Origin of the sequence: Enterococcus sp. HMSC076E04, from assembly GCF_001814285.1 — a bacterium.
GTDB lineage: Bacteria > Bacillota > Bacilli > Lactobacillales > Enterococcaceae > Enterococcus_B > Enterococcus_B lactis.
In genome coordinates, this window is sequence record NZ_KV815599.1 from 1 (window position 1) to 83,573 (window position 83,573).

The 83,573-nt window shown below is 38.5% G+C and carries 77 protein-coding genes, 1 other RNA gene, 2 pseudogenes, 1 riboswitch and 1 other annotated feature; of the genes and pseudogenes, 20 read left to right on the plus strand and 60 right to left on the minus strand.

All coding sequences use genetic code 11. The features are described from left to right. Positions 1-31 precede the first annotated feature (31 nt). The 4 genes and pseudogenes from HMPREF2961_RS07325 to nagB form a co-directional block, all read right to left on the minus strand. Positions 32-1,048, minus strand: a pseudogene (locus HMPREF2961_RS07325) (DUF2264 domain-containing protein); the annotation flags it as partial. Positions 1,049-1,428: 380 nt separating this feature from the next. After that, positions 1,429-2,568 carry an AI-2E family transporter gene (locus HMPREF2961_RS07330; protein ID WP_002290560.1) on the minus strand — a complete coding sequence of 380 codons (1,140 nt, stop codon included), beginning with the start codon at positions 2,566-2,568 and terminating at the stop codon, positions 1,429-1,431. Between the two features lie 178 nt (positions 2,569-2,746). Continuing rightward, on the minus strand, positions 2,747-3,460 hold the full coding sequence (locus HMPREF2961_RS07335) for an MgtC/SapB family protein (protein ID WP_002290559.1): 714 nt from the start codon (positions 3,458-3,460) through the stop codon (positions 2,747-2,749). Between the two features lie 258 nt (positions 3,461-3,718). Then, positions 3,719-4,420: a glucosamine-6-phosphate deaminase gene (gene nagB / locus HMPREF2961_RS07340; RefSeq protein WP_002315673.1), complete on the minus strand. Its 702-nt coding sequence runs from the start codon at positions 4,418-4,420 to the stop codon at positions 3,719-3,721. 233 nt (positions 4,421-4,653) lie between these two features. On the opposite strand from nagB, the gene HMPREF2961_RS07345 reads away from it, so the two are divergent. After that, positions 4,654-6,186: an ABC-F family ATP-binding cassette domain-containing protein gene (locus HMPREF2961_RS07345; protein WP_002290558.1), complete on the plus strand. Its 1,533-nt coding sequence runs from the start codon at positions 4,654-4,656 to the stop codon at positions 6,184-6,186. Positions 6,187-6,241: 55 nt separating this feature from the next. Here HMPREF2961_RS07345 and HMPREF2961_RS07350 read toward each other — a convergent pair whose 3' ends face one another. From HMPREF2961_RS07350 to rplK, 6 genes are all read right to left on the minus strand, one after another. Then, on the minus strand, positions 6,242-7,432 hold the full coding sequence (locus HMPREF2961_RS07350) for an MFS transporter (RefSeq protein ID WP_070704436.1): 1,191 nt from the start codon (positions 7,430-7,432) through the stop codon (positions 6,242-6,244). Positions 7,433-7,513: 81 nt separating this feature from the next. Further along, positions 7,514-8,203, minus strand: coding sequence for a TVP38/TMEM64 family protein (locus tag HMPREF2961_RS07355; protein WP_002291632.1), 690 nt, complete (start codon positions 8,201-8,203; stop codon positions 7,514-7,516). A gap of 106 nt (positions 8,204-8,309) precedes the next feature. Next, complete coding sequence (gene rplL / locus HMPREF2961_RS07360; protein ID WP_002291633.1) at positions 8,310-8,678, minus strand: 50S ribosomal protein L7/L12; 369 nt, start codon at positions 8,676-8,678, stop codon at positions 8,310-8,312. Between the two features lie 52 nt (positions 8,679-8,730). Continuing rightward, entirely contained in the window at positions 8,731-9,234 is a 504-nt protein-coding gene (gene rplJ / locus HMPREF2961_RS07365) for a 50S ribosomal protein L10 (protein ID WP_002291634.1), read from the minus strand. Between the two features lie 203 nt (positions 9,235-9,437). Next, positions 9,438-9,565, minus strand: a sequence feature (ribosomal protein L10 leader region). A 78-nt stretch (positions 9,566-9,643) separates the two neighbouring features. After that, positions 9,644-10,333, minus strand: a complete 690-nt coding sequence (gene rplA, locus HMPREF2961_RS07370; RefSeq protein ID WP_002291636.1) for a 50S ribosomal protein L1 — start codon at positions 10,331-10,333, stop codon at positions 9,644-9,646. Between the two features lie 103 nt (positions 10,334-10,436). Then, on the minus strand, positions 10,437-10,859 hold the full coding sequence (gene rplK / locus HMPREF2961_RS07375) for a 50S ribosomal protein L11 (protein ID WP_002291638.1): 423 nt from the start codon (positions 10,857-10,859) through the stop codon (positions 10,437-10,439). 343 nt (positions 10,860-11,202) lie between these two features. Between rplK and sdaAB the strand changes: the two genes are divergently transcribed. Next, positions 11,203-11,871, plus strand: coding sequence for an L-serine ammonia-lyase, iron-sulfur-dependent subunit beta (gene sdaAB / locus HMPREF2961_RS07380; protein WP_002315670.1), 669 nt, complete (start codon positions 11,203-11,205; stop codon positions 11,869-11,871). 12 nt (positions 11,872-11,883) lie between these two features. Next, positions 11,884-12,756: an L-serine ammonia-lyase, iron-sulfur-dependent, subunit alpha gene (sdaAA, locus tag HMPREF2961_RS07385; protein WP_002309997.1), complete on the plus strand. Its 873-nt coding sequence runs from the start codon at positions 11,884-11,886 to the stop codon at positions 12,754-12,756. A gap of 92 nt (positions 12,757-12,848) precedes the next feature. Here the strand turns inward: sdaAA and HMPREF2961_RS07390 are convergent, their stop codons facing one another. From HMPREF2961_RS07390 to rpmG, 5 genes are all read right to left on the minus strand, one after another. After that, positions 12,849-13,949: a lactate oxidase gene (locus HMPREF2961_RS07390; RefSeq protein ID WP_070704439.1), complete on the minus strand. Its 1,101-nt coding sequence runs from the start codon at positions 13,947-13,949 to the stop codon at positions 12,849-12,851. Between the two features lie 91 nt (positions 13,950-14,040). Next, entirely contained in the window at positions 14,041-14,946 is a 906-nt protein-coding gene (locus HMPREF2961_RS07395) for an alpha/beta fold hydrolase (RefSeq protein ID WP_083314214.1), read from the minus strand. A 65-nt stretch (positions 14,947-15,011) separates the two neighbouring features. Continuing rightward, positions 15,012-15,557, minus strand: coding sequence for a transcription termination/antitermination protein NusG (gene nusG, locus HMPREF2961_RS07400; protein WP_002294580.1), 546 nt, complete (start codon positions 15,555-15,557; stop codon positions 15,012-15,014). Between the two features lie 100 nt (positions 15,558-15,657). Further along, positions 15,658-15,828, minus strand: a complete 171-nt coding sequence (gene secE, locus HMPREF2961_RS07405) for a preprotein translocase subunit SecE (RefSeq protein WP_002309994.1) — start codon at positions 15,826-15,828, stop codon at positions 15,658-15,660. A gap of 20 nt (positions 15,829-15,848) precedes the next feature. Beyond that, complete coding sequence (rpmG, locus tag HMPREF2961_RS07410) at positions 15,849-16,001, minus strand: 50S ribosomal protein L33 (RefSeq protein ID WP_002294578.1); 153 nt, start codon at positions 15,999-16,001, stop codon at positions 15,849-15,851. A gap of 161 nt (positions 16,002-16,162) precedes the next feature. On the opposite strand from rpmG, the gene cbpA reads away from it, so the two are divergent. Then, complete coding sequence (cbpA, locus tag HMPREF2961_RS07415) at positions 16,163-16,807, plus strand: cyclic di-AMP binding protein CbpA (protein WP_002315667.1); 645 nt, start codon at positions 16,163-16,165, stop codon at positions 16,805-16,807. Between the two features lie 55 nt (positions 16,808-16,862). Here cbpA and HMPREF2961_RS07420 read toward each other — a convergent pair whose 3' ends face one another. Then, on the minus strand, positions 16,863-17,366 hold the full coding sequence (locus HMPREF2961_RS07420; protein WP_002315666.1) for a QueT transporter family protein: 504 nt from the start codon (positions 17,364-17,366) through the stop codon (positions 16,863-16,865). Between the two features lie 12 nt (positions 17,367-17,378). Then, positions 17,379-17,425, minus strand: a riboswitch (PreQ1 riboswitch). Between the two features lie 539 nt (positions 17,426-17,964). Here HMPREF2961_RS07420 and HMPREF2961_RS07425 point away from each other — a divergent pair. Beyond that, positions 17,965-18,927, plus strand: coding sequence for a diacylglycerol/lipid kinase family protein (locus tag HMPREF2961_RS07425; RefSeq protein WP_002315665.1), 963 nt, complete (start codon positions 17,965-17,967; stop codon positions 18,925-18,927). Positions 18,928-19,158: 231 nt separating this feature from the next. Here the strand turns inward: HMPREF2961_RS07425 and HMPREF2961_RS07430 are convergent, their stop codons facing one another. The 4 genes from HMPREF2961_RS07430 to HMPREF2961_RS07445 form a co-directional block, all read right to left on the minus strand. Further along, a complete protein-coding gene (locus HMPREF2961_RS07430) occupies positions 19,159-21,729 on the minus strand; it encodes an SF1B family DNA helicase RecD2 (protein ID WP_002315664.1) in 2,571 nt (856 codons plus the stop codon). Between the two features lie 19 nt (positions 21,730-21,748). Continuing rightward, the gene (locus tag HMPREF2961_RS07435; RefSeq protein ID WP_002315663.1) at positions 21,749-22,408 is read right to left on the minus strand and encodes a histidine phosphatase family protein; all 660 of its coding nucleotides are present in this window, start codon (positions 22,406-22,408) and stop codon (positions 21,749-21,751) included. 48 nt (positions 22,409-22,456) lie between these two features. Then, positions 22,457-22,960 carry a tRNA (uridine(34)/cytosine(34)/5-carboxymethylaminomethyluridine(34)-2'-O)-methyltransferase TrmL gene (trmL, locus tag HMPREF2961_RS07440; RefSeq protein ID WP_002328916.1) on the minus strand — a complete coding sequence of 168 codons (504 nt, stop codon included), beginning with the start codon at positions 22,958-22,960 and terminating at the stop codon, positions 22,457-22,459. Between the two features lie 220 nt (positions 22,961-23,180). Continuing rightward, positions 23,181-24,047 (minus strand): methyltransferase domain-containing protein, encoded by an 867-nt coding sequence (locus HMPREF2961_RS07445; protein ID WP_070704445.1) that lies wholly within the window; start codon positions 24,045-24,047, stop codon positions 23,181-23,183. A gap of 108 nt (positions 24,048-24,155) precedes the next feature. Here HMPREF2961_RS07445 and HMPREF2961_RS07450 point away from each other — a divergent pair, with 108 nt between their 5' ends. Continuing rightward, entirely contained in the window at positions 24,156-24,797 is a 642-nt protein-coding gene (locus HMPREF2961_RS07450) for a copper homeostasis protein CutC (RefSeq protein WP_002309986.1), read from the plus strand. A gap of 59 nt (positions 24,798-24,856) precedes the next feature. On the opposite strand, the gene mgtE is transcribed toward HMPREF2961_RS07450, so the two are convergent. Genes mgtE through HMPREF2961_RS07470 form a run of 4 tightly spaced genes read right to left on the minus strand, consistent with a single transcriptional unit; the run spans position 24,857 to position 28,616 of the window. Further along, complete coding sequence (gene mgtE / locus HMPREF2961_RS07455) at positions 24,857-26,218, minus strand: magnesium transporter (RefSeq protein WP_002315660.1); 1,362 nt, start codon at positions 26,216-26,218, stop codon at positions 24,857-24,859. A 17-nt stretch (positions 26,219-26,235) separates the two neighbouring features. After that, positions 26,236-27,135, minus strand: coding sequence for an RluA family pseudouridine synthase (locus HMPREF2961_RS07460; RefSeq protein WP_002315659.1), 900 nt, complete (start codon positions 27,133-27,135; stop codon positions 26,236-26,238). 1 nt (position 27,136) lies between these two features. Then, positions 27,137-27,934: an NAD kinase gene (locus HMPREF2961_RS07465; protein ID WP_002315658.1), complete on the minus strand. Its 798-nt coding sequence runs from the start codon at positions 27,932-27,934 to the stop codon at positions 27,137-27,139. Then, positions 27,909-28,616 carry a GTP diphosphokinase gene (locus tag HMPREF2961_RS07470; protein ID WP_002309982.1) on the minus strand — a complete coding sequence of 236 codons (708 nt, stop codon included), beginning with the start codon at positions 28,614-28,616 and terminating at the stop codon, positions 27,909-27,911. The genes HMPREF2961_RS07465 and HMPREF2961_RS07470 overlap by 26 nt, the downstream gene beginning before the upstream one ends. A gap of 130 nt (positions 28,617-28,746) precedes the next feature. On the opposite strand from HMPREF2961_RS07470, the gene HMPREF2961_RS07475 reads away from it, so the two are divergent. Next, entirely contained in the window at positions 28,747-29,322 is a 576-nt protein-coding gene (locus HMPREF2961_RS07475; RefSeq protein ID WP_002315657.1) for a CYTH domain-containing protein, read from the plus strand. Positions 29,323-29,439: 117 nt separating this feature from the next. Beyond that, the gene (locus tag HMPREF2961_RS07480; RefSeq protein ID WP_002315656.1) at positions 29,440-30,117 is read left to right on the plus strand and encodes a ClpXP adapter SpxH family protein; all 678 of its coding nucleotides are present in this window, start codon (positions 29,440-29,442) and stop codon (positions 30,115-30,117) included. 71 nt (positions 30,118-30,188) lie between these two features. Here the strand turns inward: HMPREF2961_RS07480 and pepF are convergent, their stop codons facing one another. From pepF to spxA, 4 genes are all read right to left on the minus strand, one after another. After that, complete coding sequence (gene pepF / locus HMPREF2961_RS07485; RefSeq protein WP_002315655.1) at positions 30,189-31,997, minus strand: oligoendopeptidase F; 1,809 nt, start codon at positions 31,995-31,997, stop codon at positions 30,189-30,191. Between the two features lie 178 nt (positions 31,998-32,175). Continuing rightward, a complete protein-coding gene (locus tag HMPREF2961_RS07490; RefSeq protein WP_025477307.1) occupies positions 32,176-33,174 on the minus strand; it encodes a competence protein CoiA in 999 nt (332 codons plus the stop codon). Between the two features lie 97 nt (positions 33,175-33,271). After that, on the minus strand, positions 33,272-33,925 hold the full coding sequence (locus HMPREF2961_RS07495; protein WP_002315653.1) for an adaptor protein MecA: 654 nt from the start codon (positions 33,923-33,925) through the stop codon (positions 33,272-33,274). A 330-nt stretch (positions 33,926-34,255) separates the two neighbouring features. Further along, positions 34,256-34,654, minus strand: a complete 399-nt coding sequence (spxA, locus tag HMPREF2961_RS07500; protein WP_002296384.1) for a transcriptional regulator SpxA — start codon at positions 34,652-34,654, stop codon at positions 34,256-34,258. 764 nt (positions 34,655-35,418) lie between these two features. Here spxA and HMPREF2961_RS07505 point away from each other — a divergent pair. Further along, entirely contained in the window at positions 35,419-36,126 is a 708-nt protein-coding gene (locus HMPREF2961_RS07505) for an HAD family hydrolase (RefSeq protein WP_002315652.1), read from the plus strand. A 145-nt stretch (positions 36,127-36,271) separates the two neighbouring features. Here the strand turns inward: HMPREF2961_RS07505 and HMPREF2961_RS07510 are convergent, their stop codons facing one another. The 4 genes from HMPREF2961_RS07510 to HMPREF2961_RS07525 form a co-directional block, all read right to left on the minus strand. After that, positions 36,272-39,466: a DEAD/DEAH box helicase gene (locus HMPREF2961_RS07510; protein WP_070704448.1), complete on the minus strand. Its 3,195-nt coding sequence runs from the start codon at positions 39,464-39,466 to the stop codon at positions 36,272-36,274. Positions 39,467-39,484: 18 nt separating this feature from the next. Beyond that, the gene (locus HMPREF2961_RS07515) at positions 39,485-42,613 is read right to left on the minus strand and encodes an SbcC/MukB-like Walker B domain-containing protein (protein ID WP_070704451.1); all 3,129 of its coding nucleotides are present in this window, start codon (positions 42,611-42,613) and stop codon (positions 39,485-39,487) included. Between the two features lie 6 nt (positions 42,614-42,619). Next, a complete protein-coding gene (locus HMPREF2961_RS07520) occupies positions 42,620-43,741 on the minus strand; it encodes an exonuclease SbcCD subunit D (RefSeq protein WP_002315649.1) in 1,122 nt (373 codons plus the stop codon). 187 nt (positions 43,742-43,928) lie between these two features. Next, positions 43,929-44,552, minus strand: a complete 624-nt coding sequence (locus HMPREF2961_RS07525) for a lysophospholipid acyltransferase family protein (protein WP_002309961.1) — start codon at positions 44,550-44,552, stop codon at positions 43,929-43,931. 128 nt (positions 44,553-44,680) lie between these two features. On the opposite strand from HMPREF2961_RS07525, the gene HMPREF2961_RS07530 reads away from it, so the two are divergent. Next, positions 44,681-45,415, plus strand: coding sequence for a tRNA1(Val) (adenine(37)-N6)-methyltransferase (locus tag HMPREF2961_RS07530; RefSeq protein WP_002315648.1), 735 nt, complete (start codon positions 44,681-44,683; stop codon positions 45,413-45,415). Continuing rightward, on the plus strand, positions 45,405-45,689 hold the full coding sequence (locus HMPREF2961_RS07535) for a GIY-YIG nuclease family protein (RefSeq protein WP_002309959.1): 285 nt from the start codon (positions 45,405-45,407) through the stop codon (positions 45,687-45,689). The genes HMPREF2961_RS07530 and HMPREF2961_RS07535 overlap by 11 nt, the downstream gene beginning before the upstream one ends. A gap of 68 nt (positions 45,690-45,757) precedes the next feature. Here HMPREF2961_RS07535 and HMPREF2961_RS07540 read toward each other — a convergent pair whose 3' ends face one another. From HMPREF2961_RS07540 to hisS, 4 genes are all read right to left on the minus strand, one after another. Further along, positions 45,758-47,641 (minus strand): acyltransferase family protein, encoded by a 1,884-nt coding sequence (locus HMPREF2961_RS07540; RefSeq protein ID WP_002314148.1) that lies wholly within the window; start codon positions 47,639-47,641, stop codon positions 45,758-45,760. A gap of 266 nt (positions 47,642-47,907) precedes the next feature. After that, positions 47,908-48,783, minus strand: a complete 876-nt coding sequence (locus HMPREF2961_RS07545) for a YitT family protein (protein WP_002291388.1) — start codon at positions 48,781-48,783, stop codon at positions 47,908-47,910. A 108-nt stretch (positions 48,784-48,891) separates the two neighbouring features. Next, positions 48,892-50,661, minus strand: a complete 1,770-nt coding sequence (aspS, locus tag HMPREF2961_RS07550) for an aspartate--tRNA ligase (RefSeq protein ID WP_002315647.1) — start codon at positions 50,659-50,661, stop codon at positions 48,892-48,894. A 13-nt stretch (positions 50,662-50,674) separates the two neighbouring features. Then, positions 50,675-51,967, minus strand: coding sequence for a histidine--tRNA ligase (hisS, locus tag HMPREF2961_RS07555; RefSeq protein WP_002291383.1), 1,293 nt, complete (start codon positions 51,965-51,967; stop codon positions 50,675-50,677). Positions 51,968-52,361: 394 nt separating this feature from the next. Between hisS and HMPREF2961_RS07565 the strand changes: the two genes are divergently transcribed. Next, the gene (locus tag HMPREF2961_RS07565) at positions 52,362-53,309 is read left to right on the plus strand and encodes an aldo/keto reductase (RefSeq protein WP_070704454.1); all 948 of its coding nucleotides are present in this window, start codon (positions 52,362-52,364) and stop codon (positions 53,307-53,309) included. Between the two features lie 87 nt (positions 53,310-53,396). On the opposite strand, the gene HMPREF2961_RS07570 is transcribed toward HMPREF2961_RS07565, so the two are convergent. The 7 genes from HMPREF2961_RS07570 to HMPREF2961_RS07600 form a co-directional block, all read right to left on the minus strand. Continuing rightward, positions 53,397-54,656 (minus strand): cytochrome P450, encoded by a 1,260-nt coding sequence (locus HMPREF2961_RS07570; protein ID WP_002291378.1) that lies wholly within the window; start codon positions 54,654-54,656, stop codon positions 53,397-53,399. A 170-nt stretch (positions 54,657-54,826) separates the two neighbouring features. Then, positions 54,827-55,273, minus strand: a complete 447-nt coding sequence (dtd, locus tag HMPREF2961_RS07575; protein WP_002291377.1) for a D-aminoacyl-tRNA deacylase — start codon at positions 55,271-55,273, stop codon at positions 54,827-54,829. Positions 55,274-55,284: 11 nt separating this feature from the next. Further along, the gene (locus HMPREF2961_RS07580) at positions 55,285-57,498 is read right to left on the minus strand and encodes a RelA/SpoT family protein (RefSeq protein ID WP_002315645.1); all 2,214 of its coding nucleotides are present in this window, start codon (positions 57,496-57,498) and stop codon (positions 55,285-55,287) included. Between the two features lie 231 nt (positions 57,499-57,729). Continuing rightward, positions 57,730-58,494 (minus strand): 16S rRNA (uracil(1498)-N(3))-methyltransferase, encoded by a 765-nt coding sequence (locus HMPREF2961_RS07585; protein ID WP_002315644.1) that lies wholly within the window; start codon positions 58,492-58,494, stop codon positions 57,730-57,732. Further along, the gene (prmA, locus tag HMPREF2961_RS07590; RefSeq protein WP_070704457.1) at positions 58,495-59,442 is read right to left on the minus strand and encodes a 50S ribosomal protein L11 methyltransferase; all 948 of its coding nucleotides are present in this window, start codon (positions 59,440-59,442) and stop codon (positions 58,495-58,497) included. Between the two features lie 12 nt (positions 59,443-59,454). Continuing rightward, positions 59,455-59,943, minus strand: a complete 489-nt coding sequence (locus HMPREF2961_RS07595; protein ID WP_002315642.1) for a DUF3013 family protein — start codon at positions 59,941-59,943, stop codon at positions 59,455-59,457. Further along, entirely contained in the window at positions 59,909-60,580 is a 672-nt protein-coding gene (locus HMPREF2961_RS07600; RefSeq protein WP_024634688.1) for a DNA-3-methyladenine glycosylase, read from the minus strand. Before HMPREF2961_RS07600 ends, HMPREF2961_RS07595 begins: the two co-directional genes overlap by 35 nt. 137 nt (positions 60,581-60,717) lie before the next feature. On the opposite strand from HMPREF2961_RS07600, the gene HMPREF2961_RS07605 reads away from it, so the two are divergent. The 4 genes from HMPREF2961_RS07605 to HMPREF2961_RS07620 all read left to right on the plus strand — a co-directional run bounded on the left by HMPREF2961_RS07605 (position 60,718) and on the right by HMPREF2961_RS07620 (position 63,175). Next, positions 60,718-62,004, plus strand: coding sequence for a replication-associated recombination protein A (locus HMPREF2961_RS07605; protein WP_002315640.1), 1,287 nt, complete (start codon positions 60,718-60,720; stop codon positions 62,002-62,004). A 71-nt stretch (positions 62,005-62,075) separates the two neighbouring features. Then, positions 62,076-62,270, plus strand: a non-coding RNA gene (ssrS, locus tag HMPREF2961_RS07610) — 6S RNA. Between the two features lie 77 nt (positions 62,271-62,347). Further along, a complete protein-coding gene (locus HMPREF2961_RS07615; protein WP_002291361.1) occupies positions 62,348-62,632 on the plus strand; it encodes a hypothetical protein in 285 nt (94 codons plus the stop codon). A 72-nt stretch (positions 62,633-62,704) separates the two neighbouring features. Further along, entirely contained in the window at positions 62,705-63,175 is a 471-nt protein-coding gene (locus HMPREF2961_RS07620; protein ID WP_002291356.1) for a universal stress protein, read from the plus strand. Between the two features lie 253 nt (positions 63,176-63,428). On the opposite strand, the gene HMPREF2961_RS07625 is transcribed toward HMPREF2961_RS07620, so the two are convergent. The 9 genes from HMPREF2961_RS07625 to comGA form a co-directional block, all read right to left on the minus strand. Continuing rightward, entirely contained in the window at positions 63,429-64,613 is a 1,185-nt protein-coding gene (locus HMPREF2961_RS07625; protein ID WP_002291355.1) for an acetate/propionate family kinase, read from the minus strand. A gap of 24 nt (positions 64,614-64,637) precedes the next feature. Then, positions 64,638-65,645 carry a class I SAM-dependent methyltransferase gene (locus HMPREF2961_RS07630; RefSeq protein ID WP_025477305.1) on the minus strand — a complete coding sequence of 336 codons (1,008 nt, stop codon included), beginning with the start codon at positions 65,643-65,645 and terminating at the stop codon, positions 64,638-64,640. A 172-nt stretch (positions 65,646-65,817) separates the two neighbouring features. After that, on the minus strand, positions 65,818-66,177 hold the full coding sequence (comGG, locus tag HMPREF2961_RS07635; protein WP_025477304.1) for a competence type IV pilus minor pilin ComGG: 360 nt from the start codon (positions 66,175-66,177) through the stop codon (positions 65,818-65,820). Beyond that, the gene (comGF, locus tag HMPREF2961_RS07640; protein WP_002328904.1) at positions 66,149-66,574 is read right to left on the minus strand and encodes a competence type IV pilus minor pilin ComGF; all 426 of its coding nucleotides are present in this window, start codon (positions 66,572-66,574) and stop codon (positions 66,149-66,151) included. The genes comGG and comGF overlap by 29 nt, the downstream gene beginning before the upstream one ends. Beyond that, positions 66,537-66,884: a hypothetical protein gene (locus tag HMPREF2961_RS07645; RefSeq protein WP_002315634.1), complete on the minus strand. Its 348-nt coding sequence runs from the start codon at positions 66,882-66,884 to the stop codon at positions 66,537-66,539. The genes comGF and HMPREF2961_RS07645 overlap by 38 nt, the downstream gene beginning before the upstream one ends. Next, positions 66,856-67,326, minus strand: coding sequence for a competence type IV pilus minor pilin ComGD (gene comGD / locus HMPREF2961_RS07650; protein WP_002291349.1), 471 nt, complete (start codon positions 67,324-67,326; stop codon positions 66,856-66,858). Before comGD ends, HMPREF2961_RS07645 begins: the two co-directional genes overlap by 29 nt. Next, on the minus strand, positions 67,301-67,579 hold the full coding sequence (gene comGC / locus HMPREF2961_RS07655; protein ID WP_002309938.1) for a competence type IV pilus major pilin ComGC: 279 nt from the start codon (positions 67,577-67,579) through the stop codon (positions 67,301-67,303). The genes comGD and comGC overlap by 26 nt, the downstream gene beginning before the upstream one ends. Continuing rightward, entirely contained in the window at positions 67,576-68,625 is a 1,050-nt protein-coding gene (comGB, locus tag HMPREF2961_RS07660) for a competence type IV pilus assembly protein ComGB (RefSeq protein WP_002315632.1), read from the minus strand. Before comGB ends, comGC begins: the two co-directional genes overlap by 4 nt. After that, complete coding sequence (comGA, locus tag HMPREF2961_RS07665) at positions 68,582-69,511, minus strand: competence type IV pilus ATPase ComGA (RefSeq protein ID WP_024634693.1); 930 nt, start codon at positions 69,509-69,511, stop codon at positions 68,582-68,584. Before comGA ends, comGB begins: the two co-directional genes overlap by 44 nt. 131 nt (positions 69,512-69,642) lie before the next feature. Between comGA and ade the strand changes: the two genes are divergently transcribed. Next, positions 69,643-71,370 (plus strand): adenine deaminase, encoded by a 1,728-nt coding sequence (ade, locus tag HMPREF2961_RS07670; protein ID WP_070704460.1) that lies wholly within the window; start codon positions 69,643-69,645, stop codon positions 71,368-71,370. A 113-nt stretch (positions 71,371-71,483) separates the two neighbouring features. Here the strand turns inward: ade and trmB are convergent, their stop codons facing one another. The 4 genes from trmB to HMPREF2961_RS07690 all read right to left on the minus strand — a co-directional run bounded on the left by trmB (position 71,484) and on the right by HMPREF2961_RS07690 (position 75,141). After that, positions 71,484-72,146, minus strand: a complete 663-nt coding sequence (gene trmB / locus HMPREF2961_RS07675) for a tRNA (guanosine(46)-N7)-methyltransferase TrmB (protein ID WP_002315629.1) — start codon at positions 72,144-72,146, stop codon at positions 71,484-71,486. A 68-nt stretch (positions 72,147-72,214) separates the two neighbouring features. Beyond that, positions 72,215-72,997, minus strand: coding sequence for a phosphotransferase family protein (locus HMPREF2961_RS07680; protein ID WP_002291341.1), 783 nt, complete (start codon positions 72,995-72,997; stop codon positions 72,215-72,217). A 202-nt stretch (positions 72,998-73,199) separates the two neighbouring features. Further along, positions 73,200-74,411 carry an ABC transporter permease gene (locus tag HMPREF2961_RS07685; protein WP_002315628.1) on the minus strand — a complete coding sequence of 404 codons (1,212 nt, stop codon included), beginning with the start codon at positions 74,409-74,411 and terminating at the stop codon, positions 73,200-73,202. Next, on the minus strand, positions 74,404-75,141 hold the full coding sequence (locus tag HMPREF2961_RS07690; protein ID WP_070704463.1) for an ABC transporter ATP-binding protein: 738 nt from the start codon (positions 75,139-75,141) through the stop codon (positions 74,404-74,406). The genes HMPREF2961_RS07685 and HMPREF2961_RS07690 overlap by 8 nt, the downstream gene beginning before the upstream one ends. A 137-nt stretch (positions 75,142-75,278) precedes the next feature. Here HMPREF2961_RS07690 and HMPREF2961_RS07695 point away from each other — a divergent pair, with 137 nt between their 5' ends. The 3 genes from HMPREF2961_RS07695 (at position 75,279) to HMPREF2961_RS07705 (ending at position 77,241) form a co-directional block, all read left to right on the plus strand. Beyond that, positions 75,279-75,713: an HIT family protein gene (locus tag HMPREF2961_RS07695; protein WP_002291337.1), complete on the plus strand. Its 435-nt coding sequence runs from the start codon at positions 75,279-75,281 to the stop codon at positions 75,711-75,713. Further along, on the plus strand, positions 75,706-76,053 hold the full coding sequence (locus HMPREF2961_RS07700; RefSeq protein WP_002291336.1) for a YtxH domain-containing protein: 348 nt from the start codon (positions 75,706-75,708) through the stop codon (positions 76,051-76,053). The genes HMPREF2961_RS07695 and HMPREF2961_RS07700 overlap by 8 nt, the downstream gene beginning before the upstream one ends. Positions 76,054-76,230: 177 nt before the next feature. Beyond that, positions 76,231-77,241, plus strand: a complete 1,011-nt coding sequence (locus HMPREF2961_RS07705) for a peptidylprolyl isomerase (protein ID WP_002291335.1) — start codon at positions 76,231-76,233, stop codon at positions 77,239-77,241. 67 nt (positions 77,242-77,308) lie between these two features. On the opposite strand, the gene HMPREF2961_RS07710 is transcribed toward HMPREF2961_RS07705, so the two are convergent. From HMPREF2961_RS07710 to HMPREF2961_RS07725, 4 genes and pseudogenes are all read right to left on the minus strand, one after another. Then, positions 77,309-78,253: a 3'-5' exoribonuclease YhaM family protein gene (locus HMPREF2961_RS07710; protein ID WP_002291331.1), complete on the minus strand. Its 945-nt coding sequence runs from the start codon at positions 78,251-78,253 to the stop codon at positions 77,309-77,311. After that, positions 78,237-80,958 (minus strand): annotated as a pseudogene (locus HMPREF2961_RS07715) (AAA family ATPase). Before HMPREF2961_RS07715 ends, HMPREF2961_RS07710 begins: the two are co-directional and overlap by 17 nt. Then, positions 80,955-82,175, minus strand: coding sequence for a metallophosphoesterase family protein (locus HMPREF2961_RS07720; RefSeq protein WP_070704466.1), 1,221 nt, complete (start codon positions 82,173-82,175; stop codon positions 80,955-80,957). The pseudogene HMPREF2961_RS07715 and the gene HMPREF2961_RS07720 overlap by 4 nt, the downstream one beginning before the upstream one ends. Positions 82,176-82,372: 197 nt before the next feature. Then, on the minus strand, positions 82,373-83,218 hold the full coding sequence (locus HMPREF2961_RS07725) for a Cof-type HAD-IIB family hydrolase (RefSeq protein WP_024635847.1): 846 nt from the start codon (positions 83,216-83,218) through the stop codon (positions 82,373-82,375). Positions 83,219-83,573: the final 355 nt, after the last annotated feature.

Sequence of the window (83,573 nt, forward strand, 5' to 3'; positions counted from 1 at the left end):
GAAAAACGAATACAATTTAACTCAATTTATATAGTAATAAAAATACTTTTAATGCCCAATAGGGAGACCCAGGTGCGTTATAACCTTCTGCCATCACAAGGTTCTCATAATGATACCCAATGGATAGCCGTCCGTCATAAGTAAAGATATCGTGTGTCATCCACTGCTTCATATGGTTGGAAAGAAGCGTCTTTATCTGACCCCAAGGGATTGCTTCCGCTTCTGCAAAAATCAATGCAGAAAAAAAAGCACCTTGTGCAAATCGATAGATGAGACTTCGTCCATAAGGTAACGCTTCTCCATCGGAATCGAAATAATAAATATAGTCCTTCGTAAACTCTTTTGCACGATCGATGAATTTTTCTGACCATTCAGGAAAGTCATCTTTCATTAATTTGGCAAAAATCAATCCATAATAATGAAAAGCAAAAGGAACATAGTAATCTTTTTGCGAAGATTTACCGTCGATATACCAGCCTTTTCCTACATACATCGTGTCAATAAAGCGTAATTCTGCTTCCATTTTTTCTTTATCTAATGATTCACCACAATGTTTTAAAGCGATTCGGATCAAAATTTTGAAAAATGTCCAATTATTTTTAGGTATTTTTTTATCTAAGGCTTGTTTTAGCCAATGAATCAACTGTTGTTTGGAAGTGCCTGACAGTTCATCAAAGAAATAGTTTCGATTCAATAACAGATTCAAAGATAACGCTGCCATTTCTACGATATATTGATCATAATCGTTAATATCTCCCCAATAAAATGAATCTTTTGGATTCATCCCTTTCAAGATTTTCTTTCGATAGATGTCTTTCAACTCATCTTTCGTCCCATTATTCATCCAATAAGGTGCCAGTCCCCATAATGGACGAATAAATGCCTCCATCTCTGCTCTCTTCTCGTCATAAACAGCGCCGCTACTCCCTAGACGTACTCCTGGTTTTTCACTATTGAATAGTCCCTGTTTTAAAGGCAGAATCATCTCCTCTAGTGCTTCTTCGAAATCGCGCCGCGTCAAAAATAGATTTTGTTTTAACTGATTCATGACAACCCTCCGAATTCTTTTTCTTTAGGATACCATGGTAGAAAATCGGTTTCAGGAGAGACTTCTGAGTGAGATGAAAATAAAATGAGTGAGAAAGCAGGATAATCAAAACTTAATATGTTAGCACACTTAGTATTGTTTTCTCTTGGAAGCATTTCTTGTGATTTCTTCTTTTTACTTACTCTATCTAAAATGAAAGAAATCTAATATACCTTTGAGCCATTTCCAGTAAACAATATTTACCCCATGATTTGTTAATTCGTCCACCCTAAACAGGACGGAACGGTTAGGTTATAAAAAAGCATCCACTGGATCATATAAATAAGAATCTCAGCATACATCTAAATAAAATGAACGCTAAGATCCCCTTTTAAATAGGCTTATTCACTTGTTTCTTCCAGCACTTTTGGACTATCTAACTTTTCAGAAACATGTTCCATTCTTCTCAATAAATAGATTTTCCGGATATTTAATATTATCGTCTTAATGACTGCATAGACAGGTATACAAATCAGCATGCCTAATATTCCTGCGACACTTCCTGCTCCAATCAATACCAAGATGATCGTCAGTGGATGGATATTCATTGATTTCCCAAACAACAACGGCTTGATCAAATTTCCATCTAATTGTTGGATCACTAGAATCGACAACGCCATGTACAAAGCTTGAAATGGAGAGATAAACAAACCGACAATGATTGCTGGTACTGCTCCAATAAAAGGGCCGACATATGGGATAATATTCGTGATGCCGCAAATGACCGCAAGCAATAAGCTATAAGGCTGATTGAATATTCTCATTGCCAAAAAGCTCATCACACCAATAATCAAAGCATCTAAGATCGTACTGCTGATATAGGCAGACAATGTTTCATTTAATTCTTTCACTGTTTGGCGCAACTCTTTACGAATCGCTTTCGGAAAAAAATGAGACAACGCATCAATAAATTTGTGTCCATCCTTAAACATAAACAGCAAGATAAATGGAACGGTAAATAACAAAATAAAAAATTGCATCATGAATGAAATGATTTTAGTGACACTTGCAGATAAGCTGACCAATATGATATTGAACAAATTACTGAGAGATAAATTCGCTGATGCTAATTGTTCTTCCAAATTGAAATTTTTAAACTCTTCTCGCTGCGCCAATTCATTTAACCATTTGCTTGTTTCATCTGCATAGATTGGCAGGCTCTGAGTCAATTGAATCGTCTGCTCCACTAACTGAGGCACTACATTCATGACAGTCAAAACAACTAAAATGATCACGACCAAAAATGTCAATAAAAAACCGAACACTCTCGGAATCCGATGCTTTTCGAGAAAAACAACGATTGGATCGAACATATAATAGATAAAACCAGCCACAAGCAACGGCAAAAAAATAGCCGAAAGCATTTTCAATATTGGACTAAAAATATTCGGCATTTGTAAAATAAAATACACGCCGACGATCGTGAGTACTAGCTCCACTGTCCAGAAAAATAATTTTGATTGTTTAAAACGTGATTGCATACCTCTCCTCCAAATTCCTTTGATACTTCTATTTTATCATTTAACAAAGAATTACGCGCTGAGATTTTCATTTGCTTAAAAAAAACAAAATAAAAAAGGAAAGGTATTATACTGATCAGAAGAGTACTTCAACAAAAACACGATCCACCCAAAATAAAAATCGTTTTGGGCAGATCGTTTATTGCGCAATACTGACTAAATGCAGCTTTGTGATATTTTTGTGCACGGACAATTCCTCGATCACATCGGCATAAGTGAGTCCTTTAGGAAGATCGATCGTATATATATTTTTATATACACGATAGTCATCAACGAATTTCACATCAAAATTCACATCTTCGATCACGATATTTTTCTCTTCAAAATAATCGGTAAGAAAATCTTTGGTTTCTTTTCTATGGATAAATTGGATTTCTAACTTTTTAGTCGTAGGTACATGGATCACGCGTTTCACTACTGTGAGTGCAATAGCAATCCCGATAAAACTGATGATCGCAATGGAATAGTAACCCATGCCGATGGCGATCCCTAATCCGGCAATAGCCCATAAAGAAGCGGCAGTCGTAAGTCCCGTCACTGATTGTTTCGTGACGATGATCGTTCCAGCACCTAAGAAACCGACGCCACTCACTACTTGAGCAATCAGCCTTGCTTCATCTGAACGGATCGTTCCAGCAAGCTGTGGATACGCTAAAGCATCTCTTAATGCTCCACTAGCGATCTCGACTTGGATCAATGCAATGATACATGCTCCCATACAAACTAAAATATGTGTACGCATCCCTGCTGGGCGATTTTTATATTGTCGCTCAAAGCCAATTGCTCCGCCAAATAGCATAGCGATCCCTAAACGTAAAATAATCTCTGGAATTGTCAATACCATATCATTCATCTAAACACCCTCCTGTCCAATATATCATGTCTGAAAGGAGCAGACAAAAAAAGTGCAATTTTTACCTCTTACGAAAAAGAGCGTGGGACAAAAGTAAAGAAAAACTTTTGTCTCACGCTCTAAACATGTGTAAACGGCAGAAGCAGAAGCAACTCCTTCGGAAATAAGCTGAAATTCACAAAGATTTGAAAAGCAATTTTCGTGAATTACCTCTTATTTCTTGGAGTTAAACGCTTCTGTCCCAGCCTCTTTTGTAAATTACAATTTACTTGCTGCTTCTTCATCGATGATCACAACGACATTGTCGTGGTTTTGCAATACACTTGCTGGTAAATGATTCGTTACAGGTCCTTCAATCATCCCTTTGATTGCATCAGCTTTGCTTTCGCCAAACGCCATCAAGACGATTTCTTTACTTTTCATGATCGAGCCAATTCCCATTGAAACAGCTTTTGTTGGTACATCTTCTGCTTTATCAAAGAATCGTTTGTTTGCATTGATCGTTGATTCTGTCAAATCAACTACTGAAGTTGTTCCGTCAAATGAAGCACCAGGTTCATTGAAACCGATATGTCCATTTTGCCCGATTCCTAAAATTTGGATATCGATTGGATGAGCATCGATGATTTGATCATACTTTTTGCATGCTGCTTCCAGATCTTCTGCTTTCCCATCTGGCACAAATGTTTCTTTGAATGGTTTTTTATCAAATAATTGGACATCCATGAAATGGCGGTAGCTTTGTTCATCTGAACCACCTAGTCCAACGTACTCATCTAAGTTTACAGAAGTCATTTCACTGAAATCCAAATCGCTTGAAGTCATTTCTTTATATAAAGTAACTGGTGTGCTTCCTGTTGCCAATCCTAAGACTTTTGCACCTTTGTTCATACCTTCTTTGATGATTTCAAATGCTTTTTTTCCGCCTTTTTCAGCGTTTTTTACACGAATGATTTCCATAGTGATTGCTCCTTTGTGTTTTGGTATAGCCCAATTATAACATTCTTTTTTTCTTTTTACAATAATCAGTATAGACCAAATTCTATTTTTTTCATTTTCTTGACAACAAAAGGGCATCCGTGTTAGGTTTCATAAGATGGTTCAATCAAACAATCCATGTTGCATGAAAACCAAGCACTTGATTCACTGTGGACGCTTTATGTCTACAGTTTTTTTATGAAAAAGGAGTTATTATGAGTATACTGACATTAAACAACATCACCCAGCAGTTCGGCGATAAAATCCTCTATGAAGGAGTCGATCTGCAATTAAACGCTGGCGAACATCTTGGGCTGATCGGACAAAACGGAGCCGGCAAAAGTACATTGATTAAAATCATCACTGGTGAGATCCTGCCAGATGACGGACAGATCCATTGGCAAAAAAATATTCATAAAGGTTACCTCGATCAATATGTAGAAGTCGATGAAACATTAACGATCGAAGAATTTCTAAAAACTGCGTACGCAAAAGAATACGAAAAGGAAGAAAAAATTGCTTTTCTTTACCAAACATATAGCGAGACCTTCGATGATTCCTTGCTGGAAAAAGCTGGGAAACTCCAAACGGAATTAGACCAAGGAGTGTTTTATCAAATCGACACCTTAGTTGCTGAGATGAGCAGCGGGTTGGGAATCGATGTCTTAGGTTTAGATTCACTGTTGAAAAATCTAAGTGGTGGACAACGATCAAAGGTGATTTTAGCAAAACTACTTTTAGAAAACCCAGATGTTCTGATCTTAGATGAACCAACCAATCACTTAGATGATCAGCATATCCAATGGCTGACGCAGTTTCTTCAGGATTTTGACGGTGCGTATATCGTGATTTCCCATGACCAAGAATTTCTTGATCAGATCACCACCCATATCGCAGACATCGAGTTTGGAAAGATTACTAAGTATACTGGCCATCTAAAACAAGCATTAAAACAAAAGGAACAAAATCGCGAAAGCTATTTGCGCCAATATCATGCTCAACAAAAACAAATCGAAAAGACCGAAGCTTATATTCGGAAATACAAAGCCGGTTCCCGATCAACGATGGCAAAAAGCCGACAAAAACAATTAGATAAAATCGAACGGCTGACACCTCCCGCTTCAGCAAGTAAAGCTGTCTTTGATTTTCCATTCTCTCCTATTGTCACGACGTTGGCAGTGGAAACAACTGATTTAGTCATCGGCTATGATCGACCGCTACTTGCACCCATCAATTTGACCATCCGGTTTGGTGAAAATATTGCCATTCGAGGCTTCAACGGGATTGGGAAATCTACTTTGTTAAAAACATTGATTGGTGAGATCGAAAAAATAAGTGGCGATTTCCACTTCCCAGATAACACAAAAATCAATTACTTTTCACAAGATCTGTACTGGGAAAATCCATTAGAAACACCACTACAATACTTAAGTAGTCAATTTCCAAAAGCAACTATCAAAGAATTACGTCGCCAATTAGCTAAAGCTGGACTAGTCAATCAATTAGCAAGCGAACCTCTCACTACATTAAGTGGTGGAGAACAAACCAAGGTGAAACTTGCACAGTTGACAATGAACCAAGGTAATTTACTGATTCTCGATGAACCGACGAACCATATTGATCAAGAAACGAAAGAAAGCTTACAAGATGGCATTCAGAAATTTCCAGGAACGGTGATCATCGTCTCTCATGAACAAGAATTTTATCAAGATCTTGTTCAACGAGTTATTGAGATCGAGCCAAAATAATGAGACAAAAAGACAAAAAAACTGATGATAGCATGATCATCAGTTTTTTTGTTGTTCAGTTTTCTTTTTTCTCTCGAAAAACAACGAATTGAAAGAAAAACGCACATCCCTGAAAAACAAGTCCGCTAACCGTTACACCTAACCAACCATACTGCTGCCACATGGTCGTCCCTAGCAATGAACCAGCCGCACCTCCAATAAAGTACATAAACATAAATACAGTATTATTTCGGTTGCTTGCTGCTTCACCTAGTCCTTGTACTCGTGTTTGATTGGCGACTTGACCAAATTGATTCCCGACGTCTAATAAAATAATAGCTAAAAGCAAAATGGCCAAATGGCTTCCGCCAACCAATAAAGCAATAAAACTTATTGTTTGCATAACAAGTCCCATATATACAATTTTTCTTTCAGAATAAGAATCTGCCAGTCGTCCCACGATAGGTGCAGCGACTGCTCCAGACAACCCAAAAATCGCTAATATCCCTGCTTCAAAAGTCCCCCAATTGTAAGCGGGACTGCTGATATAAAAAATCAACGTAGACCAAAAGATCGAAAATGTGCCAAACATAAAAAATCCGCTGACTGCCGCTTCTCTTAATAAACGTTGAGAGGCAACTAAATGCGGCAAACTTTTGAGTGAATCAAGGTATGAAACAGATGTACTACTTTGCTGGACAGAACGCGGCATCTTCCAGTAAAGCAGAAGTGTAAGAATCCCGACGGCACATAAAGCAAATAAATAGATCATCCGCCAAGAAAAAAGACTGGCAACAATACCAGATACCGTCCGAGAAAGCAAAATCCCCAAGAGTAAACCGCTAAGCAATGTTCCCATGACTTTTCCTCTTGCTTTTGGTCCCGCTAGTACCGCACCGTAAGGAATGATGATTTGCGGCACGATCGAAAGTAATCCTATTAAAAAAGAAGCGCATGCAAATAACGTAAACGAAGGCGCAAAAAAAGCGGCCAACAGCGAGATAGCAGATAACGCTGCCATTCGTATAATTAATTTTGGACGATCCACCACGTCCCCTAAAGGAACTAAAAACAGTAGCCCTAGTGCATAGCCTAACTGGGTCAGCATTGTCAATATCCCGACTGCACTTGTGCTAACAGATAAACTAGCTGCTACTTTTGTTCCAATCGGCTGGATATAATACATATTAGCAACAACGACGCCGCAAGTGATTGATAATAATAAAATAAGCGATGTTGTTAAAGATGTTTTTTCTTTACTCTCCATTGATTTCCCCCATTTCCTATCTTAGTTTACAACTTATGGAAAAGATTGGAAATAGAAAAATACAACTATTCGCCATACTTATTATTTTTGTCTTTGTTTTCCTTGTTTTTTCTTACGATCTTTATAAATGAAGACAACTAACCCTACTAACACAGTAACACTTGCAACCAACGTGACTGCAGTTTTGTTATATCCGTGAAACAGAGCTTCTCCACCACACGCATACAACACAGATGAAGGGATGACTCCAATCACGATCGACATTACGATTTGCTGAAGAGGCAGTTTCATCGCATCTGCAGCAAAATTGACCATAGAAGATGGGATCACCGGTATCATGTAACCTAACATTACGCCTATTTTTGGATGTCTCATTTGCCGAATGGATCGCACCCAATGATTTTTTTCAGTTTTCTTGTCTAAAAACTTCAATCGATGCATCAAAAACACAGCGGAGATATTGCCCAGAGCATTCCCTAAAACATTGATACCTGCCCCAATGAACGGACCAAAGCTCAATCCGGCAATGACACCAATAACCGAAGTAGGGATACCGGGAACAGCACACATCACTGCCGTTAATACGACTAAAAGAAGCCCTGCGAAAAATCCGTGAGAACGGATATGAGCCAGTAGCTGTGCTTTACTTGCTTTCGGGTTCAAAAATAATTGTATATCTGTCTGGTATTCCAAATACAACCGATAGCCCACCATCAGTATCAGAACGATTCCCAACGTGATCAAAATCAATCGGATTTTTTTCTTTTTCATATTACCTCCTGAAAAAAACTATATTCATTAAATAATAGTTTAACATAAAAACAAAAAAGCACCGAAATCCAAGATAGGATCTCAGTGCTTTTAAATAGTTAAAAAATTATTTAACAGTTACAGATGCGCCAACTTCTTCAAGTTTAGCTTTCAATTCGTCAGCTTCTTCTTTAGATACGCCTTCTTTAACTGGTGCAGGAGCGCCATCAACTACAGCTTTAGCTTCTTTCAAGCCTAAGCCAGTTGCTTCACGAACTGCTTTGATAACTTTAACTTTTTGGTCTCCAGCTGCAGTTAATTCTACAGTGAATTCTGTTTGTTCTTCAGCAGCAGCAGCGCCACCAGCAGCAGCTACAGCTACAGGAGCAGCAGCAGATACGCCAAATTCTTCTTCAATAGCTTTAACTAGGTCGTTAAGTTCTAGGATAGTTGCTTCTTTTAACTCAGCAACGATGTTTTCAATGTTCAATGCCATTATAATTTCCTCCGTTTAAATGTTCTTTTTTATTTAATACTTTATGCGGCAATTAAGCTGCATCTCCATCTTCTTTGTCTGCCACTGCTTTGACAGCGTAAGCCACGTTGCGGACTGGCGCTTGTAGTACAGATAGCAACATAGATAGAAGTCCTTCGCGATTTGGCAATTTTGCCAATGCTGTGATTTCTTCCAATGAAGATACTTTACCTTCGATGATACCGCCTTTGATTTCTAATGCTTTTGCTTCTTTAGCAAATTCGTCCATGATTTTCGCTGGTGCAACTACATCTTCGTTACTGAATGCAACGGCTGTAGGTCCAGTGAATACTTCGTCCATGCCTTCAAGGCCAGCTTTTTTAGCTGCACGTGAAAGAATTGAGTTTTTGATAACTTTCATTTCTACGTTAGCATCACGAAGTTGTTTACGTAAACGTGTTACTTCATCAACTGTTAATCCGCGGTAGTCAACGACTACTACTGATGCAGCTGCTGTAAATTTTTCGCTTACTTCATCAACGATTGCTGCTTTTTTTGCGATAATTGCTTCACTCATTTTTGAGTTTCACCTCCTGAATTTTGATGGAAGAGTTTTTTGAACTGAAAAGGCAAATCACTTGTATAGTTTCTTTGCTCAGCCAGTATTGTTTATCATCTATTCTCTTCGTTCATAGTGATTCTACTCGCTTTGCTCGAAAGGAAACTCCTTTCGCTTTGCTCAACCAGTATTGTTCATCATCTATTCACTTCGTTCATAGTGATTCACAATAAAAAACTCTATGCCACCGCAGACATAGAGGGACTATTGAATATATTCAATAAACGTCCTCGGTAGGAAATTAAGGCTTGGAGCCACCTACTGTCTTCGGTACAAGTTAATTATTAACCTCAACTAGCTTAGCATGCTAAACTAGTTGAGTCAAGAATTATTTTTCAGTTGGATCAATCAACGTTCTAATATTTGATTAGAAAGAAGCTTGGTCAACATGGATACCAGGTCCAAATGTTGTTGTGATCGTTACATTTTTCATGTATTGACCTTTAGCTGCTGATGGTTTAGCTTTTAGCAATACATCATGGATTGTTGCAAAGTTTTCAACTAATTTTTCATCATCAAATGAAACTTTTCCGATTGGTACATGGATGTTTCCAGCTTTGTCTACACGGTAAGTTACTTTACCAGCTTTCACTTCGTTTACTGCTTTTGTTACATCCATTGTAACTGTACCAGTTTTAGGGTTTGGCATTAAGCCTTTTGGTCCTAATACACGTCCTAGACGACCTACAGTAGCCATCATATCAGGTGTTGCAACAACTACGTCAAAGTCAAACCATCCGTTTTGGATTTTTTGAACCATGTCGTCGTCACCTACGAAATCTGCACCAGCTGCTTCAGCTTCTTTTGCTTTGTCTCCTTTAGCAAAAACTAAAACAGTTTGTGTTTTACCAGTTCCGTTTGGTAATACAACAGCACCACGGATTTGTTGGTCTGCTTTTTTAGGGTCTACGTTCAAACGGTATGCAACTTCAACTGTTGCATCAAATTTTGCAATGTTTGTTTCTTTTGCTAAAGCTACTGCTTCGGCAACAGGATAAACTTTACTTGAATCAACTTTTTTTAATGCATCTTGCATTTTTTTGCTCTTTTTAGCCATTTTGGTTCCTCCTTGATTGTGGTTATAACGGTTGTACCTCCCACGTGTTCTATATCTTTCAATATAGAGCCAACTGAGAAGCTGCTGTCTTAGGGTGTAGAGATTATTCTACAGTGATCCCCATGCTTCGTGCAGTTCCTTCAACCATGCGCATTGCTGCTTCAACGTTAGCTGCGTTTAGGTCTTCCATTTTTAATTCAGCGATTTCTCTTACTTGATCGCTAGAAACTTTCGCAACTTTATTTTTGTTTGGTTCACCTGAACCTTTTTCGATTTTAGCTGCTTTTTTCAATAGAACAGCAGCTGGCGGTGTTTTTGTAACGAATGTGAATGAACGGTCTTCGTATACAGAAATAACAACCGGAATGATCAAACCTGCTTGATCAGCTGTACGAGCGTTGAATTCTTTTGTGAATCCCATGATATTGATACCCGCTTGACCTAGTGCAGGACCTACTGGTGGAGCTGGAGTTGCTTTCCCTGCAGGAATTTGCAATTTAACGATTTTTTCTACTTTCTTTGCCACGAGACATACCTCCTTAAGTCCGTGATGTGGTTAATTGGAGATGCATATTTCTCCTCCCACGTTTTATCTGATCTGAAAAAATCCAGACAAATAATGTGCAAAACAATGCACACTGGTACAGTATAGCAAATTTATTTGTTTTTTCAAGATTTTTTTCTGCTATTTTTACATTTTGCTTGAATAAACGCTAAATTTATTCTAAAAAAACAACAATTTTTCGTTCCCATTTCTTCTTTTATGTTACACTTGCGCTAGCATGGTTCAACAGATGAAAGCAAACAATAACGCGGTTTTTTTAGACCCTTGTACAAAGATTCCTACATAACAAAATGAGGTGGAGAAAATGAAAGATTTAAGGTATAGAAGTGTCTTTGATATTATTGGACCTGTAATGATTGGTCCAAGTAGCTCCCACACAGCTGGAGCAGCTAGAATTGGGAAGATCGTACGCAGTATATTTGGCGAGCAACCTGATTCTGTAGATATTTATCTATATGAATCATTTGCAAAAACCTATCGGGGGCACGGAACAGACATTGCATTAGTTGGCGGTCTATTAGGAATGGAACCTGATGATGAACGTTTAGCTGATTCTTTGAAATTGGCATATGAAGCAGGCATGGAAGTCTTGTTTGTTCCTAAGAGTGAAAAAGCCGAACATCCGAATTCTGTAAAGATGCTTCTAAAAAAAGGAACACGAAAGCTTTCAGTTACTGGCATTTCGATCGGCGGTGGCAATATCCAGATTTCTGAATTGAATGGATTCAAAATTTCTTTAAGCATGGGAACACCTACCTTGATCGTTGTTCACCAAGATGTTCCAGGGATGATCGCTAAAGTGACTGGTATACTTTCTGAAACCAATACGAATATCGGTACTATGACAGTGACACGGGAATCAAAAGGCGAAAGTGCCATCATGATCATTGAAGTAGATAATCCTCAAGTTGAAGAAACAGTAAGAAGACTCAAACATCTGCCAAATATCGACAGCGTAAACTATTTCGATTAAGGAGCTGAAAAAATGTTTTTATCGATTGAAGAATTAGTAGACCAAGCGAAAGCTTATTCAAGTGTAGCAGAATTGATGATTGCAGTTGAAATGGAAATGAGCGGTCGTTCCCGTAGTCAGATCATTGCGATTATGGAAAAAAATCTTTCAGTAATGGAACAATCGATCAACGAGGGAAAAGAAGGTGTCACCTCCGTCACAGGGATTACCGGTGGCGACGCAAAAAAATTAGATGATTATTTGAACGAGGCAGATTTTTTGAGCGGAGAAACGATCTTAAAGGCTGTACGCAACGCTGTAGCTGTTAACGAAGTCAATGCAAAAATGGGATTGATTTGTGCTACACCGACTGCTGGAAGTGCGGGGGTTGTTCCTGGTGTGTTAATGGCTGTCCGAGATCGGCTTGGTTTGTCACATGAACAGCAATTGGAATTCTTGTTTACTGCTGGCGCTTTCGGGTTAGTAATCGCGAACAACGCTTCTATTAGTGGCGCAGAAGGGGGTTGTCAAGCAGAAGTTGGTTCTGCAAGTGCAATGGCGGCGGCAGCTTTGGTTTGCGCAAAAAACGGGACTCCTCATCAAGCAGCTCAAGCAGTAGCCATCACATTGAAAAATATGATGGGACTGATTTGCGATCCTGTTGCAGGTTTAGTTGAAGTACCTTGTGTCAAACGTAATGCTTTAGGGTCTTCTCAAGCTTTCATCTCTGCTGACATGGCATTAGCGGGTATCGAAAGTGTCATTCCACCGGATGAAGTCGTTGCTGCGATGTATCAAGTCGGACGACAAATGCCATCGATTTTCAAAGAGACAGCAGAAGGCGGCTTAGCTGTTACGCCAACTGCTAAGCGACTTACAGAAGAGATTTTAAATAAGAGGTCGTAAAAAAGCTGCCTAGTTTCGAGTATTAAGAGATTAGTTATTTCCATCACAAAAAAACGAAGAGACGCACAGTTAGGCCTCTCTTCGTTTTTTTATTAATCCATCAATTTCGTATTTTTTACTTCATCAATCGTTTTTGTTCCTGCAAGTTGCATCGTGATCGACAATTCTTTGTTCAGGTGTTCAAAAACAGAAGTTACCCCTTCTGCCCCACCTAGATTCAATCCATAGATCACTGGTCGGCCAATCGCAACTAAGTCAGCACCACTTGCCAAAGCTTTAAAGACATGTTCTCCTCGACGGACGCCAGAGTCGAAAATCACTGGTACACGTTTATTGACTACTTCGGCAATTTTTGGCAATACTTCAAAGGAAGCAGGACCTCCGTCTAATTGTCGCCCCCCATGATTAGATACCCAGATACCATCTGCCCCTGCAGAGATAGCGATGACTGCATCTTCTGGCGATTGTATTCCTTTTACGATGACTGGAAGATTGGTGATTTCTTTGATTGTTTTGATGTCATCTGGTGTCAAGCCTTGTTTTGCAGCTGCATAAATTTCTGCAATTCCTTTTCCTTCGCCATTCCCACTTGCACTTTGTTCGCTATAAGCAGCTAAATTAGGCATTGGTAATGGAAATTGGAATTGATTGATCACATCTTCTTCACGGTAACCACCGAGCGTTGAATCTGCCGTTAAAATGATGGCTTTAGCCCCTGCTTCTACTGCTTTTTTCAAAATGAACTCATTGAATCCATCGTCTTTACTCATATATAATTGGAAAAACTGCGGTGCACCTGGCGCTGCATCTGCTGCATCTTTGATTGTCGTGTTCGCATAAGTGCTGATGGAAAAGATTGATCCAGCAGCAGCTACCCCTTTAGCTGTATCAGCTTCCCCTTTTTCATGTGCCAATCCTTGGGCCGCTGATGGCGCTTGGATAATCGGTGTGTCTAATTCAATTGCAAAAACTGATGTATGCAAATCTGCTGAGTCGATTCCGCGTAATATCCGTGGCATGATTTTTTTTGTATTAAAAGAAGTCGTATTTTCTTTCATCGTCCACTCATCTTCAGAACCACCGCGAATATAGCCAAAAGCTCCTGCTTCCATGCGCTCTTTTACACGACCTTCTAGTGAGGCAATGTTTACGATATCGATTGGATGTTCTTCATTACTTGTATGATAAGTCATAGTAGATCCTTCTTTCATCTTCTTGATTACATATAAATCATACTATCCTTACAAAAAGTAAGCAAACATTTACTCTCGGATCCTTTTCTTGCTATTCGTTCCAAACAAATCGACTAACAAGCTGATCTACTTCTTGGTTTTCATGAAGCATACTATGAGCGGCATTTTCGCCTTTTACTATTTTTTCTTCTACTTCATTTCCGTGTTGTTTCAACAACGCATAGACAGCTAATGCACTGTTTAACGGTACTGTCCCATCACTCAAGTCTGCTTCATCTAATTGTCCGGCAATCAGGAAAAATCGAGTAGTTGTAGGCATATTTCCGATCATTTGCTGATAATCTTGATAGCGGCTAGAAACAACAGCAGGCCCCTTTGCTAACTCCTCTGTCAGAGATTGCCCACTGTCATCGACAAAATCATTAAAAGGTGCACCAATTGCCGTAAATGTCTGAACTTGCGGCAATGACGTATCCTGTCCATATGTTCCTAAATAGCGTAATGCACTAACCCCTCCCATGGAATGCCCCACTATGTTGACTTTGTCTATGCCCTCGTTTTCTTTCAGATACAAAAGACAAGATTTGATCCATTCTGCTTGGTTCCACTCGTTGTTTTTATTATCTTCAAACAATACTTGGACCATCGGATTGTCTGCTTTTCCAGACAAGTCCCCTTCTGCTTGTATTTGTCCATCTGCTCCTACTATTAAAACTAATTCTTTTACTGCTTTTTGATTTTTTTCCAAACGTTGCAACATCCCTTTAAAGGAATTTTCTGTCCCGCTGTAGCCATGGAAAAAAAGTGTTGGAATAGTGGTTTTTTCTATCAATTTACTGGATTCTACCGTTTTTTCTTTATCAGAAACTGCAGTAGTATTCGTCTTCGTCATCTGGCAACCACTTATCGCAAACAAGCTGATAAGCACTAAAGCTGCTGTAGCCGCATGTTTGCATACATTTTTGATTTGATTTGTCATTCGCCTCTTCCTTTCCATATAGAAAAAAGAAAGACTTGAAAGGTCAATCGTATGATCGACATTTCAAGTCTTTTTATTAATCATTAATCGATTTTATCTACTTGATCGAAATCAAGTTCTGTACTTGTTTCACGACCAAACATATCGATGTTGACTTTCAATTTTTCTTTTTCTCCATCAACTTCTGTTACTTGTCCTTCTAATCCAGCAAATGCGCCTTCGATGATTTTCACAACTTCGCCAACTTCTACTTCTAGATCATTTTGTCGTAGACTCATGCCGATAGAACGCAAGATATGATTGACTTCTTCTGGAAGTAGTGGTGCTGGTTTGCTTCCAGCTCCGTGTGAACCAACGAATCCTGTCACGCCTGGTGTGTTACGGACAACATACCAGGAAGCGTCTGTCATGATCATTTCAACAAGAACATATCCTGGAAATGTTTTATGAACGATTTCTTTTTCTTTCCCATTTTTGACTTCTGTTTCTTTTTCTTCAGGAACAACGACACGGAAAATAAAGTCGGCCATTTTCATACTTTGCGCACGAGATTCGATATTTGCTTTTACTTTGTTTTCATATCCTGAATATGTATGCAAGACATACCAGTTTTTTTCAAAAGATTCCATTGAAGGCTCCTCATTTCATTGTAAAATAAAAAAACCTCAGTACACCCGAAGTTTTTCTTTCGCTTCATTATAGCACTAAAAGCACATTGTGGCTAGCGAGTTATTTTAAGATCCAGCCAAATAAACTTTGGATTGCTGTATCCATTACGTAAAACATCAATCCGAAAAGAATAGAAGTTTCGATAACTACCAACGTATCTTTACGAAGTTGTTTTCTGTTTGGCCAAGTTACTTGTTTGATTTCATCTTTTACGCTTTTTAGAAATTTCATGAGACATCCTCCTTTGCTGTTTATTTCGTTTCTTTATGTAATGTATATTGATTACAATATTTACAAAATTTGTTGATTTCTAAACGTTCGCCGCTTTTTCCTTCACTGACTGATTTTGTGTAGTTACGAGACCCACAAACGGAACAAGCGAGTGCTGCTTTTTTCTTTGCCATTTACTTCTGCCCCCTTGCTGAGAATCAGACTTATACTTAATAACAGTATCACGTAACTTTTTACTTGTCAATTTGTGAAATAAACTATCTATTGTTTTAGATAAAATTATGATATGATTAATTTGAAATTAAGCTAAAATGAGACAATTGGAGGTATAGCGATGCTATTAAAAACACTTGTATATAAGAAAAAAGATCTGACAACCGTTACAGAGACTAGTACATTAGAAGAAGCATTAAAAATTTTAGAAACTTCCGGATACCGTTGTGTGCCGATCTTAGATTCTTCAGGGAATATTTTCCGTGGAAATATTTACAAAATGCACATCTATCGTCATAAAGCAAACGGCGGTGATATGACGCTTCCTGTCACTCATCTTTTGAAAAATGCCACAAAGTTCATTTATCTGGATACTTCTTTCTTCAAAGTATTCTTTACGATCAAAGAGCTTCCTTATATTGCTGTCCTTGACAGTGAAAATCATTTTTATGGTATTTTGACACATAGCACATTACTTAATATGCTCTCTCAATCTTGGAGCGTAGAACAAGGAAGCTATGTACTGACAATTGCTTCTACAGGAAAGCAAGGAGATCTGGCTGCTATCGCAAAAATCATTTCAAAACACAGTAGCATTGCCAGCTGCATTACTCTTGATATTGAAAAAGACGAATACATCCGACGTACATTGATTACGCTGCCGGCGAACACTGAACCAAAAGTATGTGAAACGATCGTCAACCACTTAGAGAAAAAGAATTATAAAGTGGTAGAAATCGAAAATTTGCAAAACCAAGAAGCATAATAAAAACGACAAAAGAAATACAGCTCAGCTGCTTTCTTTTGTCGTTTTTTTACAATTAGACACGCTTTTCAAAATCAAGCGAACGATCTAAATAATACATCAGTGGTGCTGAAACAGCCATGATGATGAACTCGCTTAATGCAAGTGTACCATAGGTTGTCCAAAATGCTTGGCCACCTGTCGGAACTAGCATATAAGCAATCAATCCCATGCTGATGGTAAAGAAGATCGTGTTCAATACTAAACGCATCTTTACATTTTTCACTTTGTTTTGCAACAAAGCTGTCAGACCTAAAGAAAGCAATGTTTGGCCACCACCGAAAACCACATCCATGATACCAAATCCAAAGAAGGCATTATAGACGATGACCCCGCCCAAAACTCCCCAAAGTAATTTACGGTTAAAGACAACTAAATGATTCAAACTTTCTGAAATACGAAACTGGATCGGCCCTGAGGATACAGGCGCAACTAAAATAGTTAACGCTAGATAAAGAGCCATGACGATACCATTTACAACGATTACGGACAACCGTTGTCTGCTTTTCGTTTTTTGCATTTTCTCTCCTCGTTTCTCCTAGTTTTTTTAACGCGGGATGGTTGATGAACCGCGATTATGTGAAACAAACAATAATTATAACAGACTTTTCATTTATTTCAATCTGTCTTATCTACTTTTGAAAAAAGTAAACAAGCAAAATGTAAACGTTTGCTAAAAGTCTCAAAATATGGTATAAGATAAGTGTAAGGGGTCATAAGAATTCCCAGTAAAGCAGACGAAGTAGGTTCTGCACGAACAGAATTGTTGTGAAACTTAAATAAATAAAAAAGGATGTGGGAATTTGAGCAACCTCTTACTAGAGAATAGTCTAGCAGGCAGCTGAAGGTCTAAGTGGACATACCGAACCTTGGAACTTCTCCTTACGTAAGTAATGGATGATGCGCTTGCTAGGCTTTTTTGTGTTTTTCGGTCTCCAGACCTTTTTCATTCTCCTAGTCTTCTGCTATAATAACCAAGAATTAATTTTGTAACAGGTGTTTTTTTGTAAAAAACAAGTTTCTTTCATTCCAAAAATAGAAAAAGCTTGCTAATTATTGGTTAACCAGCAAACAGGATGATTAAAATATCTTGTTTTATTGAATAGCAGGAGGAAAATATGAAATTCCATTATCATTTATTGATCAATCCATCGGCAGGCAGTGGAAACGGCCTTAAAGTAGCAGAAAAAATCTTGCCGGTATTAAAAAATAAACATGTCGACTATACCCTTCATTACAGTGAATACAAAGGACATGATGCGGAGATTACTGAAATTCTGGCAAAAGAAACATTAGTACCTTGGACAGAAGAACAGGAAACAATCGAAACTTTCCCTCTTTTGATCATCGTAGGAGGAGACGGTACCTTGCATCAGGTACTTGATACTTTCTATCAGATGGAAGTTGAATTTCCTGTTGCTTATATTCCAGCAGGCTCTGGAAATGATTTTGCTCGAGGAGCGGGACTTTCCAAGAATCCTAAAAAAGCACTTCAGCTGATTTTAGCAGCTCAATCACCAGATAAAGTCCATATAATGGCTTATGAAGAAAAAATAAGTGAAAAAAAAGGAATAGCTGTTAATAATTTCGGTATTGGGTTAGATGCGGCTATCGTCCACGCGACAAATCATTCTTCTACAAAAGAGCGATTGAACAAATACAACTTAGGTTCTTTTTCGTATTTGTTCTCTATTCTCCGGACTTTATTTACTCAAAAAGGATTTCCAATTCTAGTGGATGCAGGAGGAAAGCAGTTAAGTTTTTCAAATGCATTTTTATGTACAGCAACGAAGCATCCTTTTTTTGGAGGAGGAATCGCAATTGCTCCAACTGCAGATGCGTCTAAACCAGTCATTGATTTTGTCATGGTCGAACGAATCAATATTTTTAAAATCATATGGCTTATCCTTTTACTTATGCAGAAAAAACAATTGAAATCGAAATATTTCCATCACTACACAACAAACAGATTACGAATCGTTTCAACAACGCCGCAATATGGTCAAGAAGATGGAGAAGATGTCGCTCCTCGTCCTTTTGATCTGCAATTTTCTACAAAAAACCAGTTATTTTTCAAGTAATTTCGAGTATAAAGAAAAATTTTGCGGAAACGGTTGCTCGCATTTTTGCAAAAATTTGTCTTCATACCGAGAAACTGGCTTTTGAACACCGTTTACCAAGAAGAGCCTACAATTTCACTCCAACTCACCAAGAATAATTTCAAAAAGCGGATGAGGCACAAGTCGTGTCACATCCGCTTTTTAAGTGATCAATATTGCCGACAAATAGCGCATACGTATCGTCAGATTCTTTTATAATGTATACGGTGTAATGTTTTCCATACCAATCATTGGATCTACTAATTTCTGATTAATCGCTTCTGCAGTAAGAACGAACTCCTTAGGAACAGCAGGTTCTATCTCTTCTTTCTTTTCTTCCACAATCGATGAAGAAAACAGATCTGGTTCCACTGTTTCCATTACTTGGTTTTTCGATTCATTCGTTCCACTGTCGTCTTTTATAGGTAACTGTTCTTTTATGTCCTGCGACTCTTTCGTATAGGTCCCATCTTCAAATGGATCATTTCCAATCAAAGAATCTTCATAAGCTGCTAATTTTGTCCGCAGAGTGATAGTCATTTTTTCATTATCGATGATTCTTGATTTCAACGTAGTCATTCGGCTTGCCGATTCATTCGCTACACAAGTGGCATACGCTTGCTCTTCCCCTAACAAAATCAACAGTTCCTTACTCCGAGTAACCGCCGTGTAGAGTAGATTACGCTGAAGCATGCGCTGATATTGATGAACCATGGGCAAAATGACCATTTTGAATTCACTGCCCTGTGATTTATGGATCGAGCAACAATAAGAAAGAGTAATTTTATTCCACTCGTTTCTTTTATAAGTGACCTCATTTGCATCAAACTGGATAACTAATTCATCCACTTTATCTTCCGAATCTTTTGCCAAGATAATCCCCGTGATTTCTCCCATATCCCCATTGAATACATTCAATTCAGGAGTATTGACTAACTGGAGTACTTTGTCTCCTATCCGATAAACGGTGTCGTTCCAATGCACTTCCTTTTTCCCAGGTCTCCCTGGATTGAATATCTCCTGCATCATTTTATTTAACGCATCGATTCCTGCAGGTCCCCGATACATTGGTGCTAATACTTGGATATCTTGTGCACGGAATCCCTTATTTTTCGCCTTTTCCACAATTTTAGAGATCAGGGGTTCAATTTGATACGCGTCGCTTCGGAAATAGGAACGATCTTTTTGATTCTTTGTGAAATCTTTTGGTAGACGCCCTTCTTTGATTTCATGGGCAAGAGGAATAATACTAGAACCATCACCTTGTCGATAGATCTGATTGAGTTCCATTTTAGGAATTTGTTCGATTTCCAAAAGGTCATGTAGCACTTGTCCAGGACCGACAGAAGGAAGCTGATCTTTATCTCCTACTAGGATAACTTGCATATTCGTCGGAATCGCTTTGAATAATGTGTTAGCCAGCCATGTATCGACCATAGACATCTCATCAACGATCAAAAGTCCGCCTTCTAATTCTTTCGTGCTGACTGAAGGTGTTTTTTCTCGTCCATTCAGCCCAAGTAAACGATGGATTGTGCTGGCAGGCAGACCTGTTGTCTCGTTCATTCGTTTAGCTGCCCGGCCAGTGGGCGCTGCAAGCAGAATAGGAAAAATTTCTTGGGTATATTTTGACGGGTCCAATTCCAGACCATTCAACTCTGCAAAAAGATTAACGATCCCATTGATCACAGTAGTTTTCCCCGTACCTGGTCCTCCTGTTAAAATAAATAGAGGAGAACGGATGGCTTCAGCGATTGCTTGTTCTTGCGAGGGTCCATATTGTATACCGAATATTTTTTCGATACGCCGAATATTTTTCTGCACTTCTTTTTCAGGATAATGGATTTCTTTTTTACGGCTGAGCAGACGTTGGATGGAATTGCCGATTCCCCATTCAGAAAAATACAAACTGTTTTCGTAAAGATTCGTTTCTTCTTGTTGGATTTTTCCTTCTTCAACAAGCTGGATAATCACAGTAGCAACCTGATCAGGCAGAATTTCGATTGGACGACTTGTTTCTAAAATACGGATGGTTTGCTGAAGCAATGTTTCCGCCGGTACGTATGTATCTCCTGTTTGAACAGCATGCTGAAAAATCTGATGCAAGATGGCTGCTCGGATTCTTCTAGGTGAATCTGCTGCAATACCGATTTGTTCGGCTAGATTATCTGCACGTTTGAACCCGATTCCTTCTATGTCTTCGACTAGCTGATACGGATTTTCTTCGATGATATCCAAAGACTCGTTCTTATAGGTCTGATAAATACTGAAGGCTAACTGACTACCGAATCCATAACGATTCAATCCCATGATTACTTGATCCATCCCGTGATTTAGACGAATCGTTTCAGCAAGCATTTCTCTTTTTGGCTTCGTTAAACCAGAGACTTGTTTTAATACCGAAGGATCAGCAATGATTTTTTCGATAGCATCTTCTCCCAGCAACTCGACGATTTTCTCTGCTGTTTTCTTACCGATCCCAGGGAATTTTTCGCTGGAAAGATAAGCTACGATCCCATTCGCAGTTGTTGGTTTTTCTTGCTCATATCTTTCGACTTTAAGCTGTCTTCCGTATTTAGGGTGATCCACTAGTTCTCCATAAAAACGATAGGTCTCATTTTCTTGGATATCGCCAAAGCTTCCGGTAACTACAATTTCTTTTTCACGGTAATCAGCTGTGGTTTCGCTGATGTGTACCAAAAGCACTTTGTAAAAATTACTAGGATTTTGAAAAAAAATCGCGGCAACTGTACCAACGAAATAAGGCATTTCTTCTGGCTGCATCGGAAGCCGCCTCCTTCTTCTATAGTAAAGGTTCTGGTGCTGTTTCAGTTCCTAAAAAATCTGTTTGGTTCCATACTTTCAGTTCATACGTCAATAATTTGCAAGGCTCTTCAGTCTCTAAAATCGTCAGGCTGCTATTGAACAAACCGCCCATTTCCCGCAACTCACTTAGCTCTTTCCCTGTCATCCATTGAATGGCAGCAGTTAATGAGGCCCCATGACCTACGAATAAAAGAGGTCCGTTTTTATGTTGAGCAACCGCATCCGCTACAACAGTTTCAATACGTGTGATTGCTGATTCAATCGTTTCTCCATGAAAAGGAGAAGGATCATATAGATCTAAGTGATTACGCAAATTCGGCAGATTCTCTGGGTATTTCTGATACATTTCATCGATTGATTGTCCTTCTAAAGTACCTAGCCCTAGTTCTCGCAGTTTATCTGTATAAAAAATCTCTACCGGACGAGCAAGCTCTTTATTGATACCTTCTGCTGTATCGCGTGCTCGTTTTGCTGTACTGGAATAAATTGCTTTAAAAGGAACATATTTTACTTTTTTCCCAAATGCTTTGATTTCTTCATAACTTTGAGGCAAAAGCGGAGAATCGCCATTGCTCCCTTGAAAACGTCTTTCCTGATTCCATTGTGTCTTCCCATGTCGGGTAAAATATAGTTCCATACGCAGCAAACTCCTGTCTTTCTTTTATTTTACTCTATAATAAACTGTCTAATCCAGCTTGTCATTTTCATAATGGTGCGTTAATTCTAAATTAGGGAATCCTTGCTGACGAAGTGCTTCGTACACAATCATTGCAGCTGTATTCGATAAATTCAATGAACGAACATGCTCATCATTCATAGGGATGCGCAAACACTTTTCCTCGTTTTCGCGCATAAACGCTTCTGGCAAGCCAGTTGTTTCCTTTCCAAATAAAAAGAAGTGCTCTTCTCCATCAGCAAAATTTTCTTCACTGTATACCTTATGGGCAAATTTTGAGATCAAGTGTAGTTTACGATCACCTAAAAATGCTAAAAAAGCTTCTAAATCACTGTGATAAGTAATATTTACATCATTCCAATAATCTAACCCTGCTCGTTTCAGATGTTTGTCATCCGTTGAAAAACCTAGGGGCTCAATTAAATGAAGCGGCGTATTCGTGGCCGCACACGTACGGGCAATATTTCCGGTGTTTGCAGGTATTAACGGTTCGAATAAAACGATATGATTCATCAGGATCATTCCTCTCATATTTATGTTCGTTTCTATTTCCTGACAATTTGATTTTTGCATAAAAAAAAACGTATCAACTCGGTGTCAGTCACTGCGAGTCGTTACGTTAGTGAAGCTCTTCTCACTAACTTTTATCAGAACAGGAACCTGATAAAAACCAATGAAAAAACAACTTGTTGCTACAATAACACCCTCAACTTACTTTTGCAACCTCTACTCTTTAAAAACTACTAGAAAACCGTTTTCTCTTAGTTCCTTTTAATAATTCTATGTCAATTGTAATCTTATTCAAAGGATTCTTGTACAAGTCTGCTTTGATTTCTTCCTCCACTTGCCACTCTAAGGGCGACATTGCTAAAAGATCTTTTCGATTTTCTTCTGGTATCTCAAATTCATAGGTCACACGCTGACGTTCAGTTAGTTTCATTGATTCAGTAAACTTTGCGACTACACGATCATTGGAATAACTTTGCTTTTCAGGTTGATTCGGATAAAAAGCCTGGCGCAGTTCTTTTAAATAATTTTCTTGCGGCACTACTTTCAGCACCTCTCCATCTTCTGACAGTACACGTTGAAATTCTTGGTAATGAGAAGGCGAAAAGATATTTAAGATCGTGTTAAATGTCTGATCAGCAAATGGCAAATTGGTCAAATCCGCTACACACCAAAATGCCTCGACAGATTGTTCCGTAGCTGCATAGACCCCTTCTTTTGAAATATCAAATCCAACAGCAGTTTGAATCTTTTTCAATTTTGAAAGTTCATTCAAGAAGCTTCCTTCTCCGCAGCCGACATCTAATAGCGAGACTTCATTAGGCAGATGCTGTGCGATAGTCTCAATAACAGGCTGATACATGCCTGATTGGATCATTCTACGCCTTGGAACGAACATTTCTTGATCATATTCTGTTTTAACCGCGTGGGATAAAAAGTAAAGTGTTCCTTTTTTGGACAGATCAAAACGGTGATTCTTTTTGCATATCAAGCCATTATCAGAATTTTCTACCTCTTCTTGGCAAACTGGACAGCGGAACAGCTGATGTTTTTCTGCCAAAAACTGGCGTCCTCGGTCAATTTTTTTTAACATAGTTCCCCCTCATTTCTGTTTTATCTTACCGTTAGATGCTCACTTTGGCAACTGGTAAAAATATGATACAATGCCTAGAAGAAAGCGAAAGACAAAGGAGAAGATCAGATGATCAAAGAATTTTGTGCTGAAAACTACACATCTATTCCTCTGGCAATTGCCAGAGGAGCTAACCGAATCGAATTATGTGACAACTTAGCGGTCGGCGGAACGACCCCAAGTACTGGTGTGATCGAAGAAACATTAAGTTACGCAGGGGAAAAAAATATCCCTGTAATGACGATTATCCGTCCTAGAGGGGGTGATTTTGTCTATAACGATATCGAATTGAAAATTATGCATACTGATTTGATTGAAGCAAAGAAATTAGGGACGGATGGCGTAGTTTTTGGTTGTCTTACTCCCTCAGGATGGCTAGACGAAGAAGCATTGGAACTATTGATCGAAACCGCAGAAGGCGTACAGATCACCTTCCATATGGCTTTTGACAGTATTCCTGAAGAACGGCAATTTGAAGCAATCGATTGGCTGGCAGCGCACGGTGTTGACCGTATCTTGACGCATGGCGGCCCTGCTGATCAAACGATTGAAGAACATTTCCCACGGCTCAAAGAATTGATTGACTATGCAGATGGCCGTTTGATCATTTTGCCCGGTGGTGGCGTAACAGCAGCGAATGCAGCACATGTAGCTAAAGAATTAAACGTGAGTGAAGTCCACGGAACTAAAATCGTTGAACTTCAGCCATAATCTTATAAACAAAAAACATTGGCAACAAGCAGTATACTTGTTGCCAATGTTTTTGCTTTTTACATAAAATAGCCCATAAATAAAGAGGCAATATTGAAATAAATCAGTACACTTGTCAAATCACTCAAGGTCGTGATAAATGGACCGCTTGCTACCGCTGGATCAAATCCTAGACGATCCATCAGCATCGGAATCAAACTACCTGCAAGATTCGCCACTGTTATCGCAAACAGCATGGCCATCCCTATCACAAATCCTAAGATAAAATTATGTTTCCAAAAGCCCACGATCAGAAAAATCGTAATCCCTGTAACAGCTCCTGTTACGACGCCGGTCAAGACTTCAGCCAAAACAAGTCGGACAAACCCGTGATCTTTGTCATCAGAGATTGCAAGTCGACGGACAGCCACAGCCAGCGACTGGGTTCCAGCATTACCAGCTGTTCCTGTGATCAGTGAAATGAAGACCGCTAAAATGCTCGCTTCACTTACCAAGTCTTCATAATGACTGATCAAAGAAGCAGTAGACATACCTAAAAACAACAGAGTGATTAGCCAAGGCAAACGTCGAGATGCTGCCTTTACTGGATTTTCATTGATTTCTTCCACATTGACCCCGGCAAGTCCTGAATAATCGCTGGCAGCTTCATCATCAATAACGTCAATGATGTCATCGACTGTGACGATTCCCAACAAATGATCATCATAATCGGTGACAGGAAGAGCTAAGAAGTCATAATCCCTGAATGTTTGTGCCACATCTTCTTGGTCGTCGCCTACATGAACTGAAAGCACCCGCTCGCTCATCAGATCAGAAATCATAGCATCATCATCATTCACGATTAGGTCGCGTAGAGAAATAACCCCCACTAGTTGACCTTCTTGATTAACGACATAGATGTAATAGATTGTTTCAGCAACATCTGCTTCATTCTTCAGCACATACATCGCAGAGCGAACGGTTTGATTTGCTACGATCGAAACAAATTCAGTAGTCATGATTGCACCAGCTGTTTCGTCTTCGTAATGGAGCAATTCCTTGATTTCACTGGCATCGTCTGCAGACATCAAACTTAAATATTTAGCAATTTGCTTTTTATCTAACGTATTAAGCAAATCGACAGCATTATCTGTATACATCTCAGAAAGCATATCCGCTGCATAGCTAGGACGCATCTCATCCAGATATTCTTTCATATGTTCGTTATCTTCTTCAATCACATCGAACATATCCGCTAATTCTTTAGGCGACAGATAGGAATAGATCAGCTGCCTGTTCTCTTCTGTAAGAGATTGGTAGAATTGCCCCTGCTCATAGATATGCATCTCTAAAAAACTGTTTCTGAATGCCTGAATATTATTTTCCCTTAAATCTTGAGTCAACTGGGCAAATCTTTCCTCTAATTCTTGATTTTCATCCAAACCAATCTCACCTCGCCTTATTCTTCAAACCGTCTCACAACTGCCTCCATGTCTGCGGCTAAAGGCTGCTTGAACTCTAGCAGCTCTTCTGTAAATGGGTGGTAAAAACGCAGATCATAACAATGAAGGGCTTGTCTTTTTATTCCCAGATCCATTCGTCCGCTATACATATCATCACCGAGCAGTGCACAGCCAATGGCGGAAAAATGAACTCTTATTTGATGTGTCCTTCCTGTATGCAGCTGGATATCAACTAACGCGATTTCTGTTAGTCGCTTCTCTATCCAGTACTCCGTCTGTGCAGAACGTCCTTCATTAGAGACCATTCGCTTCAGTAGCGAAGAATAATCTCGGGCAATCGGCAAATCGATATGTCCATGTGCCGATAAATTGGAAAGCATTCCACTGACTAATGCCTGATATTTTTTTACAAACTTCTTTTCACGAAGTTGCGTGTCTAATTTTGCGTGCGCAAACCCATGCTTGGCAAAAAGCATCAAGCCAGACGTATCCCGGTCTAGTCGTGTAACTACATGAATTACTTGGTTTTCGTACCCTTGTTTTTTGTAATAAGCTTTTACACGATTTGCCATTGTCCCATTTGGATGGTATTGGGCAGGAATGGACGAAACGCCTGCTGGTTTGTTTACTACCAGAACATGTTCATCTTCATACACGATATCGATCGGCGTTTCGTCCAAAAGTACGGTTTCATGTTCTCCTTCAGCAGGAATCACAATGGTTACCTTATCATCCTTGGCTAGAGAAAACAAGACATTTTCTACTTGATCATTGACTTTGATTTGACCGCCTTGAAATTTTATTTTCGCTAACAGACCTTTTGAGATCCCTTTTTCTTTTAAAAAATATTTTACCTGCTGAGAATGATCTTTCTCATAATCCCATGTAAACTGCATATTAATCCTCACCAATAAAGGCATCTTTCACGCGATGCCAAAAATGCATATGTCGATAAGAAGCAAAATGGATCCGTTCTTCTGCTATTCGATAATAAATAGAACGGATATCGGCTTTTGCGACATTCAATTGATCAACCGTTACAAGATAATCTTCTGTATTTTCCAATTTTATTTCCAACCACTCATCATGGGCAATCACGATCGGAGAACCCAAAGTACGAAACACTCGATTATTCAGCGAAGCAATCTCAGCCAATTGAAAGGCATTGATACTAGGATGGATCACTGCACCGCCGACACTTTTATTATAGGCAGTCGAACCAGTGGGTGTAGAAATCGTCAATCCATCTCCTCTGAAACTTTCAAACAATTCATTTTTAATGTATACATCGGCTACCATCGTACGATTGGCCCGTTTAATCGTTGATTCATTTAGTGCTAAAAAATGCTGATCAGGCGTTTCATCCAAATAACTGATCCGAACATCCAACAAGGGATAGCTGACACTTTGTTCCCGATTTGTTCGCAAGCTGTCTACTAGTTCTTCCAACTCGTAATCTCGCCAATCAGTATAAAACCCTAAATGACCTGTATGCACGCCTAAGAAACGCACGTCATTCAGACAATGACTGTAGTGATGAAATGCCGATAATAATGTGCCATCTCCACCAATTGAGATGACCAACTCTGGTTCATGATCATCTCGCTGGATCCCAGCTTGTTCTAATAGTGTGTTCAAGCGCTCAGCCACTTCTATGGTCTTTGCTTCTTTATTGTGAACGATCGCTACTTTCATCCCCTGCCTCCTCTCTTTCGCTTTCTTTCTTCAAAAGCGTTCGATAGTAGACATCATCTGATTTTCCTCTTCCATGGGAGAACAATCGCTGTGCTTCTTGGATTTCTTCACGGATACTAGACATCTCTTCATCCAGCTGATACGCAGCTTCTGCCGCACGCTGAAGTCGTTCGCTCATTTCTTCTGGAAAAACGCCTTGATATTTATAATTCAGTGAATGCTCGATCGTTGCCCAGAAATTCATCGCAAGGGTCCGTATTTGGATTTCCGCCAAAATTTTCTTCTCACCACTGATCAACTGTACAGGATACTCGATCACCAGATGATACGAACGGTAGCCACTTGCTTTCTTATTAGTGATGTAATCCCGTTCTTGAAGAACTTTCATGTCTTTTCTTTTACGGATAATCTCAACAACTTGATGGATATCTTCTACAAACTGACACATGATCCTTAAGCCGGCAATATCAGACATTTCTTCTTCTAAGCGTCCCATCGGAATATGACGTAACTGTGACTTTGTTACGATGCTGTCAACTGGTTTGACTCTCCCAGTGACAAATTCAATTGGAACATGACGATTTTGTTCACGAAACTGTTTACGGATTCCCCGCAGTTTCACTTTCAATTCTGATACAGTTTGTTCATATGGTGCTAAAAATGCTTCCCAATCTCGTTCCATAGCTGATACCTCTACTTCATTAACATTCATTGTTTATTCTACCATATATGCAAAGTTTTTTCGTACTCTTGATTTATGCATTGACCAAAAAAAGAAAATTAGGCAGAATAGACAAAAAGGAGTCGATCAAATGACGCAAATGCTTGAAATCGAATATAAATCTATGCTGACAAAGCAAGAGTACGAGATATTCATCGCTCACTATCAATTAACAGATAAAGATTTCCGTGTACAGACTAATATTTACTTCGATACCGTTGATGAACAGCTGAAGAAACAAAATTGTGGCCTACGAATCCGTTTCGTTGGTCATCAAGCTGAATATACATTAAAAACACCTGCTGAGGAAGGACGTCTCGAAACGACGGATACCTTTGTAACAGAAGAAGCAGAAGCATTCATCTTTCAAAAACGTTTGCCTCGCTCGGGCGCAGTTTTTCAAAAACTTTCTGATTTGAATATCGATCCTGCTTCATTGATCCAAACAGGAAAGCTTACAACAAAACGGGCTGAGTTCCCTATTGAAGAAGGACTTTTAGCTATCGATGAAAGCTGGGGAGACAATCTTCATGATTTTGAACTAGAACTAGAGGTAGGGGATGCATCTGCAGGAAAAATTGCTTTTATAAATTTTTTAAAACGTTTTTCTTTGCCTTATCGTCCTGCTAAGAATAAGATCCAACGTATGCTTGAGGCTAAAAATTAGAAACCTTTCATTTTCACAAGGCACTTGAGTTCATTTTTTTACTTTTTTCTGTTAAGTTATAGGATGTGAAAGAATCTAGTCACTAGTTGTATAGAATCTATTTTGGGGGAGATTCATATGATCGAAATCTATTTATTTGTTAATCCTTTAGGGGAATATTGTTTCGAAATGGAGCAACAGTTATTACAATTTATTGAAGAAGAGTACGGAACACCATCAAAAGAAAAGATGCAATTTCGCTTTCTTCCTTTGGTCAATTTGCAGACAATTGGGGATGTCATGCAACAAAAAGGAATTTCTCAAAACAATCTTGAGAAACGTAACCACTTATTCTCAACGACTTATTCTGCCGCATTAGACTGCAAAGCGGCTCAATTCCAAGGAAAGAAAAAAGGCCGCCGTTTTTTGATCAAACTGCAAGAAGCAGTCGGCTGCAATAACATACCATATTCTCGTGCACTTGCTGAATCGATATTTGAAGAGATTGGCGGCGATTTGAATATGTTTAAAGAAGATCGGCAATCTGACTTTGTTAAAGAAGTATTCTTTTCCGATCAAAAAATTGCTCGGGAAATGGGCATCACGAAACATCCTTCCGCAGTCGTTTACAATTACGCTTGCGATCGTGATTTTGGTGTTTTAGTAGAAGTAGAAGGCACCAGCAGCCTTTGGAGAATCAAAGAGCTGTGTAAAACAACAGATAACTCGTATCAAGTTTTTAATGGTGAACATTTACATACAAATGATTCTCAGTTCCATTCACGAACTAGCCATTTACACTTGCTTTCTAATTAAAAAAATGCGTCGACTCCCTTACAAGAGAGCCGACGTATTTTTTTCGTTTCTATTCGGAAAAATCAAAAATCTTATAAACGATCAATCAATTCTTCTAATTCGTTTAGTCGTTGTTCAAACATCGACATTGCATCTTCGATATACGCAGCCTGTGTCATATCTACTCCTGCTTTTTTCATCACTTCAACAGGATAATCACTGTTACCAGCTTTTAGATAAGCCAAATAGTTCTCTAGCGCATCTGGTTCCTGACTGAGTATTCTTTTCGCCAACGCTGAAGCAGCAGAAAAACCAGTCGAGTATTGGAAGACATAGTAATTATAGTAAAAATGCGGGATCCGTGACCATTCAAATTTGATTTCTGGATCTTCTTCGACTGCCGGACCATAATATTTTGCATTCAATTTACCATAACTATCACTTAGATATTCACTAGTCAATGGCACACCTTTTTCATCTTCCGTATGCATGAAGTGCTCGAATTCAGCAAATTGTGTCTGGCGGAAAACTGTTCCTTTAAATCCATCCAAGTAATGGTTGAGCACATAAGCCCGGACACGAGGGTCTTTTTCTGTTTCCAATAAATATTCTGTTAGGATATTTTCGTTCGTTGTCGAAGCAATTTCTGCTAAAAAGATGGAGTAGTCACCGTATACATAAGGCTGGTTCGACCGTGTGAAATAACTGTGGACACTATGTCCCATTTCGTGGACAAGCGTAAACAGCTGATCCAATGTATCATGCCAATTCAATAAAATATATGGATTTGTGTCATAGCTTCCCGAAGAATAGGCACCACTTCGTTTTCCTTTATTTTCGACAACATCGATCCAACGTTCAGAGAATGCTTTTTCTACAATAGTCATGTACTCTTCACCCATTGGCTTCAGTGCTTCCAAAGCTTTCTCTTTTGCTTCTTCATACGTAAAGGTGATTGGAGCTTCTCCTAAGACCGGTGTATAAAGATCGTACATGTGCAGTTTTTCCACTTCTAATAAACGTTTCCGTAATTCCATATATCGATGCAGCAAAGGCAAATGCTTGTTTACCACGGCTACCAAAGTGTCGTATACACTTTCAGGAATATGATTATTGCTCAAAGATGCTTCTCTGGCAGAGCTGTAATTACGAACTTTTGCTTTAAAATTATGTCCTTTTATATGCGTACTTAAAGTAGAAGCAAACGTATTTCTAAATTGTTCATAAACACTGTACAACCCTTTAAATGCGGCTTCGCGAACACTTCGATCCGTGCTTTCTAGCAACTGACCGTACACGCCATGAGATAATTGGACTTTTTCACCATTCTCTCCTTCGATCGTTGGGAAAACTAAATCTGCATTATTCAAAACAGCAAATGTATCACTTGAAGCCTCAAAGATTTCACCTGCTCCTGCAAGAAGCGATTCCTGATCGGCAGATAAAACATGGGCACGATTATCTACTATTTGCTGGATATAGTGACGATAGACTTCTAACTTCGGTTCTTCTTTGAAATATTGCCAAATCCGTTCATCTGATAACTGCAATATTTCTGGTTCAAACCAGGAAACAGCTTCACTAACCTTTGAAAACAAACTACTTGCTCTTGCATAAAGCGCTTGATATTCTGTATTCCCAGTATCTTGATCGTTTTTAAGGTGCGCATAGACATAAATGATTTCAGTTTGGCGATAAACACTCAACACAAATTCAATCGCATCAAGAAATTGAGAAGCCCCTTGATCAAGTGTTCCTTTGTATTTTTCAGATTTTTTTAACTTTTCTGATAATTCTAGATATTTCTCATCAAATTCTTGGTCGCTTGAAAAGATCTTGGTCAAGTCCCAAGTTAAATTTTCAGGCAATTCTTCGCGTTTTGGCAACTGCTTTACTTCCATGAAATCCACTCCTTTTTATATCCTTTTGTCTCGGTCTATCAAAATAGATCCTCGTCTAACATCCACATGTTACAGCGTCTGATTTTTCTACTAATCTATGTGTCTGCTTCTATCAATTTTAGCACAACTGAAACTTGTTTTACATAGAAAACCGATTCCTGTTCTATTTTTATACTTACTATATTTTCCAAGAGGATAAATGTGTGCATTCATCAAAAAATTGCCGATAGACCATCTCTTCCTCAATCATAGGGAAAAGCCACTGCATTTTATATTCTTTTACTTGGCAAAACCATGAGCTGAAATCAGGTACTTTCTGTTGTTTTAAGGATTCTTCGTACAACATTCGATAAAGAAAAACCTGTTCTCGTAAATAAAAGAAAAACCGACTGTTTTGATAGATCCACGGTGATAGATACAAAAGGTGCTTGTGACGCAAGTAGCACTGTTCTTGTATGGATACTGTATTTTTTTGTTTGTAAATCAGCTGGCGCGCCAGCCACTTCTTCCCATCCTCGCTTAACCTGTCTGTTTTCTTCCTCTGATTTATTTTGATCTCATTATTAGTAAATATTTTTTTTAGATCATTACCAGAAAAAGTCCAGCAGCTACTGAAAAAAGAAATGTGACCTGATACAGTCTCTGTAATATGATGATATAAATAAAGTTTTTGGTTCTTAAGGTCAGCTTTCCAGCAATGTACCCCCCTTTTTCTATTATAATAGCAGCAACTTTTTTCTATCAATGAAAATTGCCGCTGTCCAAGAAAAGAATGACCAAGTATCCACCATACTTGGTAACCGTTGTTCAAATAACTTTTGGTTCTTTCAACAAATCTCTGATGAGACAATCTAGAACATTGGATTTCTAATGCTAGATTAGCCAATAAAATATCTGGTCTCTGCCTCAACCTTGGCAAATAGGCTTCCAAAAATGCAGGTTCTGCTGACTGTCCCAGCCAATCCATGAAATATTCCTTTAACTGCAAGTGTTCTTCTGATTCCCCCTCACTAAAAACCGAACAGTTGTCGGTTTTTCGATGGGCAAAATGAGCACATTTTTTCTTTCCCCTTTTCAAAACCACTCTTTTCCGACAACTACGACAATAATACGTTTTCTCTTTTTCTGCATATTTAGCAGAACAGCATTCATGATATTCATTCATCGCAAGCAGCATTTTTCTCCCTCTGAACTTATTTACGTCTAACAATTTATTTACACGAAAAAGAGCCATATCGATATATGATCGATATGGCTCTTACTATAATGATGATTTATACAAAATAAAATTTCGTACGCTCGATAGCATTACGCGCCATCAGACACTTTCCATATTCATTCAATGTTTCTGGTGTACGATCGCTCTTTTCTGCAAACTCCAAAATTCGAGCAATCTGATTCTCTACATCCGCTTGGTTGAGATTCTCCATCCAGAAATGAACGACTAGGTAATAACGCTCTTCGAATAAGTACAAATCAGTCCAAGCAGACTCTAGTTCAACATCTGTTGCCAGCTGGATCACTTGCTCAAAATCTTCAAAAGCAAAAATTGCTTGTCTTTCCTGTTCTTCTAGGGCGCTTCCAGATAATTCTTCTTCCGGATCGCTACCAATAATTTGCTGACGGAGAAATTCGCTCACGTCTTCTGAATCCACAGCAGAATCTTCTGATTGAGAAACTTCTTCATCTGGCAGGTTTTTACTGATAAACAGTTCTAATCCGTCTCCTTTTGGCAAAACTTGGAAAGTGACAGCTTCGCTTCCTCGGAACTCCTCTTCGATATCAACTTCTTCCAGAATACTATAAAAGAAATTTTCGATTTCTTTGTGATTGCCAAGTAAATCCAAAAATGAAACGCCCCGTTCTTCTAAATCTTCATGACCTATCAGTACACGGATCGTATTTTCATTAATATGTTCCATTTCCATTTTGCTACACCTCACTTTGCCGCAATGTTCAATATAGATTCATTGTAGCGAAATCAGCTTAAATGTAAAGAAAAAAAATCCCGCTGTTAAGTGAATTTAATAAAACCAGCAGATTTTTCCAATCGTTCAAGCTATCTTATTTAACTATAACATTTTTGGGAGATGAATACTATATAGCCGACTTTTTAGCTAATCAATCACTTCTGTTTTTCATACCATGATCACTCTCACACCCTTTTTTGTGCCCACAATAAAGAACGCTATTTATAAAAACAAAAAAACTTGGAAAAACTATCCTCGTAATAGTTTTTCCAAGTTTCATTTTATCTTCTATAATCCAGCCATCAATTGTGCTTGACGCAATTCTAATTGTCGTACATCGCGCGGCAGGAATCGACGAATCTCGTCTTCATTAAAACCAACTTGTAGACGTTTATCATCAATCATGATTGGACGGCGAAGCAATCCAGGATTGTTTTGCACAAGTTCCAATAGTTCTTGTAACGGCAGATCATCTAAATCCATGTTCAGTTTTTGGAATACTTTGGAACGTGTCGAGATGATTTCTTCTGTTCCGTCTTCTGTCATTTGTAAAATCGCTTTTAATTCAGAACTGTTCAATGGTTCTGAAAAAATATTACGTTCAACAAATGGAATCTGATGTTCTTGCAACCACGCACGAGCCTTTCTGCAGGAAGTACAACTTGGGGAAGTATATAATGTTAACAACGTGCACCACTCCTTTTCGTGATAAGAATCACTTTTTTGTAACAGAAGATCATAATAATCTCCCATCTGTTTCTATTATACATAATCAACTTTTAAATAGCTACCTTTTTTTCATAATTTTTTTAAAAAAATGAAAGTTATCTAAGGTTAATATACAGTAAAACCAGCGTTCTTGCTTTTTTCATCATTTAAAAATTAGAGTTTTCAAATCTAATTCAAATTTTAGAAGACAATGAAACAGCAAACAAAACTGTACTATTATTTTATCTAAAAACACAAATGAAACCGATTTCTTAAGATTTTTTATGTTTTTTATTTCTTTGATAGTAATGTTTCTTGTCATTTTAGATAATATTGTTCTTTATTATAACGCTTATTTTCTCTGTTATATAAGCGCAATATTTTAAAGCAATGATTACTAGATAAAATTTACTATAAACAAATAAACTAAATAACGTTATTTTATGTTTGAATAGTTATACTGAGACTGTATTAAAAAAATAAACCTTTCGAAAATTCCTCAGAGATTGCATTAAAATAAACCAACCGAGTTACACAATAATGATTAATTTGTTCATCAAACCTATTGACGTGTTTCATGATTTTTAGTGAAAAAAACTGAAATATAAAAACCTTATTCTGTCAAGGAAACAGAAATATAGTAAGAAAAACCTTTATTTATCAGCTTTTTTAGATGATTTTTTCTGTTACAATAGTCAAGGATTTGTGAAAAAATCAATGAAAACCGAAAGGCGTGTAAAATTTTGATTAAATCAGTTGTGTTTGATGTTGATGATACAATGTATGATCAGCAGCAGCCATTTCGAAATGCGGTAAAAAGAGTCGTGCCGCTTGTTTCAGATGAAGATATGCATCCACTATATATCCGATTCCGTCATCATAGTGATGAAAACTTTCCAAAAGTAATGGCAGGAGAGTGGACGCTAGAATATATGCGAGCACATCGAATCAGCCAATCACTAAAAGATTTAGACTACCCTCACATCACAGAAGAAGAAGGTCTCCTATTTCAAAAAATTTACGAGGAAGAACTTGATAATATCTGTTTGCATGAGGAGGTCAAAAAAACACTTGACTTCTTGAAGGAAAAAAATGTCCCATTAGGAATTATCACAAATGGACCGACTGACCATCAGACAAAAAAATTAAAACAACTTCAATTGAACAATTGGATTCCTTCCCACAACATGCTGGTTTCTCAAGCAACAGGTTTCCAAAAGCCAGAAAAAGAGATTTTTCAGCTTGCTGAGAAAGAATTTTATATGCTTCCAGGAGAGACTCTATATGTTGGCGACAATTATGACAATGATGTTTTAGGTGCAAAAAGTGCCGACTGGCAAGCACTTTGGTTCAACCATCGAGAACGCAAAATCGACCAGACCCCTATTTGCGATATCGAAATTTCTTCTTTTGATCAGCTGTTAGAAACAATGAAGACAATCTTTGCTTAACGCCTATAAATAAAAACAAAAAATAATAGCAAGGAAATCGGGATAAAACAGAAACCCAGCTTCCTTGCTATTTCTTAAATCAACTAAACACCTGCTTTTTTCGAAAAATCTTCTTATCCATTACTGAACGATTGTTTCGAATCTCTTACTTCTCAATCTCTCCTACACTTAAGATCATGCGGATATCTTCTTCAGTCAGTTTTGTCAGCTGTTCTTCATTTCCTTGGATCACTTTTTGGAACAGTTCGCGTTTTTCTTGTTGGAGCGAATCCATTCGTTCTTCAATCGTTCCTTCAGAAATCATACGCCACACTTCTACCACATTTTTCTGTCCGATTCGATGCGCACGACCAGCAGCTTGTTCTTCAATTGCAGGGTTCCACCAAAGGTCATACAAGATGACCGTATCTGCTCCTGTCAAATTCAGTCCCGTTCCCCCAGCCTTTAAAGAAATCAGGAAAACATCTTTTTCGCCTGCATTAAATGCATCTACCATACTTAATCGATCTTGCGGTTTTGTACTGCCTCTTAAATAAAATGTTGAGATTCCCAGCTCGGCTAACTCTTCTTGTAAGATAGTAAGCATACCTGTAAATTGAGAAAACAGCAGAACTCTGCGTTTGTTCTCTTTGGCAGCGACTAATAGATCTTTTACTTGTTCGAGTTTGCCAGAACCGCCTTGGTAATCTTCAATAAACAGACGAGGATCGCAACAAATTTGACGCAACCTTGTCAGACCTGCTAGTATCCCGATCCGGTTTTTCTTGAATGCTTCAGAATCCATTGACGAGATTTCTTCACGCATTTGACGCAAGTAAGCTAAATAAACGGTCTTTTGTTCTTCTGTCAGTGCAGAATATAGATTCATTTCTGTTTTTTCTGGTAAGTCTTTCAACACAGTTTGTTTATCTCGCCGTAAAATGAACGGTCGGATCATTTGCGCAATTTCTTCTGCGGCAAGTTCTCTGAATTTTGTTTTGGTTGGGAAAAATCCTGGCATGATTGTTGCAAACAATGACCACAATTCTTCTAAATTATTCTCGATTGGTGTCCCACTTAATGCAAATCGCTGAGGCACAGCTAATTCTCTCAATGCTTGAGCAGTTTTCGTACTACTATTTTTGACCATTTGCGCCTCATCAAGGATCAAATAATCAATTTTTTGTGACTGGTAATCAGCTAAATCCTGTCTCAAACTGGCATAAGAGGTCACTCGAATATCTGTGTCTTTAGCCAGCAATTCTTCCCGTTCTTTTTTATTCCCATTGATTACTTGGATATTCAAAGAAGGAGCGAATTTTTTTACCTCTGCCTGCCAGTTGTAGATTAAGCTGGCCGGCGCTACGATCAAAGCAGAAAAGCTTTCCCGTTCTTCTTTTTCCGAAAGTAAAAAGGCAATCGTCTGCAGTGTTTTCCCAAGTCCCATTTCATCGGCTAAGATACCGCCAAACTGATAATGGCCTAACATCTTCAACCACCGGAACCCTTGCTTCTGATACTCTCTCATCTTTGCATTCAATCCTTTGGGAAGTTGCGCCTGATACCCTTCTGGATGAATGAGATCTTGGACCATCGTTTGAAACGATTCGCTAAAAGTAGCATTGCTTTTTTCCAATTGATTTTGAATGATCAGTCCTTGATTCTTAGGTACATGGATCGTCCCTTCTTCTGAACGTATTGACTCTCGTAATTGTTGCAATACTTGACTTGTTTGTTGGAATTCCTCTGAATCAAAAGAAAGAACCTGTCCATTTTCCAATGTATAAAAAGCATCATTTCGCAACAAGCTTTGCAGTACATGATCAATCTCTTGCTCTTCTATCCCCGATACGTCGAACCGAATATCAAGCCATGAACCAGTCTCGGTTACTTCGATTTGCGGTTGATGTTTATGCGCATCTAAATACAACTCCCGCAACTTTCTGCCAAGTCTGACTTCACCAAACTGACGGAAGACAGATAGTTCTGTACGGAAAAAGGCATATAGTTCCTCCCCGCTTGGCAATGGACGCTCATAGCCAGTTTCATTTTTCTGGTAGCGATACATCCTGAATAAATCAAGGACTCGTTTTTCTTCAGCTCTGTCACGCAGCACCTGAAAGTCCTGATTTGCCGAGACCTCATGTTTTGGATCGGTCGAATAGATGACTTCGCCATAGACGAAATCGACTCGAGCTTGGATTTTTCCTTTGGCTTTTCGAAAAAAGAAAATAAATTCGACTGGAATATCTGCTACTTCCTTTTCTACTTCAGAGGCAATCACTACGTCTCCGATCTCCGAAAGAAGAGGAATGATTTCTTTAAACAAGGCCGGTAGTTCTTTTTTCTTGAATACTACTTCTGGTTTCTCCAATCGGCGAATCAATTGTTTCCAAGTTTGATAAACTGTTTGTTGATGCTTCGTTAGAGAATAGAATACTCCCTGGATAAGCCCCCACTGATAATGCATAAAGAAAAAATCAAAATCATTCAATGCTTGCAATAAATAGTCTTCTCCCTGTTTTTCCACTTTGAATGATAAAGGCTTGTTTTGATCGGAAAATTGGATTCCTTGATCGTTTTGTTCATTTATCTGCAGATGCAAACGTGTCGTCTGATTCATCTGTTCTAGTAGGAAGCGGGCTTGTTCTACTGGGAGAAGCAGGTATCTTTTGTCTAGTTTCCCTTTGACTTGCAAGCCATTCGTGCCTAATAATTGATGCGTTTGGGCACTTCCTGCAAGATGAGCGAGTATTTTTTGATCTTCTTTTTGAAAAGCCCGTTTATCTAGACGAAACTGATACTGCTTATTGACTGTGTAGGTTTCTTTTTCTGTGTAAGCCTGTAAAAAATCATAGATGTTTTTTACGATATATGTTTTTTTCGGCGATGCCAAAGAACCGATACGTAAGTAAAGCGCCAAAATAGAAAGCTCTGGATGATACTGATTTGTCTCAATCGTTTCTACTTGGTATTCAATAATCAAGGGTTGCACCGCTTGAGGATTTTTTTGTGTTTTTAGACGAGAAAAACCTTTTGCAATGATTTCTCCTTCACTTGTTGTTTTTACCGGTTCTAACATCGGCTGGTCTTTTTTCATGATACGAGATAGATTTTTCGACCGTAAGTAAAGTTCCACAGCAACTGTATGCTTACAATATTTATGTTCCTCCCAATATGGACATTGGCAGTAATCTATCTCTTTTGCTGTCCCATCCAAATCAACCATATACAATTCACTGCCCAAGACTTCTGCATGCCACACGTTTTCTTCTTGGTCAGGGACAACCGATAACACTCGGCCTTCTTGCAAGTATTGATGCCCACGTGCAATGACTTTTTCCGGAATACTCCATTTCATAGTTACCAATCTCCCTTTTTATCCAAGTTGATAGCGTATTTTGCTTTGTCCGCTACCTTCTGTATCAATTCTTATTTGCTGTAATACTCGTTCTTTCAATTCTCTTACATGACTAATGATCCCGATCATTCTTCCTTCACTTTCAATCGTTTCTAAAGCTTCCATCGCCATTTCCAAAGCTTCTTCATCTAATGACCCAAAACCTTCATCAATAAACAATGCATCGATTGCTACCCCACCAGCTTGTGTCTGAATCACATCCGCAAGGGCTAATGCTAAAGAAAGTGCTGCAATAAAACTTTCACCGCCAGACAGCGTATGCGCGCTTCGAGACATGCCTGCCTGATCATCATAGATATTGATTTCTAATCCGGTTTTCCCTCGATAACTGCCGATCGTATCCGCTAGTTCAAACTGATAACGATTTTTCGTTAAACGTTGGAGATGATCATTTGCTACTTGTAACACTTCTTGTAGATAAACTTGAAGCACATACCGTTCTAAACTAGTCTTCTTAGGATTTTCTCCGTTGAATGTTTGCGAAAGCTGCTGTAATTGCGTAAGTTCATCTAATTGCGTCTGGCTTGTGTGATAAATCGAAAGACATTCATCGTAGATTTTCTGGTTATTGATTTTTTGTTCTTGTAAACTGTATATCTTTTCTTGCTTTGTTTCGATCATCTCTCTTATCTCTTCCAATTGCTGGCTGATCTCTTCTGTATCTGGAACTATCTCCGTCAGCTGGATATTTTCTAATTGACGTAGTCGGTCAGCTGTCACTAATTGTGCTTCATGATAAGTAGTGATTATGCGCTGGTTCTCTTCGTATTGTGCTTGCTGTTGTGCGAATGCACAGACTTCCTCAGTTGTTGAAAAATACGATTGGCTTTCCAGCTTTTCAGCTATTCTTTGCTGTTCTTTTTCTATTTTTTCATCTATTTTTTCTATTTGTTCCTGTTGAAGATCAAGTTGTGTCCGAAGCATATGCAGATCTTGCAACAATTGCATTCCTGCTTTCTGCTCAGCAGCGAGTTGGTTTGAGTCTTCTTCTAACTGTTTTTCAAGTTGTCGTATCTCTTCTTCTAAACAGTTGCTATCCGTATCTTGTAATTGTTTTTCTAAACTTTTGATTTCGCCTTGCAGTTGTTGAAGCTGATTATTTTTTGCTGTCTGTTGCTGCTTGTAGACAGCTAATTGCTGCTCAAGCTTTTCTACTTGTTGGCTTATTTCTTCCAGTTCTGCTCTTGCATTGGCTATCTTGCTTTTTCGTTTATCTAAAGATTGTTCGATTACTGTAAGAGCAGTTGTTGTTTTTTGTTCTGTTATCGCAGGAAATGCCTGTTGCAAAGCCTGTTGTAAGTGTTTTTCTTGTCCATCTAGTTGTATATTCGTTTCCATGATTTTTTGTTCTAAATCAGATAATTGCTGTTGAAGATTATTTTCATATGCTTCATTTTTGGCAATGATTTGCTGGGTTCTTTCTACAGCTGACTCAGCTTCTGCCAGTTGTTGCTCTACTTTTAAGATATCTTCCTTATTTGGCTGTTCATGTTTTGATTGTTGTACGGGATGTTCTGTCGACCCACAAACCAGACATGGTTCCCCCGGACGCAAAAAAAGCTGAAGACGAGCAATTTGCTGCTTTGCCCATTGGCTTTTCAGCTGTTCTGCTTGTTCTATCTGTTGTTTCAATCGCTGATTATTTTTTGTTGTTTCTTCGGCTGCTTTTTTGAGTTCTTCTCTTATCTGTTCGAGTGATTCGATACTTTTTGTTTTTTGTTGTTCTATTTCCTGCTGTTTTTCATCTAGATGTTTTAACTGTCCAAAAGCAAGACGATCTTCCTGCAGTTTTTCCTGATCCAATAAGATTTCTTGAAGAATTCGAGTTCTTTCCTGATAAATAGCCTGTTTTTGATGTAGCTTTTCGGCGTTCATTTCTTCTTTATCTAATGAATGTTTTAATTGTTCTGCTTCTTGTTTTTTACTACGCAAGGCTTCGACAATCGGTACCATCATCTGTTTGTTTTGCAATTGTTGAGCAGCTTCTTTGATTTTTGTTTGCCGATGTATGCGGTCTGTTTCATTTTTTTGCCACTCTTCATAATACTGCGTAGTCATCGCTAGTTTCTTTGTTTGTTCACTGCTTTTTTGTGACAGTTCTATTTTTTCAGCTTTTATTTCTTTCAGGTGCTGGATTGGTTCAATTAAGCGTTGTGTAAATTCATAATACCCAATCCATCGTTTCTTTTCCTCTATTTCGTCTTTTTGAGCGGCTAATTTCTTTTGCTTATTTAGTAATGTCGCTTTTTCTTCATAGCTTTTTTTCAAGGTTTCAAAACGATAGTAGGAATTTTCTAATTGTTTCTGTTTCTCCTGATAGTCTGCTAAAACTTCTTTTTCTTCAGTGATTTGTTTTTCTAGTATGGCCTGATGGTTTGTCCATTGGGAAAGAACGGCTTCAAACCCTGCTGCTGCTTCCTCTTCTTTGACTAAAACAAATCTTTTTTGCAAAAGATGAAGTTCTTGCTCTAAATGATCTAGTTTTTGTTGCTGTTGCTTTGCTTTTTCCTTTAATCGCTCATTAAACTGTTGGAAAAGCTGAGTACCGAACAAATGACGTAAAACAGTCTCTTTCTCACTGCTTGATGAAACCAAAAAATTACGGAATTCTCCTTGGGGCAGTAAAACGATTTGGGAAAACTGTTTCGCATCGAGATTCATCAGTTCTCTGATCAACTGGTCTGCTTCTGTACGTTTTGTGATTTGTTTTATTTCTTTTCCTTTCCCATCAAAAATGGTCAACGTTACTTTAGCTGCCTGTTTTTTTGTTCCGTTTCCTTTTCGTTTCGCTAAAACTTGTTCTGGTTTTCGTTCGATTTCATAGTTCATCTGCTGATGTTCAAAAGAAAAAGTCACGCTTGTTTCTTCTTCTGGTGTAGCAAACAAGGAACGCATCTCTTTTCCAGAACGAAGTCTTCCGGAAGTTTCACCAAAAAGTGCGAAAGTGATCCCATCAAAAATCGTCGTTTTTCCTGCTCCAGTCTTCCCGCTGATCAAAAAAAGCGGTGCTTCTGTCAATCGTGAAAAATCAACGGTCTCATTGATAAAAGGACCAAAATTTTTAAGTTTTAATTTTTTCGGTTTCATTCTTGATCATTCCATTTCCATGATTTCTTGCAACGTTTCTCCGAGCCATTTTTCTTGGTTTGCCGTTAGCTGTTCTTCCGTCATTTCACTAAAAAATGCTTCTGCTAATTTTTGAGGATCTTTCATTTCTAGTACTTTTCGTTTGCGCTTTGTTTGTTCTGCTCGGCCGTTTGCCCGTTCAATCCCCAAAATACGTGGATATATTTGCCGAAGCTGGTTCATCATATTCGGGATGATCGTTCTGTCCGTGAGATAGATATGGATATAATTCTCCCGATTGACGGACTGATAGAAGGCAGGATCCAACAATTCTTTAAAACTTGCTGTTATTTCTTCAATATCATGCAGTGGTTCGATCTCCCTAAAATTCAACTCTAGGTCTGTTGCCAGATCAACGATCCATACGCCTTTTTTCTGGTTGATCTCAGATAGAGAAAATTTCAACGGCGAGCCACTGTAGCGAGCATTATCTTGCCTTAAAGCAGCTTGATTATGCAAATGTCCTAGTGCTACATAATCAAACGGTGCAAGCAGTTCGCCTGGGATCGAATCCAGACCCCCTACTTCGATTTTCGTTTCCGAATCAGATTTTACACTTCCCATTACAAAAAAATGGCTAATCAATACGTGTTTTTTCCCTGAATCGAACAGCTCTTCCATTTTATCTATCACTTTTGCTACCGCTTGCTGGATCGTGCGGATACTGTCATCTTCAAAATATAATCTGGCTGCAATTGGTTCAAAGTAAGGAAGAAAGAAAAATTGTATGTTGTTAAACTCGACTGGTTCGAAAGCTTCTGCTAGCTGCGTTCGCAAAAAATAGTTCGAATAACTGAACCATGGCGTACCAGCTGAAAGTCGCGTACTGCTATCGTGATTTCCTGATATAGCAAAAATTGGGATTCTTTCCTTTAAATTCCAATCAACCATCAATTCATTGTATAATGCTACGGCATCGACAGCCGGCACACTCCTATCATATAAGTCTCCTGCAATCACGATTGCCTCTACTTTTTCTTCTTTCGCGATATTCAGTATAGAAGATAATACATGACGTTGGTCTTCAATCAAGTCATAACCTTGTAGTTTTTTTCCGATATGCCAATCGGCTGTATGTAAAAAACGCATCCAATCACCCCAAAAAATGTCCTTCTAATCATTATAACACTTTGATCCATTACATGACACCCGTCTTCTATTTTGCACGTTGGAAAGCAAAAAGAGGGCAGACTTGACGTCTCTCCCTCGTTTTTCATCGAAAAGTCTGAACAGAACAGGAGATTCAAAAAGACCGCCCACTCCTAAACTTATCACTTTATTTTTTTTTGATTTCATATTTGAAATCTGGGTTCACTTCTTTGTCCAATTTATCAAAAGCCGCTTGTGTTCGTCGTTCGATCTCCGCCATTCCTTCTTTATCCGTTTTCTTGATATCTGATAGGTCGATTGGTTCACCGAAACGCACTGTCACTCTCTTACGCTTGAACAAATCCCCAAGTGTCAGCGGACCTTGGTATACGGCTGGCACGATTTTCGCTTTAGACATTCTGGAAATCAACGCCATCCCGCCTTTAAGTTCTGTAGCATGCCTTGTCCCACTGGGGAACATGATTAAACTCAAATTTGTCGATTTTAAAATCTTTACAGGTGTTTTAATGACACTTGGTCCTGGATTCTCTCTTTTAACTGGAAAAGCATTGGATCGAGTTAATATAAATCGCAGAACCGGATTTTTGAACAGTTCTTCTTTTGCCATAAAGCTGAATTCCTTCGGTGCTGCAGCTACCGCTAGATATAATGGGTCCCACCAAGTACGATGGGGGGCAACTAGTATGTAATTCTCATCTTGCGGTAATACTTCTTTATTCTCATAACGGGCATTTCCATTGACTAAAGCTAATAGTACTCGAACTACCCCTCGCATAAATCGATAAAACATAGTCTCTTCCTTTCCCTTCTTATGGTCATAGTATGCATAAAAAACAGAGGTTTGACAAGCCACCTTGGTTCTTTTTAATAAAAATAGTATAATACAAACGACTATTTTTTTCATTTTGGAGGGAATCCATGCTTCACGAAGACGAACGAATCGACCAATTATACGCAGAAGATATCAAAATTATCCAAAGTTCCCAAGTATTTTCTTTTTCTTTAGATGCTGTGCTACTTGCTCATTTCTCTCGTGTGCCTAAAAAAGGACAGATTGTTGACCTTTGCGCAGGTAATGGTGCAGTTGGCCTGTTTTTAAGCAAACGAACTCAAGCAGCTATTGATGCTATCGAACTTCAGCCTCGCCTAGCAGACATGGCAAGACGCAGCATCGCGCTGAACCATCTAGATGAACAGATGACAGTCCACACCATCGATCTGAAAGACAGCTTATCCGTCGTTCGGCATAATTCTTGTGACTTAGTCGTCTGCAATCCACCTTATTTCAAAGGGCTGCCAACAAATAAAACGAACCCTAATAAACACCTAGCAATCGCCCGTCATGAAATCCATACAACATTAGAAGAAGTGATCGACAATTCAAGTAAGTTACTAAAAACAAATGGGCGTTTCGCTATGGTCCATCGACCTGAACGATTCTTAGAGATCATCCAAATTATGCAAAATCATCGGATTGCACCTAAACGGATCCAATTTGTTTACCCAAAAGCTGGAAAAGAGGCAAATATTTTGTTAGTTGAAGGAATCAAAGATGGTAAATTAGATGGATTCAAAGTCGCTCCGCCATTGATCACTTACGATGCAGACGGGGAATACACAGCAGAGATTCATGAGATGCTCTATGGCAAATAAACATTATTTTTACGTATTATTCTGTAAAGATCAGACATTTTACGGTGGGTACACAACAGACCTTTCTAGGAGACTAGGGGAACATAACAATGGTACTGGCGCTAAATATACACGTCTTCAAAAAAGAAGACCTGTTAAGATGATCCATGCAGAAGTATTTTCTTCAAGAAGCGAAGCAACAAAAGCAGAAGCTGCATTCAAAAAACTCACCCGAAAACAAAAAGAACATTATTTGAAGACACACTCAACCGTTTTGCTTCCTGAAAATAGATAACTGTTAAAAACACGATAAAAAAACTTCAGGCAAAAACAACTGTTTTTGCCTGAAGTTTTTTGTAGCTATTATTCTGATACGTTTGTCTCGCTGCTGTTCGTACTTGAACTTCCTCCTAGCAAGGCTTCACTGACTAAGTGAATGTAATGTGTCATCCCTTCAGGATTTGGATGGACTTGATCATCATAAAACCAGTCACTATGGTCATTACTGTAGCTATACCAATCAATCAGCGTCATATTGTCGTATTTTTTCGTCATCTGTTCAAGCATCGCATTCACGTCATTTTGCCAACGTTTCGTCGGTACTCGGACATTGACCCAGTATACTTTTCGATCACCGATTGCATCCATCACGCTATCAAACTGAGCTTCAGAGAATGAGCCATTCGTTCCTAATCCAATTAGAACAGTGTCTTTCAATAAATCTTGTTCCTTTAATTTTTCAATATACGGTACACTGGCGTATAATTGTCGCCCCACATCGCCATCTACCACTACTTTTGGATAAAGCTCTTGTAGATCAGTTGCAGCATCTAGCATAACTGAATCACCAAATGCCGTTAGCTCTAATTTTTGTGCCTTGTTTCCTTGGGCCTTAGACAACTCGTACTTATCAAGAATCGCTTGGTCAACTGAACTAGTGGTATTTTCTGAATTGTTTCTGGTTTCTTCTGCTAATTTTTTACTTTCAGCGATCTTTGCCTGCAATTGTTTTTGATCGGCCGTTACAGCATTTTTCGGTGCCGTAACGAAACCAACGAATGCAATTGCTACAAGTAATGTGCCTGGAACGACCCATGGTTTGCTCTTACTGATGATCGGTTTGCTGAACCATCCTTTCATCACTTGGAATGTACGACCATAGTCAAAACGTGCTAGCGGACGTTCCACATATCGATAAGAAAGTTCACTGATGATTAAAATCAATGTAATTTCCACTAAAGTATGGAACAGAACATGATCAGCAATATCAGTCACTTTTGCTTCATAAAAAATCATAACTGGAAACTGATACAGATAAATCCCGTAGCTTCGTTTGCCAATCCAAGTAAATACTGGATTTGTCAGCCAACGATTCAAGCTTGCTCCAGGATGTGCTGTCACTGCAACTAGTACTACGCATAACAGACTCACTAGGAGCATCCCTCCATAATAGATGAAATTGTAATGATCATCTAAAAAGAAGAAGCAAAGAATCAGTGCCAGCAGTGAGATTCCTCCAGCGATATTCAGGATACTTTTTGCTTGTTTCGGGATGTTTTTCTTCAAACGAGTACTTGGCCAAACAAAAGCGAGCGCACTTCCCAACCATATAGAAAACAGCCGGGTGTCCGTTCCATAATAAACACGGGTTGGATCGCCCCCTGGTGTATACAAAATCATCATCAAGATCGCAGAGAGGAAAGATGTACCTAACACGGTATAAAAGATCCATTTTCTTTTACGAACAAATACCATCAACAATACAAACAAGATTGGCCAAACCAAATAGTTTTGACCTTCTACCGCTAAAGACCAGATATGTGTAAACGGTGATTCATTAGCAAATCGGTCGAAATAAGATAAACCGTTATTGATTTGCCACCAATTGTTGACATACAGTAAGCTGCTGACGACAACTCCTCGAAGATTATTCAACAATCCTCGCTGGAACAAGGTGATATAAGCCGAAGCTGTAACAAGCATAAAAACGAGTGCCGGATAGAGTCTCTTCATTCTTCTGACATAAAATTGCCAAATATTGATTTTTCCATTTTGTTCCCATTCCTGCCTTAGCAGATCCGTGATCAGATAACCAGATACGACGAAAAAAATCGGAACGCCCAAATAGCCGCCTTTCATACTAGTTGGCAGAAGGTGATAGAAGATAACACCAACCACAGCTAATGAACGGAGCCCATCAAACCCAGTGATGTAGCGGCTGTTTTTTAACCTTTTTTGTTTTTCCATTCAATATTCCAACTTTTCATAAACTTTTTTCATTCGTAATATACGGGTATTAAGTGAAAATAGCAAGTAGAATCGTGTCCTTTCTCTACTATTTTTTTCTATCATCCCATAAATTTTAAAAAATAAACATGCTTTTTTTCAACTTTAAGAAAATTTCAAATAAAAAAGTAGTTTCTATTTGCTGACCCGTCCTTTGGTAGAAAAAAACTGCAGACAAACGAATGTCTGTCTACAGTAGTATTTCATGAATTTTTGTCAAACTCGATCTAAATGCCATCCTCGTAGAAACGCCCAAGTATCTGGACATTTTCCGCGATACTTACAAAAGCTTGCGGATCAGAAGCTTTCATCGCTTCTCTGAGTAGAGGCAGTTCGTAACGTGTAACGATCGTCATCAATACTGTCTGCTTATCATGTTTATAAGCACCTTCTGCTTCATTGATGATCGTGATTCCTCTACGCATACAGTTTTGGATTTCATTCACTACTTTTTCTGGATGTTTCGTTACGATCATTACCTGCATTTTCTTTTGTTTAGTATAAACGACATCAGTTACTTTTCCACTGACGAAAATAGACAACGTACTGTAAAACATATATTGCCAGCCAAATAGAATCCCAGCAACAAAAACGATCAATGCATTGAAGTAGATCGAGATAGAACCAATCGACTTTCCTGTTTTTTTACGAATCGTGATACTCACGATATCTAGACCACCCGATGATAGGCCATTTCTCAACGCTAGCCCAATCCCTAGTCCCATCACAGCCCCACCAAACAACGCACAAATGATTGGATCGGTAGATAAGACTGTTTCCGGTAAAATATGGATACAAAGGGAGGTCAAAGTGACTGTGATAAAAGTGAAAATTGTAAACTTCTTCCCGATTTTGAACCACGCCAAGACGAACAAAGGTATATTCAGTAAATACAAAGTGGTTGATACCGGCACCTCGAACCCTATCAGTGATTTTGACAAAGTCGTCAAAATCTGAGCCAGGCCAGTAATACCACTTGAATAAATATGTCCTGGTTGATAAAAGAAATTCAATGCGACAGATGCGATCAACGCATAAACGATTGATACCGAAAGTTTGGTCGTGTAATCATGGTAAGCCCAATTTTCGAATGTTTTTTTCATGGAAAAGCCCCGCTTTATATGTTATGGCTTCATTATAAAGTGTTTTTCAATTAAATCAAGGTTGCCAAAAGAAGCAGATTCGACAAATCCTTTTTGCCTTTTTATCGGCTATTCTTCTATATTGGTTACATCAATATTCAATTCGAACAATTGTAAAGGTGAAACCATACTTGGTGCATCACTCATCACATCGGCTGCTTTTCCGTTTTTAGGAAAGGCAATGACTTCACGAATATTGTCTTCCCCTGCTAATAACATTGCAAAACGATCCAATCCTAATGCAATGCCGCCATGTGGAGGGAATCCGTAATCTAAAGCTGTTAGCAAGAAACCAAATTGTTCTTCCATTTGTTCTTTTGTAAAGCCTAAAGTTTTCAACACTTTTTCTTGAAGTTCCCGAGTATGGATCCGGATAGAACCTCCACCTAGTTCATAACCGTTCAAGACGATATCATAAGCTTCTGCATAGACTTTTGCAGGGTCTTCAGCCAGTAATGGGATATCTTCTGCTTTTGGCATCGTGAATGGATGGTGAGCAGAGACATATCGTCCTTCTTCTTCTGAAAATTCAAATTGAGGCCAATCAGTTACCCATAAGAAATTGAATTTGGATTCATCGATTAGTCCTAATTCTTTTCCTAAACGTGTTCGGATAGCCCCTAATGCAGCAGCGACGATTTCACTTTTATCTGCGCCAAACATCAGCAAGTCACCTGGTTCTGCATCTGTTGCTTTGATGATTGCTTCTGTTGCTTCTCCCATGAATTTAGCAATCGGGCCTTTCAAACCGTCTTCTTCCACTTTCAGCCATGCAAGTCCCTTAGCTCCGAATTGCCCTACATATTGTCCTAACTGATCCATATCTTTTCGTGAGTAGCGATCTGCAGCGCCCTTCGCATTCAATGCTTTCACGACTCCGCCGTTTTCAAGAGCCATTTGGAAGACTTTGAATTCTACTTCTTTGACTGTTTCGCTTAGATCGATCAATTCCATTTCAAAACGTGTATCCGGTTTGTCGCTGCCGTAGCGAGCCATTGCTTCATCATAGGTCATACGGGGAAATGGCAATGCGACTTCGATGCCGCGAACTTCTTTCATTACCTTCGCAATCAATCCCTCTGTGTAGGTTTGGATTTCTTCTGCTGTTAGGAACGTTGTTTCAATATCTACTTGCGTAAATTCAGGCTGACGATCTCCACGTAAATCTTCGTCACGGAAACAACGAACGATTTGATAATAACGGTCGAACCCAGCATTCATCAGCAATTGTTTGAACAGTTGAGGAGATTGCGGCAACGCATAGAAATGTCCAGCATGGACACGTGAAGGAACTAAATAGTCTCTTGCGCCTTCTGGTGTAGATTTTCCTAGGTAAGGTGTTTCAATATCTAGAAAGTCATTATCGTCTAAATAATGACGAATCGCTTTTGTTGTCGCATTTCTCAATTTGATGTTTTTAGTCATTTTGGGACGTCGCAGATCCAAATAACGATATTTCAAACGTATTTCGTCACTGATTGCTTGATCATCTTCAATTTGAAATGGCGGTGTTTTTGCTTGATTCAAAATCACGATTTCACTTGCAATCACTTCAAATTCACCAGTGGCCATTTTAGGATTTACTGCATTTTCACCGCGTCTTCTGACTACCCCAGTTACTTCGATCACGTATTCACTGCGGCATTTATCTGCGATTTCCCATGCTTCTTTGTTGATTTCAGGATTGAAGACGATTTGAACGATTCCTTCGCGATCACGTAGATCGATAAAGATTACTCCCCCAAGGTCTCGTCTTTTTTGTACCCATCCTTTTAATGTAACTGTTTGTTCTAATTGTTGTTCGGAAACTAATCCGCAATAAATCGTTCTTTGTGCCATTTCTTTTTTCCTCCTACTCGAATAAAGTCATTTCATCATAGACTTCATCAAAATGCTCATATATTTCTTCTAATGGAAAACTTTTTTCTTTTCGGCTTGCCATTGCTTTGACATTGATCGTTTGGCTAGCAAGCTCATCTTCACCGATCACCAATACTAATTTGGCATTCGCTTTATCTGCTGTCTTAAATTGTGCTTTTGCTTTACGGTTCATGAAGTCGCGGTCAGCTGAAAAACCGAAGTTTCGAATCGCTTGGACCACTTTCAATGCTTCGATATTTGTTTCGTCTCCGAGTGCGACCACATAAGCATCTAACTCATTAAATGCAGGGATAACTACTTCCTCTGCCTCCATAGTCAAGAGTAATCGCTCGATACCCATTGCAAATCCAAAGCCAGGTGTTGAAGGACCACCCAGTTCTTCCACTAGATTGTCATAACGTCCGCCTGCGCAAATCGTTGCTTGTGCCCCCATTTTCGGTGCGTCACTCATGATTTCAAAAATCGTATGCGTATAGTAATCTAATCCGCGAACCATGTTACTGTCGATTTCATAAGGAACAGCCAATGCATCCAGCATGGAAACAACGGTATCAAAATGTTTTTGAGCAGGTTCGCTTAAATAATCTAAGATAGATGGCGCATCTGCTACAAATTTTTGATCTCGTTTGTCCTTACTATCCAACACACGCAATGGATTTTCGTGAAGACGGCGTTTAGAGTCTTCACTCAACTCTGCTTCAAAAGGTAAAAGATAATCGATTAATGCTTGACGATAGGCTTGACGTGTGTCTTTATCACCCAATGAATTGATGACTAGACGGATTTGCGTGATTCCCAACTGTTTGAAGAAATCGAGTGCCATCACCATGCTCTCCACATCTGTTGCAGGATTCTCTGATCCAAATGCTTCTACTCCGATCTGATGGAATTGACGTAACCGTCCTTTTTGCGGACGTTCGTAGCGAAACATTGGTCCCATATAAAAAGTTTTGAACGGTTTTGCATACTCTGGACCGAATAATTTATGCTCAACAAAAGAACGAACGATTGGCGCTGTACCTTCTGGTCGAAGCGTCACATGACGTTCCCCTTTGTCATAAAAATCATACATCTCTTTTGAAACGATATCCGTCGTATCACCTACACTGCGGGATATCACTTCATAATGTTCAAAAATCGGTGTACGCATTTCATTATACTGATAATCTCTGAACAATAAACGTGCTGTTTCTTCGACAAACTGCCATTTTTCTGATTCGCCTGGCAAAATATCATTTGTTCCTTTTGGTCTTTGGAAACTCATAGTTTTCTCTCCCTTTCTTAGCTATGTAAATAAAAAAATCACCCTTGTTCATCATGAACAAGGGTGAATGAAATTCATACACGGTACCACCTAATTTTGAAAGATTTCTCTTTCCTCTTACGAATAACGCTCGTACGCGGGACGGCTTTTCACTCGTCCATCTCCAGAGTGTCTTTGGGCTAATGAAACTTTGGATCATTTTCAGCCTCGATGATCCTCTCTTGTAAAGTTTCAAAAACTTACTCGCTCTTTCATTGACATTTCGATATTACTTATAACCTACTAAAAACCAATCTCAAAGTCAAGAGTTATCTGACTATTTTCCCTCACAAAAACGTTTTAGTTCAGCTTTTTGTTCTTTTGTTTTAGACTAGAAAAAAAGGAGGAATCAGCTATGGCAGAAATAAGAATCGGACATTCACAAGTCTACGCAGAACAGCTTGGACTAGGAGCAAATGCCGTTGGGGGACACAATCTTTTTGACGGTTTGGAAGACGAAACAGGAAAACAAGTGGTTCGTACAGCTTTGAATAGCGGAATCAATTTGATCGATACCGCCTATGCTTATGGAAACGGCCGTTCTGAAGAACTGATCGGTGAGGTATTGAAGGAAAAAGAATATGATCGTTCACGTATCGTCATTGCTACAAAAGCTGCTCATGTACCAAATAAAGGACGAACATTTGACAATTCACCCGAGTTTCTCAAACAATCGGTGGAAGACGCACTGAAACGTCTGCAAACTGATTACATCGACATTTTTTATATCCACTTTCCGGATAAAAGCACCCCAAAAAATGAAGCAGTTGCTGCATTGCATGAATTGAAAGAAGCAGGAAAAATCCGAGCAGTTGGTGTATCGAACTTCACGTTAGAACAATTGAAAGAAGCGAATACAGATGGATATGTCGATGTAGTAGAAGATAAATACAGTTTGATCCATCGGCAGTCTGAAAAAGAATTATTTCCTTATCTTGAAAAAAACAAAATCAGCTTTGTCCCCTATTTTCCTCTTGCTTCCGGTTTACTGACAGGAAAATATGAACGTGGTCAGGAAAAACAATTCAGCGAAGGAGATCCTCGAAAAAGCAATCCGGATTTTCAAGGAGAACGTTTCAAAGAAATTTTAGCCGCTGTCGACATACTTCGCCCCATTGCTAAAAGATACCAAGCTACCCCTGCGCAACTTGTTCTAGCCTGGTATATGAAGAATCCGAGAGTGTCTGTAGTCATACCCGGAGCTAAACGTCCAGAGCAAGTCTCTGACAATGTCCAATCTTTAGATTTGCATTTATCCAGTGAGGATTATCAAACCATTGATGAAGCATTTCACGGATTTTGAGCAATTGACCTTATCCACTTATAGTAGTATGAAAAAAGGAAGATCAAACAGTGCTGATCTTCCTTTTTTCGATAAGTTTATACTAATCTAATTCTTATAAAGTAGCGCTCGGCTGTTTGGATAAGTCGGAAACTGATTGAATGGGATCGTCCAGTCTTGTTCAGGTACAGAGAATTCAAACTTGTTTACTAACTGATCGGAAAACACACGTAGGCTGTGGAGAGTGATCCATTCTCCTGCGCAGCGATGCATTTGTCGAAAATCTCCTCCACCTTGTGCAATCATCTCATATTCTTCTTTATATGAAATATCTTTTGCTTTTCCTAAATATCGTTTGATCATAAAGGAATCTGGTGCTTCAATCGTTCGTTCATCATGATCTGTTCCATATAAATCTAGAATGACCCAACTATCTTCTGGTATACGATAACCATCGACTTCTACTTCTTTCAGAGAAATCGCAGGTAACATCGGAAAGAACGGATAATAGCGTCTCATTTCTTGAATGAACGGATCTTGCAACGTAGAAAAGTCGTTTTTCAATTGTTGGTACAAATCAGGTCTGCTGAAAAGCGCGTGTCCCATCAACGCCGCCCATACAGTCAAAGCAACTGTCGGACGGATGATATTCAATAATTCAACAGCTGCTACTTCCAGAGGCAAAAGCTGTCCGTCTAGATCTGTGGCATTGGCAAATGCATACAATGCCACATTTTCTTTTCCAGCCACAGGATTTTTCCGAGCTTCCTCAATCAAACTTTGCGCCCATTTCTCTGATTTCTTGCGATTTTCGACACCTTTTATGTGATCAATCGGAGAAGTAAACGTTCCGCTGATCATGGAGATTTGATATTCTGCTAATTTTTCGACTTCATCCTTAGAAAGCAAAGATAAATTGATACCTGCCCACTCACAAATCGATGTAAAGAAAACCATCTTGCTTAAATCAAATAATTCAAATTGACCATGCTGTGTTTCAAGTGCTTGCGTCAGATTCTTATCTAAGATACGATGATAATCTTCCATTCTTTCGGGGGTCATCAGATCCATAAAAATATTTTTCCGATGATGATGGGCAGCTCCATCCAAAGTCTGTACTCCACCTTGACCAAAAAGTGTCTTCAACACTAATTTTGGCATAGCACCTTTTCGTTTGAAATTTCTTGGGTCATAAAATATTTTTGCCGCTGACGATCCGTAGATCACAATAGCTTCTTTATTGAAAATCTTTGCTTTGACAACGGGAGCGTCTGCTTCATGACGTAACTCCTCCAACATGTTGTATCCCTTTTGATACAATCTTTTTAGATCCGTGATTTTGACATCTACTACTGGTACTTCTTTCATCTTCAGCAACCTCCTAAAAATAACTTGTATAATTTAAGCTTAACTTTTTTTCTGACTGCTGACAAAAGAAGCGCTTTTTGTAGACGAGAAAAAAGTCGCTTAAGTTAGCGTTTTTCAGTCTAACTTAAACGACTTGATTTATATTTCTTATTGATGAAAACCAACTGACTTTATTTGTTTTTAGAATCAATAATAATCGTTACAGGTCCATCATTGACGAGAGAAATCGACATATCTGCTCCGAATTGTCCGGTAGCGACTGTGATGCCGCGACTTCTGATTCCTTCATTGAACGATTCGTATAAAGGAATAGCTATTTCTGGTCGTGCGGCTTCCACAAAACTTGGTCGATTTCCTTTTTTCGTATCCGCAAATAGTGTGAATTGAGAGACACTTAAAATTTGTCCTCCTACGTCTTCTACACTAATATTCATTTTTCCTTGATCATCTTCAAAAATACGCATTTGTGCGATTTTTTTTACTAGATATTCCACATCTTTTGGCGTATCTGTTTCATGGATACCTAATAAAACGAGTAGGCCACAGCCAATTTTTCCAATCTCTTGCTGATCAACTGACACTGCCGCTTGACTCACCCGTTGAATGACTGCTCTCATATCTGGCCCTCCTATCCATTCGTCCGGCGTACACTGTAGACATCAGGTACTGCTTTGATTTTATCCACGATACTTTTTAGGTGGGACAAATTCTGGATACCAACCGTCAAATGGATTGTCGCCATTTTATCTTTATTCGTCCGAGCTTCGACGCTGTTGAGATTTTTCGTCAGCGCATTGACTGTTTGAAGTACATCATTCAATAAGCCTGAACGGTTATAGCCGTAGATTTCCAAGTCTGCATCATACTCTTTTCGTGTATTCGATGTATCTTCCCATTCGACTTCAATCAAACGTTCTGCTACATTTGGTTTATCAGGCTGAACATTCGGACAATCTCGACGATGGATGGATATCCCTCTGCCTTTAGTGATGTAGCCAACGATATCATCACCAGGAATCGGATTACAGCATCGGCTGATACGAATCAGTAAGTTTTCTACCCCTTGAATGACAACGCCACCTTCATGACGTACTTTCATTTTCTCAGGTTCTTTTTTCGGCTGATTCATGATTTCTTCTGCTTCTTGCTTTTGCTGCTCGATTTTTTGTTCTTTCCGTTCTTTTTCTGTCAGACGATTGGCCATCGTCAAAGGACTGACTTCCCCGTATCCTACAGCTGCATATAAATCATCTTCTGATTGATAGTTAAAACGATCAAGTGCTTCTTGAAGTTTGTTTTTTGTCAAAATATCTTTAGGTGTAAACCCTAAATCTGTAATACACTTGACCACAGACTCGTGACCTTTGATCACATTTTCTTCCCGATCTTGTGCTTTGAAGAAACGCTTGATCTTATTTCTTGCTTTGCTAGTTGCCACCAATTTCAACCAGTCACGACTTGGACCAAATGAATTTGGAGAAGTCATGATTTCTATGATATCCCCGTTTTTTAATTTGTAATCAAGTTGCACCATTTTGCCATTTACTTTTGCACCAGTGGTTTTATTACCGATATCTGTATGGATACTGTATGCAAAGTCCAGTGGTCCAGATCCTTTTGGCAGCTCAGTAACGTCTCCTTTGGGCGTGAAGACATAGACTTTATCACTAAAGATATCTCCTTTTACACCTTCCATAAATTCAGAGGCATCATAGCTTTCATCTTGGAGTTCAAGTATCTCATGGAACCAGCTTAATTGTTTCGTCATACCATCTGGTTCTACTTTTTCATTTTTTCCTTCTTTATACGCCCAGTGCGCAGCCACCCCAAATTCAGCAATTTCATGCATTTCCTGTGTACGGATTTGGATTTCTACTGGATTTCCTGCCGGACCAATCACTGTAGTATGCAAAGATTGGTACATATTAGCTTTTGGCATGGCAATATAGTCCTTGAATCTGCCAGGCATTGGTTTCCATTTTGTGTGGATCGCACCTAATACAGCATAACAATCCTTGATTGAGTCTACGATTACTCGAATAGCTAGCAAGTCATAGATTTCGTTGAACTGCTTTTTCTGGTCTTTCATTTTACGATAGATCGAATAAATATGTTTTGGCCGTCCATAGATCTCTGCAAAAATCCCCAGCTCTTCTGTTGCTACTCGAATATCCTCAACAGTACCATTCACGTATTTTTCACGTTCTTCTCGCTTCGTCTGCATCAAATGAACGATACGGTAATACTGTTTTGGATTAAGATAACGAAGTGCTGTATCTTCTAATTCCCATTTGATTCGGCTGATACCTAAACGATGTGCAAGAGGTGCATAGATTTCTAAAGTTTCTTGAGCAATCCTTCTTTGCTTATCTTCCCGCAGATGTTTCAACGTACGCATGTTATGTAGTCTATCAGCTAATTTGACCATGATAACGCGTAAATCTTGAGCCATTGCCAGCAGCATCTTTCGATGGTTTTCTGCTAGCTGCTCTTCGTGGGATTTGTATTTTATTTTCCCTAATTTGGTTACTCCGTCTACTAACATAGCGACATCATCGCCAAATTCTTCTCTCAGATCTTCTAAGGTGACTTCTGTATCTTCAACAACATCATGCAAGAAGCCAGTAGCCACTGTATGGGGGTCCATTTTTAAATCTGCTAATATACCTGCGACTTGGATAGGATGGATAATGTAGGGTTCTCCTGATTTTCTAAACTGTCCGTCATGTGCAGCAGTCGCATATTCGCATGCTTTCTCAACAAATGCTACATGTTCGGGCCCCATATATTGACTAACGAGCTTTATGACACCGGGACCCGTTAAAATTTCTTCTTTTGGCACAGGAATCGATCCCCCTTTCTTTTTCGGTAAAACAGGAATCGGGACAAATATCTGTTTGATAGTTGCCCCAAAATCCGTGAAGTTATACATTTTTTTACGGAAATGTTCGCTTTTAAAAAGCTTTTTCAAACAATTTTTCGTATTCATTGTACAAATAATTGTTTCTATTATACAAATTGTTCCCTATTTTTTCAATTCTTTCCGTCGATACTCTTTTATTGTTGAAAAACGTTAGCTATGAGAGGGATCCATTAACTCCCATTGATAGCTAGCAGCACTTAATAAATAAAGAGGCGCTGTTTCTGTACGAAGGATTCTTGGTCCTAATCCACATAGTATCCCTTTGTGTTCTACGAAATAATCGATTTCCTCGTGGGATAAGCCGCCTTCTGGTCCAAAGACAGCTAAGATTCGACTGCCCGGTTTTGTTTCACTAAGAATTTTGGCTACATTTGATTTTTCGCCTTGCTTTGCTGATTCCTCATAAGCAACCAAGACCATGTCATAATCATCTAGCCGTTCAAATAAGTCACGTTTCGTTTCCAGTAACTCTACTGAGGGCACGATTTGCCGATGGGATTGTTCTGCTGCCTCTTGGGCAATCTTTTCAAGCCTTTGTTGTCGCTTCATGCGTTTCTTTGCATCCCATTTAACCACAGAGGCTGATGCCGGAAACCCAAGAAAAGCTTGTGCGCCTAATTCAGTGGATTTCTGAATAATCCAATCCAACTTTTCTCCTTTAGGATAGCCGCTCGCTATGGTTATCGAACTTGGCAATTCCTTTTGGTTTTCTTCTTTTTTAATTTCTTTCAGATAAACAGCATCTTCGGTGATTTTTGTGATTTCTGCAACAACGGCTATCTGATCATTGAATGCCAAAAAAACTTCATCTTTCGGTTCCATTCTCATAACCCGTACAATGTGATGATAGGTTTCCCCTTTTAAAATAAAATGGTCTTTTGGTTCATACGATTCTTTCAAAAAATATCGCTGCATCTATTCCACCTCTGGTTTTTTCAAAATAATTGCATACCAGTCTTTTTGTTGGAAAATTTGATCCACGATGAATCCTTGTTCTATCATAGCATCTAGAACCATTTGCTTCTTCTCTTCAATGATTCCTGAAACGATCAATGTCCCTGTTTGTTTTAGTAAACGCCAAGCATCCGGGATCATCAATAAGATGATATCTGCTAAAATGTTCGCAACGATTACATCACTTTCAATCTCGATTCCTTTCAAAAGATCATTAGCTGATACGTGGACATCTTTGGCTATTTCATTCATATCCATATTTTCTTTCGCTGAACGAACGGCTACTTCGTCTAAATCAAAGGCATAGACATCTTTCGCACCAAGATATTTTGCTGCAATACTTAGTACACCCGAACCAGTTCCAACATCTAGCAATGTTTCGCCACCACGCAATACTGTTTCTAGTGCTGTCAATGTCAAAGAAGTCGTCGGATGGGTGCCTGTTCCAAACGCCATACCTGGATCTAATGTAATGATTTTTTCTAGAGGATCTTCTGTCTGATAGTTTTCCCAGCTTGGCGCAACCGTCAGCATTCGCGTAATACGCACCGGATGATAATATTTCTTCCATGCTGTTGCCCAATTGCTTTCCTCTACTTCGCTAACAGTTACTTTGTTTTTTCCAATCGCTAGACCAAACTCAGGCAATTGCGTTATACGATCTTTGATAAAAGGCAAGATTTCCGGTAAAAAAGTCGTTTCTGGAAAATAAGCCATGACTAGCGCGCCTTCTTTCAACGATGTAAAATCATTTTTATCTAAAATTTCACCATATTGATCCGATTGAAAATGTTCAACATCTAAAGAGTCTTCAATCGCAACACCACTCGCTCCTGCCTCCATCAAAATATTAGCGACCGCTTCGACTGCTTCACTTTCGGTTTCTACTCTTACTTCATTCCATTTCATGTCTGTCACTCCTTAATAACTTGGGTACGGTAAATAAGTCTCTGTTTCATTTTGCTGTTTTGCTTCTACTAACTCTGCTAGTTTCTGATTATCCCAATGGAGTTCGAATACAGCTTCGTCATCATCTTCATCTAAAAAATCAAGCAAATCACTTTGCCCTTGTGCTAATACTTCATTCAAATATTCCACTAAAGAATCAGCTACTGATTTTGCCAACCCTTTTTTTCCTTCATAGGGGATTGCTGCTAGATAATTTTGTTCATCAAAAACAGATTTCTGAGGATTAAAAAGGAGTACGCTATCTTCAAATTCGATAATTGGTTCTTGCGAAACAATCCCTTCTGCATCATCAATCTCAAATTGTGCTTTATTTTCCGCAAACAAACGAACAACGATTTCGATCGTATGATTTTTTGTATCCCAATCTAAAGCCACATCATAGTCCGTCACTTGTTTTTCGATTATTTCATCTAAGTATGTTAATAGATCCTTCTTTTTCATTTTCTTTCCTCCAACCCCAATCTTCCTCGATTTGGTTTTTTCTTTGTAAAGAGATATATGGATTGCCAGACACAACAAAACGCAACGGCTTTTCTGTCCATTCCCCTTTGTTCGGGATACCGATCCTAGGCAAAGCATCGATTTTTTTTGGTATCTTCTTTTTCTCAAAAACTAAACGTAATGAACTATCTGCTATAGACTGACCGTAGAGTTCTTGAGGAATTGCTAATGCTTCCACTAATTTTCCAGGACCGTTGCTGATATCTGGACCAGTTTTTCCACCACGATTTTTACTCATTTGTTCAATCATTGCAGCTGGTTCGATTGCACGTATCATTACTCCTTGAGGAATCCCTTCTGGCTGAGTGATGATGTTCAAAATCCGATGAGTATGCATCGTGTAAAGGTAGATCGTACCTGGTTTTTCATACATTGCCCGCACACGTGGTGTTCTTCTTAAACCATAGCTATGGGCGGCCTCGTCTTCTGGACCTAGGTATGCTTCCGCGTCTACAATATATCCAGCTAATCTTCCTTCTGGTGTGTCATGCTCCAAATACATCCCCAATAAATCCCGCGCTACTTCCGGCGTCGTTTTATTCCAAAAAAATTCATCTATCTTTTGTTTATCCGTCATTTTTCTCACCTACTTTATCATACACAATATTAGTTGGATAAGCTATGAAAACAAAACAACAGAAGGCTGTTCTTTCTAGCTATATTACTAAATATGTTATAATTAAGGAACGTAAAAACAAGAAGGAGGAAAATCCTATGCAACAGCCATTGGCTTATCGCATGCGACCTCGAACGATCGATGAAGTCGTTGGTCAGCAGCATCTAGTCGGTGAAGGAAAAATCATACGCCGCATGGTCGATGCTCGCATGCTCTCTTCCATGATTTTATATGGGCCTCCTGGTACTGGAAAAACGAGTATCGCAAGTGCGATTGCCGGTTCTACTAATTATGCATTTCGCATGCTGAACGCTGCTACAGATTCAAAAAAAGATCTGCAGGTTGTAGCGGAAGAAGCTAAAATGAGTGGTACTGTGATCCTCTTATTGGATGAAGTACACCGATTAGATAAAACAAAACAGGATTTTCTGCTTCCTCATTTAGAAAGTGGCCGAATCATCTTGATCGGAGCGACTACTGAAAATCCTTATATTACTATCAATCCAGCGATCCGCAGCCGCACACAGATTTTTGAAGTCAAGCCATTAACAGAGCAAGACATCCAGTTGGCAGTGGAACATGCCTTAAAGGATAAGGAACGCGGTCTTGGTCAACAAGCAATTCAGTTAGATGAAGAGGCTCTTCTTCACCTTTCGCGTGCAACGAATGGCGATTTGCGTAGTGCATTGAATGGATTGGAACTGGCTGCACGATCGACTCCTCCAGATAAAGAAGGAAAGATTCATCTTACTCTGTCGATTATCGAAGAATGTGTCCAAAGAAAAGCTCTTACCCATGACAAAAATGGAGATGCTCATTATGACGTTATTTCAGCGTTTCAAAAATCGATTCGCGGAAGTGATGTGGATGCTGCCCTTCATTATCTCGCCCGTCTAGTTGAAGCAGGTGATCTGGCAAGTATTTGTCGTCGCCTGATGGTTATCGGTTATGAAGATATAGGTTTAGGCAATCCTGCTGCTGCTGCGCGTACAGTAAACGCTGTATTAGCTGCTGAACGATTAGGGTTACCTGAGGCACGTATCCCGCTAGCAGATGTCGTCGTTGATCTTTGCTTGTCGCCCAAATCCAATTCTGCCTATATGGCATTAGATGCAGCACTTGCTGATATTCGAGAGGGCAAAGCTGGAGATGTTCCCGACCACTTGAGAGATAGCCATTACAAAGGTGCGAAATCCCTCAACCGCGGTGTGGGTTATCAGTATCCTCATCATTTCGATCATGCTTGGGTCGATCAGCAATATTTACCAGATAGGCTAAAAAATGCTCAATATTACCAGCCAAAGGATACAGGAAAATATGAACAGGCGCTAGGTCAACAGTATTACCGCATAAAAGAGTGGAAAAAACATCCCCCAAAAAATTAAACAAGAAAACGGTTCTATTTCTGCGAGCTCTCTCATTGCTCTTTTTAAATTCATATGCTACTATAGAGATGGGAAATCTGTGATGTTCGAATTGTCCTCTTTGTGTGTTGACCGAACATTTTTATTGATATCTTGGGACCCGTCTTGTGTCACTGCTGGTAACATGCCTTATCATTTGGTAGTTCGAAGCTACGACCATGGGACCCACCTGCTTGAATTCGCGGGATCAATACTACAGGACAAATAACGGCATTAACGGAGATTACCATCTTTTAAAGAATAAAGCAATTTGCTCTTGGCAAATTGCTTTTTCTATTTGTTGCTTATTTTGGAGGATTTGTTCATGATTAGGATTTTGATGATTATCGCCACTTTACTATTATTATTCGTTAGCTATTATTTATTTAATAAACAGGATATCTTTTTTGTATTGATCAAGAAAAATGACAAAAATCAAGGATTCCTACAATTTTATGGAGCTGCGTATGCTGTTTTAGGCGTTATGGGTATTTTAGCCGCTTTTTTCAATCAACGCTTCATCGCTTTGATCTTTTTATTGATCGTGATTCTCGTTTCTGCCACCTTCAGTATCCGCTTTGCAAAAAAAATTGCTGAACCAAAGCAGTAAATAATTCTCTTTTTCCACAAAGTGTTCTACAATAAAAGAGTACAACACGATTGACTTGAGGAGTGAATGCTTATGTTACAACAATACAAAAAAATCATGGTTGCCGTGGATGGTTCTGATGAAGCTGAATTAGCTTTTAAAAAGGCGGTCAATGTAGCTATCCGAAATAACGGAGAACTTCTATTAGCACATGTCATTGACACACGTTCTTTCCAAACCGTTTCATCATTTGATGGAATGTTGGCAGAACAAGCTACTGAAATGGCAAAGCAAACATTGGCAGATTATGAAAGCAATGCGAAAAAAGCTGGCTTGAATAATGTAACCTCTGTCGTAGAATATGGCTCACCAAAACAACTGATTGCGAAAGAAATCCCAGAAGATAATCAAGTAGACTTGATTATGTTAGGAGCTACAGGATTGAATGCTGTAGAACGTTTATTTATTGGTTCTGTTTCTGAATATGTTATTAGAAACGCGGCTTGCGATGTGCTTGTTGTTCGAACTGATTTAGAAAACCAATTGCCTCCTAAAAAAGACTAATTGATGAAAAGCTGTGTTTCAGAGGGGATCTCAAAAGTAAAACTTTTGAAGATCACTTGTCTGGACACAGCTTTTTTTGTTCTTCAAAAAATAAATTCGCTTATTGAGCGTCTTTCCTCTCACGATTCAAAGAATACTTGGATTCACTCACTTCTTTATATTCAGATCCTTCTGTGTAAAAAATAAATAAGCATGTCCTCTTAGAAAACGGATATAAAATTATCCATTTTCTAAAGAGAACACGCGTGTATTTTTAGCCGCGCAAACGCTCCACGTCACGGGCAATCATTAGTTCTTCATCTGTTGGAATCACTAATACTCTTACTTTTGATTCTTTTGTAGAGATATCTACTTCTTCACCATGCAATTCATTCAACGCTGGATCGATTTCACAGCCAAACCAAGACATACCTTTAATGATTTCATTGCGTACATGTCCGTCATTTTCGCCGATACCAGCAGTAAAGACGATTGCATCGACACCATTCATCGTTGTCACGTATCCGCCGATATATTTTCGGATGCGATCCACGAAGATATCATAAGCTAAACGAATGTGTTCTTTTTCATAGTTTTTTTCAAGATCACGCATATCGCTAGACAATCCTGTTAGGCCTAGCAAACCAGATTTTTTATTCAAAACATTGATCATTTCATCAATATCAATCTCTAATTTTTCCATTAAGTATGGAAGAACAGCTGGATCGATATCGCCTGAACGCGTACCCATTGTCACACCAGCTAATGGCGTGAATCCCATAGAAGTATCCATGGATTTACCACCATTTACAGCTGTGATTGATACTCCGTTTCCTAAGTGGCAAGTAATGATTTTTAGCTCTTCAATCGGTTTGTTCAATAATTTTGCTGCACGTTCCGATACATAACGATGGCTTGTGCCATGGAAGCCATATTTTCTTACTTTGAAATCTTCGTAATAAGACACTGGCAAGCTGTATAAATAATTTTGCTTTGGCATTGTTGAGTGAAAAGATGTATCGAATACAGCTACGCTCAAAATGTCAGGTAAAATCTTTTTAAAGGCTTTGATTCCCATCAGGTTAGCAGGATTATGCAAAGGAGCAAATTCTGCTAATTCAGCAATGCGGTCCATTACTCCCTCATCGATCACTACTGAATCCCCATAAGTTTCTCCTCCGTGAACAACGCGGTGCCCTACACCGGTGATTTCATCATAAGAACTTAAAATTTGCAGTTCAATCAACTGATCTAACAGCATTTTTACTGCTACTTCGTGGTTTTCGATATCCATGATTTGTTCGAATTTTTGACTATCGCCGTACTTGATCGTAAAAATAGAATCTTGTAAACCGATACGTTCGACGATCCCTTTCGCAACTACGGTTTCTTCTGGCATTTGATATAATTGCCACTTCAAACTTGAACTCCCAGCATTGATTGCAATTGTTTTAGACATATGACTCTCCTTCTCGTTGAATGATTACAGAGCAGATGATTTCCAGTTTTTAAACTCGTTGAAAAATTCCGTCACCTTCTCTGGTTCTTTTAGTGAAGCAAGTTTCACAAGCAGTACTTCTTTTACTTGTTTTGCTTGTGGTCCTTTTTTCTGTAAGATCAAAATACTTTTTTGTGATTGTTTGTTGCGGAACAACTCATCTGGCAATTGAATCATTCCTTGAAGATAGCCTTCTTCTTTAAACCATTTTTTGATTTCTTCGCTTTGATCCGTTTCTAAAAAACCGCTTGGCATCAAAAACAAACCAAAACCATCCGGCTTCACGTATTTCATTGATTGCTCCAGCAATAAATGATGTGCATAACTGTGGCCTTCTTCGGTACTTGTTAAAAATTCTTTTGCTTTTTCGTCATTCGGATAATAACCGATCGGCAAATCGCTGATTGCAAAATCGACAGGATCGATTAATAAATCCTGCAACCCGTCTTGATGGAAGTATTGAACATTTGCTTGTGTCAAATCACTTGTAGAAGCTGCCACAGCCAACAATGTATCATCAATATCCACACCAAATCCTTCTGTTTGATACCCCGCATTCGATAGGTTTAAAAGAACTGTTAATAACAAGTTGCCCATTCCTGCCGCAATATCCAGAATCTTAACTGGTTCCTTTTTATTTGTGTATAGTTGTTCAATAAGAAAAACAAATAAAAAACCGATACTATCAGGAGTGAGTTGATGGTTCGCCTGCAGATGTTCTGTCTGGTTGCCCTTCAATAAAAGCAGTTGAGACAATCTGCGCCATTCTTCTGGCTCGAAAGAAAGTTTTTTCAACTCTTCATAAAGAGCTGTGATCCGTTGTGCTGTCTCTTTTGCCGGCACTCCATCCACCACACGTACTTGATAATCATCTATTAGATTTTCTGCATTTTCGACATAGGCTTCTAAAAAGGAAGTTCCCAATGCATTCTGTAAAAGCTGAATAGCTTCCAGGTTCTGATTGAACCCTTGTTCCATTTTTTCTGGTAACATGGTGCACCTCATTTCTAGATATATTATAACAATTTTTTCACCTGTTTAATTCTATCGAACAATTGACAAAATTTCAATCGTTTTCACTGTTTTTTATTTTGTGAAACGGCAAACATTTTTTTATTAAAAACAGTGTTATAACAGAAAAGAGGGCGTTTTCACGAACAATTCCTCATTCTGTACCAGTATCTGTATCATTTTTTACTTCTTCTATGAATCGAAAGATAAACGGCGAGACTTCTACCTCCAAGAATAGAGACTGTTGTACCCATTGATATGTTACAGATCCAGTTGTGTAGTAAAAAATCCCTTCCGACTTCTCAACAAGTATAGACTGTTCCGATAGAGCCATCTGTTTCATTATTTTTGCTATATAATAATTTTTTATTCGTATATTCAGATCTATTGACAAACGATAGCTTTCTAATGCTGCCGTTAATAAAAACGTACATAAAAGAAATAAAAGCAACACAGAAAATAAAATAGAGCCCTTACAACATTTTCTATTGATCGTTTTTTGTCCATATGGCATATCCATCTTCTCCATTTTCAAAGTGTACATAAAAAGAAATTGTGTGTTCTTTTTCCAATAATTGAAGCTCAGTGATGCTTGTTAACATAGGTTGATGCCCGCCGGAAGTTCTTCTTTTACGTATCATCGTCTGATATCTTTCGATGATGTACTGTTTATCCTCTACAGTGTAATGCAATTGCTGATTTTTCACGGAAACATTGTGACTGCTGTTAAGTTCCTCTTCTAATTGTGCTAAAAATATCAGCCACTCTTTTTGATCTTTACGCTGCAGAAAGTCACTTACTTGGATGGTTTGCTGGATCAAAAGATTGAATGACAGCAATATACTGCTTACTATCATTAGTCCGATTAGACATTCAATCAGCGTAAATGCCGGGATTTCTTGTTTTTTCAATATTGATTGCTTCTTTCTCCATATTGACAAGCACTTTTTCGATTACTCCATTATTTTCGACAATTTGGATATCGTACATAATCATTTCTTCACTTCGCTCTGGTCTTTTGTGATATATCCGCTGTGTCTTGGTATCTTCGTAAACCATTCGAATAAGTAGCATTTCCTCCCCGCTGTTCTTTTCTGCCTGAAGTAAAAAAAGCTGACCAAAACTCACTAAGTACACACAGACGGAAGCAATCATCAGCGCTGTAAGGGACTCTAATAAAATAAACCCTTTTCTATTCAATTCTTTTTGTATAGCGTCCACTCCCCATCTGGAATTGATACGTAATCGTTTGCCCTTTTTCTTCCCAATAAAATTGATACGCTTTTAGTGAACTTTCATTTCCAGTTCCAGCCGCAAAAGTGATGGAAGCATGGCGTTTCAAGGTAATCTCATCAGGAATATCTAATACTTTCCAGCTCGCTTCATCGGGTTGCGACATACGAAAAATGATCTGATTTTCGTCATTGTTCCAATAAAAACCTGTTTGGATTTGGTTCACAATAGCGATTTTTTGAGTGGTATAGATTCGTTTTTCAAACTGGCTGAAAAATTGATAGACTGCCAATTCATTCTTCCATGCAGAAAATGCGAGAACTGGAAAAGAAAGGATTGTTGTAAGCAATAAAATCAGTAAGAGTGACTCAAACAACGTATATCCTGATGCTAATGTTTTACCTTCAAGGTCGCTGGTAGATGTCTGCATGTTCTCGTTTGATATAGCCTTCATTCAATAATTCCTCCACGGTAGGGATTCTTCCATTGTTTTGAAGCGCGTAGAGCTCTTTTTGTGTGTCTACCAACTGAATGATTGCTTCACGACTTTCTTGGTCTACATGATTCCTATAACGTGACAAATTAGGAACGAACAACAATACTAGTACACTGATGATCAGTAAAACGATCAGCATTTCGATTAATGTAAAACCGCTATAATAAGGTGTTCTTTTCTTTTTCATGGCAAGACCTCCTCGATACTTCCATAAACAGGTAATAAAACAGCAGCATATACCAGTAAAATCAAAACCGCTACGCCCAAAAAAATAATTGGCTGAATAAAATGCAGCCAGTGCTGAAGTCGTTTGAAAAGCTGTTTTCTTGTCCATTCGCTGTAAAATATCAGTTCTTTCCCTAAATTTCCTTTTGCCTCTCCCTGCAAAATAATCTTGCTGAATTCTTCAGATAGAAAACGGTAATTCTGGAACTGATCAGCTAATGGTATACCTGCCTCCAATCCTTGTATCATCTTGGAAGCAAGGTGTTGAATCAGACTTTCTTGTTTCGTCTCCTTCAAGCAAACGATGATTTGCCTTAATTCGAAGCCTTCATGAAAAAGTTTGCCAATCTCTAGCGACAAATAAGCAGATTGATACAAGGAATATATCGGCCCAATCACCAATTGTCTGCTGATCCATTCACTCCGATCAATAGGAGACAATTTCATCAGCCGATACCTTACTAGAAAAGTCAATAAAGCAACCACGAGGATAAATAGTAGAACGTACCAGTGAAAGACTTGTATCAGCTGAATCCCCCAATGCTCTTCCATAACCATCCCTGAACCAATAAGCTGAGGTAAAACGAGCAAACGCATACTAAATAAGATACCTAGCAAAAAGGTGAGCAATAGCATCGGATAGGCAAGCAGCTTTTTCAAATCATTGCGAAATCCTTCGACCAGACGAAACTGTTTGGCAATTTCCAACAAAGTTGCCGGCAGATTCCCGTGAAGTTCAGCTAATTCGATCTGTACCAGTTGTTCTGCTCCATACCCTGTTTGCGAAAGTACTTCACTAAACGGTTGTCCTTCCTTTAGCTGATGTTGGATGTTTGCCAAAATAGCAGGCTGGAACGAACGGATCGTGAGTAATAAATAAAGGGATTCTTGCAAACTAAAACCAGTTAAAAGCAGTTCTCCCATGGTTTGTGCAAACTGGTTTTGCTGGCTTCTTGTCAGTCCTTTAGAATAGTTCTGACTGCCAAGTTTTTTTCTGAGCTTCTTCATAGCTTTCCTCCCATGATTTTTTTACTGGTTCTTCCTCCATAAATTGATAACTCCACAAGACAGAAGGATGGTGATCGGCATCTTCCAAAAGTTCTTGATAAATGACTCCAGCTAGACATTCAGATAGCTCTTCTTTTTTCTTTGTTAGTTCATGGATTCTGATCAATGTACCTTCAAGATTGCGTGCATGTACGGTTGCGAATACCCGATGTCCCGTTAGTGCAGCTCTTACCGCAGCATGTGCAGTTGATTCATCTCTTATTTCGCCAATGATCAACAAATCAGGGCGATGCCGTAATGCGAGCTTCAAAAGTGTGTCATAAGTCTGTGCTATTTTGGGATTGATCTGCAATTGCAGAAAGAATGGTTCTTCGATCTCTACAGGATCTTCAATCGTGATTACTTGCCGTTTTTCTTTCAAAGCTAACCGATACATCAATGACGTCTTGCCTGACCCGACTGGTCCGCTGAATAGATATAATCCACGTCTAAAGGTTTTCTGCAAAATAGTTTCAAAATCTAGAGAATTAAAGCAACGATGAGGTGTTTCAGAAATACCGTATAATAGCCGAATCACTAAGCTTTCTCGTTGAAGGTAATCTCCTACAGAAGACAGTCGTAACCGAACCTTCTGTTTTTCTAAAGAATAGGTCAATGCACCTAATTGAGCTTTTCTTTTTTCTCCGATATCCATTTGTCCCAAATACTTAAATCTTGAAATCAATTGCTGGCCATCTGCCGAAGATACTTCCTTCCAGAATGTTCGTTTTTTTCCATAGCGAAAATAGATGTAAAATACTTCTGAAGCTGGCAAGACATATACGTCTTGGGCATGTTTGGCGAAACTTTCACTTATCATTTGATCGGATAATCGTTTTATTTCCATTATTCTCCCCTCCACAAAAAACATACGTCTTTTTGAACTTTTTGTTTCAAATAAAATGAATTTATTAAAAAACATTGGCAAAAAACGAATTTATGTTATACTTATAAAAATTTATCTTGGGAGGCATTCCATTGGAATCAACATTAAAGAAATACATCGAAGTAGCAAGTAAAAAAAAGCCCGCTGATCTAGTGATCAAACAGGCTAAGATCGTCAATGTCTTTACGAAAGAGATCATGGAAAAAGATGTAGCGATTTACGAAGGAATGATCGTAGGGATTGGTGAATACGAAGGAAAAAGCGTACATAATGCTAAGGGGCAATATCTAGTACCAGGATTCATTGATGGCCATGTGCATATTGAAAGTTCACTTTTATCACCAAGTGAATTTTCAAAAGTATCCTTGCTTCATGGAGTCACTACTGTAGTAACAGACCCCCACGAAATAGGAAACATCGCTGGGAGTACTGGTCTTCAATTTATGATAGAAGACGCAAGACAAACGCTTATGAATATTTTCTTTATGCTCCCTTCTTGTGTACCTGTCACCCCATTTGAGACAAATGGTGCAAATCTAAATGCCAAAAATCTGGCACCTTTTTTACAAAATCCCGAAGTTTTAGGTTTAGCTGAAGTCATGAACTATCAAGCAGTAGCAAATAATGAAGCAGATATCCTAGAAAAGATCCAGTTGATGCACCAGCATAAGAAAAAGATTGACGGACATGCAGCTGGTATCGGCATGGAAGAATTAAATGTTTATCCCGCAGCAGGTATTCGGACGGATCATGAAGCTACAACTGCAAAAGAGGCTAAAGAACGTTTGGATCTTGGTATGTATTTAATGGTTCGAGAAGGGACCGTTGCAAAAGATCTGGCCTCGCTACTACCGGCGATCACGCCTGATAATTCAAGAAGATGCTTCTTTGTCACCGATGATAAACTCATCAATGATTTAGTTAAAGAAGGATCGATTGACCATATCGTCCGTCAAGCTATTTCAATGGGAATTGATCCGTTACAGGCAATCCAGATGGCAACATTGAATGCAGCAGAATGTTTTGATTTGAAAACACTAGGTGCGATTGCTCCTGGGTATCAAGCTGATTTCTTCTTAACAGACGATCTTACCAAGCTGCCAATTCATGAAGTTTTCTATAAGGGAACATTGGTCGTCCAATCTGGTCAACTCGAAGACCATTTATTTGCTGATCATTCAAATCCATATACATGCTGTCTACCAAACCTAAATGCTCAACCATTGCATCCTCGTTCGTTAGAGCTGCTTCTCCCTTCTTCACAAGCCCATGTGATCGAAATTATCCCGAATAGTCTCGTCACGAACGATTTGGTAGAAAAAGTGGACCGACAAGGCGAACGATTCATTCCTTCAATCGAAAAAGACCAATTAAAGATTGCGGTGATCGAGCGTCACCATCAAACCAGAAATATTGGGTTAGGCATCGTAAAAGGATTTCAGCTGAAACAAGGGGCGATAGCGACAACGATTGCTCATGACTCTCATAATCTAGTTGTCGTGGGAACAAATGATGAGGATATGCTGTATGCTGCTAATCTTTTGATTCAAAAAGGTGGCGGGATGACTGTTGTCAACAAACAGAAGGAAATAGCTTGTCTTCCTCTACCGATAGGCGGCATCATGACACAGGAACCTTTTTCGCTCGTCAATGAACAGCTGAATGAATTAATAGCTGAAACACATCAACTAGGGGCAGCTAAAACCTTTGATCCTTTTTTGACACTTTCTTTCTTAACCTTATCTGTCATACCCGAATTGAAGATCACCGACAAAGGATTATTTTCATTCTCTCGATTCCAATTGATTCCACCTTGTTGAAAACCGAGGAAATAGGTATATCTTAAATCAAAAAAGTCCCAGAAAATGCACATGACAGATGTAATGTGTTTTCTGGGATTTGATTTATATTTTTATGAAAGTAAAAAGTTCATTCACAGACTTTTCTTTTTGGTCTTATCTTGAAATCGAGCTTCTACTCGATAAATACGTTGACCTTTCGAAGAAAATTTTTCTTCATACTCCGTCATAATATTGCCTTCAAATTGACTTTGATGCAAATCCAACCATACCTGTTTGAGGATCATGCCATATTGAGAAAAACTTGCCAGCGAATACTCAAACAATCCTTGATTATCTGTTTTGAAGTGGATTTCTCCATTTGGGCGGAGGATCTGTTCATCTACAGCAAGAAAAGTTTTGTATGTCAAGCGCCGTTTTTCATGTCGTTTTTTCGGCCATGGATCAGAAAAATTCAGATAGATCTGATCTACTTCGCTGTCAGCGAAATATTCTGTCAATGCTGATCCATCCACATGCAGAAGCTTCAGGTTAGGAAGCGGTTGTTCGATCAACTTGTCTAATGCTATAGAAACAACACTTACTTGCATTTCTACTCCAATATAATTGATTTCAGGATGGGCTTTTGCCATTCCAGTAATGAACTGGCCTTTCCCCATTCCAATCTCAATGTGGATTGGATGATCGTTTCCAAACAATTCATTCCATTTTCCCTTCCACAATGTTGGATCACTAATTACAAAATTCGGGTGAGCCGCTAGCATTTCCGCTGCTCCCGGACGATTTCGGACACGCATTATTTATCTCCATTCCTTTCTCTAATTAAAAAGGTCTGGCCAAATCTCCGCAGAGTTTGGGCCAAACCTCAGCCACTGAAAATTCGTTTTAATTGTAAAATTTCTTCGTTCATTCGTCGATGATCTTCACGTTTGCAGTATCTAGTGATTTCTTGGAGCAAATTCATGGCCGCATACCAGTGAAACTTTTCAAGCATTTCGTCAGTCGGACGTATGCCATAACTGATCAGCCATTGATTCCAACTGGATAGAGGCACATAATTTCCTAAAATCGTTGCAATATCTACCGCAGGGTCTGCAAACATGATTGAATCCCAATCCACGAGATATAAATAATTTTTACATACTAACCAATTTCGATGATTTACATCTCCATGCACTACTGATAGATTTTCCTTATCTATCGGCGGGATCTGCTCACGAAGAAATCGATGGACGATTTGCAGAAATTGATTTTTCTGGAGTTCTTCTGGTAATTCTTTTTCATATTTTTGCAACATCTTCTCCGGCGTCATAACACGTCCGCCGATACGGGTCAGCATGGTTTTAAGAGAATTTGAATGATGTAAATGGTACAAAACATCAATTACGTCATTTCTTTGACCAATCTCATTAGGAGTTAGCAAGCGGCCTTCTAGCCATTCTTGTGCTGTCAAGGTATCGCCATTCCCCGTTCGTTTTGTCCAAACAAGTTTTGGTGTAATTCCTTCCCTTGAAAGAGCAGCCAACATCGGAGTCGTGTTTCGTTTAATAAAGACTTTGTCTTCATCACGCATGCCTATGTATGTTTTTCCTGTATCGCCTTTGATGGGACGTAACCGCCACTCTTGGTCTAACTGAAACTCCATCATGCATTCTCCCGTCCTCTTACTCTTTGTTTTGCAGTACTTATTATTCTAGTCGCCTGATCACTACACGTCAAGCACATATACGTTCTTTTTCATTTATTTGCCATTCAAAAAACCGACTTTTCTCAAAAAAAATAGAACGAACAGCATTCTTACTGTCAACGCTCTATTTTTCAGTTCATTTTTATCCTACACAGCTTTGTTTTCAGTCTGACATCTTCTTCAAACGAGTTGGTACATATAGTTTAACAAAGAGACCCGTAACAATCAAATAAGCCGCTAGCGGAACCCATCGCTGCTGACCATCCAATACGACTGCAGCAATCAACCCAAAGATAACCGATGCGATAACTAATACCCATGTGAGCAGATACTGGATCGCCTGCTTCTTCTGATTCTCATGGATCGGATAAAGCTGAACGAGCACCATATAGCGGAACTGGCTCGCTAAAGGCAACAATTGGAACCCGATCAAATATAAAAATAAAGAACCGATTATCAGACTAAAATAAAAGTCGATCACTCCGAAAATCAATAGCCCACCTATAATTACTAACCGGAAATAAAGACCACTAAAATCAGAACCTCTTGCCAATCTTCTTGCAAACAAGTAAAGATAAGTGTTTTTTGATTCTCTCTTAATATGAGTCAATAGAGGATCCAAGTAGCGTCTTCTTTTTACCTTTGCCGTAATTTCAGGAACATCGGTGAATAAATTAATAAATTGATAGATTTGATGCAACCTTTGTTCTTCTGCGTGCACCATATTCTCCCAATCCAATCCTTTTTCCTGTTGCTTCCACAAAAACCAGTAATATAGACTTGCCTGTACCAATGCACCTGCTACCCCTGCCCAGACCAGCCAATAAAATGAAAGAAGCAAAATGAGCATAGAAGAAAGTAACCAACCTGTTTTCCAATAACGAATGACCTGTTGATCTAGCCGAAACAATTCTGCTCGCTTAATTTGCAGATGACTGAATTTCAAACTCCATAATATGATCAGATAGACGAAAAACATCGAAAAGACTTGCTGAGTACTAACCACCACTAATGGCATAGCAAATCCGCATGCCAATATCAAAAGGATCATCGGAAAAATGCAAGAATAGCGAAAAGCTCGTTCCAAATAGGTCTGCATTTCTTTTTCTTTCGGAAGTAAAAAAACAATATCTGCTGCCTCCGCAAAAGTAGCCATCTTGCCTACAAATAAACAGAGCATCCAAAATATAGAGATTATCATTCCCCCAAGTGCAAAAGGCGGATGCAAGGTTTTCAACCAGCTAGAATAGTACAATCCCACGCCACCAATTAAGAAAAGACAAACTAAAACAAAATGATCGTTCAACACATAGCGCATATATTTCATCATTTTCTTTTGATGCCTTGCTAAACGTTTTTGAAAAAAACTACTCATGTGCCTGCTCCTTTGTTAAAGCGATATAGATTTCGTCCAAAGAAGAATCCGGCAGATGAAATTCTTTTCTCAACATCTCAAGGGTCCCATCTGCTCGTATCTCTCCGTTATGTAAGATCACAAAACGGTCACAGTATTTTTCTGCAGTAGCTAAAATATGCGTAGACATCAAAATACCGGCTCCTTCTTTTTTCATCTCTACCATCAATTCAAGCAGCGCATTGATAGCTAGTGGGTCCAATCCTATGAATGGTTCATCAATGATATATAAAGAAGGCTCGATCAAAAAGGCGCATAAGATCATCACTTTCTGCTTCATCCCTTTTGAAAAATTAGCCGGAAACCAGTCAAGGCGATTAGACAAACGGAAAGTCTCCAACAGCTTTTCAGCTCTTTTCATTGCTGTATCCATAGGTATATCATAGGCCATCGCAGTGACTTCGATATGTTCCCTCAAAGTCAATTCTTCATATAAAGAAGGCGTCTCTGGAATATACCCAATTTGTTTACGATATTCTTCTGTATTTTTCTTTAAAGATAGATGATTGATTTCTATCGTTCCCTTTGAAGGTTCCAACAGACCGATAATGTGCTTGATGGTTGTACTTTTCCCTGCTCCGTTCAGCCCGATCAATCCTACTATCTCTCCAGGCTGTACGTTGAAACTGATGTCTTTTAACACAGGGAGATGGCCATACCCTCCTGTGACATGATCGATAATTAAACTCATTCTTTTTCCTCCGCCATTTATTTTTATTTATTATACCACGAAGAAAATGACGGTATTTTGTTTTTTTCCTTACAATGGCTTTAACTTATGGTAAAGTTAAGCTGAAGTATTTATTCTTTATGGAAAGGATGTTTTTTATGGAAAACTGTATTTTTTGCAAAATCATCAATCAAGAAATCCCAAGCTATAAAATTTATGAAGACGACAAAGTCTATGCTTTTTTAGACATTTCTCAAGCAACGAAAGGACACACGTTAGTTGTCCCTAAACGTCATGTAGCAGATATTTTTGAATATGATCCTGAACTTGCAGGAGAAGTTTTTTCACGTGTGCCTAAGATTGCTCAAGCATTAGAAAAAGCTTTTCCAGAAATGAAAGGTCTTAATATCTTGAATAACAACCGTGAATTAGCTTATCAATCTGTTTTTCATTCACATATCCATTTAGTTCCTCGCTATAGCAAAGAGGACGATTTTTCTATCCACTTTGGCAACCATCAAGACAGTTATGGACCAGAAGAACTAAAAGCTATTCAAGAAACAATCGTAAAGCAGGTGCACAGCGATGATTAAAAACTTTTTCAAAGGACTGTTATTCGGAGCTGCTGCTGGAACTGTCGGAGGTCTGTTATTTGCACCTAGGAGTGGGAACGAAACAAGAAAAAAACTGATTGAAGAACTGGAAGAAGCAACCACTCTGACAAACGATTTAAATAACAGCTTGGATCATTTTAAAAGCGCATTGATTGAGACAAAAGAAACAGCTGAATCTGTGATTCCCGCTTTCCAAGAAGCCATCAAAAAAGATATCGAAGATTTTAAATTCCAGGCCGAACCACGTATCGCCCAAATCAATGAACAAGTAGAAAAACTAACAGCTGATCTGCCTGAGTATCCTGATCAAATACAATAATGATCATTTTCTCAACAGATACGACTGTCTAATAGAGGAATAATTGCACATTTCCTAGGAATGTGATGAAATTTTGAATTTTGTTTGAAACTATCACGAGAACGCTTTTAAAGGGCATGGGATATGGTATAGTTAATATATAAAAAATAATAACTAATTACAGGAGTGCAAACATTAATGAAAAAAAAATCAATTATTTTGGCAGCTACTAGTGCGTTGGCTGTTTTAACTCTAGCGGCTTGTTCAGGCGATACCAATAAAGATATCGCAACGATGAAAGGCGGAACGATCACTGTATCTGATTTCTACGATGAAGCAAAGCTCGAATCATCGAACCAATCATTAGTACAACGGATGATCATCTATAAAGTATTCAATAACAAATACGGCGATAAAGTAACAGATAAACAAGTGGATGCAGAATACGACAAACAAGCGAAATCTTTAGGTGATACTTTTGAATCACAATTAGAAACTGCTGGGTATACGAAAGATTCTTATAAAGAATATATCCGTAATAATCTAGCTTTTGAAGCTGGTTTGAAGGCTCATGTAGATATTACAGATGATGATTTGAAAACTGCTTGGGAATCTTTCCATCCAGAAGTAGAAGCACAAATCATCAAATTATCAAGTGAAGATGAAGCCAAAGATGTAAAAAAATCAGCGGACGATGGGGATGATTTCTCTAAATTAGCCAAAGACAAATCGACTGATTCAGAGACAAAAGAAGATGGCGGTAAAGTCAAATTCGACTCGACGACAACAACCATTCCTGCAGAAGTAAAAGAAGCAGCTTTCAAATTGAAAGACGGCGAAGTCTCTGACGTTATTACTGCAACAAATACTACTTCTTATGCAACAGAATACTATGTTGTCAAAATGGTGAAAAACCAAAATAAAGGCAACGACATGGATAAATACAAAGATCAATTAAAAGAAATCGCTACTGAAACAAAATTAAGTGATAATACATTCACGACTAAAGTAATCGGTGAAGAATTAAAAGATGCAAATGTAAAAATCAAAGATGATGCCTTTGAAAATGTGTTGAGTGCATTCACAACAACTTCATCAAGTACGAAAGACTCAAGTGAAGCCACATCTTCAACAAAGAGCTCTGACACAAAATCAACTGATTCAACAAAAGAATCTTCAACTGAAGAAACAACTGATTCATCAAAATAAAAGAAAACAAAAAAAGCGAAGACTTATGTCTCGCTTTTTTGTTTTGAATGAAAAAAATAAATTTTTGCTATAAATCTTTTGGTACATAGAAACTTCGGTTGTCCATACCGAAAATCCGATCTGTGTATTTTCCTGGTTCTGTTTGACGAATCGAAGTCAACATCATCTGCATGGAAGCATCAATATTGTCGATTTGATGTAATATTTCTGCTTCCATTATTCTTGGACGTACAGGTGAACCATATTCTAATAGGCCGTGATGTGCTAAAACCATATGTCGTAATACGAGAACGTCTTCGTCAGCTTCGCTGATTTTCAGCGCAAGACAGGCTTTAGTTATTTCTTCGTCAATCAATACCAAATGACCGATTAAATTCCCTGCAAGCGTATATTCTGTCGACATAGGACCGGAAAGTTCGATCACCTTTCCTAAATCATGCAAAATGATACCCGCATATAATAATGGTCGATTCAACTCAGGATATTCGTCGGCAATTGATTTTCCTAAGTGAAGCATTGTCAAAGTATGATAAGCTAATCCACTGGCAAATGCATGATGGTTTCTTTTGGCTGCCGGAAACTCAAAAAATTGTTTTTGGTATTTATTGAGTAGATAGCGAACGATCCGATTCCAATGTGCATTTGTGATTTCAAATAATAATTGATTGATTTCTTCTTCCATTTCTTCTTTCTTCAAAGGGGCTCTTTCCATGTATAAACTAGGTTCCCCTGGCTCATCCATCCTTGTTAAACGCATGTGAAGAATCTTTACTTGCGGGTTCCCTTGATAAACCTCTCTTTTACCGTTTAGAAAAACGACTGTGCCGGCTGTAAATTTATTGATTTCCTCTTCCGAAGCATCCCAGTACTTGCCATCGATGGTACCTGAAGTATCTTGGAAAGTAAAAGCAATAAATTTTTTTCCGTTTTTAGCGATTCTTACATCTGCACTTTTGATCAGGACAAATTGCTCAAACTGCTCATCGATTACTAAATCACGAATTTTTTTCATTATTTGCTCCTTCTAATTGTTTTACGGTTTGGTTCATCTCATGGTAATAGCTTACCATTTCTTTATCAGAAGAAAAACAAATTATTTGATACTTTTCTCCAAATTTAGCTAAAAGTTCAGCTAATTGATACTTTCGCTGATGATCATAATGAAGCCAGCCATCATCTATGATGATCGGGCATATCGAACGATTGGCTTCTAACGAGAGGTAAGCAAACCTCATCGCCATAATCAGCTGATCTTTCGTACCTGTAGACAACTCATAGATTGGAAAGTCTGTATATCCGTCTGTTAAAGTCAGTGTATCGTTTTTCAGTAATATCTTCTGATAATTTCCTTTTGTTAAAATACCTAAATAATCACCCGCTGCTTTTAACAACTGAGGTAATTGTCTCTCACTCATCTCTGTTGAAAGATCGCCTAAGAATGTCCCTGCGATTTCAAATGCGCCCCATTCCTCCAGCAATTCCTGCAATTTTGCTTTTTGTCGGCTAGCTTGTTGATAGAGTTCGTCCAATGTGCCGTCTCTTTGCAGCTCTTCTACTTGAAGTTGGAGTCGTTGCCGATTTTCACTTGCCTCTTTTTCTTCTTGCTGTAGTTGGCCTTGTTTTTCTTTCAATTGCCGCAGTCTTACAGATAATTTCTCTTTCGTCAGTTCTTCAGGAAACAGTGGACGAAGCATTTCTGACAGTTCATTGTACCTTTTCATCTGCTGTTCGGCTTGTTTGGCTTTTTGTAAAAAGACAGGTACTTCCGAAGGATAAGATAATCCAGCTTGGCTCAATTGTTCGCTGTATTCTTGTATCCATACTTTTTGTTTCTTTTTCAATTGATTGATTTCTTGCTTCAATAAAGTATTTTGCTGATAGCTTCTGGCAAATTTCATCTGTTCCATTTCTTGGATAAAACGGGAAAGCATAGCCATTTTTTCTGAGATCGTCTTATCTTGTATGGGTAGCCATTCTTTAACAAACTCAAATTTCTGATCGATCTGTTGTAGTTTTTCTTGGATTTCCTGCTCTCTTTTATGTTTCCGCACAAATACGCCATACAATTTCTGATAATCTATGACTTCTTGCCCATATTCTTTCATGAGTTTGAGTGTATCCATCTTTCCTAAGTGCCGATGATCAGCAAAACGATATACTTCTTGCTGAAGAATCTGTTTTTCTTCTTCGATTCTCTTTTGTTTTTCTTCTGCTTCTGCTAATTGGGCTAAAGCTAAATCAAGCTGACCTAGTTTTTCTTGCCACATTCCTTTTATTTCTGAGAAATCATTTTTAGGTTTAACCTTTGGTTGCTGTTTGTAAAAGAAATAGCCCACCATGCCTGCACCAATCAATAAAAAGATCACTTTTAAGGGCATTGGTACAAATATACCTGCAATGATTATTGCTCCGCCAGCAATTAGCATATAGGGTTTAGATGAAGGGGTTGGTGCTATCTCTGACTGATTTTGTAATAATGCTGGATAAGTCTCTTCCAACTCATTCACTTCTGCTTCGATCATTTTTTGCTGTTCTTTAGCTATCTGGAGACGCACAGAAATCTGGCTTTCTAGATCAGCAATCCTTCTTTCTTCAGCCAGAAGATTCTTCCACTCTTCTTCATATAAAAATTCTTCCGGTAACGGATTTTTCTGCCACTGCCATCTTTGTTCCAAGATCTTCAATTCTGAATTTGTTTCTCTAGTCTCTATTTGAAGTCTTTGCCATTCTTCGCTTAATTGTTCCGTTGTAAACTGGAGTTGTTGGAGGTCTTTTAGTTCTTGCTCCTGCTCTAAATAAAAATAATATCTAGCTGACTGCTGATCCATCCCGCTATGCTTTTCCAGAGTTGCTTCTAATTCTTCTAAACGCTCATTTGTTTGCTGATACCGTTTGGAAAAAGACTCCAGATCAAGAAGAAGTTGTTCATCAGGAAGACCTGTGGCGATGTTTTTTTTGAGGGATTGCCATTCTTCATATAAAGAAAAATTGAGTTCTTGCTGTCTGGCTAGTGCAAATTGTTTATTCGCCTCATGTAGTTGTTCCAGTAACTGTTGCTGTTGCGACTCGTATTCCTGTTCTTGTTGGATCAACTTGCCAAAATAAGCTTCCTGTTCTTGTTTTAGATGGATTTTTTCTTGAAGCTCTTTCCATTCATTTAATTTTTGATTGATCAGCAGTTTTTGGCCTTTTTTCTTGAATAACTGTTGTGCTTTCTGATAATATTCTTGTCTTTTTTGGAATACTTGAGAACTGCCCGTAATCCCTAAAGAAATCAGTGCATCATGTAGCTCTTTTTCTCTCAAGTGATCTAGTTCCATCAACTGTTCTTGCTGGAAAGTAAATACCTGCTGGAATAACTCTTTCGTCAAAGGTGCAATCAGTTTTTCTAGTAATTCATCACTTCCAACTTGGTTCCCCAGCCATACCTTCGATTTTCCACGATTTTGCTGTTTATAGCGCTCGACAGCAAACTCACCGTATACAGGATGTATAAGCCATATTTTGCCGCCATAGGCTGAGCCGTCTTTTGGTGTATAATCCTTTTTTTTTACGGCCTTTTGAAGGGAATCCAAATAAGATGGCTTGGATAAATTGATAAATCGTTGATTTTCCTGCTTCGTTTCCCCCATAGATCAGCTGATTGCCTGAATAAAAATCAAAACTTTTTTGACGCCATTTTCCAAAAGCAGCAATCTCGATCCTTAAAATCTTCATTCCTGATCCTCCTCAAATAAAAAATCTTGATTAAGTAGCTGCTTGGCTTTTTCAAGTGTTTCTTCTTGATATTCCGGCAGTTCGCTCAATATTTTAGCCGCTTCTTGGTGACTATATACTTCATTTAAAATTTGTTGGAAATCTTGAGGTGTCTGATAGTATTGAAATAGCTGTTCCATCAATTTAGCAGAAGCAGCAAGTGGAATCTTCGCATAAAAAGTATCCTCCATGAGAGAAATACGCCAAATAAATAAATCCCTTATCCTATCTGAAAATTCCTCTAACAGATAATCTAATAACTCTCCTGATTGTATTCTCTCTAGAACATCTGTATTGAGATGGTCATAATCTTTTAATTTTATCTCAATTAAACTAAACTCATCTTCTACTTTTGAAAGTTGCTGACGAATATGAACAATGACCTCTTTTGTCGTTTTCGCTTGCCTCAATGATATTTCCTTTGTCTTCCAATAGACCTCTGCTACTTTAATCGGATGTATTTGACAACTTCCTTTACTTAATTCAACAAGTAGAATGGACGTAGAAGTTTGTTCTTTTTTAGTGTGTCCTTGAGGCGCACCTGGATAAACGATGGTTTGCTTTTCATTTAAAACTGTTGGCACATGGATATGCCCCAAAGCCCAATAATCGTATCCTTTTTCTTGCATTTTTGAAGGTTGGAAAGGGGCATAGTTCCCTTTTTGCGAGGTACCAGGTTCCCCGTGATACAAACCAATATGGTAATCTGTGAGTTCTCTAGAAGGAAATTCCATCACTTTGTCTTTTTGAATCCATGGTTGTCGATAACTGAATCCACTGAGAGAGACAGTTTCGCCACTTTTTATCGTTATTTTTTTTGTCTCTACCGTTTCGGATGTAAATAAATGGACATTTTTAGGAAAGGAGAACCAATACCGCTCTTTTTGATAGAAATCATGATTTCCGAATATTATAAATACAGGTATATGGTTTTTTTCTAACCGTTTCATCTGTTCTAAAAAATGTTTCTGTATTTTTAATGAAGGACGATTTTGATGAAAATTATCTCCTGCAAGTAAAACAAAATCAACGTTATTTATTATTGCCTGTTCAATGATATTTGATAAAACGGTCAGATTCGTCTTCAATAATTTTTCCTGTACAGTTTTATCTAGAGTTGTCAGTCCTTCAAATGACCGATCCATATGTAAATCTGCCGCATGGATAAATTTCACCATTAAAAATTCCCTCCTCTTTTTCTTTTATCATACCATTTTCAATGTTTTTTTTCATCAATAACCGAAAATTTGTTCGTATTATGCAAAGAAATTACGATAAATGGCTGGCTTCAAAAAATGAGTTTATTCGAAAAAAGATTGTGACATGATTTTTGTCACAATCCTAAATATTTATATTCTATACTCCCTAAATTAGTTTATATGGTAAGAATTCTTTCAAAAGCTTGAGATACTCCGTCTTTATCGTTTGAAACGGTAATATAATCAGCTTTTTTCATGATCTCTTGATGACTATTTCCCATTGCAAAACTAATATCTGCACTCTCAAACATAGATAAGTCATTTAAACTATCCCCGATCGCGATTCTCAAAGGTTTTTTTAAATTGTAGATTGATTCCAAACGATCAAACACCGTGCCTTTCGATACATTTTGAGGCACGATTTCAATGTTTACAGGTGCTGATTCAGTAACAGTCACATTTAGCATCTTTTTCAAACGGTTAAATATATTCGCTTTCAATTGACGATTGGGAATAAAAATAAAAAATTTGTAAATACTGATATCATCCTTTTCTATAATTTCCTCAATATTATTATAAGGAATAGAACAAATAGATTTTTCATACTCAAGCTCATAGTTCAACTCCTTGACAGAAAATTCACTACCTACCTCGTGAAAGATTTTTTTCATTTTATTTTTATAGTTCTGCGATTCATAACTTCCGAGATTCGTATATATTTTAGTTGGAAATTTCGATATGACAGAATCAATTTTTTTTACATCCTTTTTATCGAAAAAAGACTCAAATATCTTTTTTTCTCCATCAAATCCAACAGAACCATTTAATCCTACTGCTGGAACCATTAAACCAGATTTTTTGAGAATATTATTAATGTCTTCTACTTCTCTTCCAGAACAAATGAATGGAAAACAGTCTTTAGGTAAATGTTGCATTGTTCTTGCATTTTTTTGACTAATGCTCTGGTCAGAATTCAAAAGAGTACCGTCTAAATCTATACCAATTAGTTTCATTTCATCCATGTCTCCTATACGTTAATTATACATTCACTGCTGATTATAAGTCTAAATTTCTCACAAAACATATACTAATTATACCTAATTTAAGTAAGTGTAAGAATCATTTTAAGAATAGGAACGGACATTTGTATACTGTTCTCTATATTTTTGATTTATAAATAAACGTGTATTGTATCAAAATCAATTATATCGTTATTTTATAATAACCAACTATAAAAAAACGAAGTAGGTGAAAACTAACTTCGATATTCATAGAAGACTCTATTAGTTCAATTTAGTAAAAGTTTTAAACAAAAAAAGATGAACTATTTCTAGTTCATCTTGTTACCTTTGCGTGGCGACGTCCTACTCTCACAAG

Coding starts and splice junctions, on each gene's coding strand:
- HMPREF2961_RS07345 (WP_002290558.1), top strand. CDS start 4,654: ATGAGTATACTGACATTAAACAACATCACCCAGCAGTTCGGCGATAAA.
- HMPREF2961_RS07625 (WP_002291355.1), bottom strand. CDS start 64,613: ATGTCTAAAACAATTGCAATCAATGCTGGGAGTTCAAGTTTGAAGTGG.
- HMPREF2961_RS07510 (WP_070704448.1), bottom strand. CDS start 39,466: ATGAAATGGAGTATTCCGGAAAAAGTCATTGCACGTGGGCATCAATAC.
- HMPREF2961_RS07570 (WP_002291378.1), bottom strand. CDS start 54,656: ATGAAAGAAGTACCAGTAGTAGATGTCAAAATCACGGATCTAAAAAGA.
- HMPREF2961_RS07395 (WP_083314214.1), bottom strand. CDS start 14,946: ATGGAAAGGAAGAGGCGAATGACAAATCAAATCAAAAATGTATGCAAA.
- rplA (WP_002291636.1), bottom strand. CDS start 10,333: ATGGCTAAAAAGAGCAAAAAAATGCAAGATGCATTAAAAAAAGTTGAT.
- cbpA (WP_002315667.1), top strand. CDS start 16,163: ATGCTATTAAAAACACTTGTATATAAGAAAAAAGATCTGACAACCGTT.
- dtd (WP_002291377.1), bottom strand. CDS start 55,273: ATGAGAGCAGTCATTCAACGGGTGAGTCAAGCGGCAGTGTCAGTTGAT.
- trmB (WP_002315629.1), bottom strand. CDS start 72,146: ATGCGTGTCCGAAATCGTCCGGGAGCAGCGGAAATGCTAGCGGCTCAC.
- HMPREF2961_RS07595 (WP_002315642.1), bottom strand. CDS start 59,943: ATGAAAAAGAAGGATCTATTAACATACTTAGATGAAATAATCGAAAAA.
- HMPREF2961_RS07620 (WP_002291356.1), top strand. CDS start 62,705: ATGTTACAACAATACAAAAAAATCATGGTTGCCGTGGATGGTTCTGAT.
- nusG (WP_002294580.1), bottom strand. CDS start 15,557: ATGGAATCTTTTGAAAAAAACTGGTATGTCTTGCATACATATTCAGGA.
- HMPREF2961_RS07525 (WP_002309961.1), bottom strand. CDS start 44,552: ATGTTTTATCGATTTATGCGAGGGGTAGTTCGAGTACTATTAGCTTTA.
- HMPREF2961_RS07700 (WP_002291336.1), top strand. CDS start 75,706: ATGATTAAAAACTTTTTCAAAGGACTGTTATTCGGAGCTGCTGCTGGA.
- comGC (WP_002309938.1), bottom strand. CDS start 67,579: ATGAAAAAGAAAAGAACACCTTATTATAGCGGTTTTACATTAATCGAA.
- HMPREF2961_RS07515 (WP_070704451.1), bottom strand. CDS start 42,613: ATGAAACCGAAAAAATTAAAACTTAAAAATTTTGGTCCTTTTATCAAT.
- nagB (WP_002315673.1), bottom strand. CDS start 4,420: ATGGAAATCATTCGTGTAAAAAACGCTGAAAAAGGCGGAAAAAAAGCA.
- HMPREF2961_RS07335 (WP_002290559.1), bottom strand. CDS start 3,460: ATGAATGATATGGTATTGACAATTCCAGAGATTATTTTACGTTTAGGG.
- comGG (WP_025477304.1), bottom strand. CDS start 66,177: ATGCCATATGGACAAAAAACGATCAATAGAAAATGTTGTAAGGGCTCT.
- HMPREF2961_RS07330 (WP_002290560.1), bottom strand. CDS start 2,568: ATGCAATCACGTTTTAAACAATCAAAATTATTTTTCTGGACAGTGGAG.
- HMPREF2961_RS07600 (WP_024634688.1), bottom strand. CDS start 60,580: ATGACGGATAAACAAAAGATAGATGAATTTTTTTGGAATAAAACGACG.
- HMPREF2961_RS07705 (WP_002291335.1), top strand. CDS start 76,231: ATGAAAAAAAAATCAATTATTTTGGCAGCTACTAGTGCGTTGGCTGTT.
- HMPREF2961_RS07465 (WP_002315658.1), bottom strand. CDS start 27,934: ATGAAAGTAGCGATCGTTCACAATAAAGAAGCAAAGACCATAGAAGTG.
- HMPREF2961_RS07680 (WP_002291341.1), bottom strand. CDS start 72,997: ATGATGGAGTTTCAGTTAGACCAAGAGTGGCGGTTACGTCCCATCAAA.
- HMPREF2961_RS07445 (WP_070704445.1), bottom strand. CDS start 24,047: ATGTTAAAAAAAATTGACCGAGGACGCCAGTTTTTGGCAGAAAAACAT.
- hisS (WP_002291383.1), bottom strand. CDS start 51,967: ATGAGTTTCCAAAGACCAAAAGGAACAAATGATATTTTGCCAGGCGAA.
- HMPREF2961_RS07725 (WP_024635847.1), bottom strand. CDS start 83,218: ATGGATGAAATGAAACTAATTGGTATAGATTTAGACGGTACTCTTTTG.
- HMPREF2961_RS07585 (WP_002315644.1), bottom strand. CDS start 58,494: ATGCAGCGATATTTTTTGAAAGAATCGTATGAACCAAAAGACCATTTT.
- comGD (WP_002291349.1), bottom strand. CDS start 67,326: ATGCAGACATCTACCAGCGACCTTGAAGGTAAAACATTAGCATCAGGA.
- HMPREF2961_RS07630 (WP_025477305.1), bottom strand. CDS start 65,645: ATGTTACCAGAAAAAATGGAACAAGGGTTCAATCAGAACCTGGAAGCT.
- HMPREF2961_RS07490 (WP_025477307.1), bottom strand. CDS start 33,174: ATGCTGCTTGCGATGAATGAATATCATGAATGCTGTTCTGCTAAATAT.
- trmL (WP_002328916.1), bottom strand. CDS start 22,960: ATGAATCATATCGTTTTATTCGAACCGTTAATACCTGCAAACACCGGA.
- HMPREF2961_RS07540 (WP_002314148.1), bottom strand. CDS start 47,641: ATGGAAAAACAAAAAAGGTTAAAAAACAGCCGCTACATCACTGGGTTT.
- sdaAB (WP_002315670.1), top strand. CDS start 11,203: ATGAAAGATTTAAGGTATAGAAGTGTCTTTGATATTATTGGACCTGTA.
- HMPREF2961_RS07475 (WP_002315657.1), top strand. CDS start 28,747: ATGACGCAAATGCTTGAAATCGAATATAAATCTATGCTGACAAAGCAA.
- HMPREF2961_RS07480 (WP_002315656.1), top strand. CDS start 29,440: ATGATCGAAATCTATTTATTTGTTAATCCTTTAGGGGAATATTGTTTC.
- HMPREF2961_RS07425 (WP_002315665.1), top strand. CDS start 17,965: ATGAAATTCCATTATCATTTATTGATCAATCCATCGGCAGGCAGTGGA.
- comGA (WP_024634693.1), bottom strand. CDS start 69,511: ATGGAAATAAAACGATTATCCGATCAAATGATAAGTGAAAGTTTCGCC.
- sdaAA (WP_002309997.1), top strand. CDS start 11,884: ATGTTTTTATCGATTGAAGAATTAGTAGACCAAGCGAAAGCTTATTCA.
- HMPREF2961_RS07470 (WP_002309982.1), bottom strand. CDS start 28,616: ATGGAACGAGATTGGGAAGCATTTTTAGCACCATATGAACAAACTGTA.
- HMPREF2961_RS07720 (WP_070704466.1), bottom strand. CDS start 82,175: ATGGTGAAATTTATCCATGCGGCAGATTTACATATGGATCGGTCATTT.
- HMPREF2961_RS07565 (WP_070704454.1), top strand. CDS start 52,362: ATGGCAGAAATAAGAATCGGACATTCACAAGTCTACGCAGAACAGCTT.
- HMPREF2961_RS07350 (WP_070704436.1), bottom strand. CDS start 7,432: ATGGAGAGTAAAGAAAAAACATCTTTAACAACATCGCTTATTTTATTA.
- HMPREF2961_RS07530 (WP_002315648.1), top strand. CDS start 44,681: ATGCTTCACGAAGACGAACGAATCGACCAATTATACGCAGAAGATATC.
- HMPREF2961_RS07685 (WP_002315628.1), bottom strand. CDS start 74,411: ATGAGTAGTTTTTTTCAAAAACGTTTAGCAAGGCATCAAAAGAAAATG.
- HMPREF2961_RS07545 (WP_002291388.1), bottom strand. CDS start 48,783: ATGAAAAAAACATTCGAAAATTGGGCTTACCATGATTACACGACCAAA.
- HMPREF2961_RS07390 (WP_070704439.1), bottom strand. CDS start 13,949: ATGACTTATCATACAAGTAATGAAGAACATCCAATCGATATCGTAAAC.
- HMPREF2961_RS07710 (WP_002291331.1), bottom strand. CDS start 78,253: ATGAAAAAAATTCGTGATTTAGTAATCGATGAGCAGTTTGAGCAATTT.
- HMPREF2961_RS07495 (WP_002315653.1), bottom strand. CDS start 33,925: ATGGAAATGGAACATATTAATGAAAATACGATCCGTGTACTGATAGGT.
- HMPREF2961_RS07355 (WP_002291632.1), bottom strand. CDS start 8,203: ATGAAAAAGAAAAAAATCCGATTGATTTTGATCACGTTGGGAATCGTT.
- HMPREF2961_RS07420 (WP_002315666.1), bottom strand. CDS start 17,366: ATGCAAAAAACGAAAAGCAGACAACGGTTGTCCGTAATCGTTGTAAAT.
- comGB (WP_002315632.1), bottom strand. CDS start 68,625: ATGAAGAAGCTCAGAAAAAAACTTGGCAGTCAGAACTATTCTAAAGGA.
- secE (WP_002309994.1), bottom strand. CDS start 15,828: ATGAAATTTCTAAAAAGCGTAAAAGATGAAATCAAACAAGTAACTTGG.
- rplL (WP_002291633.1), bottom strand. CDS start 8,678: ATGGCATTGAACATTGAAAACATCGTTGCTGAGTTAAAAGAAGCAACT.
- HMPREF2961_RS07535 (WP_002309959.1), top strand. CDS start 45,405: ATGGCAAATAAACATTATTTTTACGTATTATTCTGTAAAGATCAGACA.
- rplJ (WP_002291634.1), bottom strand. CDS start 9,234: ATGAGTGAAGCAATTATCGCAAAAAAAGCAGCAATCGTTGATGAAGTA.
- HMPREF2961_RS07460 (WP_002315659.1), bottom strand. CDS start 27,135: ATGCAGTTTACATGGGATTATGAGAAAGATCATTCTCAGCAGGTAAAA.
- rpmG (WP_002294578.1), bottom strand. CDS start 16,001: ATGGCAAAGAAAAAAGCAGCACTCGCTTGTTCCGTTTGTGGGTCTCGT.
- HMPREF2961_RS07435 (WP_002315663.1), bottom strand. CDS start 22,408: ATGGAACTATATTTTACCCGACATGGGAAGACACAATGGAATCAGGAA.
- HMPREF2961_RS07605 (WP_002315640.1), top strand. CDS start 60,718: ATGCAACAGCCATTGGCTTATCGCATGCGACCTCGAACGATCGATGAA.
- HMPREF2961_RS07695 (WP_002291337.1), top strand. CDS start 75,279: ATGGAAAACTGTATTTTTTGCAAAATCATCAATCAAGAAATCCCAAGC.
- HMPREF2961_RS07430 (WP_002315664.1), bottom strand. CDS start 21,729: ATGCAGCCAGAAGAAATGCCTTATTTCGTTGGTACAGTTGCCGCGATT.
- HMPREF2961_RS07615 (WP_002291361.1), top strand. CDS start 62,348: ATGATTAGGATTTTGATGATTATCGCCACTTTACTATTATTATTCGTT.
- HMPREF2961_RS07450 (WP_002309986.1), top strand. CDS start 24,156: ATGATCAAAGAATTTTGTGCTGAAAACTACACATCTATTCCTCTGGCA.
- HMPREF2961_RS07520 (WP_002315649.1), bottom strand. CDS start 43,741: ATGCGTTTTTTACATACAGCCGATTGGCATATCGGAAAAAAACTACAA.
- aspS (WP_002315647.1), bottom strand. CDS start 50,661: ATGGCACAAAGAACGATTTATTGCGGATTAGTTTCCGAACAACAATTA.
- prmA (WP_070704457.1), bottom strand. CDS start 59,442: ATGAAATGGAATGAAGTAAGAGTAGAAACCGAAAGTGAAGCAGTCGAA.
- pepF (WP_002315655.1), bottom strand. CDS start 31,997: ATGGAAGTAAAGCAGTTGCCAAAACGCGAAGAATTGCCTGAAAATTTA.
- HMPREF2961_RS07690 (WP_070704463.1), bottom strand. CDS start 75,141: ATGAGTTTAATTATCGATCATGTCACAGGAGGGTATGGCCATCTCCCT.